Here is an 86,267-nt window from a genome sequence, read left to right on the forward strand (position 1 = left end):
CAAAAACCAAACGTTTTTCAGTTTTAAAGGCTTCTTTGTACCAAAGTCCGATGCATAAATGGTCTTTAGGCAGTGCAAAACCGCAAAGCTTTTCTGCAAAGCAGCTCACACTATCCTGCATTCCGTAAAATTTGCCGGAATATTTTGAGATCAGACCCAAGCTTTCAAGCCTTTGAGTTTGGTTTCCGAAAGTTTTTACCGCATCCATAGGAGCGGGACACCTTAATGTGGTTAAGATCCGCAACTGATCTCTGGCTGTATCATCGAGCCTTTTCCAGATATGCGATAACATAAGGTCTTCGTTGGCCGATTTTTCATCTGTCTGGGGCAAGGCATCTTTAATCGCAGCTTGCCATCTTGCATCTGAAATATCATCTTCGGATGTAAGGGGATCAAAAATTTCTTTAAACAGGCCTTCAAGATAGATCATTGTTCGTGCATGGCCGTTTAGCCATTTGATGATTTTCTTTTTATGTGCATGTGGAATTTGCCGCAGGTATGGAAACCAACGCATCATACGCTCGATTTCTGATGGGCGCAGCAAGCCTACCTGAAAATTATCTTTTCTTTCAAGCTCTTTTAATAAATAGCGGGTTGTGGCTATCAGCGTGAGCGGGCCGCCATAAACAGCACCTGAGACTGCGATTTGCCACCATTTTTCAATTTCGGAAGATGCCCAGGCTCCAAGATCGCTGTTTTCGGAATCTGTTTTTATCTGAAGCGATTCGGCATTGTCCAGATATATAAGCCAGGGTTCTTTAATAGCTGTAATCATTTCGCCAAGCAATATTTTAGGGTCTTGATTTTGTTTATGCGTTTCCAGTATGTTTACCAGGATATCGGGAAATGCATCCTGTAGCTGGTCTGTCATTTGCTCCCAAAGATCCTGAACGGGATTTGCGGCTTTATTCGCACGGGCAGCATCAAGTACTACTATTTTATCATGTTCTATACCAAGTTTTGGAATCAGTTTGACTGCAAGAGAGGTTTTCCCGATACCACCAAGGCCATAAAGCACAAAAACGCGCTGTCCCTTGATGTGGCTTTGTCTGAGCGTTGCCAGATCCTTGCGCCTGCCGATAAATCCGTCTATGCCGGAATGCATCATATCCAGAGAATAAACTGGCGATTCGCTTCGATGCAGCTCTTGTTCCAGTACATAAATATTATCGGCGGCGGCTTTCCCCTTGCTTATGGGAGTGTCGTTACCACGCAGGTAAAGCACCAGTTGTGCCCAGCCCAGTGGGTAGCGATAACAATGATCTTTTTCTCCCAACACCCCGGCCATAAAAAGACGGGCGCTACGCATAGATTCGGTAAGCCGCTTGCCTGCTGCCAAGCCACCATAGAAAGCAACTTCAGCTTGGGTTGACAATTGATCTCCTGCCGGACCCATATAGGCCACAACAGCCGGACATCCCTCCTTTTGCAGGGTGGTTGCGAAGGTGGACATGCCGGATGCTCCGTAAGAAGACGCCAAATAAAAAACCTGGGGCAAACCATGCTGTCCGTCAACTGCAAAGGCCCGCATCTCCTTTAAAAGATCTGAAATAGGGATCTCGACGTTTTCACCGGTTTCATTTTCAAACAATAGCTTACCAGGGCTGCCGTGTCCGGTAAAATGAACCACGGTAGGGTTGATGCTCTGTATAGCACGAACCAAATCCCTTACAGTACCCAAATCGGAAAAAACAACGGCGTCTTTTGCGGCTTGCTGCATGGAAAGAACAAGGCGGTAAGCTTCTTCTTCATACATTAACGAACTTTGCCCCTCGTCATCCTCCGGGGCGGCGATATGCACCAGCACTCTGAAAGGCTTAGTCTGTGGCTTAAGACCAGGCGCATTAGCTACGCTGACTTCACGAACCACATCAAGGCGAGCTTCTTTTACCGGAAAGCGGCCGTCTATATAAAGAAGTTCCCATGGCAAAGCCAGAACACGGTCTGCCCAATCGCCGTCAACAACGATGCGAAGCAATGGTATCTTGGTGCTATTCATAATCTCTGTAAGGGTTAGTCGCCCCATATCATCGAGTACTTCGGCCAAACCGGTTCCGATCAAAATAGCCTGTTCGTAAATAGCCGACTCCAAAGCGTTTTCTTTAGCACCCATTGCTCCCTTGGGATCACAGGGCAAGGGCAGGTGGGTCATTTTTTCCAATTGCGCAAGCTTTTGTATAAATTCATCATCTGTAAACGCAAAAGCTGTTTGTGAAACTTCACGACCGCCTAAAGTGACCGACAGGTTTTCGGGAACCGTCTTATCTTTTGAATGAATATTAAGAATCAACTCATCAGGCAGTGTATTAAGCTCGGTCATTTATATTTCCTTTGTAATAAATAAATTTTGTAATTTTCCAGAGTACCGGTATCGTTAATACAGAGTATGTAAGTTCAAGTAAACAATCTTTTAATATTTTAAAAGAGAAAATGGTCAAATTAGAACATACATATTTTGATCGTTACAATATAGGCAATGATGAGGATTTGAAAAGGGCTGCACAATTACAAGAGACTTATTTGCAAACATAACTAAAGGAGATGAATGTTGTTCAAATTTAGATTTGAGTCACAACATTTTCACAACACACCTGAAAATCTTGCCAAAAAGATGTTAGCTTAAATGCGCTAACATCATGTATTTATTGGTACCCCCGGCAGGAATCGGACCTGCGGCCAATGGATTAGGAATCCATTTTTTCTATAAATTTACACTACATCACTAAAAATAATTTGACATCATTCTACATATAAAATATAGATGTTACAAGTCTTCACGGTAGTATTTATTTTCACTGCAAATCATGGGTTTTAATCGGTTAGGGTAGCTATAGGGTATCAAGGAGCGGCAAACGGATTGCCAAAAAGTTTTAAAAAGTGAGCCGAAAAATGAAAAGACGACTTACAAAATATCAGGGAGTATATGAGCGGGAATCTGAGGAAAGTATTTTCAAAGGAAAGCCGGATATCTGTTTTGATATTACCTACAAATCGGATGGGAAAAAAGTTTGGGAGAAAGTTGGCTGGTTAAGTGAAGGATATTCGGCAAAACTTGCTTCAGATATCAGGGCTGAAAGGATTCGCTCTATCCGGCACGGTAAAGAATTACCCAAACAAAAAGCCAAGGTTCCATCTATGCGTGATGTATGGGCTAAATATATATCCTGGGCGGAAACCAATAAAGCAAGATCCGGCCGGGATGATATAAGTCGATACACAAATCATTTGAAAGATCGTTTTGAAAATAAACGGTTAAACGAAATTTCCTCTTTTGATTTAGAGCGCTTAAAATCAGATCTTACTAAGGATGGACTTTCACCTGCAACAGTTAAGCATTGCCTGATTTTAATAAGACAGATTTATAATAAAGCCAAGATATGGGGCATCTATAAAGGAGAAAACCCTATTCAAGGCGTAAAAATGCCCTCTCTGCAAAATCAGAGAACACGTTTTTTAACTCATGAAGAAGCAAACCTGCTATTAAGTTTTTTAAAGGAAAAATCATTAACCAATCTTTATGATATAAGCTTGCTGGCCCTTCATACAGGCATGCGTGCGGGAGAAATATTTAATATTAAAGCTTTTGATCTTAATTTTTCCGAAGAAGTCATACGTATATCCGATCCCAAAAATAAACGAACCCGCTTTGCCTATATGACGCGGGCTGTAAAAGATGTTTTGCAAAAGAGAATTCCATCTACTCCGGAAGGTTTTGTTTTTCCGGATTGCAACGGTAATAAAGCAAAAGCAGTATCTCAAGCTTTCATGCGGATTGTAAACAAACTTGGCTTTAATGAAGGTATCTCAGATCCAAGGGAAAAGGTAAGTTTCCATTCCCTTCGGCATACATTTGCATCATGGCTTTGCATGCAGGGAGAGCCGTTGACAACAGTAAAAGAGCTTCTTGGACACCAGACTATGGCCTTGACGGAAAGGTACAGCCATTTATTGCCGGATCATAAGCGTAGGGCAACCGTAATTCTTGAAAATAATTTTGAAAGAACCAATCACAAAAATAGTTTAGAAAAACTTAAAAGGGCAGAATAAATGCAACTCTCAACCGAAGATATTCAAGAGTTGGTTAAAAAGCGCGTTCAGGAAGAAAACAAAATAATAGCGCAACAGAATAAAGCTAAAATAATAAAATTATATAATAATAGAAAAAGAACTTCTTTGAACAAAAAAGAGCAAGAAATTGATTCAAAATGTTTACTCGATATTTTATTGAAAGATAGGATTGGAAAAAACATTATTTATCCGGTATTTCAAAGAAGTAGACGGATATATAATGATATGGAGCGATATACAGAAGTTACCTATGAAGATGAACACTTTGAAAAAATAAAAGATGTAACAAATAAAGCCTTTTACTCTAATTGGTGTCCATTTGTAGGAGATCTTACACCATTAGCTGATGGTATTAGCAAACTGAATTATGAATATAATTTATTCGATGCATACAGACTTTTATTAAAAATCCGTTATTCGTTGTTTAAAATAACTTCAGCAGATTTAGCCCGTCAATTAAAATTATTTTATCGGCCGCACCTCTTTGGAATAAGCAATGAGAATGATAATTCAGCTTATATTATAAGAACAAAAAATGATTGTGTAAATTATATGTCATATGATTGTTTTCCAAGCTCAAAATATATTGAGGATATTAGTGGATTATCGAAAAAACTTCTTGATATATATAGAAAACTTTATGTGCAGTTCAATTTTTTTATAAATAGAGGAAGAGGTAAAAAATTTATAATAAGTGTAGCCAATGATTTCTTTGAATTGCCTGATTTTGATTTTAACGCATCAATCCAAACTTTAAAGGATTGTTATACAAAAAACCATGCGGATTTACTTCCTGATGATAAAATGATTTTTGCGTTGAGTATCGAATGGATTAATAAAGACATGACCAAAATAAAAAGGAAAATTACTTTTGAAGAGATTACTCTCATATTGTCTTTGGTTTTTATTGTGTATGTTTTACGTGGAGTATTTTTAAGCAAAGAGGCATATGATGTAAAACGAAACGAACTTTATTTGATGACAAAAAAATATGTCAAAGGCTTTGTGAAAATACAAGATTATTTTGATAAATTCGATTATATAAAGAAAAAACCAATAGAGGTCTTAAAAGATAAAGAACAAGAATCTAAAAACAGAAGTAATGCAAAAAAAATAGATCATGAAAAGAAGAGATTTGCTGTAGTAGCTGCTGATGCTGAACTTTTGAGGATTGGGGAAAAAATAATTAGTGATAGAAAAGCCTTGAAAAAACATTTAACAGATTTAAGTAAAAAGAATAATGATAATTCTGCCTTATCTATTTCAAAAGAAGATACAATAATATTAAATCGCAAAAAAGGATGGAGAAACGCTCTTGCAGGAGAAATTTTATCATATATTAGAAGTAAAAAAACTCTTTCTGAAGAATATAAGAATCTGATGAAAAATCATAATGAAAACCTGCCAAAAAAATCCGCAAAAATAGACCCATACAAAATTTTAGATAAACCTCAAAAACTCCTTAAATTAATAAGCAATAATTTTCAAAAGATTTAGGACTCTACAATGTAGAATCCTAAACATATTGATTTTATTCAATTTTTTCTTGCATGCCATCGTTATCATAAGGTATTTTATTACCTACTTGAACATTAAATAGTATTTAAAAGTAGGAGGTAAAACATGTCAGAAAAAATCGACTTTGATTTTGATAAATTATTAAAAAATTGGCCTTCCCTTCTTGTGCCCCGGAATAAGCTTTCTGAATTTTCTGGCGGCATTTTAAATCCGAAAACTGTTAAAACTTTAGACTCTTCCGGCCGTGGTATTCCCGGCCGCTTTCGTTGTGGCCGCCTTATTGTCTATCCTTCAAAAAACGTTGTCAAGTTTTTAAAAGATAGATCTTCTGCAGTTATAAATCATGAGGTGCACAATGTTAAATAAACATATAAATAATACTAAAAAAATTGCTCTTACTCCTAAAAATATATGTGAAATGTATGGGTGTAATTTGGGCACATTAGCAAATCTTAGAGCTGCAAAAAAAGGACCCCGATACTATAAGGTCGGAAGTAAAATTTACTACAAAAAGAAAGATTTTGAAGCGTGGTTTTTTTCGGAGCCAGTATTAACATCTGATTGCTGTTAATTAATTTATTTTAAAAAGGAGGAGTCACATGGATGAGCAAACTGAAACAAGTTTTGAAGATCTAAAAGAAAAACTCAAGGATTTACCAGGTGAAGAAATTATGGAAATTTTTTGTCGTAGTGACGAAACAAACTTTCATAATGAATTGATTAAGCAAATTAAAAATATACTTTCTCCTATGGTACATTTGTTTTCAATTTTATCTGCTGTATGTCTTAGTATCGATCCCGACATTTCCGCTAAAAACAAAGCAATTCAAAATATTTTAACTGAAGAAATCAACAGTTTCCCAAACGAAAAGATTTATGAATTGCAAAAGATTATTGCGGCGCGTGTCATTTTGCTGAATACCCGTACAAGTGAACTGTACAAAAACAAAAGATAAAAGAAGTTTAAACAGGTTCAGGATATAGTTTATGGATGCAATAAGAATTAATCCGAAAGATCTTGAAGAAGTAAGAAAAACATTAAGATTTTTACGCGGTGAAGAAACGACAAAGGCATTAATGAGAAGTCTAAACAAGACTGTGATTGGTGTTAAAACCGATGCATCTGTTGAGATCCGGAAAAGCGTAGCTGCAAAAAAAACGGTAGTTGATAAAACATTCAAGACACCAAAAGCAAGCATAAATTCATTGAAGGCGTCGTTTATATGTACCGGTAGGCCTTTGCCTCTTATCAATTATAATGTCAAGCAAACAAATACTGGTGTTTTGGTTCAGGTTAAAAAAAATCGGCCACTTAAGATTATACCTAAGGCTTTTATTGCAACTGTTCGGACTGCAAAGCAAAAGGAGCTTGGTTATGCGGGCCATAAAGGTGTTTTCTGGAGAAAATGGCATGAGAAAAAAACTCTGAGTAAAAAAGGTAGGTTTTTTGCGGCGGGCACACTTCCGGCAAAATATAGACTTCCAATCGAGCAACTGTTCGGCCCTCGTATCTCTGATATTATAAGTAATAAACCTATTATTGATAAAATACAGAAAAAAGCCTGTGAACGGCTTATCAAAAATACAGAGCGGGAAGTTGATTTCCTGCTTAGCAAGGCAAAATAAAAAAAAATAAGAATCCTTATGATAGATAAAAACGGAGGTATCAAATGGCTGATTTGGCAAAGACTGTAGAAATTGTTTTTGGAGGGAAAAATGATTTGTCCAGGACGATCAGGAGTGTAGAAAAAGATATAAATAGTATTGCCGATCCGCTTGCAGGCGCTGCAGAAAAAGTTCTTGCACTTGATGCAGCTCTGATGGCTATGGCGGTCGGCGGCATGGCCTATGCCATAAAAACCGCCGGTGAATTTTCCGGGCAATTCAGCGAGATCACAACTCTTTTGTCTGATACCGGCGCACCGGTGGAAACATTCAGAAAAGACATTCTTGATTACTCCACGGATTCTGTAAAAAGCATAGATCAAATAAATGCTGCTATTTATAGCGCTATATCCGCAGGCGTTGATTATAAGGATTCGGTTGCTTTTGTAAATGAGGCGGAAAAGCTTTCCGTTGCGGGCCGGGCGGATCTCGGTGCAACTACGGTTGCGTTGATAAGTACACTTAATGCCTATGGCGAATCAACAGATCAGGCCGGTAAATATTCAGACATAATGTTCAACACGGTTAAGGTCGGACAAACTACCATAGAAGAGCTTGCATCTTCTTTGTCAAAAGTAACCGGTATTGCCGCAAATACCGGCGTTCCGTTTGAAACGCTTTCGGCGGCGGTTGCTGCACTTACCGTAGCCGGTGCGCCCACATCTGAAGCTATTACAGGCATCAAAGCAGCTCTCACTAATATAATTAAACCTTCAAAAGATGCTTCCGATATGGCGGATGCGCTTGGAATACAATTTAATGCTACTGCTCTTAAAACCAGAGGTTTTGAGGGTGTGCTTAAAGATGTTTATACGGCAACCGGTGGCAATACTGAAAAAATGGGCAAACTGTTCGGTTCTACAGAAGCACTGAATGCGGTTTTTGTTTTGGCTGCTGACAAGTCCGGCAAATTTAAAGATGCTCTTGAAAGCATGGGGGATGCAGCCGGTTCAACTCAGATTGCTTATGACAAGGTTGCAAATGAATTTGAAAATGTAAACCAGCGGCTTGCAAATAATTTTGAAGTAACACTTATTACAATCGGCCAAAAACTATTGCCGGAATATGGTGAAATTGCAAATTCACTTTCCAGTGTTTTCAAAGGAATTAAGGTTGGTATTGATGCCGGCGCTTTCGATCAGCTTTTTGATTATTTGGGTAAGACCGGTAAATCAATTTCTGAGTGGCTTAACGAAGTTGCTAAAGCATTTCCTGAAGCACTAGGGCGAATAGATATTTCAGGGCTTATTAGTTCTTTGCAAAGCGTCGGAGACGCTATAGCAGAATTGTTTCAGACCGACAAGGACGCACCGGAAGCATTGGCAGAAACTATACAATTTGTAGTGGATTCATTAAAGTCATTGACTGATGTCACTAAAGGAATCGGAGAGGTATTTGCTCCATTAGTCAATTTTGCCAAGGAGGCAGTGGAAGGATTCAACTCTTTGGATGGAAAAACAAAAGAGTTGATTGGGAACGTACTTGGGCTGTCTTTAGCTTTCAAGGCATTCGGTCCAGTTTCATTGATTATGCTTGGCCTTGGTTCCGACACCGAGACTGCAACTAAAATTATCCGGGTTAGTTTTGCAGCTGTTGAAAACGGTATAAACGCGCTTAAGGTTGGAGTTTTGGCGCTTGCATTAGCAACCGCAAACGCAATGCTTGGTATGGGAAAGTTTCTTGATAGCCTTCCATTTTATGACAATGTTGAGGGCATCGACAGGGCAACAGAGCGTGTCAAAATCTTAGGTAAAGCATTAAATGAAGCGGAAGATGATCTTGAACAATCAAGCCGAAAGGTAATTGATGCTTTTAACGGAGTTGACACAAGCGCAAAAGAATTTAAAAAGACTATAGAAAGTACTCCCAAGGCTATAAATGTTACCGCAGGAATAAAAGTGGAGGATACAGGGAAAGACTCACAAGAAGTAATTGATTTGATCCTGCATCCTAACGATTACCGGAAAGATCCTTTAATTCAATCCATCGTTATCCAACCTGATGAAAAAAAACTTGCTGATACTGTTAAGACGGTTGAAGAAGCATTACCTGAAGAAAAGAAAATGTTAATCACACCTGAAATCGAAATAGCAAAGATCAAAGCTCAGACGGATATAATCCAGGAAGCAATCAGTTGGAAAGCAAAGATTGATATTGCTGAAATTGAAGCCGGCACTGAAAAAATTAAGGCGGCTTTTGATTCTATAAATAAAACAATTGAAAGTACCGGCTCGCTTGAATCCGACCTGTTTAAATCATTGCTTGGTGATGATGTGCAGGGCAGTAAGAAATGGGCAATTGAAGAAGCTATAAAAAAAGAACAGGCTTCCCGTGAAAAAGCATTAGAGCTTCAAGAAGATTTTACCAGGGCACAAATAGAATTAATGCAACAACAAGCCTCTTCATTAGCCAGGGGTGATGCTATGATAACTATCAATGGTGAAGGCCTTCAGCCACACCTTGAAGCATTTATGTTCGAAATTCTTTCGGCAATACAGATCAGGGCAAATGCCGAAGGACAGAATTTTCTTTTGGGGTTATAAGGCCAGGGATATATTTATCTATTATCAAAAATCTTCCAGCTTTTCCCCGGAACCCCTTATGTTTTCTTTCCGGCCAAATGTCCAATTACTTCCAGGATTGGCTGTTATGATATATGAAGCGGGTCCTTTGCCGGGACTGATTGTATACGGGTCGCAGAGGCTCAAAAACCGTGTCCATATAATTTTTCAATCCTAAACCGGAAAAAAGGAATTTTGACTTCATTTTGATGATAACTACTAAACACTTATACTTGAAATTAGGAGTTAGTAATACTTGAATTCAGACATTAAAAAAGAGCCGGAAGAAAATTCTTCTTTATCAGATAGTGCAGAGATCCGGAAGCTGGTTGAAGATCGTAAATTGGATGAAGCAAAGTCTTTAGAGGGAAAACAAGACTCAAAATCTAATATACAGGTAATTGATACAAAATTTGTTATAGATTGCTTGTATAAAAACGAGGTTGGTGATGGGGTGCTTTTTTCGGAGCTTCATAAAGATAAGTATGTATTTGATAAAAATGATAAAACTTGGTTCATTTTTAACGGACACCATTGGGAAATTGATATTTTAAATTGTTCCAGGCGAGACGTAGAAAATGTTTGTCAAAGGTATTTAGACGAAGCCTTTTCTCTCGGTTATAAATTAAAAAATCCGGGTGCGGATAAGGATGAACAAAAAGAAATATTAAATACCCAATCCAAAATATATAAGCGCGTATTTAAGCTAAGATCCGAAAACGGGCGTCACAGATGCCTTGAATGTGCGCACACAAACCAACAAAATTCGCTTGCAGTAGCAGGAAATGAAGTTTTCGATTTAGATCCTTATTTACTTGGGGTTTCAAATGGTGTGGTTGATCTTAGGACCGGCATACTCAGAGCAGGCAGGCCTGATGACTATATTTTTAGGGCGTCTCCTCATGAATGGAAGGATATAAACGAACCTGCACTAAAATGGCAGGAATTTTTAGAAAGTACTTTTTCCGATGATAATAACATAATATCTTTTGTTCAGCGTCTTTTTGGGTATGCGATTTCAGGTCTTACCTCACAACGTAAATTTATTATACTGCACGGTCAGGGACAAAACGGCAAAGGTGTTTTAATAAATTTATTTTATCATGTTATGGGGCCGCTTGCTGTGCCGATTCAGGCTGAAATGTTACTTGACCAGGGTAGAACACGTAGCTCTTCAGCTCCAAGTCCGGACATAATGGCCCTAAAAGGTGTTCGAATGGCTTTCGCTTCGGAATCCGATGAAGGCCGTCGTTTTTCAGCTTCCCGAGTCAAATGGCTAAGTGGGGGTGACAAACTGGTAGGCCGGACGCCCCATGCAAGCTATGATACCGCATTTTCTCCAAGCCACATGCTATGTCTTTTAACCAACAATAAGCCGCACGCCGCTTCTCATGAATTTGCATTATGGGAACGTGTAATTCTTATACCATTTGAAATAAGCTTTGTTGATCGTGAACCTAAAGCGGCAAATGAGCGCCGGGCAGATTTATTTCTGGAAGATAAATTAAAAAAAGAGGCCTCTGGAATACTTGCCTGGTTGGTAAAAGGTTTTATTCGGTGGATGGAAATAGGGCTTTCACCTCCGTCAATCGTAGAGGATGCCACTAAAAAATACCGCCGTGAAGAAGATCTGCTGGCTGATTTTATAGAAGAAAACTGTTATACCAGTGATGACCCATCATTAAAAACCAGCGCATCTTTGCTTTATACTGCTTTCGATACTTGGTTTATCGCTAATATCAGCAAAAAAAGTATAACTCCAAAAAAATTATCAAAGCTATTACAAAAAGCAGGTTTTGAGCGAGTAAAAGAAGGCACGATTTATTATTATGGAATCGGTTTAATTTCAGAGTGATTTATCTTCTTTTTTGGAGTTTTGGAACATTGGAAGTTAATGTCAAAAAAAATATTAAATTCTAAAAATTAAATATTAAAAAAAACAGTGCCCAAGTCCTTCCAATCTTCCAGCGTGAGCATATAATCTATTAATATTATATTATATATAAAAATAATCTTTTTTTATATCTTCCATTTTTTGGAACATTTGGAAGATTGGAAGCAATATTAAAAAAGAATAAATATTAAAATATTAAATATAAAAAAAGATATACCCCATAGAATGTTCCAATGTTCCAAATGAAATACATAATACATTAATATTATTATATATATAAAGGTTGCTCTTTTTTTCAATGTTCCAGAAATGTTCCAGAATAAAATAATGAATTTTTGAATGTTCCAAAAAAAATAATGGACTTTCGGACGTTCTTTCCTTTGGTTGGATAAAAGGGGGAAGGCAAATTTTAATATAAAAAGAGGAACTCTGGAACCTGTAAAAATAATCGGAATTATTTTCGGTTAAATCGGAATTATTAAGGATTTTGTTGATGAAATCTTTTGCAGGAAAATTAACCAAAGCACAGCAGCTTAATGATTTGATACGCTGGCATGCGGAAAATGGCCACCTGCTATATAGGGAAAGCTGGGATGAGTTGGCCCGCCTATATTTTATTAAGTATGGTGAAAAAATTATTCCGCTTTGGGCTAAATACCGCCAAGAAAACAATACCAAAACAACCATTTCTCAATATTTAGAAAGATCCGGCATAGCAGACAAAGTTATTGAGATCTGTATCAAAATGAATATGGAGGTATCCAATAGAATACGTCGGTAAGAAACAATACAAATATCAATTCCAGTTTATGCTGGCTGTCAGTAAATGACGCTTTTTAAAATTTCAAAGGAGAAATGTTTTAAATGGATAAATCAACAGATGATAATAACGGCCAGGTTGTAATTGAAAAAAGACCGTCTCTGAAAAACCGCCTGGAAGTGTTGAGTTGGTTGAAGAGCCAAGGTTGCCAGATCGGTAAAACAAAAATATATGCCGATTCCGAATCAGGGAAACTCCGCCTGCAGCCGGACGGCTCAATCTTGTTAGCAGATGTTGAATTATACAAGCAAGCGTATCTCTCACCCCGGAAAAAGGCCTTCGCTGTGGCAGGAATTGAGATTCTACAGCGAGAAAATCTTGAGTTAGATGCAGAAATAAAACGAGAGAAGAAAGCAAAGCTGCAATGGGAGAGAGAAAAGGAAATTGGTAAATATATTCTGCGTGATGATTTTGAGATGGAGGTAACTGCAAGAGCTATTGTATTAGATGCCAGCCTGAAGCAAATGGTTAGCTTAAAAGCACTTGATTGGGTGTCTATAGTCCAGGGCAATCATAAACTTGTTAAAGACATGACTGATGCAATTCTTCGATGCATAGAGGAAGCTTTGAATGATTATGCCAATACAGATAAATTTCAGGTAGTATTTCAAAAGGAAGAATAATTATGCTTTTTAAGAATAGAAGAATTTTAAGCGGCATTGATGCAATAACAAAGTATCTTGGTCTTAGCTCAACAAGTATTGCTGTCATAGATTGGTATAAAGAATATGATCTTCCGATGCAAAAGAAAAATGGTATTTGGACAGCAGATAAGCGTGAGCTAAATCAATGGCTCCGGGAACATGAGTTTTTAATTAAGGAAGAAATACCGGCAATATATGAACCGGTGCTGACAATACAGTCAACAAAGGGCAGGTTTGGATTCATAGAACATAAATTAATGCGTGGCAAAAAGGAGATAAGAACATGGAAAAGTTAAATTGGTTTACGATGGAGCATAAAAATGGGGTTAAAACTTTGTTTGTTACCAAGTCAGACAAGATGGAAACGCTGATATATAGTCATGATTATCAGCATAATGGTCCGAGGTCGCTTGAAAATGACACAGAGTCTCTTGAGAGGGGAGCGCATCCTATAGCTGAAAGCTGGAGCGGGAACAACTTGAAAAAAATTAATTCAATATTTTAGGTTTGCTAAAATATTGTAACAAAAAGGAGATTAAAACATGGAAAATTTGGCTAAAGAGCAAGGAAAAGAAAAACAAGATGTTGTTTTAATTGGGGCAAAAGAAATCGAAAAACAACTTGATCGGAGTTTTATAAACCTACATACATTAGTATTGGTTTATGATTTCCCGATGAAAAAAGAAAATGGTGTTTGGGTTTTAAATATGAGTGAATTCTCTGATTGGGTTAAGAAATGGGGGGGCGGATTGCCTTTCAATAAAATTACAAGTGAACTTTTGTATGCCCAGAAAAAATATTTTAATATTATGGCGTTGCCTGAAGAAAAGAGAAAATTAACCGGCATAAAAGAAATTGAAAAATTTATGCGAAAAGAAGCGTGTGATTTATTGGATCTAAAAAGAGATTTTGGTTTTCCGATGGTTAGCGAGAAAGGGATATGTGTCTTGTCAGTTGATGAATTGTACAAATGGATGGACGGGTGGAATATCAAAAGCCATCTGGATATTTCTTCTTCCAAGATTTTTCCGCTTTGGATGGAGAGAAAAGCAGCTAATGAGCCTGATAAATTTATAAGAGGTGATGTAAATAAAATTTGTGATTTTTTAAAAATCGCTCCATGTACGTTTATAGACTATCGTAGAGACTACGACACCTGTCCGATTAAAAAAATCCCTGGAACAGATAATCAGTATGAAGTAAGCAAAAAAGACTGGATAAAATTTTGTAATTATCTCGCAGTTTGAGATGCCAGAAGCTAAAAAGAATGCCCTTAACATGGAGAACAGGCCTTACTATAGATGATTAAGAAAAAACGGAATGGATGTTTTAGAAAGAGTTTGTCTGTAAACCTTGACTCATCTGGCAGGGGTTTTTATTATCCAAAAATCCCTGTCTTTCTCAAGGTGGGTGGTTATGAATATGTAGCCACTCACCCCTATACTGTTTAACAAAAAGGATATATTAATGAATGCAAAGCGCATCGCTTATCATGAAGCCGGACATGCTCTTATCGGCTGGTATTATGGATTTCGCATAGGAAAGGTCACTATTAATCCTCCGCTGGAAATAGCTCAAAAGGATGGTGTAAGCGGCTTATGCGAGATGTTTCCTTTTTTTAGTGGACATACTGAACTGGTAGCTAAAGAGGATTTGTTGTCAGCGGAAAAAGTATATTTTGGAATTGCAGGCCGGGTTGCAGATGATCTGTTTTATCCCAAGGAATCTTTTGCTTCCGGAAAGGATTTTGAAAATATAGTTCAAATGCTGCCAAGTAATAAAATAACTCTACAGATGCATGAATTCGACCTGAAAAAAAACTCAATAGAAGACTTTTACAGACGCTTTAAGAACCCAGTAGCAAAGATTATGAGATCCCGTAAAGGAAAGAAGGCTTTGAAGGCATTATCTTCTTCATTACTTCGTGCCGGCACAATAAGCGGAGCTGAAGCAGTATCCATTCTTGAAAAAGCTTGGGGCAAGCCTGCGCCGGTAAAGTCAAAGCCGTCAGAAGATCATATGTCTATAACAAGTAAAGGGCCAAAAACATATAATGACGCGTTACGAAGCCTGGAAGCTTTTCTTGCTATAATGCTCAGAGATATAAACCATGTCCGTTTCGATCTTGAAGACCATGAACAAAATCATATCAATAATATTCGGCACTTTTTGCTTATTTCAAAAGAGATATTAAAAAATAAACCAGATACCTCTCATGCACAAACAAAATGAAATAGAAAGAATCGATATAGTAAGCTACTTAAATGAAGAGCCTTCTTTAAGAACGGGTAACCTTGGCCTTTGGTTTCGGGTTTTCATTGACTGCTTTTTTACTATTCGGGATGGCGGAGATCCGGAAGATGTAAAAAGTGCCTTGGCTTTTTTTGCGGAAGATAATTTATACTTCGATATTTTAGCAAATGAACTGGGATATGACGCAAATTTTCTTAGAAGTCGTGTTTTTAAGGCGCTGAATATGGAAAAAATATAGATTGATTATATAGGAGTATTCATGACAGTCGTAACAAAAGCAGATATAGAAAACACTATCGTTTCTCTTCACAATGCTTTTACGAAAGAGCTTCTTGATAAAACCGAACAAGAATTAGAGGAAAGCTGGTTTTTCAAATTTAACCCAGATACTTCGCTTTCTGCAAATATTTATCATTTTCATGACAACCTTGAGTTGTATGGTTATTTTTGCAGTCAGTGGGAAGAAGAAAAAAATGGGAGCTGTTGTATCGTTGAACGTGTTAGGGATAAGTACTTAATGCCGAAAATTAATAAGTTTGCTGAACAGATAACCAATCATTTCACAAGCAGCCTAAAAATAGACCACTTGTGAACTCGAGGTTGTTAGAAAGTCAAAAAACGGCCTGAAACCAGCCTTGCTATACCATTAACCGGCACAAAAAGTGCTTTCTCAGCGGTTCTCAGACAGTCGTTTTTTTAGGCAGAATTCTTTATTATTAGGAAGATAAACGAAGGGTTACAAATTACTTCTTTTTAGTTTTATTTTTTGTTTTTTCGTAGCGCTCAAGGGAATCTTCAATTAGTCGGCGCATAGCTTCAGATTGCGAATTAATACGATTTTCAAAACGGAAATCGCCTATGCGCTGAATGAGATCATCATTTAATATTAACAAGATTTTTGGCTTATCGGTCGGCATGAAAAATATATAATTCATTTTTTTTTATAAATCAATATAAAAAATATATTGACAATCCCTTATATAATATATATAAGGGATATAACTTCTCAAAAAGGCGGAATAAAATGCACTATTATTTTAAAATTAAATTTTCCCTGAAGATTCCTGCAGCGGTGACGTTGCAGGTTGGATGCTGCTTCCAGAGAGAGATCTTCAGGGATTTTTTATAAAGGAAAGTGAAGAATTGAATCGGTATTTTGAGGAGGAATTTAAAAAACAATAAATGTATTTTGGCAAAATTGGCCGTGGAATCCAATCACATGAGGCTTAGTGGGTTCTTTATATCCTTCTATGTTCCACGGTCATTTAAAAAAGGAGTGAAAAATTTTGAAAAATGACTACCATTTTAAAAACCGATAATAATCATATAAGCTCTATCATCGCTTTTGACGGCAATCTATTGTTGAGCATTGAGGATGCCTGCAAGGTATCGGATATAAGCCTTGATTATGCCATATCGGCTCTTATTTGCGATAACCATGAGATCCGGACATTGAACGGCAATAAATATACAGATGAGGCTGGTATAAAGATTCTTAAAAAAACAAAACACCTTTTCATGAGATCCGGAAATCCGGCAAACAATGCAATTCAACTATGTTCCGGAATGAAATAAACAATGGTTAGGGGAAAAAAGAATCAGTTGGGTAAAATGATGTCGGAAAGTAATGAGCGGATGGAAAAGGCAAAAAAGATAGAAGATGTTAAAGGCCTTGAATTACAGCAAAAAGAATTTGAGTTACAAATTAACTTATTGAATTTAATAATTCAATATATACTACTTCCCGATTTTCTAAAAGAAAGCAATTAAAACATACTTAAGAAAAAAGCTCAATATGAAAAAAACAGAAAGCGCATGCGGCCGGAAGGAAAAAACCGGTAACTGATAGAAGCAAAACAATATTGGTTTTGAATATCAAACAACAACGAAAGATTAAGGAGGTATCCAATAAATGACGGTCTCGTAAAAAGTCGGAAAATCAAAAAATCGTCTTTATAACATACTGTAATTATTAAGTGCGATTTTCAATAAATTGCCATTTTTGAACTTTTTACGAATTCATCAATAAATCAAAGGCCGCACAATTACTAAAAGCACAGACAACCAGGAGAGAGGCAAAAAAATGCAAAAATCAAATATGCTATATATGAAAATGGAATTATTAAGCACGAGATTATTATTACTTGGTTGTGATTTTATTAAGTTATCTCATGACCCTTCTCTTCCATCATGCCTCTATGAAAAAGTTAGAGGTATGATGGAAAAATACGAATATATTGAAAAAATTTTTTGGCAAATAATAGATATACCAAATGAAAAATTTTCAGAACGTGTAATTAGTTTAGAAAGAAGTTTTGATAATCATAAGAAGCGAAAGAGTGACTGCCTGGGCAATGTTAAAAATAATAATATTATTAAATTCCCAAAGAGAAAGTGAGACATTAATAAATAAGAAAATATACTATTTTATTATTGGGAGGATAAAATATAATGAGGCTTTGTAACTCAATACCAGGAAAAGAAGGTTTTGATATGGAAGATCTAAACAGTTGGGGTCTATATAATATCAAAAAATTAATTGAGCTAATGAATGAAACATTAGCTGAGAAACCATTTATTAATGATAGCATTGGTCCGAAAGGGAAAGAGCGGCTTGAATGGATATGTTTTTGCTTGGATGACAAGATTGAAGAAATAGAGGAATGTTTCATACGTTATCTTAATTATGTTAATGATCTTGAGGATAAATTAAAGGTTCTTGAAAATAAGAATAAAGCGGTTCTGGAATAAAAACAAAGGCTGCTGGTACCAGTGGAAAACTCTTTTCTTGATTAGTTTTATTCCATCCTTCACCACAGCCTTTTTTTTAAAAAAATAAATATCACAACTCATTTTCATCAATCCCGGCAACTTTCATAAAGTGCCTCAATAAACCTATCTTAAGCGGATTATTCCCATGTATGGGTACGGAAATCCTAACCGGCTTTCCTTCTTTTACATAAACATGATGACTTCCTTTTGTTCGCCGTAATTCCCAACCTTTCTTCTCAAGTAGTTTTGCAAAATCCTTTCCTGAAACGGCTTTCAAACTGCTATCTCCATAACCTTATCTTTCCCTGTCAATTTGATAGCCTCGATATCCACAGACAAGCAAGCTTCCACGGCCTCATAAATGTTTTCCAGGAGTTCGTCAAAAGTATCTCCCTGTGTGGCACATCCGGGAATAGAAGGGACTTCGGCCCAAAAGCCACCCTCTTCCGCTTCATGAATAATTGTTTTTAGTTTCATTATAGCACCTCATGTTTTTTTATATATACAAGTTAAGAGGAGTAAATCAAATTTGTCAAGAAATATGAAAAAGGTAGCTATGGGGTATCAATCAAAAATCAGATAAAAATAAAATTGTTTTAACATCCTGTATTTATTGGTACCCCCGGCAGGAATCGGACCTGCGGCCAATGGATTAGGAATCCATTGCTCTATCCACTGAGCTACGGGGGCATTAAATAAAGTGTGAGTATAAATTTATATGTTGCCTACCAGATAAAAAAAATAATTTCAATAGTTAAAAGTCTATGAATTATAAAATTTTCATTAATATTTATCTGTTTTCAAGCTTACTTTATAATAAAGGAGCGTCAGAAAAATAAAACGGTATATCTGCACATCCAAAAACGAATGCTGACAAGAGAATTGTTACAAGTGTGAGCCAGTTTCAAAACGCCCCATTTTGGCCGATCTTAAGCGTTGGGCTCAAATTTTAATCCTCGAAATACCCAATGTATTCCTGTGGTTAAAATTTTATCCCGCCTTGAGCTTGACCAAACTGAAACGTTTTGAAAGTGGCTCGCGTGGTTTTGATATTCATCTTACGGCCTCCCCTGAAACTGTAACTGTTGCTAACACGCCCAAATAGTATCATAGCCAGTCTTCCTGGATGAAAACATCAACCAGAGCAGTGCGCCAGGAGCTTTGGAAAGTGCATCAGCATAGGCACGCTCTGTACGAGAATTATACAATATTGGGAAAAATAACTGAAAGATCGTTCCGCGGGCCTTACCGTCAACCCGTCCCAGTTTCTCCATGTTTTCAGAAGATTTTGGGACAATCAATGTTCTTTGGGATGCACAACCCACTGTGAAGGGTAGGGCAGGAATAGTTATTGTTTAGCTGTCATCATTAAGATTTTCTATAAATTACACCTATAAATATTAGCACTATCTATTTGACATGCAGATGATATCGGTGAGAGGGATATCATAAGTATAGTATATTTGAAAAGTATTACCCTTTGCGAAATTTATTAAAAAACCATGCTTTTGGGGCTAAAGGAGTGAAAAATGAGCGAAGATTACCGTGATATGTGGAAGAATCTGGGGCTTGATCTTGATGCCCATGATATGTTGCTTGGGGTTTTGGGAAAAGCGTATCGTGATATTTATGCAGCGCAAAAAAACCGGCCTCAAAATATGGGGTATTTCGATTTTGTTATGAGTGAAGTACATGGTTTGCGGATAAAAGAGCTTTTGGATGAAAAAGAAGCCGGGCGAAAAATCATCGGATCATACTGTGTATTTGTGCCGGAAGAAATTGTATTAGCTGCCAATGCCACTCTGGTAGGGCTTTGCTCCGGTGCTGACTTTGCAATGGAAGAAGTGGAAAAATATTTGCCGAGAAATACTTGCGCACTTATTAAATCCGCATTCGGGTTTAAGCTCGGCAAGGTCTGTCCATATCTGGAAAGCGCCGATATGGTTGTTGGCGAAAACACCTGTGACGGTAAAAAGAAAGCATATGAATCATTAAGCTCTCTTGTTGAAAACCTTTATGTAATGGATTTGCCCCAGATGAAATCAGTGCAGGGCAGGGCGCTTTTAAAAGCTGAATACTACCGGTTTAAAGCAGCTGTTGAAAATCTTACAGGAGTATCCATTACCACAGAATCCTTGCAACAGGCTATTCGGACTGTAAATGCCAAAAGAAGCGCCATACATCGGCTTTTGGCTCTGCGCAAAGCCGATCCGGCGCCCATATCCGGATTGGATGCGCTTTTGGCAAACCAGGTTTCTTTCTATGATAATCCAGCTCGGTTTACTCAGTCTGTCAATAAGATCTGTGATGAATTGGAAGTCAGAATCAAAGAGAATAAAGGTGTTTTCCCGAAAAAGACCCCCCGTATTCTTGTTTCAGGATGTCCACAGGCTGTGCCCAACTGGAAGCTTTCCTCTATAGTGGAAACCTCAGGCGCTGTTATTGTGGGAGAAGAATCCTGTGTTGGTGAAAGAGGTGTGCGCAATCTGACGGATGAATCCGGTAAAACGGTTGACGAAATGATTGAAGACATTGTGGATCGCTATTACAAAATCGATTGCGCAGTTTTTTCGCCGAATAAAGAACGCCTGGATCATATCCGGGAAATGGTAGCTACACACAAGGCGGACGGGGTGGTCCTCTACGGTTTGCAATTTTGCCAGCCATATATCATGGAATCCATGCCTATTGAAAAAGTTCTTGAAAATGACAACATTCCGGTACTCAGTATAGAAACCGATTACAGTATGGAGGATGCAGGGCAGTTAAAAACAAGGATTGAAGCTTTTCTTGAAATGTTAGGTTAAAATACTATAATATGTTATGCAGGAATTGATATCGGATTTCGTACAATAGAACTTGTAGTTAATGAGTTATTATGCCCTTTTACTGGCTAATATTATTTGAAGTGTGTTATGATTGCGATCAAACTGGAATAATGCAGGGCTCTTAAAGGAGATATTTGATTGGAAGACAAAAAGAAATTACGTCTTACTGAAACGGTTACAGGCGCTGGTTGAGCGTCTAAACTTGCGCCAGGGGACCTGGACAGAGCATTGTGCGGAATGGTGTTTCCAACAAACGAAAATGTTTTGGTAGGCTTGGACCGGGCAGATGATGCTGGTGTTTACAAAGTTTCAGATGATCTGGCGTTAATCCAGACAGTGGACTTTTTTACACCTATTGTAGATGATCCTTACTGGTTTGGTCAAATTGCTGCTGCCAATGCTCTTAGTGATGTTTATGCTATGGGTGGAACACCTAAAACAGCCATGAACCTGGTCGGCTTTCCGATCAAGACCATGGATATAGATGTTCTGCGTCAAATAATCCAGGGCGGCCTTGATAAGCTTACGGAAGCAGGTACAGTACTTGTTGGCGGTCACAGTATTGAGGATAAGGAATTAAAATACGGCTTATCAGTCATGGGATTTGTGCATCCCAAGCGGGTGCTTACAAAGAATAATCTGAAAGCAGGAGACTGTTTGATTCTGACAAAGCCTCTTGGTACAGGCATTATAAATACTGCCATAAAAGGTGGACTTGCATCCAACGAACTTATTGATACTGTAACCCGGCTTATGGCAACTTTAAACCGCGATGCCGCAGAAGTTATGATGGAGTTTCCGGTTCATGCCTGTACGGATATTACCGGTTTCGGGCTTCTTGGACATATGGCTGAGATGGTGATTGGCTCGGGCCTGGGTATTCATATCCAGGCAAACAGTGTGCCGGTCTTAAAAGAAGCATTAGAATATGCCGCTATGGGAATGATACCTGGCGGAATGCATAAAAACCGGAAGTTCCGGGAGCATATAGTAGATATTTCATCTTCTGTGGATATTTTGCTTCAGGATGTTTTTTTTGATCCTCAGACATCCGGCGGTTTACTGATCTGTGTTGCTGCTGATAGCGCCAAAGAGCTTCTTGATCGGTTGCAAGAAAAAGGGATCTTACAAGCTGCCATGATCGGAGAAGTTACAACGGAACCTGGAGAAAAAATTAAAATTACATGAAGAAATTGTGAGGGAGAATCAATGAAAAAAGAAATAGATGCCCGCGGCCTTTCCTGCCCGGCACCGGTACTTCAAACCAAAGCCGCTATAGAAACCGAAGGTGTAAAAGAAATTGAGGTTATGGTTGATAATGAAGCAGCCAGTCAGAATGTAAGCAGATTTTTGGAAAATCAGGGTTTTAAAACCTTTGTTAAGCAAAAAGATACGGATTTTATTGTAGCCGGAACCAGTGAAGAACAAAAGTTGCCGAAAAAAGAAAAACAATCCGGGAGCAGTGAAAAAAAAATAATGGTTATGGTGGCAACAGACAGAATGGGTTATGGAGATGACGAACTTGGTAAAAAACTTGTTGTAAATTTTATCAAGACCTTAAAAGAGATGGGTAAAGAGCTTTGGAGGCTTGTATTTGTAAACAATGGAGTAAAACTGACTATAGATGGATCAGCTGCTCTTAACGCATTAAAAGAGCTGGAAGAAAGCGGCATTACTATACTTGTGTGTGGGACATGTCTTGATCATTTCAAGCTGCTTGAAAAAAAGAAAGTTGGTGAGACTACCAACATGCTTGATATAGTTACAGCTATGCAATTAGCAGATAAGGTGATTAATATTTGATGGACTTGTGAAAAGACCGGTCAAAAATAATACCAGATTGTGTTGTAATTATCCGGATCTTCGCCAACATCTTCAAGCCTGCAAAGATAGTCAAGAATAGGTACATCCTGTCCTATGTAAGTTGAAAGTGTTTTTGTAATATTTTTTTCCCATGGATGAAACTGATAAAGGCGTGAGCCGTCCGGCAGTATGGAAAGAAGATCGCGATGCTGAACAGCCCTAAGGTAGTTCTTGCCCATGCCAGGCACATTATAAACTGCTTCATCCGTTCGGACCAGGCCCGGAAATAAACGTGTCTCTTCTTTTTGTTCCTGAAGCAGGCGTGCTATCGGCACCCTGTATTCAATAGTTTCTTCCTTGCCCTTGGTGTTGAAAGTATAATATGGTTCTATGCCACAATTGGTAAGAGTTTTTCTTAAAAATGCTGCTTCAAAACGCCTTGAAACATAAAATGTATATACTAGCTGGTTAAAAACCGGGATACCCCTGGTTTTTAGTTTTTCAATTGCTGCAAGTGTTTCAGGAGTAAGCTCATATGCGTGCTGTACATGAGTAACAACGGCAACTTGCCTTTTTCCTGGAATCCGGTATTTGGCCAGAATATCCGCAAGTGTTTCTGTTAGCCGCATGGGAGCTGTTACCAATGTTCTGGTGCCTATACGAATGCGTTCAACTGAAGGTATGTCAGCTATCAATGAAATTATACGGTCTATATCATAATCATTCATTCCAAAAGGATCACCGCCGGTAATCAGAACTTCTTGGATGGCCGGATGTGCTTTAATCCATGATACTGCTTCCATAATTTTTTGATCCGATGCCAAAGCACCAGGCATCATTGCATCTTCGATTTCCCAGTTTCTCTGGCAATAAACACAGATTTGAGGGCATGTATTAAAAGGTTTAAAAATGCAGATTTCCGGATATCTGCGGGTTATAAGATCTATAGGAGATGTATCACTTTCACACATAAAATCAAAGCAGGATTTATCTTTATCATCTCTTAATGCAAGCTGTTCTATATATGTTGAAGGTGGAATAACCTGGGCTCTGATAGAGCGGTCTCTTCCCGAATCAGGATCATCATCCATAAGAGAAAGATAATAGGGAGTAATTCCAAAAGGTATTTTATTTTTTCTTACTTTTTCAATAGCAGCAGCTTCATCCGGAGTCAGATTTAACAGATTTTTAATCTGATTAACATCACGTAAAACATTTTGAAACTGCCAGCGCCAGTCAAACCAGTTTTCAGGTGTTGCTCCGAGTTTTTGAAGAATATGTTTTTTGCGCATACTGCGACGATTGACTGAATCTTCGTTTAAGCCATCCGTGTATTTACTTGTTTGTCTGTACATTTCCACAGAAAGAGCATCCAGTTGGTCGCTTCGCTCAAGAGCAGCTTCCCGTCCTTCTAAACAGCTGGGTTCCAGATAAGAATCTGCAAAAAGCGGATTAGGGCCTTTTCCTTGTAAACCTAAAAACAGATAAAGTATTTCAGCATAAAATGCCGGAGAAAGATCAGGTCGCGGAACTTTATGGGCTATATCATAAATTGCCTGGGATATGGAGAATTGCGCTTTATCTTCCGACTGACGGATAAATGCCCTGTTGATGGCTCGGGCACAATCCCTGACGCGAATAATTCTGTTTTCGCTTGATAAATCATCATCATCAAACATTTCATAATGCATGGTATGAACATAATCGGCAATTTCAAGCCTGAATTCATCAAGTGTTGCGGCCTTTTTTGCAATTTCAAAAGGTTGTGGTATTTCCGACAACAGATATTCAGGGCAATATTTACTGATATCAATCATTTTTGTATCCTTAAAATATTTTATAATACCTTAATATTGTAAATAGCATATTCTGTGTTAAGATATACTTGTATGATACGATAATGTCAAGAAAGAGAAAGCTTTATATAACATTGGTCATCAATTATTAATATGCTTATCTTAAAGGAAAAACATGGATTACGAAAAGCAGAAGTTAAATGCAATTCTTGATAATCTGGAAGACGGAATTTATGTAATTGCCCAGGATTTTACAATAGAGTTTATGAATCTAAGCATGGTTCGTATGTTTGGTAATGGTGTAGGCAAAAAATGTTATAAGATAATTAATGACAGTAATGATATCTGCCCATGGTGCACTGTGAAAGGTCAAGACCGAACTTTAAACGAAGAAGAGTTTCGGCAGGAGCTTTATATTCCAAAAATTGATAAAACTTTTATGGTAAAGAAAATATCATTGAAAAATTCAGATTGTACGTTTTCAAGCGTGTTTATCTATCGGGATATTACTTACCGTAAACAGCATGAAGCCATATTAAAAGCATCCGTTGAAGACTATCGTAATTTGTTTGAGCATGTAGGAGTTGGTGTATATATCAGCACAAAGGATGGTAAGTTTATGGATGCAAATCAGGGTATACTCGATATGCTGGGATATTCAGGCAAAGAAGAATTCTTAAAAATTAATATCATTACTGATCTTTATACTCACCCTGATGATAGGCGAGAGTTTCAGAAAATGATAGAAAGAGATGGGCGTGTTATAGATTATGAGGCAATTTTTAAGCGAAAAGATAAAAGCTCCATTCCGGTTTTGATGACAAGCCATGTCAGGTATGACCTTAATGGTAATATCGTAGGGTATGAGGGAATAGTTGTTGATCAATCCCACCGGTTTGAGATGGAAAGAAGACTTAAAGAAGCATGGGATTTTATGAACAAGATTATTCAGAATTCACCTGATGCAATAATAGCTGCCGATATTAAGGGCAATATTATTATATGGAATCGGGCAGCAGAAGACATGCTTGGATATCCGGCCAGCGAAGTAATAGGTAAAATGAATATAAGTAAAATTTATCCTGAAGACATGGCACATAAAATCATGAAGATGATACGCAGCCCTGAACATGGCGGTGTCGGAATGTTCCGTTCTCAACCCGTGCATTATGTACGTAAGGATGGAAAGACTATTGAAGGCAATTTGTCTGCTGCCATGATTTATGATGATAATGGTAATGAGGCTACAACTGTAGGATCATTTGTTGATATTACCGAACGGATTGAGATGGAGCACACGCTAAGAGATACACGCGAACAACTCTTGCAGTCGGAAAAGCTGGCTGCAATGGGACGCCTTACATCACAGATAGCACATGAGCTTAATAATCCTCTTTATGGAATTATGAATACACTTGAATTGTTAAAAACGGAAATTTCGCCTGAAAATAAAAGGCGAAAATTGCTGGAAATGTCACTTTCGGAAATTGTCCGGCTTGCAGAAATGCTTCGCAAAATGCTGTCTTTTTCCAAGCCCGAGTATGAGGAAAAGAAACCTGTGGATGTAAATGTTATAATAGATGAAATAATGATGCTTTATGAGAAACAATTCCAGGAAAACAGCATAAAAATAAAGACGGAATTCGATAATAAAATAAATAAAGTAATAGCATCAACTAACCAGTTACGTCAGGTTTTTTTAAACATGGTTTCAAATGCAAAGGATGCAATGGTAGATGGTGGTACATTTACAGTTAAGACTTTTGAGTCAAATGGATTTGTTAACATACAGTTTGCAGATACAGGTGGCGGAATATTGGAAGAAAATATGGATAAAATTTTTGACAGTTTTTTTACTACAAAGCCCAGCGTAAAAGGGGTCGGGCTTGGGTTATCCGTCTGCTATGGGTTTATACAGGATCATGGCGGTGACATAAAGGTAAAAAGCGCCCCCGGCGAAGGAGCACAGTTTACAATTTTGCTGCCTGTAAAACAGGGCTAAGATGAGCCATATAAACTATAATAACTAAAATAAATATAATATAGGAACATTGCAAGTATCAAGCCGGTTACTTGCAATCAATTATTAGTATAAAATACAATATATTATATATATTTATAATTTTTTTATAAAAATTTCTTGACAAAGATATAATTCTGCAATTAATATAATAATCAAAAAGCTCTAATTCGACCTTCTTCACTCCATTTCAGCAGAGTATTCCAAGGGGCAAAAAGCTCGCAAAAAAAGGAGTCCCTATATGGATGACATATTCACAGTATATCAAGCTGGCAAGTATTGCAGAGTATCATCTAAAACCATTATAAACTGGATCGATGCAGGATATTTCAAGGCTTATAAAACTCCGGGAGGACATCGCCGTATCAGCATAAATGACCTTGAAACATTTATGCTAAAACAAGGAATTCCGATTCCTGAAAAAGAGACAAAAGATAGCCGCAAAAGAATTCTTGTGGTTGATGATGATCCCATAATTGTTGAATCAATTGTGCAATCGCTGGAAGAAGATGAAAATGACTATGAGGTTATCTCTGCATCTGACGGATTTGAGGCAGGTCTCCAGGTCAATCATTTTAAGCCTCATCTCTTAATTCTTGATATCATGATGCCTGATATCAAGGGAAATGAGGTATGCAAAATGATAAAGAGTAATGATGAAACTAAAAATACCAAAATTATAGTTTTGTCAGCATATCTTGATGAAGAAAAATTTAATCAGATGAAAAAATACGGTGCCGATGTCTGCTTTTCCAAACCTTTTCCTCTTGCTCAATTAAAAACCGAAGTAGCGCGATTGCTTGGATCGTAAGAATATAGTGTAGTATTCTTAATGCCAGGGAGGTGCGAATGAAGCTTAAAGAAGCTCTCCAGCGAAAAGATTTTGTTGTGACTTCTGAATTTCAGTCCCCTATGGATAAGGATCCGAATGAGCTTATCGAAAGCCTGAAGCTTGTCAGAGGCCGCGTAGATGGCGTATCACTGTCAGAGATTGATTTTGAAGGTGTTGCCGTTGATAGCATTAATGCTTGTGATGTCCTCAAACACAATCGTTTTGAACCCATATATCAAACTACTACCAGAAATAAGGATCGACTTCAGCTTCAACAAGACCTTCTGCATGCGCATGAATCCTGTATAGATAATCTGTTGGTATTTACTGAAGATTACCGTATTACCGGCGACAGTCTTAATGAAATGATGTTTTTCCATGTGGATGCCGGTAAGTTGCAATCCGTTCTTGAACATCTGCGAAAGGGCCAAACATTAGAAGGAAAAGAACTATCTGCTAGTGCGGAATTTTTTATGGGATCAGGTGTTGAGTCGGGTTGGGGTAAAAATGTTCCCGATCTTGAAATGAAGGAAATGGAAGAAATGATTCAAATCGGAACGGGTTATTTTCTAACTACGCCGGTATTTGATCTTGATCGTTTTGAGAAATTTCTGGGTCGTACGAATACCTTCGGGATTCCGGTAATTGCAGAAGTAATGATAATACGAACTGCAGGAATGGCTAAGTTTTTAAACCGTCATATGAAACCAGGATTGGTGCCTGAATGGATGATAAGAAAACTTTCCGAAGCAGCGGATAAAGAACAAGCAAGCATAGAATTGTTTTCGGATACTATTAAAGGCTTAAAGCAGCTTTGCCAGGGTGTTCATATTATTACAATAGGTGGTGAAGATAAGTTGAGGAAATATTTTGATGCTGCCGGCTTAAAATAAATACTTCTTTATTTTGCCCAAAGGAGCTGATCGTGGAAAATATTTTGTTCAATATCAATGATCAAAAGATTACATGTAATCCCGGAACCTCCATTCTGACAGCTGCAACCCAAAATGGCATTTATATTCCCACACTGTGTTTTCATCCGGAGCTTAAACCATATGGGGCCTGCCGGATATGTCTTGTTGAAGATAAAAAATCCGGCCGTTTAATGGCTTCATGTGTAACTCCTGCCGTGCCGGACCTGGAAGTATTAACCGATACCCCCCGTATTTTAAATCATCGCCGCAATATTGTGCGTCTTATGATGGCAGAGCATCCTGAATCATGTATTGTCTGTAGTAAGGGTAATCGCTGTGAGCTTAGAATAATTGCAGCTAAATTAGGTGTGGCAGAGCATGGCCTTTACAAGATGCCGAATTACAAACCTTTTGAGCAGATCAATCCTTTCATAACAAGGGATTTAAGCAAATGCATTCTTTGCGGCAAATGCATCCGTGCGGATCACGAACTCGTAGTCACAGGAGCTATTGACTATAACAACCGGGGATTTAGATCAAGACCCGCAACGGTTCATGAAAATTTTTTAGAAAATTCCAATTGCACATTCTGCGGTACATGTGTTTCTGTATGTCCTACCGGTGCATTGGCACCAAAATACTTTCAACATGCAGGCACGCCCGAAAGAGAAAATGATTCCATCTGCGGATTCTGCGGAGCAGGATGCTCTCTTACCATCGGAGTATCCGGTGGCCGAATAGTAGAAATTAATCCGTCGCATTATAAGAGTACGGTTAATGGTGTGACTCTTTGTGTGAGAGGGCATTTCTCAAACGATTATATCAACTCACCTGACAGACTTACTCACCCCATGATCAGACAGAAAGATGAAGATTTAAAAGATGTGCAGGTAAAGGTTTCCTGGGACAATGCAATGGAAACTGTTGCTTCAAAGCTTTCCGAAATCAAGAGAAAACACGGCCCGCAAAGCATCGCATTTATTGGATCATCAAAATGTTCCAATGAGGAAAATTATTTATTCCAGAAAATCGCCCGTGTAATTTTTCAAACCTCTAACGTGATAAACGGCTGTTATGTACCGGGACAAATACTTTTATCATATATTGAAAAAAAGACATATGGGACATGCCGCGTTACACCGTTGTCTGATTTAAAAAATGCCCATGTTATTTTTGCAGTAAATGTTGATTGCGATCATACGGTGCCGGTTGCAGGTTATCATCTCAAAAGAGCTGCCGGAAACGGATCATTTATGATTGTTATGGATTCAGAGCCTACCGATCTTTCTACCTTGGCCAAACAATGGATTTGCCCTTTACCGCCTGAACACTTGGAAGCATCAAGTGCTGATTTGATAAATGTAATATCTAAAATAATAATAAAAGAGAAAGCTTATGATAAGGATTTTGTTGGCTGTTATGCTGAAGGACTCGACTCGTTTGCTAAAAGCCTGAATGCATTGGATGAGAACAAAATTTTAAGTCAAAACGGGATAAAATATCAGGAATTGGAAAAAGCGGCAGATTCGATTAAAGGCAAAAATATCGCTTTTGTTATCGGGCCTGATATTTTGCATACTCCGGAAGGCATGAGAACTGTTGATGCTTTGTATAATCTGGGACTTCTTGCCGGAAGTATTGGTAAGAAAGGATGCGGTTTTTATATTCCGGTTGCAGAAAATAATCAGGTAGGTGCTTTTGATATGGGTGCTGTTCCGGATTTTCTTCCCGGACGACGCTTTATTGGCATTGATGAAAACAGGGAAATATTTGAAAACAAGTGGCAAGTAAAACTGCCTTTAGAACCAGGGCTTGATATGGCAGGCTTTATCGAAGCGGCTGAGAGCGGACAACTAAAAGCCGCATATATTATGGGGGAAAACCTTATAAGAGCACTTCCCCAGCCAAAAAGGGTAGAAGCTGCTCTTGGAAAATTAGAATTTATAGTTGTCCAGGACATATTAAACAATCGCTTAGCAAAACTTGCCGATGTAATCCTTCCGGCGGCTTTATTTGCTGAAAAAAGCGGATCATTTACCAATATGGAAGGTCGTATCCAGACATTTGCGCCAGCAGTATCACCACCGGGTGAGTCAAAGGCGGATTGGCAGATTCTTTCCCTTTTGGCAAAAAAAATGGGATATTCTGAGCAATACGAGACAATAGAAAAAATAAGACAGGAAATCAGGCGGGTTATTCCCATGTATGAAGGGCTTGGAAATCATCGCCAGGACTGGATTAGAAATAATGATTCCAAAACACCATTTAATGGAAACGGACATCGATTTATATTTTCTCCTGTTACACCAAAGAGTACTTTGCCAATAGATGAGAATTATCCTTTAACAGCCCGAATCGGTTCTTTGCGCTTTCATTTGGGAAGTGGAACAAGAACATCTCGTTCAAAAAGAATCAGTTTATATGATAAAAAGGGTGAAATCGAGATTTCAGTATCCGATTGTCGCAAGCTTGAGTTAGATGATGATAAAAGAATCAGAGTGAAATCAGCATACGGTTCAATTGAAAGAGAATTCAGGATAAATACTTCTCTTCCTGCCGGGCATATTTTCATTCCAATGGCAGTAAATAATAATGATGTAATGAATATTGTTGCTCTTGAAGAAATAAATCAGGCGGACAGGTGTGGTGTGAATCTCTGCCGGGTTAAAATAGAAAAAGTATAAAAAGGATTCAGGGAGTCAAGGGTTCAAGTGAGAAATTAATATAAACTATTAACCTTAAAAGAAACAAGAGGTATTGGGGATCTTGAAAGAACATAAGGCAAACCAGTTAAGATTATTAACATTTAAACACTTGAACCCTTGACCCCTCGAATCCTTTGCCCCTTTATTCTAATTGTTTTTAAGGAGTAAGACAAAAAATGGAACCTGAACCGATTAACTGGAGTAGTATTGCAGATATTATTAAAAAGCATCAGGATGAAAAATGGGGTCTTATTCCTTTGCTTCAGGAAATACAGGAAACTGTAGGATATATTCCTCCTGAGGCTGTTGAACCGATAGCCCAGGCACTTAAGTTGTCTCCGTCTCATGTCCAGGGCGTTATAACATTTTATTCCGGATTAGCAACGGAACCTAAGGGAAAATGTGTGCTCAAAGTTTGTCGTGGTACGGCCTGCCACGTAAAGGGTGGTAAAAGTGTTCTTAACATGATTAAAAAAGAGCTTAACCTTGAAGAAGGCAAAACAAGCCAGGATTATAAGTTTACATTAGAAACAGTAGCTTGTCTCGGAGCATGTTTTTTGGCACCAACACTGATGGCAAACCGGGATTATTATGGCAAGCTATCTCCTAAAAAAATTACAAGTATACTGGATCAGTACGGAAAACTTAAGGGAGACGATTAAATATTATGGACAAAAGCAAATCCGGATTCCAATCCATAAAACAGCTTGAATCGTTTCGAAATAAAATTCTGGCTGATACAGCTAAAAAGAAAACCGAAATCCATGTATGCATGACCGGTTGCCGGGCATACGGTGCAGCAGATGTATTTAAGTCCTTGCAGGAAGAGGTATTAAAACAAGGTCTTTTTTCCGATGTGGAAGTAAGAGCAACAGGTTGCCATGGATTTTGCGCCAAGGCTCCATTAATTGCTATTGAACCTTTAGGGATTGTATATCAGGAAGTAGATCCTGAAGACGCAACACAAATAGTAAGTGAGACTATAAAGAATAAGAAATTAATTGAGCGGTTGGCATATCATGATCCTAAAACATTAAAACCGGTTTTCTATCGCAAAGAGATTCCTTTCTACAAGAAACAGGAAAAGCGAGTTTTGGGCAAATGCGGGCGGATAGATCCGACAAAAATAGAGCATTATATTGCAGCAGGTGGATACCAGGCACTTGCCAAAGCGCTTTTAAAAATGACAGAAGAAGAAGTTATAGAAGAAGTACTTGCATCAAAATTACGGGGCAGGGGAGGGGCCGGTTTCCCAACCGGCGTAAAATGGCAACTTGCCCGCCGTGCTTTAGGCAAGCCGAAATATATTATTTGCAATGCAGATGAAGGAGATCCCGGTGCATTCATGGATCGGGCTATTCTTGAAGGTGATCCGCACACAGTGATAGAAGGCATGATTATCGGAGCTTATGCCATAGGTGCCGAATATGGGTATATATATGTAAGAGAAGAATACCCCATAGCCGTAAACAATCTTACAATTGCCATTGCACAGGCGCAAGAATTGGGCCTTCTGGGAGAAAATATTTTAGGTACCGGGTTGAATTTAAAAATAGGCTTAAAGAAAGGCGCCGGCGCATTTGTCTGTGGAGAAGAAACAGCACTTATGGCATCTGTTGAAAGCAAGCGTGGTATGCCGTCGCCGCGCCCACCATTTCCGGCGCAGGCCGGGCTTGATGCCAAGCCTACAAATATAAATAATGTCGAAACTTTAGCCAATATTGCGCTTATTATAAATAATGGTCGGGATTGGTACGGTCAATTCGGTACAGAAAAAAGCAAAGGCACCAAGATATTTTCACTTGCCGGCAAAGTGAATAATACCGGGCTTGTGGAAGTGCCGATAGGGATCAGCATAAAAGATGTAATATTTGATATCGGTGGCGGAATTCCCAAAGGCAGAAAATTCAAGGCCGTTCAGATGGGTGGCCCATCAGGCGGATGTGTGCCCCAGCAACATATTAATATGCCAATTGATTACGAAACCATTCAGAAGCTTGGGGCTATTATGGGATCAGGCGGAATGGTAGTAATGGATGAAAACAACTGCATGGTTGAAATTGCACGGTTCTTCTTAAGCTTTACACAATCTGAATCGTGTGGCAAATGTGCCCCGTGCCGGCTTGGTACAACTCAGATGTTGGAAATTCTTACAAGGATCACTCAGGGACACGGAAGCATTGAAGATATAGAAAGAATAAAAACTATCGGCGCAACGGTAGCAGAAACTTCTCTTTGCGGACTGGGCCAGACCTGCGCCAAACCGGCATTGTCAACATTAAAATATTTTCTTAAAGAATACGAAGATCATATTCATGAAAAGCGTTGTGCGGGAGCAGTATGTGATAACATGGTGATTTCCGCATGCCAGCATGCCTGTCCGGCCGGAATAGATGTGCCAAACTATGTAGCTGCTGCCGCTCTTGGTAAATACGAGCAGGCAGTCGATATTATCCGGGAAAGAAATCCCTTTCCCGCAGTTTGCGGCAGAATTTGCATACATCCCTGTGAATATAAATGCCGCAGAGGTGAACTTGATGATCCGGTTGCAATAAGATCTATCAAGAGATTTGTTGCAGACTGGTATTTTGGAAACATAGGAAGAAGAAAGGATAAGTTTCCGGTTAACCATTCTCCAAAAATAGCTATAGTTGGTGCAGGGCCGGCAGGCCTCACTTGTGCGTATTTTCTTGCAAAAAAGGGATACCTCACCACTGTATTTGAAAGTCAGCCCGCAGGCGGCGGAATGCTTGGAATTACCGTTCCGGAATTTCGTCTTCCACGTAAAATAATAGAAGAAGAAATAGATTATATTATAAGCTGTGGTGTTGATATTTTATATAACGCACCAATTGACGCAAATCATACGGTAAATGATCTTTTGGATGAAGGATTTGCTGCCGTATTTATTGCAGCAGGCGCACAGGCCAGTATGAGGGCAGGTATCCTAGGTGAAGATGATAACCCGGACGGATTGTTTTACGGTTTAAAATTTCTTACTGATATAAGACTGGACAATAAACCTGATCTTAAGGGTAGTGTAATTGTTATTGGCGGAGGCAATGTAGCAATTGATGTTGCGAGGTCATCATTAAGGCTTGGCGCAGATAATGTTAAGATTTTATACAGGCGGTCAATTGAAGAAATGCCTGCCTGGGAAAAAGATATCAAAGAAGCAATAGAAGAAGGTGTGGATATACTTCCTTTTTGGTTGCCTAAACGAATTCTCCATAAGGACGGCAAAGTAACGGGTATGGAATTTGTAGGTAGTGAAACTGTTTATGATGATAGCGGCAAATCTACTCTTGTCACTGATGAAAATAATACTCTGGCATTGGAAGCTGATACAGTCATCATATCAATCGGTCAGGCACCGGATGTTTCGTTTTTATCCAAAGACAGCCAGATAGAGCGCTCTCTCTGGGGCAGCCTGCAGGTTAGTGAAAACACACTTTCTACAAATATAGCAGGTGTTTTTGCGGGTGGTGATTTTACTACAGGCCCCAGTACCGTAATTCAGGCAATTGCTTCCGGCAGGCGGGCTGCCATATCTATTGATAAATATCTTCAGGGTGAAAAAAGCAGAATACAGATTATGGATGAAAAAACTGCCATGCATGAAGAAACAGGACTTGCACTAGAAGATGAATCAACTGAAGAAAAGCGTAGAGTGGAAGTGGAATTGGAAGATCCGGGAAACAGGATAAAAGATTTCAGGGAAGTGGAGAAAGGACTTTCTGAACAGGAAGTGCACTTTGAAGCAAGAAGGTGCCTTAGATGCGATCTGGAAAAGGAGAATAATCAGTTATGATCCGATCTATTACCCAACAAAAGCCAATGGAAGAAATTGAAAGCCTTCTTTACGGGATAAACAGAGTATTTATAATCGGCTGCGGAACTTGCGTTACCCTTACTCAAACCGGCGGTATATTTCAGGTGGAAGCTATGAAGAAATCCTTGTCGGAGAAAGGCAAGGTAGTAACAGGTACCACGGTTGTTCCGGTGGCTTGTGATAATCTGACTGCAGATATTTTAAGAGAATTTGAGGCTCAGTTGAAACAGGCTGACGGGCTGCTTATCATGACATGTGCGTTCGGTGTTCAAACCATAGCATGTCAGATTAAAAAGTTAGCCGTTCCGGCGCTAAATACTCTTTTTATCGGCAAGGAAACAGGCGCCGGCGAATATAATGAAGTCTGCACACAATGCGGCACATGCGTCATAGGAGAAACCGGCGGAATATGTCCTGTAACTGCCTGTCACAAAGGTTTGGTAAACGGTCCCTGCGGTGGTACAAATAACGGGAAATGTGAAATAGATTCCAACAAAGACTGTGCATGGACTTTAATTTATAATCGATTAAAAGAACTTGAACGCCTTGATGTTATGCGGGTTTACAAAAAACCTCGAAATCATCTTGGTGAACCCAGTCCTGGAAAATATCAAATTCCGGTTTGATGCTATATGCTTTCAGATAATGAAAGGAAATAATTTATGCCGTCAGCATTTAAAAAAGCCCTGGATTCCGGTAGATTTGTTGTGACTTGTGAAGTCGCTCCGGCCAAAGGTACGAACCTTGATAAAATGACCCACCATATTGAATTGCTGAAAGATAAGGTGGATGCCATGAATGTAACCGATCATCAGAGTTCTGTTATGCGATATCCTTCTTTAGGCGGTGCTCTTTTAGTAAAAGAACTTGGTGGCGAGCCAATTCTTCAGATGACCTGCCGGGACCGCAACCGGCTGGCACTGCAAGCTGATCTTTTGTTTGCGTCCAGTCGTGGCATTAACAATGTTTTATGCCTTACAGGCGATTCGGTTATGCTGGGAGATCACAAGGAAGCAAAAGGCGTTTTTGATCTTGATTCAAGCCAGCTCGTTTCTGCCATAAGAAACCTTGAAACGGGAAAAGACATGGCGGGAAATGAACTCGACGGAGGAGTAAGTTTTTGCGCAGGTGCTATTGTAACGCCTGAGGCCAAACCTTTAGAGCCGCAGTTGATAAAGTTTGAGAAAAAGATCGAAGCAGGTGCTGAATTTATACAGACGCAAGCAGTATATGATCTTGATAATTTCAAAAATTTTATGGATTACGCAAAGCAGTTTCCGGTTAAAATACTTGCCGGTATTATACTTTTAACTTCCGCTCCTATGGCCCGTTTTATGAATAAAAACGTTGCGGGCGTTTTTGTCCCTTCCAATCTGATAGATGAAATGGCTTCAGCTCCAAAAGGCGGAGCATTAGCCAAGGGAATTGAGATTGCAGGGCGTATGATAAGAAAGATAAAGGAAGAAAAAATATGTGATGGTGTTCATATAATGGCAATAGGTAAAGAAGAAAAGGTTGTAGATATAATGGTCGAAGCCGGGCTGCTTTGAGTAACTTTATTTCGGTGAAGAGTCCGAGAAAATTAGAAAAAGAGCCCATGCTCCTAAAATTGCTCCATGGAATATATTGTATAAGATTTATCGTATATTATTCACATCAAAAGGAAACCACCGTCAACGGATACAATACTTCCGGTCATATAATCAGCCATACCGCTTGACAAAAAGCATACAACCTTTGCTATATCATCGGCACTTCCCCAGCGACCCAATACAGAACGTGGTGGTGGTACAGCGTCTTTAGGAAGATTCAATATCTTTATCATTTCTGCTGCAACAGCCGCACTGCTTTCTGTAGGAACACCACCTGGTGCAACTGCATTAACCGTGATCTGAAACTGCCCGAGTTCCTTGGCCAAAGACTTGGTGAACGAGATAACGCCTCCTTTGGATGAATCATAATGTGACATCATTCCGGTTGGTACTATTGCTCCGGCTGAAGCAAGGTTGATGATTTTACCGCCACGGCCTGCGTTAATCATTTCCTTAGCTGCGGCTTGTGCGCAAAGAAAAGTACCTTTTAGATTAATAGATAGTACTTTGTCCCATTGATCTTCTGACATATTGACGGCCGGAGATGGCGGATAGATGCCTGCATTATTTACAAGAATATCTATCCCGCCAAATGTAGATACAGCAGATTTTATGAGTTGTTCAGTGTCATTAGCATTGCTGACATCGGTTTTAACAGCTTTGGCTTTGCCACCTGTTTCAGCAATCTTTACTGCGGTTTTATTTGCGGCTTCGATATTGATATCAGCAATCAACACGGATGCTCCAACCTCGGCAAGGCGCATAGATATTGATTCTCCGATTCCTAATGCACCGCCTGTTACAATTGCTACTTTACCTTCTAAATTCATTAATTGTGCAATACTTTCCATTTTATTCTCCTTCATTATATTAAAAAGCGAAATGATTATGTGTTGAGATTTAATTATTTAGATAATTTTAAAAAGTTACTTACTGAGAAAAAAACAACATCCATTTTGGTAGTAGGCATATATAGACGCAGGTCAGACCTTGGATAACTGCATACAGCTGTGGCATGATGAGTTTTCTCGTCAATAAAAAGAAGAGCATCCCATTGGCCTGTATTATTTTTACCTCCTGGAGATTCACTGTAGTGAGCGAAAGAGGCGCACCATGTCCGAAAATTGCCAGATCTTTCATATACTTCCTTGTACCATATGGTATAGGTATCTTGATCCACATAAAGTGTATGTAACCCCCAACTATAATATGGATCTTTAGGCCGTTGTTCTATAACCCAGACCTTTCTTGGAGCATAAGTAATAGTATTCGGAGCCGGTGCCCACGACACGCCTGTCCATCCTGGGGTTTCATAGTTTAATGTAAGGCGCTTGTTTGAGGGATATTTTGTTGTAATACTTCCATCAGGCATATCTTCTACCGGAATCATTTTCGGACTGGTAAAACCAACGAGAATTGTCTTTTCACCGACGCAATTCCATATCATCGAATCATTTCTTCCGTTCCACAAATAAGTATTATCAAGCCATGAATCAGAGCCCATAAAAGGGTCTGACCTCGTAGTTGAGCCGGTTTGGCGAATCCTGCGAATAGCAGGAACATAGGCATAACTTGTGTCTGGCTTTGATCCTATATAGGTGTAAGCCAATGTATTAGTTCCTTTCATACTCATCGGTTCCAACATTCTTTGAAACTCATACATTAGAGCATTATCAGGATTATTTATTTCCTGACCGGGCGGACGGCCCATTGTATATAATAAGTACGTAGTAGCAAGCACATAACGTTCTTCACCCTCCCTGGTTATCCATATAAGTTGACCACTCTCAATTAGAGCCATGAAACGGAATCTTTGAAAATAAAAATTCCACATAATCTTAACTCCAGCCATGGGATCTTTTTGATCAATATCAGGAAATGGACAGCCGTAAACATTGTTCTTAGGCCAAAATTTTGTCTTTTTATCTATTAAATCTCCTTCTTGATTTACATCAAATTTACCGGCATTTTTATTACTCGCGGAAATAAAGCTATCTTGAAACTTGTAATTAAAGTTCACCTTTCCAGGTGTAATAACAAAGTCTCCCTTTTTAACCGCTCGAAATAAAGCAGGAATCAAAATATCTTCATATCGGCTACAGTTGGTTTTGTCGATTATTTTGGGTAAAACAATAGCCTGTAAGGTATTAACACACAAAAGAAGAATAAATAATAAACAAAATGACAATCCAAAATACTTTAAATAATTATATCTATTCATTTTTACCTATCCACGAAATAAATATCGGCGGAGGATGATATGCTATTTCAGTCTCTTGCAACCTGAAAGGGAAGGATAAAGAGCTGCTTGTGACTGACGATAGCATATCGCTCCACCGTTAGGCCTTGCCTGACAGGCCTCACAGTAAACTGTATAAGTATATATTACAAAATTCTGCCGATATTGTACCCATCATAAATTGCATCAATAGCTTTGCGGGGAGTTAAACAATCACCAATAGCATACAATTCTTTTACTTTGCCTTTTAAATCATAGTAAATTTGATTGTTTGCCTGATTTCCCATAGATAGAACCACGGTATCAACATCTTCCATTGTTCTTTCCGAAAAGGCGAAGATATCCAGTACTACTACCGTATTTCCTGCGATTTCTTTTATAACTGTGTTGGGACTAAATACCACACCTCTTGGCCGCATCCTCATATAAAAAGCGGTAAGATCGGTTGTTGTTACAAGTTCCTGACCTACAAACATCAATGGAGTGATAATTTCTACTTTTTTACCCATATCAACCAGATATTCTACCACACTGCAACACTCCCAATGACCTTCACCGCCATCAACAACGAGAACCTTTTCGCCGATTTCAATTTTTTCCAGCAGCACATCATGTACACTAACCACATTATCCTGGTCAGTTCCATGCATAGGAGGAATAAGAGGTGTGGAACCAGTGGCTACTATAACTACATCAGGATTTTCTTTTTCAATCAATTCAGGTGTTGCTTCAGTTCCAAGAATTACTTTAACTCCCAATATCTCCATCTGTTTTGTACGGTATCTGATACAACCTCCGAATTCTTTTCTTGCAGGTATTTTGACTGCGATATTGACTTGCCCCCCCAGTTCATTTTCTTTTTCAAAGAGCACCACTTCATGGCCTCTTAATCTGGCTACTCTGGCTGCTTCCATACCTCCAGGGCCCCCACCAATAACTACAACCTTCTTTTTTGTCTTGGCCGGTTCCATAGGACCGAGCTCTTTTTCACGGCCTGTTTCAGGGTTTTGGAGGCAGGAGATCGGTTTTTGTTTGAAAATTCGTGTAAGACAACCCTGGTTACAGGCAATGCATGACCTGATTTCTTCTATTCTTCCTTCTTTTGCCTTGTTCGGCAACTCAGGATCTGCGATAAGAGCACGCGCCATACCAACCATATCCATAACCCCATCTGCTAAAAGTTTTTCAGCCTGGATAGGGTCATTAATTCTGAATGCAGTCATTATGGGAAGATCAACTGTTTCCTTGAATTGGGCGCATTGACCGGCATAAAGCCCTAAAGGTGTTTGCATGCCGGTTCCGATAGCCATAAAAGCATCATAAAAGGGAGCTGTTATGGAAAGATAATCAATTCCTCCATGATCTTCCAGCTTTTGGGCGATCTGCTTCATTTCATCTATGTTATATCCTCCGGGCACCAGTTCATCACCTGCCATTCTTAAACCCAGTACAAAGTCGCTTCCTGCTGATTCACGGACGGAGTCAATTACTTCAAGAAGGAATCTTAATCTCTTATCCATGTCGCCGCCATATTCATCAGTTCTTTTATTGCTATATGGCGACATGAATTCCTCAATCATATAACCTGAACCACCGTGGAGTTCAACACCATCCAGGCCGGCTTTTTTCGCAAATCCTGCCGATATACCAAATGCCTTCACTACTGTTTTGATATCTTCGATTTCCATTGCTTTAGGCGTATCATGAAATACTACTGAAGGAGCCACAGGAGAAGGCGCCCAGGATGCTTGCCTGGAAATCTCTATATCAGTTTCTCTGCCGCAATGTACAAGCTGGGCAAGAACTTTACAATCTTGTTCATGCACCGCATCAGCAAGCAGTTTTAATCTGGGAACAACTTTTTCATCATATATTTCCTGTATGAATAAAAATTCTCTTGAATTGGGCATAATATTCATCATACCGCAAATGGTCATTCCCAGACCGCCTTTGGCCTTGTTTCTTTGATATTCAATATATCTGTCATCTATCAGATGATTCTGATCCGCAAGCTGTGTTAGATGTGAACTGCTGAAAATCCGGTTTTTTACAGTTATTGATCCGATTTTAAAAGGAGTAAATAAGTATTTGAATTGCACTTCCATTGTCTCTCCTTATAGGGTTTATTATATACTTTTAAAAATCTTCCGGTAATTTAGGATTATTCATTTTAGTAAAGCCAAGAAATACAAACTTTACAGCTACAAAACTCTTAAAAACGGCCCATAAAAGTTGAAGCATTCCCTTATATGTAATTCCGGCTCTGATGTGCCAGCGCACAGGTGAGACCGAATTAATATGTAAAATCAGCATATCGTCCATGACGCCAACTTTATCTACTTCAGCAAACAGCAATGTAGTTCCGAGGCCGGTTGATTTCATACGCATACATGGTTCAGTTTTTTTTGTTTCAGGTTTCTTTGCCTCAGGCTTTTTGGGATCAGCCTTGTTTGTCTCAGCCACTGCATACCTCCTTTATTGTGCTATCATTCCACCATCTACAACCATGGCATGACCGGTGACATAAGAAGCTTTGTCCGAGCATAACCAAACAATTGCCTCGGCTATTTCTTCCGGTTCCCCCATCCGTCCCATAGGACAAATGGCTAATGTTATATCTCTTACCTGTGGATAAAGTTCCAGTGTTTTATCAAAGCCGGGCGTTTCCGTGGAACCGGGACATACTGCGTTTACACGGATTCCGGCTTTTGCATATTCAAGAGCCGCTGCTTTTGTCAGGCCGACTACTCCGTGTTTGCTGGCGACATATGGGCAAACTCCAAAAGATCCAACCAGACCAACGGCTGAGGAAACATTAACAATAGAACCGCCGCCCTGTTTTAACATCTGAAGAATCTCATATTTCATGCAAAGCCAGACGCCTTTCAAATCTACATTAATTGTACGGTCCCAGCTTTCTTCCGAAGTTTCGGCTGTTGGGATGAAATCCGGTATAACCCCGGCGTTATTAACAGCATAATCCAGACGGCCATAGGTTTTTACGGCTTTGTCAATCAGATTTTCAACATCCTTTGTTTTGGAAACATCTCCCTGCACGAATATAGCTTCGCCGCCTTTTTCCTTTATGAGACGGACTACTTCTTCGCCACCTTTAATATTGGAACCGGTATTTACAACAACTTTGGCTCCTTCACGGGCTAAAAGCAAAGCTGCCGCTTTCCCGATACCTCCGGCTCCACCTGTTACAAGAGCGATTTTACCTTCCAGTGATTTCATTTAATTCATACTCCATTTATAGAGATTTGGCGGGGTGTAAAACCCAGCTCATATCACGGCGGGGTGTAAAACCCCGCCCTACGACTATATATGCATCACATTGGGCGGGTTGTGAACCCGCCCCTACATCTCGGCATTTTTATGCTGTCGCCCCCTTGACCCCTTGAATCCTCGAACCCTTCAATTTTACGGCATACTGATTCCACCGTCAACGGAAACGGTTTGTCCGGTCATAAAAGAACTTTCATCAGAAGCTAAGAAGATCGCTATTCCGATATAATCTTCTGGCACCCCAGTCCTTCGCAGAGGTGTCATATTGATTACTGCATCTGTAAGCTCTTGGGAAAGCCCGGTGGATTTCATACCTTCGGTAGGAGTAAGGCCGGGGCAAATGCCGTTGACGTTAATACCTAAGGGGCCCAATTCTACAGCCAGTGTTCTTGTCAGACTTATTACAGCACCTTTTGTGGAGGCATAATCGGAGTTCATTGGAATGCCTATACGGCCCTGACTCGAAGCTATATTTATTATTTTGCCGTATTTTTTTTCAATCATGGTTTTAACTACAGCCTGGGTGCAAAAGTATAATCCCTTCAGGTTAACCTTGACAACCTGATCAAACATATCTTCTTCTCTTAGCCAAAACGGCAGCGAAGGTGTCTGTTTTGCAGCATTGTTTACAAGAACATCAATCTTGCCATAGCGTGATATTATTTCTTCCACCATACGTTTATTATCTTCCATAACGGAAATATCCGAAAGGATCGGCAAAAACTCGCCACCGGAAGATTTAAGCTCTTCAAAGGCCTTATCCAGACGACCTTGATTAGAGCCGGTTATTACTACTTTAGCTCCTTCTTTGGCATATCCGGCAGCCAATGCTTTACCGATACCAGCGCTTCCTCCCGTTACTATTACTACCTTACTTTCTAATCTCATCTTATTTCCCCTTCCATTGAATTAATGTAAGCAGTAATTCCGGTTAAGCTTTAGGCTTTTGTTTGCCTACCATCTCATAATATTCAGCAGCGGCTGTCTTAGGATTCTTATATAATATTATTTGGCAGGGCTCAGGTCCTTTGCCATTATTGCATGTAATAACCGGCCATGGAGCTCCGATCTTTTCTATGGACATCATTGCATGTATTATGGTCAGATGAGTTTGGTATACTGTACAATCATCGCGATACCAGGTTTCAGGGCCTTTTTCTTTGACCCTTGCAAAATTTATCGGTTCCTTATAATACCCGTCTATGATCTGGCGACCGCAGCTTCCGCAAACATGCAATTTCATAATAAACTTTTCATCATCTTCTTCAATTGTAAATTCACAAAGATTGCCATGCATCAACATGCTCCAGTATTGAATGCGAAACTTTGGATCACATTGGATATCTTGTTCCATCCATGGCATCCAATGACTGCCGCCGGCATAACGGTGAGCTTTCTCAAGAGCTTCAAGACCTCCCAGATCGCGATAGATTCTTGATAAAAGAAGAGTAGTCCAGCTATTGTAAAGATCGTGATAATCTCGCCATCCTTTTTCCAGAAACTTAAACAGATCTTTAGCTTCCTTTATCTTACCTGCATCAATTAACACGGACATTTCTTCCTTTGCGGATCTGCTGCATTTATCTGCTTCTTCTATTGTCATACCGAATTTGATAGCCTGCATAATAACTTCAGCTATAGGAGCAGAACCGGCAAGGCCTTCATGTCCGTAATTGCTGTATATAAATTCCTGAAGAAATGCGACCCAGTTCTGGTACATGATATGAAGACCAAAGAAAGCGTCTTCTAATTCACCGTATTTCTGCTTAGCCGCTTCTTTATCTACGCTCTCAAGTACTGTTGCAAATTGTTTTGTAGGCGGAATGCACATAGCTTCCAACTCGGCTTGTGTACACAATCTTTTTTCGCTCATATCTTTTTCTCCTTAATTTATAGCGTTGTCGGCGGCATATGAAATGCCGCCCTATGAGAGATTAAGGTAGGGCGGGGTTTTATACCCCGCCGGTTTTAATTTCCACTCCCTTGAGCTGAACATGGGGAGGGTAAATTATGTCCTCATTCAAGGAAGCAACCCTTTTTCTCTAGCTTGGATTACACAATCCGGGTCACTCCACCATTTTCCCATGCCGAGATCTTCAACAATAGCTGAAGCAGCCACATAACCGCATGCACCAAGTATCATACCACCCGGATAGGTGCTAGCACCATTAACATATAATCCGGGAATCGGAGTTCTGTATGAAGAACAAAGGGGATTCGGTCTGTTGGAACCAAGCTGGAAAGCTGTGTAGGCTCCGTGTTTGAAGCTTCCCCTTTTCATTGTCGCGAATCTTCTTTCCACATCAAGAGGAGATGTGGTTGATGTGTGTACATCCATATAAGCGGATTTGAAATTTGTGGAATAACTTGCCCACATGTCCATAAACTTTTCGGTAATTTCTTTTTCTCTTGCATCCCAGTTGGCAGCATCACCATCAAGATCAAAAGGAGCAAGAGTCTCTAATTTGGCTGTATGATATCCTTTTGGGGCCAGGCCTGGTGAATAAAGACTTAAGGGAGAAGCATGCGCATGAAGTGAAATTTCTCCGTTATCCATTTTTTTGAACCCTGCATTCAGATCCTCAAAATTATCAAGTCCCAAAACACAGGTGAGTGCTTTATTTACATCGGGATTATCTTTTGCAGCCTTATATTCAACCGGTTCTTTTAAGGCAATATTGAAATTAAGCATGCTGTAATATTCCCATTTCCACTCATTGACATAAAAATTAAGATCGTCAGTACAGTTCTCTTCTCCTACAAGCTCCTTAAAAGTCTGTTCGGGATTTAAACTACTAATGATTGTTTTTCCCCAGAATTCTCTGCCGTCTTCCATCTTAACCCCGACAGCCCTGCCGTTTTCCATAATGATTTTTTCAGGAGCCATTCCTTCAACAACGTCTCCACCTGCATGGGTGATTCCAATCAAAGCTCCTATGGCTCTGTGAGTACCTCCCCGGCAGATTCCGCTGTTTAACATCCGGTAAACAAACAGGGGAAACAAAAAGCCCAATCCCGACTCAAATGGAACCCCCCACATGGTTGCCAGATACAGAAGAAGGGTTTTTGTAGGCTCGCCAAAACCAAACTGATCAACGATTTGCAAAAAATTCATTTCCGCCAATTCTCCAAATCGATTTGCTATAGGCATGTTAGCTTTTTCAAACATTGCAAACTGGTCAAGAGCAGGTACTGCGTAAGTATATGTAGCAGGAAATAAAATTTCATCAAAGATGGCCTTCATCTCTTCATGAAGGGCGAGAAAACTTTTTGCATCATCTTTGGAGAATGTGCTTATAGATTGCGCTGTTTTTTCAGGGTCCTGATAAAAAACCAGGGGGCCATCTTTGGTTATCAGGGCTGCCTGAACTTCGGGAGTAACAAATTTGACCCCATCAGCAGCCATATCAAAGTCTTTATAGGCCGGCATCAATTCGCCCATAACCATATATGTTGCATGAGGCTGATAACGAAAACCTCCTGAATTATCGGAAGCTGCGCCGCCGCCCATCTCGCGCCTTTTCTCAATCACCAGTACCTTGGCGCCTGCTTTTATCAGGTATGCAGCAGTAGTTAACCCGTTGGGACCACCGCCGATTATTATAGCATCATATTCTCTTTTATCCATTTCAATTTCTCCTTGCGATAGTCTGTAATTACTAGTCCAATATGCTCGTCTTTTTTAACGGGACGTAAGTCTTGTCGATATATTTTTTCTGAATATATTCAAAAGCTCTGTGAACCCACCAAGGCTGATTTCTTATCCCAAGCTCTTCAGCGATCTGACATGCCGCACGGTATCCGTTTCCGCCGCTGCTCCATGAAGGCCCGACGCTTCCTGCTCCGTAAAGGTTTTTAATAGGAGTTACAACTCCTCCTTTTTCAAAACCTTCTATATCCGCTCTGTTTGCAAAAAACATTTGGTTGGCTGCAGTGCTTCCACCGCTCATACATCCTCTGGTGTAGTGTGGATTAAATCTTGAAAGATCAAGGGGTGTGGTGAACCAATAGTCAAGTATACTATCTGTAAAACCCGGGCAGGCTTTTTCCATGGTTCCAATGTGAGTATCAAATACAGACTTTCTGAAATCCTTGTCATCCCAGATCTCCGGCCCGCCCTTTTCATAGATTGCATAAGGTACTTCTATGCAAACATTTATAACACAATTATCAGATTTGGTTTGTGTTGGATCATCCATATGAGCATAAACATAACTAAGAGGTGTTAATCCTTCTGAAGGAATTCTGCCGCCGACTCTTTCTCCCCATCCCTGCATAAGTTCTCCCAGGGTATTTGGTCCTATCATGCCGGTCAGTGATTGAATAATATCAGGATCATCTTTTTCCGCTTCAAAGCGGGGCCTGTGTTTTAATGCAAAATGTATTTCGACCAGTACTCCGTCATACTTCCAGTTTGTCTTAAGTTTCTGGATTACTTTTCTGTCGAGATGCTCCTCACCCACCATTTCGCAAAATGTGTAACGGGGATTTATATTGGTTACAACCTTTTTTGCGGTTATTTCTTTACCCGGAAAAGCTGCATCATCATCTAAAATAACTCCTTTGGCTTCTCCTCCTGCAACAATAATTTTCTTTACCGGGCAACTGTTAAACAACTTACCGCCAAGAGCCCTGAAACAACGTATAAATACATGGGCTACGGAATGACATCCGTTTTTCGGATGAGAATAATATAATCCCATCGGCAGCAATGCGGCCAGCATACTCTGTCCTCCGGTATAGTGAGGATATATGGCGCCTCCTATGGCAATACTTGCGGCATACATTTTAAACTGTTCGCTTTCATACATTGCATCCAGCATTTCAAATGCATTTAAGTCGGTTATCTCGTACGGATCTTTAAACGGAAAAACAGGAGCAACCAGATCAAGAAGAATATCGAAATTTTCCCAGGTCCAGAAATCAGTGAAAAACAACTCTGTGAATTTGCACATCTTGGATACTTTATCATCATAAGGCTCAGAAAAATAGGCAACCATATCCAAAATCTTTTGGGCATCTTTTTCCGAAAATCTTCTTACTTTATCAGCCGTTTTTGTCGGGTCCCAGCAGTTATTTACAAGACAGGTATTGTCTTCAAAAATATAGCCCCAGCCCCAATCCGCCATCATATGTGTATCCTGATATCCATATCTGTCCAATTCCAAATCCAGTTGAGACATCATTATAGGCTCTACATCTCCCCATATACAGGACTGAACTATATGACCGGGACGCATAGCTTCGTGAGCGCACCGTCCTCCTCCCGATTCCTCCCTGGCTTCAAATACTGCCACTTTCAATCCTGCCTTTTGAAGATAACAGGCACAAACCAATCCAGATACACCACCGCCAATAATGGCAACATCAAAATCTTCATGTTTTGACATGTTAATTAATCCTCCTTATTTTTATCATCCCGGTGCCAAGCCTAAAAACCAGCAATTGACAAATATCTTTATCCTGATGCATAATAATTAGGCTTATAGTTCAACAAACAGTATTTTATTCCATTAATTTGGGTAAAGGATAAATTACACATGGCCTCTTTACCACGAACAAAGGTTGCGCAGACAAATGCAAAGCTATATATGTCTTTGGGAATATTGATTAAAGACTACCGTAAATGGCGTGGAATCAGCCAGGAGGCTTTTGCGGAATCTATAAAGATAAGTGTGAGGGAATTGCAATATTGGGAGTCCGATACCCGAAACGCCAGAATAGAAAATCTTCATGACCTTTCCGAAGTAGCCGGAATCCCAATGCAGGTTTGTGTGGCGTTGAATGCTCAACAGCCGGTCTGGTATTCGCTCAGAACAAGGCGCTTTACCTACTCATCTATTGAAGAAGCCCTTTTTTCCTCTCCTGAATTATTAAAAAGCAGCCAACAATTCGATGAAGGTGTCATAACAAGATATGATACGGTTAAAACCGATAAACATATCCGTATGATTATTTCCTGTCATTGCGACATTTACGGGACCGAAAACACAATTACGGCTAATACAATAAAAGCAGCCGGTATGCTGCTTCCCGACCTTAATATTATTGCTTTTGATAGTTGGGGACATTATGTGGGGCACCAGATCTGTTTACCTGTCAAATATGATTTGTACCGACAGCTAAAGGAACAAAATGTGTTTGAAGGAAATATTACAGATAAGACAATAGCTGATATTCTCAAAATGGGTGAAGGAGTATTTTATTTTTATTCAATATTTACGGCCAATACGAGTGCTGCACAAACGATTTTGAGCAATAATCACAGATACCTTGATAAAATTGAATCCAAAGATAAATATCTGATTGTCCGAAATGCAGTCACAGCTGACGGAAGAAACCTTTCCGGCAGCTTTGGAATGAAAATGATATTTAGCAAAAAAACGGCAAATAAAAATATTCAGACAGAAACAGTTCCTGCAATGTATGAAGCCAGATTGGATCTATTACTGGAACGAGCCGGAAAACCGTATTCTTTGTTTGAAGAATCTGCTGAAAAACCAGATAAAAGTAATTTCATTGAAGATGCCGGAAATAAAGAGTCAACGGTTAAACCGGACAAAAAACGATATAATATAAATGAATTACATCAAAAGTTTATGGAAGCAAAAAAAGGCGGCGATTTTCCGCTAAACGTTGATTTTCCGCTAAACGTTGACACCAAAAAACAAAGCTCCATAAATAATGAAAATAACGTAAAACAATTAAAACCAGATATATGCCCGAACCCCAAATGTGTTTTCTACAGTAAACTAAATAAAGGCAATATTGTTTTAAATGGAACATACCGTAAAAAAGATGGTAGCGTATCTCGCCGGTTTTTGTGCAAAAAATGTGGTAAATCATTTTGCAACAGAGCCGGAAGTATTTTCTATGGGTTAAGATCTCCGGAAGAAAAAGTTTTGAAATCTATAGAGCTATTGCAGAAAGGAGAGTCCATACAAGGCGTGTCAAAGGCTCTTGGAGTAAAATTCGATACTGTCCGGCACTGGATGAAAATTGCTGCCGAAGAAAAACAGTAAAGTAAAATAGAAGCACCAAAAGAAAAACCATTCCTGCCATTGTTTTGCATCAAGCAGTCGGCAATAATGGGCTTTCAGCTTTTTTTATTTCCTCGATCGCTGATAAATATATTATACATTTAATTATCTTTCTTAGGCTTCTGCCTGGATTCGGCAAACTTCTTGAGTGCCGAGGTAACTCCCTGAAAAACTGCTGTGCCTTTAGGCCAACCGCAGTAAAATGCCAGGTGCAATACGGCTTCCTGTAATTGTTCCTCGGTCAACTCATTGTTTGCCAGCGCACCAAGAACCTGGGTTTCGATCAGATCAGGACGATCCATCTGCGCTATCGCGCCGATCACCAAAAGCCGCCGGTCGCGGATTGACAGCTGAGGACGTGTCCATATATTTCCAAACACAATGCTTAACGTAGCGTCAACAAACGGTGGCAAGTCATCGGAGGCCGGTGGCATCTGAACCGTGCCTTTTCCGTAGACCTTGTCCAGCATTTGAGCGCCGCGTCGCTTAGGATCTGAGTCGTCACTAACCTCAGCTGCAATGTGTTTGGTTGTACCCAGTGGTAAGCCAAAGATCAAATCGCCCCGCTGCTTCGCCAATACTGCGCCGGGTACTTCAACGCCAAGACTATTGGCAAGATCGATACCTGCATCGAGATCCTTATAAAGCAATTTGGCAGCATTATAAAACAATTCTATCGTCTCTTTAGGTAAGGCCTTTTCATCAAGAGGCTTTACGCCACGCTTTTCGAGTATGATCGTGCTTTGAATATTGTGGGGATCACTTTTGCGGATAACCTCGATCAGCTTATTGATATCTACACCGGCTGCCTCCACCAGTAGTCCACCTTCGTAAGCTCCCATGCTTGCACAATAGTGGATTATGTTGCGTGCCACTTTTGCTGTCATACCTGAGCCGATCGGGCCCATATGCGAGAATATCGACGAAAATTCCTCCATAACGCTGCGTATAGATTCGATAGTATCCTCATCTCCCCCTGCCATCAGACCGGCGGTGCCTTTACACGTTGGTGCGCCACCGGTAGTAATTGCAACATCAATAAGCTTAAAGCCATTTTTAACGGATTCATCGGCCAATTCTATTACAATAGGTACGCGTATCGTACTCATAAGAGCAACTATCAGGTCAGGATGCACACCTTCGGCTATCCCATGAGGACCGAAGAGCACCGCGCGGGCTTGGTCTGCGTTGACCACGGAGATTACAATGACATCAGAATTAATAGCTACTTCCGCCGGTGAGCTACAGACCTTAACGCCGGCAACTTTGGTTATCGTTTCAGGGCGAATATCGTAACCGCTTACTTCGCGACCATTTCGAATCAGACATTCTGCTATACCGACGCCGATTATACCCATACCAATCACGCCGCAACGCTGCCGAGGTGTCGTTGTATCTTCAGGCATATTTTTGCTCCTTCATTTCTAACAACTTAAAAGTAATATTGTTGATTATTAGAATTCGCTCTGAGCAGTAATACGACAAAGCTCAGATTGCCAGAGTATAACCCCCGCTCACCCGCAATGTTTCACCTGTAATAAAGGATGATCGTGCTGAGGCCAGATACAGCATTGCTTCGACTATATCATTAATATCACCTTCACAATCCAGGACTTGCTGTTTCTTTATGGTGTCAAGAATCCACTCCGGCAATTCTTTCCGGATCGTGTCGGTGTAAATCAGTCCGGGAGCAATAGCGTTCACGCGGATACCGTCGGCCTTGAAGTCGCGTGCCATAGTGATAGTCAGGCCACGAACTGCAAGCTTCGACACGCCATAGGTGGTTGGACAGTCATAGGCGGCTGAAGATGAAATATTGATGATCACTGAGTCCCCGCGACCCGACATGGCCTGGTGTGCTGCCAGCGAGCAGATGATTACACCCATCACATTCACATCGAATAGCCTACGCAATTTGGCTATTCCCGAGGTGGTCATTGGTTCTGCGTAAGCGGCGGAGTGCAGTCCGGCGTTATTTATAAGGATATCGATACCGCCATACTCTGAAACAACCCGCTCTATCACGGTAGCGACCTGTATCTCATCGGCTACATCACACTCGACCGGAAGAGCCTCGCCTCCGCTGGCCCGGAGTTCAGCAGCAGCTTCCTCCGCTGCTACACCATCAATATCCGCCAAAACGATACGTGCGCCGCGCTCCATGAGTGCCTGCCCGAAGGCCTTGCCGAAACCTCGACCGCCACCGGTTATCAAAGCGACTCGTCCTTCGAATTCATGAGATTCGTTCTTGTTCATAACTTTTCCCATATTGTGTTCTCCTACCTTCACATTAGAAGATAACCCCCATCAACAACTACAATACTGCCGGTCATATAATCAGACATACTGCTTGACAAAAAACATACAACTTTGGCTATGTCATCAGGAGTTCCCCAGCGGCCAAGAACAGAACGCGCCGGAGGTATTGCGTCTGGTGGTAAGTTCAGCGATGCCAAAACTGCTGCCCCACCCGGCGTAGGAACGCCGCCGGGAGCAATAGCGTTTATTAAAATATTATGCTGGCCCAGTTCTTTGGCTAAAGATTTGGTAAGAGATATTACACCACCTTTTGTAGCGTCATAATGAATAAGATTACCGGACGGAACAATTGCACCGCATGAGGCAATATTGATGATTCTTCCTCCTTGACCGCCTTCAATCATCTTTTTTGCAGCAGCCTTGCTATAGAAGAAGAGTCCTTTTAGATTGATATCCATAGTTTTAATCAATAATTCTTCGGATAAATCCATAAAAGCAGAAGGAATATAAATGCCGGCATTGTTTACAAGGATATCAAGCTGTCCAAATTTGGCAACAGCTGTTTGCACCACACGATCTGCATCGCCGGAGATTGATGCATCGGCCTGAATCACAGCAGCTTTTCCTCCCGACCTGGTAATTTGCTCTTTGGTATGACTGGCTGCATCTGCATTAATATCTGAAATTAACACTGAAGCTCCTGCTTCAGCCAATCTAAGGGCAATTCCCTGGCCTATCCCCATTGCAGCACCTGTAACAATTGCAACTTTCCCATTAAGATTAAGTAAGTTAGATATTCCTGATGTGCTCATAAGAAACTCTCCTTTATTTGAATTATGTTCTTACTAAGGTTTTTGTGCGATATTATTATAAAATAAGTTAAGGGAGCCGGTTTCAAAATGTTTCAGTTTGGTCAAGCTCAAGGCGGGCGAAAATTTTAACCGCAGGAATACATGGAGTATTTCGAGGATTAAAATTTGAGCCCAACGCAGAGATCGGCCAAAATGGGGCGTTTTGCAATTGGCTCAAGGGATTTAAACCTGAAACCAGAGTCTGTTCGTTTGCTCCAGCCGGCGTAAGGTGCAGCAAAATGCTGTTTTGATTCATGCAACTTTTTTCTCCTGAAGCTGCCGGAGAATCTTTTCCGGGGTCAAGGGAAGCTCTTTGAATCTTATGCCTGTCGCATCGTAGATTGCGTTAAAAATAGCAGGGGCAATGGGAGCCAGCAGGCCTTCCCCGCTTTCCTTTGCACCAAAAGGACCACCTGGATCATTGGATTCGATAAAGATATTTTCCATTTCCGTCATCTCAAACGCTGTAGGTATTTTGTAGTCAATAAATGACGGATTTAATGTTTTGCCCTCACTGATGAGCAATTCTTCGTGAAAAGTGTATCCGAGTCCCATTGCTGCCGACCCCTCAATCTGACCCGTCAATCCCAGTGGATTAATGACACGTCCGCAATCATCAGAAACCGTAAGCTTTCCCACCTTTACATGACCTGTTTCCTGATCAACCCTTACCTCTGCAATTACTGCTACAAAGCTGTAAGCAGGTGAATAATTGCCGTATCCTGTCACCATATCTACTTGACCCATTTCCGGGCTATATGAACCTGCTCCCGTAACAGCCATGCCACCTTGAGCCATCTGACATAGCGCTATTGCCTCAGTAAAAGAAAATCCCTTGTCGGGCATACCTTTTACATAGATTCTCCGTTTTCTTGCTTTCATGTCTTCAACTCTTGCTTCCAGTTTTCCTGCAACCGCCTGTAAAAGCTTCTGCTTCAAATCAGCAGCCGCCCGTTTGGCTGCATTACCGGTTTGGAAAGTAACCCGGCTCCCTGAGCTGAACAAATCGGGGGGTGTTAAATCCGTATCAGGGATTGTGATTTTTGTATCCTCCAATTCTATACCCAGTTCTTCCGCTACGATTTGCGAAAGCACTGTATCAGATCCCTGGCCGATATCGGAAGCACCGGAAATTATCATAACCGTGCCGTCAGTATTGGCTTTAACAAAGATAGTAGAAGAAGCCGTGAAGGGACCCATCATGGGAAAACTGGGACCGCACTCAAAGCTGCTGCAAGCAACGCCGATTCCCTGTAGAGGAGGAAGTTTTCTGTATTTGGACTTCCATTGTGAGGCCAGGGCAGCCGTGCGTAAACATTTTGACACGCTTCCGCTTGAAATTTTAAGGCCGTTTGAGGTTATATCTCCGGCCTTAAGACCGTTTTTAATTCTTAGCTCAAGCGGGTCTAAGCCTAATTCTTCAGCTACCGCATCCAGTTGCACTTCCGAAGCCAGTCGAATCTGAGGTGACATAAATCCCCGCATTGCCCCGCAGGGGGTGTTGTTGGTATATACACGGCAGGATTCAAACTTCATATTAGGCAGCCTATAGGGAAGCGTAAGCCACAGGTTGGAAAGTATGGCAGCACCATGCCCGAGGCTGCTGTATGCACCTCCATCAATCATTGTCTTTGCTGTCCGGCTTATGATTGTTCCATCTTTCTTAACCCCGATCTTCAAAATCACTTCCAGGGGATGTCTTCTCCTGCCTGCGGTAAACTCCTCTTCCCGAGTGTAGTAAATCCTGACCGGTCGGCCTGTCTTTTGTGAGAGTAAGGCACAACAGAGATAAAGGGGGAAAATTTCCATTTTTCCACCGAAGCCGCCTCCCATTGGGGGCTTTATCACCCTTACTTTGCCCGGCTCAATACCCAAAAGAACCGCCAGAGGATTTTTCAACATAAAAGGGGCCTGGGTAGAAGTCCAAAGGGTCAGCTTCCCTGAAGAATCGAAATCGGCTATAGAAACATTAGGTTCCATGTAACAATGCTGTACAGCCCCGGTTATAAACTTATCCTCCCGGATATAGTCGGAATCCCGAAAGCCTGCCTCAACGTCGCCGAATTCCAGTTTTGCCCCGGCCGAAATATTTCCTTTAAAACCCTCATGGATTAATGGAGCCCCTTCTCTTATTGCTTCTTCTATTGAAAAAACGGGAGGAAGCTCTTCATAGTCAACCTCGATAAGCTCCAAAGCCTCTTCTGCGGCATCTTCACTGACTGCAGCTACCGCCGCAACCTCATCACCGATATAGTTTACCTTATCCCGTGCCAAAAGGTATTGATCACCACTTCCCGGCAATGCAAGCATCATAAACCCGTATTTAATGTCTACAATGTCGTGCCCGGTAATAACCGCTTTTACTCCTTTAACCCTTTCCGCTTTGCTTGTATCAATTTTCACAATCCTTGCATGGGGATAAGGGCTGCGCAGGATTTTACCGTATAACATGCCAGGTAAAGATATATCCGTGGTAAACTGTGCTTCCCCATTTGCTTTAATTATTCCATCTACCCGCGGTAGTGGTTTTCCAATTACAGCATAATTTCCCATAGCCATTCATCCTTTCTTATATCTCACTATCAATCCTACTCAAAAGCCTTATATTTTCCTGAATCATTATTTTTATTCTTGGAACTCTAAATAATAATTACTTGTAAGGAACTCCCATCCGCGCAAGTTCATCTTTTACTCTGTTATAGCTGCTAAGCCAATCTTCCTTCGGTTGGACAGTCTTTAAGTCATATAGTTCGGGAAAGTCTTTAGGCTGCTGGGCATGTTCTTTTTCAACTATCCACCTGTCATAAATAGTCTTAGCCAGTTTATTAGCTTTTTGCTCATCCATACCTGCAACAGCCGAGAGTATTTCACCAACAAAGCGAGCCTCCAAGCCTGACCAGCCTGTGCTCCAGCAATATCCAAATCCACAAGCTGTATAGAGAACAGATGCAGCCGCCTCCCAATAAAGAGATGCTTCAGTGCCCCTGAACTTCTCCTCGGTAGTTACCATACCACCAATGGGAAGTCGGACATTGCGTTCTGCGGCGCGGGTTGCCGCTCCGTTTGCCCATAATGTTTGCGACCTTGTCCATTCACCCCTTACGGTATTATTCCAAATTTGGGCCGGGATTGCGTTGCTGTAAGCGAGCTGCCCCAGCATGCTTGCAATCATGCCCACAGCCGTTTCCTCCGGACCCCGGCATAGAGCGCCTTCGACTGACATGCCACTTACCCATGGAACGAAGTCCCACTCTTTCACAATCAAAGCTAAGGTAAGCCTCGACCAGTCAACCTTAAGCTCCGGCATGACATGAGCAGAAAGCTGAATATTATGGCGTCCCCGAAATCCTTCATGAACCAATGCGAGAAAACCACCGATACTTGTGACGGAAGAATGAAGTCCAAGATGCATGTCAGGTCGTCCAAGCCGTTGCAGCACTTCCAACATGGCCTTGTTTTCCCACAGCGCACAGTAAACTTCAGAAGGAGTACCCACTTTGATCGGGATACCGTCAACCGAGGGGACACCGCCACTAATCGCTAAAGCCTGATTGGATTCCTCCTGTACAAATGACTGCACGAATTGTGAAAACCACTCTTGCCGGATGGGTACTGTTCCGCCACCATGCGCACCTGCAGCCAGCACCGGTGGGCGTTTATCTTTGCCTGTCCGGTGTTGATAACAGACCTCATCCTTACCCAGGCCAAACATAACCATATCCGGACCGGTTCGAGCATTTTCAACAACCTGCTGAAGCTCTTGCCTGCTGAATTTAATAACCCTTTGAGTATCTATATTATAGAGACCCACCTCAGCCAGTAGTTCCACACCTGCCTGAAATATCGCGTCTGCTGTCGCATCATCTGCGATTAGCTGCTCGGCGTCATACTTGATATTGTATTTTGGAGTCAATTCACGTATCTTGCGTGCAAACAAAAGGTCAAATTCCTTGCTTTTCATCACCGGGCCGGTCTCGGCTCTATTCTGAATATCCATCATCGGTAGCATTTTGTATCTCCTATATTGGGTTATCGTAAATTTTATGAATTAGTATTACTCGATTCGACTTATCCCATAAATACGCCTGATTACTGGCCCATGATCTTGTCACAGAGCTTAACTGCTGATGGAGCATCGGGCGCCCACCCGTCGGCACCTATTGATTCAGCTAATTCTGCCGATGCAGCTACTCCGCCGATGATGACCTTGTACTTGTTTCGTAATCCCATATCGTTCAGGTAGTTTATCACTTCGGCGTAGAAAGGACGGGTTGCATCAAGAAATGCTGAGAGTCCAATAATATCCGCATTAAGTTCTCTGGCCTTGTCAATAAAGGTCATGCTGGGCACATTGATACCGAGATCATGAACTTTGTATCCGGCAAGACTTATTTGCCTTAAAACCAAACTCTTGCCAATGTCATGAAGGTCTCCCTGCACAGCACCGAGCAACACTACTCCGCGTGAGGCATTGGCTTGCTCAGGAATCTTCTCCATAATTTTGTTTGTACAAGCCTCACTAAGATCAGCGCCCATCATCAATTCCGGCAAGAAATATTCTCCACTGCCAAACTTATCGCCGATTACCCTAAGTCCGACAATTACGCCCTTTTGAAGGATTTCCAACGGATCATAGCCTTCGTCAAGAGCTTTCTGTACAGCAGCCATAGCTTTATCTTCGTCCAGAGAAATTACCAGCTCAGTTATAGTTTTAAAAACATCAGCATCACTCATTCAGATTACCTCCTTTTTCATTTCTAATATGCATTCCATAAAACAAATAAATATATAAAATATTATTATTGGTCCAAAACCCTCCAGCTCATCTTATTCCCCCTCACCCTGGCCCTCTCCCACGGAGGGGAGAGGGTATATATCCTCTAAACCGAGAGAAGAGTTATCTGAAATGTTTTAATGTATCTCACAGTATTATTTGTCATGGCACTAGTAAACTAGGGTTTCCGAACAACTCCCGCACAGCGACAAGCGGACCAGATAAAAATATTATAAAAAGTCCGTTCATTACTACTATCCATGCTACCAGACGTGTTAGTTCGCGCTTCCATCCTGCTTTTATCCCTTCAACTCCAAACCATGATTCAAACCGAACCCGTTCATCCGGGCTGTTACGTAACAGCATCCAGGTGGTAATTAATCCGTAAAAAACAAAAAGTATTATAGGATATACAACAGGAAAGTTACCTCTTTCAGTTGCAAGTGCAGGTCCTATGTAATCTGTGTAGGACCACCAACCCTGACTTGCAGCAAAGCCTTCAAAAAGCAGATCAAAAAGATAAAAGCTTGGTATCACAACAACAAGTATCCAGCGGTTTTTTTCTAAATTTGGATATTTGTTGTGAAACTTATTGATCAGAGCAAGCATCAACAGATATATAGTAGTAAAGAAAGGGCCGTAAGACAGTATAATCGCCCATGGTTTGTTCGGTGCAGTCCAAAGGGTTGAGCCCCAAGGCATTAGAGAAAATGCAGGGTTAAAGAGCAGATATGCACCCCAATCACAATACCATTCCTGCCAGAACATGGTTGTGGCGGAAATATACAAAAGTGCTCCGAAAGTAAGAGCTTTGGCACGAAAGGACTGACGGATAAATAAAGTGAGCATGATAATGGATATAATAGGTATGATAATTTCCTGGATCCAGATAAAAGATGGATTGTCAAAATGAAGCATTGTTTTCCCCTCCTATTATTTTGCCGGTATAAAATCCGGCGCCAAAGGATTGGTATATGTTCTGGAGATCGTGGTTTCAGCGGCTGCGCCTGGCAAGATACCGGATGACTCTTGCCGATGATAGCTTGCCTGGCAAACCGGAAACAGCCCCACCAGGATGTGAACCGGCAGCTCCTAAAAAAAGCCCTTTCACAGGAGTTACATACCCGCCCAGACCCCATGCCGGTCTTAATGGACCCGACCGAAGAAGAGCAAAATCAACATGAGTTACACATCCGTTAACAGCACCTGTTCGCGCACAAAGATCTTCAGGTGTTTCAACCCAACGTCCTATCTCAAGCGAATCAAGATTGTCAAAGTATCGACTGGCTTCAGACATCATTATATTTTCTGCCTTTTGTCTTAAAATCTGCCAGCCTTCAGCAGGATAAGCCGGGACAGCTGGCGGATACAGGTACAAAACATCCTGTCCTGCAGGTGCCTGACCCGGATCGCATGCCGTTGGAACAGCCGCCCAGAAATAAAGACCGGGGGTAAGCTCACCCCGCATGGAGTTTGCAAAGGAAGATCGTATTTCTTCTGCTGTTCCGATAATTAAAGCAGGCACCCTGAGATCGACTCCGTCTTTTCTTAGCTTCTGATGTCTGGAAATTTCAACACGGCCATTAAGAGCAAGATCGACCTTCATTGGTGCTGCACCACGGGCATTTGCTGGAATATGATCGACGCGTGCTTTTATTTTCCTGTCTAAGACGCCATCAGGCAAAAGGCGACCCAGTGCTGTACGTGGGTCACAGGCTGCCAGTACTGAATCCGCTTTAATTAAACGCCCGTCGGCAAGGCGGACACCTTCTGCCCTATTATTGTCAACTAAAATCTCTTCCACAGGTGTTCCGGTAAGCACTGAACCATTACCTTCGTATAGCCTTCTTTTGAGGGAATCTGCCAGGGACTGCATTCCACCAACCGGACGGCCAACCCCAACCTTATGCAAAAGAGCAAGTATAATATGGCCAAGCCCGCTGCCGTCAGCATCTATAGGTCCAGCACCTCCGGCAAGTCCCAAGAGAGCCGCAATAACAAAAGGGTGTTCGAAACGTTCGCATACAGCCTGATCTGCCGTACCCATGGCAAGTCCTCCCACGTCACCAAGCAGGCGGCGATGAGATATTGATGAACCTATTGAGCGAAGAACTTCTCTGACAGACGGTCTTTTGGGATCTGAGCGCATCATGGGAAGGGCAATGTCAAGCATTGCGTTAAGAGTGTTGGCAAAATCAATATATGCTCTTGCATCTTCAGGCGAGTACCTTTTGATCTCATCTGCAGTTTTTGCAGCGTCACGCCAAAAAACTATTGACTCTCCTTCGGGTGTAAGGTGGGCATAAGAAGGATCGGGATCTACAGTGCTAAAGCCGTGCTTTTTCAAATCCAGGTCGTTTATTATACTGGTTGTGCGTAAAAAAATACTATCCACTGCGCAGGGATGAATAATATGTTCCGGTGCTGACTTGATAAAAGGACCGGAGGAGGTCATTCCTCCGATATTTTTTTGCGCCTCAACAACTACTACCTTATGGCCGGCTTTGTCCAGATAGCATGCTGCTATAAGTCCGTTATGCCCGCCCCCTATAACAACAACATCTGTTTTCATTTCAACACCCATCTTATTTGATTTAGGGTTGTTTAATGCTTTTAGGTTATTGCCAACTTTACTTAGATAAAAGCAAAAAATTGTTTACACTAAAATAGTCGGAAGAGATCTTAGAAGCAGGAATATATAAAAATGATTCAGGATGTGGTGACCGGTTTACAGTTGTAGCATGTCTGGCTTTTTCATCAATATAGAGCTGAGTGTCGAAATCTCCCGTATTGCTTTTCCCGCTTGGGGTAGTAATGTAATGCAGAAATGTAGAAATCCATATCCGAAAATCACCGGATTGATCATATACTTCTTTGTACCATATGGTATAGGTTTCCTGGTCAACATAGTTCACATGCAATCCCCAGTTATAATATGGATCTTTAGGCATCTGCTCAATAATCCATACCTTTCTTGGAACGTAGGTTATAGAATCAGGTGCCGGCGCCCAATTAGCGCCTTTCCAATTTGGTACTTCATAACCGAATTTTATGTGTTTACCACTATAAGGATAAGACCTGCAAAGACTTCCATCCGGCAATTCCTTAGCAGTAAGCATTTTAGGGCTGCTAAAACCAACGAGAATCGTCTTTTCGCCTGCATATTTCCATTTCATAGAACTATTTTTGCCATTCCACATGTAATTCAAATCTATCCATGAATCAGTACCCATATAAGGATCCGATCTCGAAGCCGAACCTGTTTGCCGGATTCTTCGAATAGCAGGAACATAAGCACAGCATACATCATATTTATCATCCATATAAATATAACTCATTGTATTTGTTCCTTTGACGCTCATCGGTGATAAAACACGCTGCATCTCATAAGTTAAAATCTTATCAGGATTATTCTTTACTTCCTGTCCGGGTGAACGTCCTGTCATATAAAGACGCTGATCCAACCCTTCTATATAACGTTCTTCTCCTTGCATCTTATCTATCCACTGAATATATATATGCTCCCTTGAACCCATAAAGCGGTATATCTGAAAATTGAAGTTCCACATTATCTTATCAGCTACTTTCGGATCTTTTAAATCAATATTGGGAAAAGGATAACTATAAATATTGTAGGCTGCGAATTTTCCAGTAGTCTTATCTATTAAATTCCCATCCTTGCTCAAATCAAATTTTCCGGCATTATTTTTGCCCGCTTCAATAAAGCTATCCTGATGCTTGTATTTAAAATTCAAAGTGCCTGGCGTTACAACCCAGTCACCCCTTTCAACAGCCCGGTACATAGCTGGAATAAGCAGATCTTTATATTGAGAGCAGTTAGTCTTGTTGATCATCTTTGGTAAATCCATAGCTTGGACAATGTTACCGGACAAAAGCAGAAAAAATAATGAACATATTAACAACTTGAATTTATATAAAATACTCATTTGCCTCATTTCTTTCTCCCTCCCTTTGTTGTTATGAAAAATATTATCTCCGTCATATAACAGCCCTCTTGAGGAGCTCGTAATTTAATAAGCGTTGTCAGGCAAGACATTAAACAACAAGAGGGCTGTTATATGACGGAGATAGCTTCCTGTACTTTCTCCGTCATGGCATAGCCACTCCACCATCAACGGACTTACCAGTAATAAATAAGCCTTCATCTAAAGCTAAAAGTATTGCTATGCCGATATAATTTTTAACCGAAGCAGTCCGGCTAAGGTGAGTTTCATTAACTACCATTTGAGTCATTTATTTTGGATAATTGAATCACAAATCAAACGCTTTTTTTACCAAGTTTTCCTGTCCGGAAAGCCTTTATATATTTACGGCAATATTTATCTTCAGCATTCAAAACTGAAGATGCAGCCAAGGTTGACATCAATTCCTGATCCCGCACATTCAGCATCACAGCATCCGTACCAAGGCCCATAATCATTGCAAGAAATGTACGATTTACAAGGCTTCTCATCGGCATTCCGAAGGCTACATTTCCAACAATAGTAAAAGTTTTAAACTGTGAAAATCTTTTGCGAAGAATTTGATGTGTATCAATTGTCACCTTACTTGCTCGCCAATCGACTGATACAGTCATAACCAGAGGGTCTATATATACGGCCTCCGGTTTTATCCCCGCCGACACGGCCTGTTCGATAATAATCTCAGCCATAGCTACTCTTCCCTCAGGGTTATCAGGAATACCTTTTTCGTTCATACATAAACCGACGATACCGCAATTGAGTTCTGCCGCAAGGGGTAGTAGTCTGCCGAGGCTTTCTTTTTCAGCGGTAACCGAACTTAAGATCAGTTTGGAACCCTGATAAACTTTGACTGCCTTATGCAAGGTTTCAGGATTTGCGCTATCTAAAACAAGCGGAATACCAACAGCACTCTGGACAGTCTTGATAAGCCATGATAAATTTTCTTCTTCATCACCTCCGCTTAATCCGCCTGCATTTACATCAAGCATCGTTGCCCCGCATTCCACCTGACGTTTGGCCAAGGATTTAATAAATTCTTCATTATGAGTTTCAATAGCATCTCTAACCACAGGCACACTAGCATTAAGAGATTCACCGATAATAAGCATAGGTTCTTCCTTGTTGATATTATGTATTTTCTATTGGATTCCCCACCCTGCAAAAAATCCCCTTCTGACTGCTTCTCCAATTAGTCCTACACTTACACAATCACCTATGGGGATTGCTGTGATATACTTATCACAAATACTTTTAGACAACTTGCTCTCAGGCTTCATCCCAAAAGCCAGGACCACGATATCAGCTGCAATTTCAGTTCTTTTTCCTTCATGATCGACAACCTTTACGCCAGTTTCAGATATTTCCGAAACGCTGTGACTGGTCAGCACACTGATATTATGGTTCCTGAATGCTTCATTTATACAAATCTTGCTGGCCAGAAAAACATTTGGAGCACATTCAGGCAGCATTTCTACTATGGTTACATTATTGCCTTTCATTGCCATGTCTATGGCGCACTCGCATCCGGTAGAACCTCCACCGGCTATTATAATATTTTCCCCCATGACTTGCTTATTATCCAAATGGGCATCTATGATAGTCATGGCCTTTGGAGAATCAATGCCTTTGATATTTGGCATGAACGGTTTGGCTCCAACTGCAACTATGATAGTATCTGCACTTTCGAGTTCGGGAGAATCGGCATTTATCTCTTTGTTCAAGTGTACAACAACATCCAGCTTGCTCATCTGCAAAATCAAATACTCCAGGTATGCCTTCAGTGGGCTTTTGAATGAAGGTTCGGATGCTGACAGAAGCTGACCACCCAGGTATTGATTCTTTTCATAGAGATTTACATTATGGCCTTTTAGTGCTGCAACTCTTGCTGCTTCCATTCCGCCGGGTCCGCCACCAATCACGACTACATTCTTTGGATTATCAGTTAGGGTAACTTGGTATTCTTTTTCAGATCCGCAGGCTGCATTTATTGAACATGATGTTAAACGCCCGGTTAAGGGTTTTACCAGGCAGTATTCATTACAGCGAATACATGGGCGAAGTTCGTCTCTTTTTCCGTAAAGTAATTTATTGCCCCATTCAGGTTCGGCCAGTAACCCACGTCCCAACATTATGAAATCGGTTTTGCCTTGCTTTACCGCTTCCACGGCAGTTTCAGGAGTGTAGTTTCCCGCATTCAGGACAGGTTTACTTGTGGCTTTTTTTGCTTCTGCTGCGTATTCCGCTAAACATGCATCACCCATGTATGGTGTTGGAAAACACCAATTGTGGGCTTCGTAACAGCCTGCATCAATATCAAAAGCATCTATACCGGCTGTATCCAGGTACTCAATGATTTCCAGTCCTTCCTTTATTGTTCTGCCGCCTTCAAGTTTGTGATCAATTGCCATCCTGTATAATACAGGGAAATCCGTACCGACGTTTTTTCTAATCTCTTCTATTACTTCAGAAGAAAATCTCATTCTGTTTTCAAAGCTTCCCCCATACTGATCCGTACGCCTGTTCCAGACCGGTGTCATAAACTGATCAAGTAAATATCCTATATGCGCGTGAATTTCTACAGCATCACACCCTGATATTTTGGCTCTTAATGCTGCTCTGCCAAAACATTTAACTATATCTTTAATTTCTTCAGTCGTTAATTCCCTGGTTGTCAGGTCACTACACCAAAATGCCGGATTGCAAGATGCGGATACCAATGGTTCTTCATTTACCGGCGGTGCGTTTCTGCCAAGTCCTGCCGATAACTGCAGGCAAACAGCAGTACCATGTGCTTTTACTCTGTCTGCAAGAAGTGCCCATTTTTTGGTTTGTTCATCAGTATCCGATGTTGTCAGGTATCTTAAAAAAGGATCTGTTCTGTTTGTAACAACCTGAAAACCTATGATTAGCATGCCTGCACCACCCTTGGCACGCTCTTCAAAATAATCCATTTCTCTGGTAGAAAAGCCCCCATCCGGTCGTCCCAAATTCGTACCTATTGGTGCCATAACCAACCGGTTTTTGATGCCAAGATTTCCAATGTAGGTTCTTTCAAATAAACTTGAGTATTTATTGTCAATGTCCATAAATTCCCCTTTTATCCTCATAATCGTTATCTCTTACGATATTACTTTTGTGATACAGCATGTTCGATGGCAGTATACCCGGAGGTAGTCGACATACTGCAACCACCTAAAAGACCGAAGCCCATTGGAGTTCTGCCCTCACCGATACTTCCACCGGCTGTGAAAAATGCGGCGTATAGCCCGGAAATAGGCTTTGCATCTATATCCAATACCTGCATGTGACGATTCGTCCTCAAGCCACAGCCGACAGGCCCCATGCTGCCGCCTGCTTTCAGCCCATAAAACGGAGCTTGCTTTATCGGTATCAGAAAGCGTTCAGGTGTTTCGAATTCAGGGTCCTCGCCGGCATCACAATATCCATTCCATTTCTCTACTGCCTGCTTGAAAAGAACCTTATCCAGGCCTAACTTTACAGCTAACTCCTCAAGTGTATCGGCCACTCTTATTGCTCCCAAATCAATCGATTCTTTCACAGCCTCCCGCCAATCATCCGGGCAAAGCAGATTGTTTCTGGTAACTGTATTCAGGCCAGGAATATCCGGTGTGATGGGGCGTTTGCAGGATAGCCCCAATGGGACATCGTCCTGGATCTTCCATATATTTTCTTCGTATTTGTTATCAAAAATAACATACGCCCTTCCACCAGGTTGTGCTCCCATTGCGGGCGGCCTTAACATGTATTGGCTTAAGTTATTATCCATCATCATAAATCTTTCGCACGCTTTGTTTAAGTGCAGCCACGGGGCCCTCGACAACTGAACATCTCCGGAATATAAATATCTAAACCACGGGCCACCTTTCTCCGTAAGGTCTATTCCCCCCTCAAAGCATGTGCACGAGTCAAATCCTGCCACATCGGCTCCTGCTCCAAGCCCCATCCTGAAACATTCTCCGGTATTTGACGGCAGAGACATCGATACACTGCCGACACCTTTATATACTGAGGGCGCATATTGCTTAAGCAGGCTTCGATTGTGCTGCATACCGCCGGCCGCCATAAGTACGGCGTTTTTTGCTTTTATGAAGATGGTGATTCCCTCAGAATTGGTAGCTTTTACCCCCACAATCCTGCCATTATCTCTCACTAATGCGGTTATTTGAGTATTGGTGTGAAATTTAACACCTTTTTCATTGCATTTTTCGGTCAGAAAATTCATGAGGTCAGTCATCGGAATATAGCACAATCTCTGGTGACCGCCTTTGGAAGTAACTGCGGGGTATCCTGCTATCTCACTTTCCCATTCAAAGCCTTGATCTTCTATCCAATCAACGACTTCACCACTCTTTTGTATCATATTGCGAAACAAATGGATGTTGCCTGTGTAACCAGTCTCAAACAGGCTTCCCATAGCAACTTCGTTTGCATCCCATTCTATACCTTGCTTTTTCTGGACCCTGCTGTTGTAAGCGTAAAATGCTCCGGCGTATTGCGATGTCCCGCCGGTAAATTTCAATTTCTCCAAAAGAATCACGGAGCATCCTTCCAACCTGGCTTTAAGTGCGCCTGCAAGGCCTCCTCCTCCTGACCCGACTACTACTATATCGGCCTCCTGATCCCATTTTGCCGGTGGTTCTTCCGGCAGGATTGGTTTTGCATCTTCAGGTTTTTCCATTGGCTTTAGTCCTACTCTCCAATCATAGTTCTTGTTCATTTTTGTTTCCTCCTCATATATAAACCGAAAAAGTGAACTCATTCCCTGCTTCCTGTGGTAAGTTTAGCGAGAGAATCTAAAAGGATTAAAAGTTATTACGTTTGAAAATCTCCAGTCTGATATGTGGCATGGAGCCTTAATCTATGCAGTTGCCAATCTCATTGCTTAAATCGTGCCAAAATATAATTAATTGATATAACAATTGGTTACATATGAATAGCTTTCAAGCCATCTAAATGAAGATAAATGTATCTATTATATCGCTAAAAATAGTGCTATATAACATGAGCCGGTTTCAAAACGCCCCATTTTGGCCGATCTCTGCGTTGGGCTCAAATTTCAATCCTCGAAATACTCAATGTATTCCTGTGGTTGAAATTTTCGCCCGCCTTGAGCTTGACCAAACTGAAACGTTTTGAAAGTGGCTCACATGCATTAATTTTTTATGTTTATATACATAAAGGAGAATCCTGATAATGGATGAAAATGATTTTTTCCGTCAGGCAACTTTACAGATTTGTGGTAGTCTTGATATCGAAACTTCCTTATGGAATGCTTTTGAATATCTGGAAAAGTTTATGCCGTTAACAGGCATGAATCTTGTGCTGGGAGAGCCGGGTATGCCTGCAATAGAAACGCTGGCCCAGGTAAGCCGCAATAAAATTGAAAAAGTTGCCCGTAAGATTCCTTTACCACAAGAAATGCAGGCGGTACTGGAGCGTCAATGGGTGGAATTAACTGATGTTGGAATTATCAACCAGCCTGACTCGTTTCCTGTAAGCAAAGAAATAGCTCAATTGCTTGAAATGCCTGAAATGTCGACATTGACTATGCGTCTTAAAATAAATGATTCAAAACTGTTTGCTCTGGTAGTTTATTCAAAAGGAATAGACCAATATACAAGAGCACATGCCAATTTATTATCGCTTTTACACGACCCTTTTGCCATTGCCATGTCAAATGCATTAAAACATCAGGATGTCCTCAAACTTAAAGAATTGCTTGCTGATGACAACCGGTATCTTCATAACGAGCTGCTTCGTATTTCCGGAAATGAGATTATAGGCAGGAGAAAGGGGCTAAAGAAAGTTTTCGATATGGTACGGCAGGTAGCTCCTTTAAACAGTCCGGTGCTTTTGCTGGGAGAAACCGGGTCAGGAAAAGAAGTTATTGCCAATGCTATCCATTATTCATCACCACGAAGAAGTGGGCCTTTCATTAAGGTTAATTGCGGCGCTATACCGGATACGCTGATTGACAGCGAGCTTTTCGGACATGAGAAAGGAGCTTTTACAGGAGCATTATTCCAGAAACGTGGCAGATTCGAAAGGGCTCATAAAGGAACAATACTTCTTGATGAAATCGGAGAACTACCACAGGAAGCGCAGGTTAGACTTTTGCGTGTAATCCAAAACCAGGAAATTGAACGTGTTGGCGGAACGGAATCTATATCTATAGATATCCGTATTATTGCCTGTACTCACAGAAATCTTGAAAAAATGGTTTTATCGAAACAGTTCAGAGAAGATCTCTGGTTCAGGCTGAATGTATTTCCTATAAACATACCTCCACTAAGGGAAAGAATAGAAGATATTTCCGAACTTGTTGAATACTTTATGAAGCAAAAGTCCATTGAAAGAAATATTCCTGCCGCACCAGTCATTGCAAGCGAATCTATCGAGAAACTAAAGAATTATCATTGGCCCGGAAATGTGCGTGAATTGGAAAACTTTGTGGAAAGAACTTTAATCCAGAATCGGGGTAAAAATATTTCGGAACCGATATCTTTTGATAATTCACTTTTTCAGACACCGGAATCCGAACCGGAGCAACAAGTAGAACTAAATTACAAAACTACAATAGAAGATAAACTTTCAATGCACATGAAAGAAATCATAAAAATAATCTTACCGGAACCGGAACGCAGTAAATTATACTCCCAAAAAACTGAAGATGAATCATTAAAACTTGATGATGCTTTAGCTTCACACATAAATAAAGTGCTGAAGATAACCAGAGGAAAAGTAACCGGTCCGGGTGGTGCCTCCGAACTTCTCGGTCTGAACCCCAGCACTCTAAGAAGTAAAATGAAAAAGATCGGTATATCACTCAGCAAGAAAGATCTTTTTAATGCTTGAGCAAATTGCTAAGATAATAAATTTACTTTAAGACATACTTTCCATTGCATCTATATAAAGCTTGCGCTGTTTGAACAACCAACTGCCATTTCGTTTAACAAGTTCGTCCGTATAACGCCCGGACATGCTGATAATAGAAATTCCATCACTGTTTGGTCTTAACATAATAAAATAGCTCTTTGCTGTTGCACTGTTTCCGGTAACGTTGATAACTTCATTCATTATGCAATGTTTCATCATCGGCAAACCATTGGTAAGTGGAATGCTTTGTGTAAAAGCCTTAAGTGCTTCTTTGCCTTCTTGCACGCCCAAAACGCCGCAATCAAAAATACCATCGTCAGTAAACATATCGACCCATTTGTCAAACTCTGCACCGTCAAAATAATAACAATAATTAGCTATTGTTTCATGAATCAAATCTTTTTCTATTAATATGTCATTCATAATTTCTCCTCTTATTGTTTTAGATAAATCGTCACTTGTGGCGGCATATAAATGCTGCCCTGCGTAAGAGATTAGTAGGGCGGGGTTTTATACCCCGCCGAACGGTTTTATTTTGCACAACAAAGCCTTAAGCGCCGGATAACCGGTAACCGGATCTGCTGATTTTTCATCCGTAAGAAGATTTACATTACTGTTAGCCCAGGCATGCGGTATGTTGATAACATGCGGCAAAATGTCTTCGGTCAGTCTGGCCTTAATTTGAATCTCACCTCTTTTGGTCGCGACATTAATTACTTCTCCATCACCGATACCATAATATCCGGCAGTTGCAGGATGAATCTCAGCATACGGTTCAGGAGCTTTTTTATCTTTTAAATATGCTTCACGATAAGATGAGTGTGTGTATAGTAAAACCCTGGAGCCGGTTGTCAGTATTACAGGGTATTCTTTTGCCGTTTCAGGATCGCTTATTGGAGATTCAGGAGGTTCGATAAAACTCGGTAAAGCATCAAAACCTACGCTTTGCATTATTGTAGAAACAAGCTCGATCTTTCCTGTAGGTGTAGGAAATCCGGTTTCTTCATATGTTTTATATTTTAATTCTCCGCCGTATGGAATAAAATTCGATTTGCCTAAATGTTCGTCAAGATTGACACCCGTATCTTTGAAAACAAATTTAAATACTTCATTATCATCTTGCCACGGAAAATATTCTTCATAACCCATATATTTTGCCAGCTTGAGCCAGAATTTAACATTAGACCAGCATTCATGATATTCGGCAACTTTGTTTCTAAGACTCATATAACCCATTGAACCCAAGAGGGGCCCATCCCAAATCTCTGTTCTTTCGAGATAGCTTGCTCCGGGCAAAACCAAATCTGCCAATTCCGATGTTTCAGTCGGAACCGTGGTTATCACTGCCAGAAAATCAAGACTACTCAATGCTTTTTTCACTTTACTTGAATTAGGCCAGGTTAAAACAGGGTTGGAAGCATTAATCATCAGGCCCTTCATGGGATGTGGCTTGCCTGTCAGTATCATATCAGGTATCAACATGCCCTGACCCGTCCAATCACCGGCAAAGAGTGGAAATTTTTCATTACCGATATTTTTCCCCTTTAAGAGAGCCGGCAGTCTTAATTCTGCAAAATTTGGAAATGCCCCTGAAATCAGATGTCCTCCGGGAACATCGATATTACCTGTTATGGTTTCAAGAATTGCAAGCGCCCTGTTATTTTGAAATCCGCTGGGATGCTGATCGAGTGAGTTTGTGCCTTGTACTATAGAAGCCGGTTTTGTTGAAGCATAGGTACGAGCGATGTTTCCAATCGTTTTTTGCGGAATCCATGTTATTTTTGAAGCCTCTTTTATATCGTAATTTTTTATGTGTTCCTTCAATTGATCAAAGCCGGAAGTCCATTTTTCTACAAATTGTTTATCATAGAGTTCTTCTTCTATAATTATTTTAGTAAGAGCAAGGGCTAAGGCACAATCGGTTCCCGGTCGTATCTGTGCAAAAATATCGGCATTTTTTGCAAGAGGAATTTTACGGGGATCTATGACAATAAGTTTTGATCCGTTTTCTACCCCATGTTTTATTCTTTCAGCAGCCATAAAATTGGAAGCGGACGGATTATGCCCCCATAGTACTATGCATTTGCTGTTTTTCTGATCGGCATAAGGAAATTTTCCCATTGTCAGCATGTTGGCTGTGATACCGCTTAAGAAGCAAAATGTCTCAGGTGTAATAAAATTAGGACTTCCAAAAGCATCACAAAATCTTTGCATAAAATGCATTGTAATAAAGCCCTGTCCCTGTACTGCCATTCCAACTATTAGAGCCCATGCTTCAGGGCCATAGTTATCTTTGATTTTATTCAGCTCAAAAGACATAGTATCTAAGGCATCATCCCATGAAATTCTTTCAAATTTTCCCTTAACCTTTTTCATAGGATGTTTTAAACGCACAGGAGAATAAAAAGAATCAATAGCTCTTACAGCCTTTGGGCAAAGCTTACCTTTATTCCAGGGGTGATCGGGATCACCTTTGATTTTTATAATTTTTCCATCTTCAAGACTCGCTATAACACCGCATGCCCAGATGCACATCCCGCAAACGGTTTTTACTTCTTGTTTACTGCTCATAGTTTCCTCCCATGTCAAATTATAAATCTTGAAAATATATATATTTGAATTTTACATCAGATTTGAAGTGTATTCAAGTGAGTCATGGCGGCAGTATATCCACCATCAACTAACAAATCGCATCCGGTTATAAAGGACGCATCTTCACTGCATAGAAAATCGACTACAGAGGCAATCTCTTCAGGTTTGCCAACCCGACGCATAGGTGTCATTTCAATCGATTCCCTCATATATGCTAAATTATCCAATTCCTGTCTTCCCATGGGTGTATCTATTGTACCGGGAGAAACAGAAACTATCCTGGCTCCATGCTTAGCCCACAAAGGAGCAAGTTTCTCACACAAACGTATAACCCCTCGTTTTGCAAGAATGTATGCTGCACCGCTTTTGGGGTTAACTTCGGTTGATGGTAGAGATATTGAAAGAAAAGGTTCTATGCGTTTCAAAAAATCGTGATCCTGCGGATTATCAAGTATAGCATCTATCTCAGGATCGTTTTTTAAAATACGCGAAGCAATCGATGCAATACATACCGCTGCACCTCCGGGTGCTATTAAAGGCAAAAACTCTCTTAGGATAAGTGCTGTACCGATGAGATCAACGGATAACATCTTTTTCCAGTCCGTGGTCATTGACGGAGAAATACCGGCAGCATTTACAATCCCGCTCACTTGTCCCAGTGATTTGGCAGTCTTTGCCAACAAACATACGGACTGTTCATCCATGACATTACATACCTGTTTCTTAGCTTCAATACCTTCCGATATTAACTGTTTGGCTACCTGATCGAGTTGTTTGGCATTAATGTCAGCCAATAAAACTCTGCCTCGCCTTCCCAGACGTTGCGCAGAAGCTTTGCCCATTCCACTTGCGGCACCTGTCACCACAAATAAAGATGATTCCTTATTACTCATGTTTTCCTCTCCTGTTTTTTAGAAAGTATCTTATTTCGATAACATTAAAAAATTACTCACACTAAAATAACTAGGGTCAAGTTTTGAAGCAGGCATATATAAGAATGCTTCCGGGTGTGCTGATCGATTTGTGGTTGTTGAATGGCGAATTTTTTCATCAATACCAATCTGGCAATCCCAATCACCTGTGTTATTTTTGCCGCTTGGCGTCTCACTATAATGCATCAAAAGTGAGACCCAAGTACGAAAATCACCTGATTTTTCGAATACTTCTTTGTACCATATAACATTAGTTTCCTGATCAATATAATTAATGTGCAATCCCCAATTATAATATGGATCTTTAGGTATCTGCTCTACAATCCATACTTTTCTTGGAACGTAAGTAATATTGAGAGGTGCCCAGGATGCTCCTTCCCATTTTGGATCTTCATATCCGAATTTTATGTGTGTGTCGGTGTAGGGATATGCCCTGGACATTCTTCCATCCGGCAATTCCTGTACGGGAAGAATATCGGGACTGGTAAATGGAACAAGTACTGTTTTCTCGCCGATATATTTCCATTCCATAGAGGATGTTTTGCCACTCCACAAGAAATTAGAATCCAACCATGAATCAGATCCCATATAGGGGTCCGACCTTGTTGTAGAGCCGGTTTGTCGAACCCTACGAATTGCGGGCACATAAGCATAATTACTGTCTTGTCTTGGGTCCATATAAATGTTGGCCATAGTATTTGTGCCTTTGAGGCTCATCGGCTCCAATACTCTTTGAAATTCCAAGGTCAGAAATTTATCAGGATTATGTATTTCCTGACCCGGTAGCCGGCCATTCATATATAGTCGTTGATCCAAGCCCTGGATATAGCGTTCCTCACCTACTTTGTCTATCCACATAATACGGATACGTTCTCTTGAACCGGTAAAACGGTATCTCTGAAAATCAAAATTATATATGATTTTTGTTCCGGCCTTGGGATCTTTAAAATCAATTTCAGGAAAAGGGTAGCCGTAAATATTTTCCGGATATTTTCCAGTCTGTTTATCGATCAAATCTCCCTTGGGAGTTATGTCAAACTTCCCTTCATTTTTTACACTTGCAGTAAGAAAGCTATCTGTATGTTTGAATATGAAGTTTATTTTGCCAGGTGTAATAACAAAATCGCTCCTTTCAACTGCACGATACATAGCAGGAATTAAAAGATCTTTGTATTGTGCGCAGTTGGTCTTGTCGATTACTTTGGGTAAATCTTTAGCTTGAACCGTGTCACCATACGAAATCAGAACCAATAATAAACATAACGAAAATATAACATTCTTTATAATTTTCATTTGTTTCATCTTTTTTCCCCCTTTAACTTTATTTAAGCATCTATTGGCAATATATATAAACGTTACCGGATACAGAGTTGAGTAAGTGAATAAATTATATCTTTGTGAAATCTTGACAAGCTTACCTTGTTGAAATAACATAAAAATTTAGTATAAGAATATTTGTGGTTCTAATTTTTTCTAATTTTGATATAAAAATACATCATCTATGAATACATATCTGCGAAATCAAATTTCGCCCAATGATATCAAACTTTACAAATCACTTGGGCAACTGATTAAAGATTATCGAAAATGGAGGGAATTGAGTCAGGAGAAATTTTCTGAACTCATCGGTATCAGCTTTAGGGAATTACAGAATTGGGAAACAGATCGTTGCCGGGCCGGTATTGAAAATCTTCACGACCTTTCCGAAGCTGCCGGTATTCCAATGCAGGTATGTGTAGCACTAAACGCAGGCCAGCCTTTGTTTTATTCTCTGTATGAAAGAAGATTTGCATACTCATCGGCAGAAATGATCGATTATCCGTTTGATATGTTATTTAAATACCGAACAGCAACAGATGATGGTATCATAATTAAACCTATAGTAATTTCAAGTAATAGACAGATTCAATCTATTCTTTCATGTCATCGTGACCTATATGGTGCAAAAAAATCGCTGCAAAAAGAAGTTTTAAAGGCAGCAATTATAGCTGCTCCTGATCTAAATATAATTGCTTTGGATTCATGGGGCCATTATGTTGGCCATTATATATGTTTACCATTAAGTATGGATGTTTATCAGGAGATTAAAAAATGTAAGGTTTTAGAAAATTATCTTACTTCGGAAAAAATCAGCAACATTATTTCCCAAAACGAAGGTGTCTTTTTCCTCTATTCTATATTTGCGGCAACCTGGAATATTAGTCACTTACTGCTTATAAACCGTGCAAAATACTATGCTAAGTTAAATGAAAAAGAAAATTTTTTGAGCGCAGCCTGGGCATCTACAAAAGAATCAAGAATGGGTTGTGAAAAGCTTGGCATGAAGATAGCGTCAAGCTTTACCATAGAAAAAAATCAAGCATCTCTTCCCGCTAATGAAATTGTTCCTGCCATATATGAAACTAATATGCATACCATGGTTAAACAGTGTGAAAATTTAAAAATTATTGAACCGTCAGTTGATAGGGCCGATAATAGTAAAATAAGTTGCTTTATGGAAAAAACATCAAATTATGACCCTTTAATAGTTGATGAAAAAGAAAATATAATTTGCCCAAATCCGGAATGCACAATGTATGGAAAGAAGGGTAGGGGAAATATAGTTTCAAATGGAACATACAAAACAAAAACAGGATTTATATCTAAACGTTTTATTTGTAAAGAATGCAGCAAGTCTTTTTGCAGCAGATCAAACACATTGTTTTATGATCTTCGTTCTTCCGAAGATAAGGTTCTGATCGCTCTTAAACTATTGGTAAAGGGGATGTCTTTGAGAAGTGTAGCGGAGGTTTTGAAAGTAAAGCTGGATACCGTCAGGCACTGGCTCAAAGTTGCAGCCGAAGATAGTGAAAACATAAATATAATACTTAAAAAAGAAATGAAAGTCTCACAAGCGCAATTAGACAAGCTATGGGATTTTACCCAAAAAAAGGCTCTTCGTAAAAGGGCTGCACTATGTAAGACTTTATAGATTAAATTTCCTTTCCTATAAAATATCCCTCATGGACTGCTTCATAAATTCTTCGGGGACTTGTACTGTCTCCTATTTCATATATTTCTTTAGCAAGACCTGCAAAGGATTTATAAAGGCTGTGATCACTTATTGATCCTGTTCCCATAATTACAGTGTCTGCTTGCAGAAATTTTTCCTCACCTTCCGAATTTTTGATAATTACACCGGTATCATTTATTTCAACCGGTTGCCACTTTAAGTGTATTGTAACATCATATCTGGGCAATTCAGCCATCAGGGTATATTTGTTGAAAATTGATTCATCGGGTAAAAGTTCCGAACGCACTACAATATCAACCTCTTTGCCTTCTTTAGCTAAACAATAAGCAGTTTCGCAACTGCCGGATCTTCCGCCTATAATAACTATTTTATTTCCCACTTTCGCTTTTTTGTTCAAAACATCTATAACGTGAACACTGTTTTTACTTCCTGGCCCGGGAATCTCCGGAATAAAGGGCTTTGCACCCGTTGCTATTATAATTACATCGGGTTTCAAATTGTTTATCAGTTCCGTGGTTGCTTCTGTTTTTGTTTGAATTTTTACATTGGAATTTTTTAGCCGGTGTTCGAGCCAAGCGGCATATTTACCTATCCGGTATTTGTAATCAGGAACAGCGGCAGTTATAAGAAGGCCTCCCAGATTACTACTCTTTTCTATCAGTGTTACTTCATGCCCCCGGCTTGCCGCTGTTTGGGCGGCTTCCATACCTGCGGGTCCGCCGCCAATAACCAATACTTTTTTTACAGGAAATGCCGGCATTATCGGAGGTTCCATTTCATGACCCAATATCGGGTTTACTGTACATCCGATATATTTATCTTTTACGTAGCGATCCATGCATTCCATGCAGCGTAAACAGGGACAAATATCTTCAATGTTTCCATTAAGAACTTTATTCGGCCATTCAGGGTCACTTAACAGTGCTCTGCCAAGTCCGATAAAATCAACCCTGCCTTCTGAAATCGCTTTATCACACTCATCAGGCTCACCTAACTGCTGGCCTGTTATTGTAATTGTATTGACCTTCTTTTTAAACTTTTCGGCATTTATTAAAACCGTTCCATCTTTGGAAAATGCGTTAGGCATTCCGGTTTCCAATGCATCATAAGAGCCGTCTCTGATATAGAATGCATCAACTCCCGCATCTTTCATAGCCTTTGCAATATCAATGCTCTGTGAAAGAGTTCTGCCCTTCTTAAATCCATGATCTAAACTCAATCCGGCAATAACCGGAAAATCCTTTCCAGTATATGCTCTTGCGCTTTCCATGCATTCCATAAAAAATCGCATTCTGTTTTTTATGGGCCCACCGTATTCATCAGTGCGATGATTCCAGCACTCGGTTAAAAACTGATCAATAAGATAATTATGGGCATTGATAAATAAGGCATCCAAACCAGCGCGTTTTAATCTTCCCGCCGCTTCTCCGAAAGACTGAATCAAACCGATTATTTCGGTTTTAGTAAGTTCATCAGACATTAAATCAGGATGATAAAACAAAGGCTGCTTGGATGGTGCGGCAGGCCATCTATCATGTTGAGGAGCATCGGCCAGTCTGCCTAATCCCGGTGTAAGCTGGGCAACAATCTTTGCTCCGTAACGATGTACTGTTTCAGCAAGATATGCAAATTCTTTTATCCTCTGGTCCGAATCGATAACCGGCATGCAGTTGTTTACAGGATAAGGATCGATCTTACACTCGGATTTTGTTTCACCTGTAATAATCAGACCGACTCCGCCTTTGGCTATTTTTCTGAAATACTCCTCATGCCAGATATTATATGTGTAATCGTTTCCTACAAAAAACTTGGTATGAACCGGAGAAAAAACAAGCCGGTTTTTCAATACCAAATTCCCAATACCCATTGGCTCAAAAAGTTTTTCATGTTTTTTGTTCATATGGCCCCTCCTGTAATTTTATTTGTTTGCAGCAGATAACCTTATTGCCAATATATATGAGCCACTTTCAAAACGTTTCAGTTTGGTCAAGCTCAAGGCGGGAGAAAATTTCAACCACAGGAATACATTTAGTATTTCGAGGATTGAAATTTGAGCCCAACGCTTAAGATCGGCCAAAATGGGGCGTTTTGAAACTGGCTCAAATGGTAAATTGTTTTAAATGATACAATAACAAGCGAATAAATCCTGATCCGGTATTAGAATTAACCTGCCTTTATTTTGTTGATAGGTTCTATAAATCAATTAAATGTAGTTTTTTTTAAAATTATATCATAAATTAATTTATAGGAAAGCTTAAATTAAAGTTGGGATAACCGCATTTTATAAACTTTGAGAATAGCAGCTACGCTGCATGATTCGGTAATATCTCCGTTCATAACCATCTGCACAGCGCGCTTGAAGCTGATCCATTTGGTGACTATCTGTTCATTAGGTTCCTGTTTGGGTGTTAAATAGGTAAGGCGCTTTGCCAGAAACAAATGCGCTACATCAGTTGTTACTCCATTACTATTGTCTATGCTGCCAAGAGCAGTCCATTCTGCGGCTTGAATTCCGGTTTCTTCTTCAAGCTCTCTTTTTGCTGCATCAAGGATTGTATTATCTTCTTTTACTGATCCGCCGGTTGGAATTTCCCATGAGTACTTTTTAAGTGTGTATCTCCATTGACCGACTATCGCAATTTCATCTTTCTCATTTATAGCCACAACTCCTATCGATGGCTTTATTTCTACTACACCATAAATCCCATCTTTACCATCAGGCCGGATTACTTCATCTTCACGTAGTCGAAGCCATGGGTTTTCATAGATTGTTTTTGTGCTGACGGTCTTCCATGGGTTTTTATAGTTCATTTGCTAATATGCCTTTTGAAATATATTACTTCTCAGGTCTGTTATAAATCACTGTTCAAGGTTTGACCTTGTTTTCCTTCTATGGAGTTATTTTAACTTTATCATTTTCTATCCTTCACCTACCAGTCCTTAATGTTGGTTAGCAATCGAAATTGAGAATTATAGGTGAAAGAGAGTAACAATTTGTTCGCTGTAATCAGGCTACCTTGAGTTGAAGGTTTTTACCGACGGCATGTGCATAATTCACTAAGGTTGAGAGACGGATATCTTCAGCATGGTTTTCGATTCGAGAAATAGCAGATTTTTTAGTATTTAATATGTCAGCAACTTCTTGCTGGGTAAGACCTGCCTCAAGGCGGGCCTGCTTGAGAAGGACACCAATTTTAAATTGCTCATATCCTTTATCAAAATTTTGTGGAAAATTAAGACTTTTCTTCTTTCTTTTTTCTATATATTTATCCAGATCATCCATCTGTTTACCTCTTGCTAAGAAATTCATTATTTCGTTTTTCTGCCAATAGTATTTCCCTTAAGGGCAATTCCCAGATTCTGTGCGATAAAATGAGATGGTTTTCATGGGTATAAAGTACACTTATATGTGAACATTGTCAAGCCGATTCACTTCTGATTATTCAGTCAGGCAGCAATCGGTTTAGAACGCAGCGGCGCGAGGTCTTATCACGCCGAGTGCCTGCCGGGCTTTGTGTACGCCCGGCAGGGGCGTGAATTTATAAATTGTTGCGATGCGGGAGTAGAAGCGATATTTATAGCATAAGCGATTTTATGTTAACCGCTTAAGGGAATATATCCCATCAAGACCTTTTATGTGTTTGGGTATTTTTTCATTAACGGATTTAAAATTCTCTTTAAAACGCTGGTATAGATCAGATACAAATACTTTACTGCCGATTATCCCCGAATCCGTAAAATATCGGCTGCGGTTGATAAAACGATCCATGCGGCTTATCTCAAATGACTTCTTTCTTTCTTTATTTATAATATTGGCAGGGATGGTTTTTTTATTTTTCTCTTCAGATCTGTCAATTGCTCCTGCTTCGTAAACATATTCCCGATAGCGTATAAGCCTTTTCTTTTTATCCCGGATTCCGAATTTATTTAAACCGAAATCCCAGGATAAAAAACAATCCTTATTGCCTGTTTGCACATGATAGCCGATTGAGTTCCAGCGATAATTATCCGGCTTTTCAACCAGTCCGGCCCGTACAGGATTTAAATCAATATATGCCAGGCAATGAATCAAAGTGTTGCCGTTTTCTACAATCACGCTCTTGTAGCGGTCTGCCCAGAAGGTTCCTTTTCGGTTACGGTTTTTATTATAGCTTCTTGAAAATGTTTGCTTGATCTCGCGCATAAACTCGGAAATGCTTGACCATTTGGATCTGTAGCGGGGGATATGGTCTGATGAAAAATTATTATCATTACCGTAATAAAGTATGTAACGCTTTTTAATTTCTTCATCATTAAGATATGTTTCGGTATGCATTCGAACCAATAAATGAAAATGATTGCCCATTATGCAATATCCAAGAATATCGGTAAAATAGATTTTACTAAGACGTTTGATAATATCAACCAGCTTGTCTTTTTCAATATCATTAAAAGGATAACCATCTAAAGCGGTTCTGGACATAACATGATATACGGTTTTTTGATCCGGCACGATCATTCTCGCAATTCTTGGCATATAAAATCCTCCTGATTCTCTGATTCTCCTGATTTTGATTAAGCCTTTATATAAAATACAGGCAATTAATATGTTAAGCATAATTCGCCTGTCCCTTATAGTTCCTTGGCGTACTTATAGTTCGTCCCTTATAGTTCTTCTCAAGCTGGTCCGATTTAAGAAAACAATTATGCGGACAAGATCGAATTACGGTTTCAGTGAAATGCCAAAATGGGGATATGGTTCATGTAAGGAAAAGTACAAAGCCGGAACAGAGGCAACAAATTATTTATGATGCTTTAAATCTGACACACTACCCAGGAGGAACCGTGAAGACTATTGTGTGAAACGATAAAATTTGTAGTGCCATAAAGCAAGCTTAAAACACTTTAACATATTGTTTTTATGGTATATTGCAAATTATGGTCACAAAGATGGGCTAAGCACAAGCAATGGGAGTTTCAAGCATAATTTGCCTGTCCCTTTATAATTCTTTATAATTCTTCAAGCATAATTTGCCTGTCCCTTTATAATTCTTTGAATAAACTAAAAAAATAGTATAAATTAATGCTATGATTGAAAACAAATATTATACAATTCCACAGGCTGCTGAAATTTGTGCTGTTGGCAGATCTTCTATGTGGCGGTGGGTTAAATCGGGAAAGATTCCAGCAGCAATAACTGTGGGGAGACATCACCGCATTTTCAGAGAGGACTTATTCACATTTATTGAACAAAAAGAGATGACCCCACGCTTAAAGAAATCAATAATTTATTTATCTAAACCATAAGAGTATAAATGGATAAAAATAAAAGCATCATTGGACAAACGAGTAAGCATGAAAGGCTTGCAAAAAAATAAGCTATGAAAACCAGGGCCAAATATAAGGGCTTGGTTTTTTGAGATTTTGATTGTTTCTTAGGAGGGGTTTATGCTAAATTGCCGTTTTTTGACTGTACTGATCCTTGCTTTGTTCCTGATATGCGGTTCGCTTTCGTTTGCCGCGCCTCCAGATGCGGGGCAATTGTTGAACCAAGAGCGCCAGCCCGGCAAACAGCTGCCTGATCGCCTGCCTCAGGATAGCGACAAGGAGACCGAGCGAGCGCCTCCAGACGCAGGTACCAAGGTTCTTGTTAAAGGGTTCTGTTTCAGTGGCAGCCAGGGGCTTGCCACTGATGCCGAACTTGAGGCCCTGATCAGCGATAGCATTGGCAAAGAACTGGGTTTTGCCGGGATTAAGAAACTGGCAGAGCGGGTTACTAACTATCTGCGGGAACAGAAAGGATACTTGTTGGCCCGGGCTTATCTGCCAAAACAGGATATCACTGCCGGTATCATAGAGATTGCCGTCATCGCCGGCAAGGTCGAAGGGAAGGTCAGGGTTAACGTCAAGAAGCCCCGACGGGTCAGTCAGAGCCTTCTTGAAGGGATTGCCGGCAAAGCACTCAAGGCAGGGAGCGCAATTCGCATGGAAGAGATTGAGCGGGCTGTTCTGCTCATGAACGATCTCCCCGGTATCTCCTCCAATGCTTTACTTGAGAGGGGCGCTACCCCCGGGACCACCAGACTTGGCATTGATGTTACGGAAGGTCCTCTTATCAGCGGCTTGATATCCGGTGACAACTACGGTGACCGTTACACCGGCATCTGGAGGGGTAGCGGCCGGATTGCCGTCAATGACCCTTTTGGCCTTGGTGACCAGCTAAGTCTTTCCGTTATCGGTGCTGAGCACATGTATCAAGGAACAACTGCCTACTTTCTCCCTCTTGGGGCTACCGGACTAACCTGGTCACTTTCCTATACCGGTCTTTATTACGAACTGGGGGATGACCTTGCCAGCCTTAACGCCAACGGATGTGCAGACACCTTCGCTACCCGTTTCGGCTACCCCATTTTGCGTACCCGCAGCGCCAGTGTCTGGGCTGGGCTTGGATTTGAGTACATCCTGCTCAGTGATGAGACCAATGGCACCACCACCAGCGACCGGAAGCTGTCGGTAGGCAACGCCGGTTTTTCCGGAAGTTTTTTCGACTCCTTTGGTGGAGGTGGTCTCAGTAGCGCTAACCTTGCCCTATACAGTGGCAATCTTGATCTCTCCGACCTTGCTACCGCCGAGGCAGCGGATGCATCTGGACCTCGTAGTGCCGGCAATTTTGTCCGCGTCACTTATAGTTTAGCACGCCTTCAACGCCTCACGCGGCAAGTTTCCCTTTTCGGATCTGTCCGTGGTCAGATTGCCGATAATAATCTGAATTCTTCTCAGAAATTAATCCTGGGCGGTCCAACCGGTGTGCGGGCTTACCCCGTAGGCGAAGCTTCCGGCGACGAGGGCCATATCATGACATTCGAGACCCGTTTCGATATCCCGGACCCACCCTCTTGGGCAAAAGTTCAGTTGGTTGGTTTTGTTGACACAGGTTATATTAAGCTGCACAAAGACCCCTGGGCCGCTTCCATCACCAATGCCACCACCAGCAACGACTACTGGCTCTCCGGTGCCGGTGCTGGCATTGTCATCAGCAAGGCGGGTCTTTACAGCGTTCAGACATCCTATGCCCATAAGATAGGAGACAACCCTGGTCGCAGCATGACCGGCAACGACGCAGACAATCACGATGACAACGGCCGGTTCTGGGTTCAGGCCGTGGTCTGGTTTTAGAGAAGGGAGACACACCATGAACGAAATCTATCGCCTGATGTGGAACGAAACGAAACAGATCTGGAAATCCGTAACACAAAAGAGCAAGGGCAAGGGATACGTTTCCAGCTGTGCCATCGGCGTGGTGGTAATAATGGCGGCAGTCCTGGCCGTTACCCTTCATGCGTGGGCTCTCGATCCCACTGCCCTGCCCGCCGGCGGGCAGATCACATCAGGCCGGGGTAACATATCCAGCTCCGGGAGCGCCATGACGGTGAACCAGCAGACCGATCGGATGATCGCCAACTGGAATACGTTCAACATCGGGCAGAACGCCTCCGTGTCCTTCCAGCAACCCACCACCTCCAGCGTGGCCTTAAACCGCATTCAGGATACGTTGCCATCGCAAATATTCGGTCAGCTATCTGCCAACGGCCAGGTTTTCCTCTTGAACCCCTCCGGAATTCTTTTTGGTCCTACAGCCAGGGTGGATGTAGGCGGGCTGGTGGCCTCATCCCTCAACATGACCAATGAAAACTTTATGGCCGGGGATTACACCTTCGAAGGCCGCAGCGTCGGGGGTTTTGTTCTGAATCAAGGAAATATCAGGACGGCGGACGGCGGTTATGTGGCATTTATCGCTCCGCATGTGGAAAACCAGGGGCAACTGACAAGCCCTGAAGGTACAGTAGCCATGGCAGCCGGCGACAGGGTGCGGCTTGACTTTACCGGTGACCGACTGGTGAATTTCGTCGTTTATCAAGGTGCTGTGGATGCGGCCGCAGTGAACAGCGGCACGATTTCAGCTGACGGCGGCCTGGTGATGTTGACGGCAAAAGCTGCGGACATACTCTCCAGTGCAGTGGTGAACAATGATGGTGTCATTGAAGCTAAAACTCTGCAAGCTCAGGGAGGCCGGATCATTCTTGATGCTGAAGGCGGGCAAACATCCGTTGCCGGTATCCTGGATGCTTCCTCCGCATACAGTACTGGTGGTCAAATTATGGTTACCGGTGAACGGACACTCATCAAATCTGGAGCTCATTTGACCGCATCAGGAGCTACCGATGGCGGTGAAGTTCTTGTTGGTGGCAGTTGGCAGGGAAGCAATCCTTCGATCCACCAGGCAATTGGTACAATTGTCGAGCAAGGTGCCTTGCTTGAAGCCAACGCAACGGATATTGGTAATGGTGGTACTGTGGTGGCCTGGTCGGATATCCAAAATAGTGATTCCGTTACTCGAGCCTATGGAAGATTTGAAGCGAAAGGCGGCGTCAATGGCGGAGATGGCGGTCAAATTGAGACCTCAGGACACTGGCTTGACATAGGGAGTGCCCCGGATGTTTCAGCACCTGCTGGCAAGGGCGGCTTGTGGCTAATTGACCCATACAATATTTCTGTAGACGCTGGTGGTAGTAATATAAATATAAACGCTGCCAGTCCGTTTGAAAGCACAGGGAACTCATCTTCTCTGGGAATTACCCTGATAAATACAGCCCTTGGATCTGGTGATGTGACAATCCGAACAGGTGCAGGAGGTACACAAGCAGGCGACATCACCTGGACACAAGATTACACCTATAGCGGTGGAAACGCCCGAACACTGACTCTTCAGGCATACCGTGATATCATTCTGGAGCAGAATATAGCCTCGAACACTGGTGCGTTATCAATGGTGTTTACGGCTGATTCTGACACCAACGGTACCGGGGGTATCGTAGCACAAGGTAATCTGACCACTGCCGGCGGAAATCTTACCTTTGATGGAATCGGTACAATATTCAGCGGGAGCAGTGCCCAATCAATCACTACTGCCGGAGGCAGTGTCGACTTTAATGGTGAAGTGCTCATCTCAAACACCAACGGGTTAAGCATCAGCACAAGTAATGGTAATGTGACGTTTGGTTCCTTGATCAACTCCGGCAACACCTACACTTACCAATCTACAGCGAAGACCTGGGATACGGCTAAGACCGATTGGGCAAGCGGTCCGGGTGGGGCTATTGGTAGCACCTATCTTGCAACTGTCACATCAGCCCTTGAAATGACAGGCGTAATGGCAGCAACAGCAGGAGCCCAATCCTGGCTGGGAGGTTCGGATATCACGACTGAAGGGACTTGGCGCTGGGTAGCAGGTCCAGAGGGGCTTGAAGAGGGTGGCAATGGACGAACTTTCTGGACAACCGCTCAGTCTACCGGAGCGACCGGATATACCGGTTATAACAGCCAATATGTTAATTGGAATGGGGGTGAACCAAATGATTCCGGAAGCAACGAAGATGCTCTGCAAATGGGCGCCGGTTTAACAGGCCAGTGGAACGATCTCCCAACAAGTAGTTCGACACTGGGATCAGTAGTTGAGGCTAATCTCGCAGCATCACCCTTAACTGTTAATGCTGGTACTGGAACAGTGACTTTCTCAGGGGCGGTTGGAAGTCAGAAAGCGTTGTCCTCTTTGAATGTCACTTCCACTGGTGGGATCGCCATTAACGGTGGTGCTGTGACGACTGAAGGGGCCCAGACCTATACCGGGAATGCCACAGTCGGTGCTGCTGCAACGACACTCACCCAGACCGCAGCCAATACCGATTTCACCCTGCAGGCTAGCAAAACAATCACGAATGCCTATGGCAATGATGCTAGTCTGACCATCAAGACCACCCGTAACATCCTCTTGGATAGCAGTAGTAGTATAAGTTCCTCAACTGGAAAACTTAACACGGTGCTCTGGTCTGATAGCGACGCCACCAGCGGCGGTTACATCAACATCTACAACAACACCATCAAGACCAACGGTGGCGTTATCAGTTTCATTGGCGGAGTGGACGGAAACGGGTATGCTCAGGGCACCAACACCCAGACCGTATCTCCTCCCCACCAGGACGGCATTTCAATCACGAACAGCACGCTGGATAGTCGCGTTTACATCACTGGCATTCCTCAAACAAGCGGGGGCGGAACAATCATGTTCAAGGGCAAGAGCTATGCCGGAAATGTGAGCAATCACGCCGGTGGCCTGTGGACCGGCACAAGTTCCATCGACACGGGCGGCGGCGACGTCGTCATGGATGTGCAGGTCCAGCAGGACATCGGCGCCACTACCAGTGGCATCCGCTATGGCGCCTATATCGACAGTACGACGACGATCAGCACGAACGGCGGAAACGTGCAGATCAGCACGGCGTCACCTTCCACCTCCTGGACGGGCTTCCATGCACTTAATAACAGCAGCATCACCGCTGGCGCGGGGGATATAACCCTTTTGACCGATAAAATCACTCTTGGTAATGCGACGATTAGCGGAACCGGCACGCTGGCCATCCAGCCGATCACGTCTGGAACGCCTATCGGCATTGCGGGTGGCACGGGTACGCTCAGCCTGCCTGCTTCATTTTTTTCCACAAATTTTGTCAATGGCTTTTCCAGTGTCACAGTGGGCAGTGCAATAGCAGGAGCAATGACCGTAGGCGGCTCAACAACATTTAGAGATAACACTACCCTGCAGAGCAACTCAACTATTGCGATAGGCGGTGCGGTGACTGCTAACGAAGATCTGTTGCTTAAAAGCAACGGTGCGATCACTCAGAGCGCAGCACTTGTTGTAACTGGAACCACCAGTATTACTGCAGGAACGAATGCTGTGACTCTAAACAACACCAGCAATAATTTCGGCGGTACGGCGTCCGTCGTGTCGGCCGGGAATCTCACCCTTATTGACAGCAACACCATGAGCTTTGGTGCCGTTACGTCCACCGGGACGGTAGATATTGCGACTTTAACTGGTGATTTAACCCTGTCGGGTGCTATCGCCACCTCTAATACCACGGCAAGTGCCATACAGCTGAATGCTGCAAAGAACACAGCAGCAGGGACATCAACTGGTGGCAACATTCTGATTAGTGGCGGCAGTGTCAGTACGGGCGTTGATGGCCGATCAACACTTTTTTCAGGTAGTGTCATTGGCAGTACGGGATTAACCACTTCAATTGGTTCTGGTAGCGATAAATTCAGGTACAACAGCGATGAGTCTGCAACAAATTACACAACTGCCCTTGGTACTGGAAATTATGCGGTTTACCGAGAACAGCCTATAGTCAATGTCACTCCTGGATCCACAGCAATAACCTATGGCGATGCGACGCCCGCATTTAGCGCTGCTTACTCTGCATACGTGAACGGAGACACATCACCTGGAACTGTATCGGGAACTGCAAGCTGGACGGTAGGAGGAACATCATCGAGTGCCGGATTCTATACGGTAGGTGCCCATGATGTAGCGTATGGCAGCGGACTTAGCTCAAGCTTTGGGTACGGTTTCCAGAACAATGCCGCCAGCAGCAACGAACTCACGGTGAATCAGAAGTCGCTCAGCGTCACCGGGCTGACTACGTCCAACAAGGTCTATGACGCCACCCCCACCGCTGCCCTGGCCGGCACGGCAGCGATCACGAAACTGGGCGCCGATGATGTGATCATAGGCGGCACGGCAGCCGGGGCGTTTGCGGATAAGAACGTGGCCGCCGGCAAGGCCGTTACGGTCACCGGCAACACGATCAGCGGCACTGATGCCGGTAACTACACCCTGGTTCAGCAGACCGGCCTCACCGCGGACATCACGAAAGCCGATCTTGCGGTCACCGGGCTGACCGCGTCCAACAAGGTCTATGACGCCACCCCCACCGCTGCCCTGGCCGGCACGGCAGCGATCACGAAACTGGGCGCCGATGATGTGATCATAGGCGGCACGG

The 86,267-nt window shown here is 41.2% G+C and carries 71 protein-coding genes and 2 tRNA genes (1 of these 73 only partly in view); 37 read left to right on the forward strand and 36 right to left on the reverse strand.

The window, feature by feature from the left end:
* Together KKC46_13605 and KKC46_13610 are read right to left on the reverse strand one after the other, a co-directional pair.
* On the reverse strand, window positions 1-2,320 hold the 5' portion of the coding sequence (locus KKC46_13605) for a tetratricopeptide repeat protein (GenBank protein ID MBU1054844.1). 2,135 nt of this gene lie to the left of the window's left edge; the window shows 2,320 of its 4,455 coding nt (coding positions 1-2,320); it begins with the start codon at window positions 2,318-2,320; its stop codon lies off the left edge, out of view.
* Window positions 2,321-2,646: 326 nt separating this feature from the next.
* Window positions 2,647-2,718 (reverse strand) — tRNA-Arg (locus tag KKC46_13610).
* Between the two features lie 171 nt (window positions 2,719-2,889).
* On the opposite strand from KKC46_13610, the gene KKC46_13615 reads away from it, so the two are divergent.
* The 20 genes from KKC46_13615 to KKC46_13710 all read left to right on the forward strand — a co-directional run bounded on the left by KKC46_13615 (window position 2,890) and on the right by KKC46_13710 (window position 18,174).
* Window positions 2,890-4,047: a site-specific integrase gene (locus KKC46_13615; protein MBU1054845.1), complete on the forward strand. Its 1,158-nt coding sequence runs from the start codon at window positions 2,890-2,892 to the stop codon at window positions 4,045-4,047.
* A complete protein-coding gene (locus KKC46_13620; GenBank protein MBU1054846.1) occupies window positions 4,048-5,565 on the forward strand; it encodes a hypothetical protein in 1,518 nt (505 codons plus the stop codon).
* Between the two features lie 126 nt (window positions 5,566-5,691).
* A complete protein-coding gene (locus KKC46_13625; protein ID MBU1054847.1) occupies window positions 5,692-5,952 on the forward strand; it encodes a hypothetical protein in 261 nt (86 codons plus the stop codon).
* Complete coding sequence (locus tag KKC46_13630) at window positions 5,942-6,157, forward strand: helix-turn-helix domain-containing protein (protein MBU1054848.1); 216 nt, start codon at window positions 5,942-5,944, stop codon at window positions 6,155-6,157. Before KKC46_13625 ends, KKC46_13630 begins: the two co-directional genes overlap by 11 nt.
* A 28-nt stretch (window positions 6,158-6,185) precedes the next feature.
* Window positions 6,186-6,542: a hypothetical protein gene (locus KKC46_13635; GenBank protein MBU1054849.1), complete on the forward strand. Its 357-nt coding sequence runs from the start codon at window positions 6,186-6,188 to the stop codon at window positions 6,540-6,542.
* 31 nt (window positions 6,543-6,573) lie between these two features.
* On the forward strand, window positions 6,574-7,212 hold the full coding sequence (locus tag KKC46_13640; GenBank protein MBU1054850.1) for a hypothetical protein: 639 nt from the start codon (window positions 6,574-6,576) through the stop codon (window positions 7,210-7,212).
* A 44-nt stretch (window positions 7,213-7,256) separates the two neighbouring features.
* Entirely contained in the window at window positions 7,257-9,794 is a 2,538-nt protein-coding gene (locus KKC46_13645; GenBank protein MBU1054851.1) for a phage tail tape measure protein, read from the forward strand.
* A gap of 274 nt (window positions 9,795-10,068) precedes the next feature.
* Window positions 10,069-11,667, forward strand: a complete 1,599-nt coding sequence (locus KKC46_13650) for a DNA primase (GenBank protein ID MBU1054852.1) — start codon at window positions 10,069-10,071, stop codon at window positions 11,665-11,667.
* Window positions 11,668-12,199: 532 nt separating this feature from the next.
* Entirely contained in the window at window positions 12,200-12,487 is a 288-nt protein-coding gene (locus tag KKC46_13655) for a hypothetical protein (protein ID MBU1054853.1), read from the forward strand.
* Window positions 12,488-12,570: 83 nt separating this feature from the next.
* Window positions 12,571-13,149 carry a hypothetical protein gene (locus tag KKC46_13660; protein ID MBU1054854.1) on the forward strand — a complete coding sequence of 193 codons (579 nt, stop codon included), beginning with the start codon at window positions 12,571-12,573 and terminating at the stop codon, window positions 13,147-13,149.
* Window positions 13,150-13,151: 2 nt separating this feature from the next.
* Entirely contained in the window at window positions 13,152-13,466 is a 315-nt protein-coding gene (locus KKC46_13665; protein MBU1054855.1) for a hypothetical protein, read from the forward strand.
* Entirely contained in the window at window positions 13,454-13,675 is a 222-nt protein-coding gene (locus KKC46_13670; GenBank protein MBU1054856.1) for a hypothetical protein, read from the forward strand. The genes KKC46_13665 and KKC46_13670 overlap by 13 nt, the downstream gene beginning before the upstream one ends.
* 37 nt (window positions 13,676-13,712) lie before the next feature.
* Entirely contained in the window at window positions 13,713-14,417 is a 705-nt protein-coding gene (locus KKC46_13675) for a hypothetical protein (protein MBU1054857.1), read from the forward strand.
* A 220-nt stretch (window positions 14,418-14,637) separates the two neighbouring features.
* Window positions 14,638-15,402, forward strand: coding sequence for a hypothetical protein (locus KKC46_13680; GenBank protein MBU1054858.1), 765 nt, complete (start codon window positions 14,638-14,640; stop codon window positions 15,400-15,402).
* Entirely contained in the window at window positions 15,386-15,661 is a 276-nt protein-coding gene (locus KKC46_13685; GenBank protein MBU1054859.1) for a hypothetical protein, read from the forward strand. The genes KKC46_13680 and KKC46_13685 overlap by 17 nt, the downstream gene beginning before the upstream one ends.
* 21 nt (window positions 15,662-15,682) lie before the next feature.
* Window positions 15,683-16,015, forward strand: coding sequence for a hypothetical protein (locus KKC46_13690; GenBank protein MBU1054860.1), 333 nt, complete (start codon window positions 15,683-15,685; stop codon window positions 16,013-16,015).
* A 701-nt stretch (window positions 16,016-16,716) separates the two neighbouring features.
* Window positions 16,717-16,998 (forward strand): hypothetical protein, encoded by a 282-nt coding sequence (locus KKC46_13695; protein ID MBU1054861.1) that lies wholly within the window; start codon window positions 16,717-16,719, stop codon window positions 16,996-16,998.
* Between the two features lie 3 nt (window positions 16,999-17,001).
* Window positions 17,002-17,193, forward strand: a complete 192-nt coding sequence (locus tag KKC46_13700; protein MBU1054862.1) for a hypothetical protein — start codon at window positions 17,002-17,004, stop codon at window positions 17,191-17,193.
* 313 nt (window positions 17,194-17,506) lie between these two features.
* Window positions 17,507-17,821 (forward strand): hypothetical protein, encoded by a 315-nt coding sequence (locus KKC46_13705; protein MBU1054863.1) that lies wholly within the window; start codon window positions 17,507-17,509, stop codon window positions 17,819-17,821.
* Between the two features lie 53 nt (window positions 17,822-17,874).
* Complete coding sequence (locus tag KKC46_13710; GenBank protein MBU1054864.1) at window positions 17,875-18,174, forward strand: hypothetical protein; 300 nt, start codon at window positions 17,875-17,877, stop codon at window positions 18,172-18,174.
* A gap of 91 nt (window positions 18,175-18,265) precedes the next feature.
* Here the strand turns inward: KKC46_13710 and KKC46_13715 are convergent, their stop codons facing one another.
* From KKC46_13715 to KKC46_13725, 3 genes are all read right to left on the reverse strand, one after another.
* A complete protein-coding gene (locus KKC46_13715) occupies window positions 18,266-18,472 on the reverse strand; it encodes a type II toxin-antitoxin system HicA family toxin (protein ID MBU1054865.1) in 207 nt (68 codons plus the stop codon).
* Entirely contained in the window at window positions 18,469-18,672 is a 204-nt protein-coding gene (locus tag KKC46_13720; protein MBU1054866.1) for a type II toxin-antitoxin system HicB family antitoxin, read from the reverse strand. Before KKC46_13720 ends, KKC46_13715 begins: the two co-directional genes overlap by 4 nt.
* Window positions 18,673-18,809: 137 nt before the next feature.
* A tRNA-Arg gene (locus KKC46_13725) sits at window positions 18,810-18,885 on the reverse strand.
* Window positions 18,886-19,724: 839 nt separating this feature from the next.
* Here KKC46_13725 and KKC46_13730 point away from each other — a divergent pair.
* From KKC46_13730 to yedF, 3 genes are all read left to right on the forward strand, one after another.
* Window positions 19,725-21,002: a 2-hydroxyacyl-CoA dehydratase family protein gene (locus KKC46_13730; protein MBU1054867.1), complete on the forward strand. Its 1,278-nt coding sequence runs from the start codon at window positions 19,725-19,727 to the stop codon at window positions 21,000-21,002.
* Window positions 21,003-21,161: 159 nt separating this feature from the next.
* Complete coding sequence (gene selD, locus KKC46_13735) at window positions 21,162-22,211, forward strand: selenide, water dikinase SelD (protein MBU1054868.1); 1,050 nt, start codon at window positions 21,162-21,164, stop codon at window positions 22,209-22,211.
* Window positions 22,212-22,232: 21 nt separating this feature from the next.
* The gene (gene yedF, locus KKC46_13740) at window positions 22,233-22,826 is read left to right on the forward strand and encodes a sulfurtransferase-like selenium metabolism protein YedF (protein ID MBU1054869.1); all 594 of its coding nucleotides are present in this window, start codon (window positions 22,233-22,235) and stop codon (window positions 22,824-22,826) included.
* Between the two features lie 20 nt (window positions 22,827-22,846).
* Here yedF and KKC46_13745 read toward each other — a convergent pair whose 3' ends face one another.
* Complete coding sequence (locus KKC46_13745; GenBank protein MBU1054870.1) at window positions 22,847-24,643, reverse strand: KamA family radical SAM protein; 1,797 nt, start codon at window positions 24,641-24,643, stop codon at window positions 22,847-22,849.
* A gap of 154 nt (window positions 24,644-24,797) precedes the next feature.
* Between KKC46_13745 and KKC46_13750 the strand changes: the two genes are divergently transcribed.
* The 8 genes from KKC46_13750 (at window position 24,798) to KKC46_13785 (ending at window position 36,475) form a co-directional block, all read left to right on the forward strand.
* Window positions 24,798-26,624 carry a PAS domain S-box protein gene (locus KKC46_13750; GenBank protein ID MBU1054871.1) on the forward strand — a complete coding sequence of 609 codons (1,827 nt, stop codon included), beginning with the start codon at window positions 24,798-24,800 and terminating at the stop codon, window positions 26,622-26,624.
* A 259-nt stretch (window positions 26,625-26,883) separates the two neighbouring features.
* Window positions 26,884-27,453 carry a response regulator gene (locus KKC46_13755; protein MBU1054872.1) on the forward strand — a complete coding sequence of 190 codons (570 nt, stop codon included), beginning with the start codon at window positions 26,884-26,886 and terminating at the stop codon, window positions 27,451-27,453.
* 38 nt (window positions 27,454-27,491) lie between these two features.
* On the forward strand, window positions 27,492-28,367 hold the full coding sequence (locus KKC46_13760) for a methylenetetrahydrofolate reductase (protein MBU1054873.1): 876 nt from the start codon (window positions 27,492-27,494) through the stop codon (window positions 28,365-28,367).
* 32 nt (window positions 28,368-28,399) lie between these two features.
* Window positions 28,400-31,072: a molybdopterin-dependent oxidoreductase gene (locus KKC46_13765; GenBank protein MBU1054874.1), complete on the forward strand. Its 2,673-nt coding sequence runs from the start codon at window positions 28,400-28,402 to the stop codon at window positions 31,070-31,072.
* Window positions 31,073-31,269: 197 nt separating this feature from the next.
* Window positions 31,270-31,755, forward strand: a complete 486-nt coding sequence (gene nuoE / locus KKC46_13770) for an NADH-quinone oxidoreductase subunit NuoE (GenBank protein MBU1054875.1) — start codon at window positions 31,270-31,272, stop codon at window positions 31,753-31,755.
* Window positions 31,756-31,760: 5 nt separating this feature from the next.
* On the forward strand, window positions 31,761-34,904 hold the full coding sequence (locus tag KKC46_13775) for an FAD-dependent oxidoreductase (protein MBU1054876.1): 3,144 nt from the start codon (window positions 31,761-31,763) through the stop codon (window positions 34,902-34,904).
* Window positions 34,901-35,551, forward strand: coding sequence for a methylenetetrahydrofolate reductase C-terminal domain-containing protein (locus KKC46_13780; protein MBU1054877.1), 651 nt, complete (start codon window positions 34,901-34,903; stop codon window positions 35,549-35,551). The genes KKC46_13775 and KKC46_13780 overlap by 4 nt, the downstream gene beginning before the upstream one ends.
* A 36-nt stretch (window positions 35,552-35,587) precedes the next feature.
* Window positions 35,588-36,475, forward strand: a complete 888-nt coding sequence (locus KKC46_13785; protein MBU1054878.1) for a methylenetetrahydrofolate reductase — start codon at window positions 35,588-35,590, stop codon at window positions 36,473-36,475.
* A gap of 101 nt (window positions 36,476-36,576) precedes the next feature.
* Here KKC46_13785 and KKC46_13790 read toward each other — a convergent pair whose 3' ends face one another.
* The 9 genes from KKC46_13790 to KKC46_13830 form a co-directional block, all read right to left on the reverse strand.
* Window positions 36,577-37,368, reverse strand: coding sequence for an SDR family oxidoreductase (locus KKC46_13790; protein ID MBU1054879.1), 792 nt, complete (start codon window positions 37,366-37,368; stop codon window positions 36,577-36,579).
* Window positions 37,369-37,421: 53 nt separating this feature from the next.
* Window positions 37,422-38,738, reverse strand: coding sequence for a DUF1329 domain-containing protein (locus tag KKC46_13795; protein MBU1054880.1), 1,317 nt, complete (start codon window positions 38,736-38,738; stop codon window positions 37,422-37,424).
* Window positions 38,739-38,902: 164 nt separating this feature from the next.
* Window positions 38,903-40,861: an FAD-dependent oxidoreductase gene (locus tag KKC46_13800; protein ID MBU1054881.1), complete on the reverse strand. Its 1,959-nt coding sequence runs from the start codon at window positions 40,859-40,861 to the stop codon at window positions 38,903-38,905.
* Window positions 40,862-40,892: 31 nt separating this feature from the next.
* Complete coding sequence (locus KKC46_13805; GenBank protein ID MBU1054882.1) at window positions 40,893-41,219, reverse strand: hypothetical protein; 327 nt, start codon at window positions 41,217-41,219, stop codon at window positions 40,893-40,895.
* Between the two features lie 12 nt (window positions 41,220-41,231).
* Complete coding sequence (locus tag KKC46_13810) at window positions 41,232-41,993, reverse strand: SDR family oxidoreductase (GenBank protein ID MBU1054883.1); 762 nt, start codon at window positions 41,991-41,993, stop codon at window positions 41,232-41,234.
* Between the two features lie 186 nt (window positions 41,994-42,179).
* The gene (locus KKC46_13815) at window positions 42,180-42,932 is read right to left on the reverse strand and encodes an SDR family oxidoreductase (GenBank protein ID MBU1054884.1); all 753 of its coding nucleotides are present in this window, start codon (window positions 42,930-42,932) and stop codon (window positions 42,180-42,182) included.
* Between the two features lie 43 nt (window positions 42,933-42,975).
* Window positions 42,976-43,917 (reverse strand): hypothetical protein, encoded by a 942-nt coding sequence (locus KKC46_13820; protein MBU1054885.1) that lies wholly within the window; start codon window positions 43,915-43,917, stop codon window positions 42,976-42,978.
* Window positions 43,918-44,064: 147 nt separating this feature from the next.
* The gene (locus tag KKC46_13825) at window positions 44,065-45,672 is read right to left on the reverse strand and encodes an NAD(P)/FAD-dependent oxidoreductase (protein MBU1054886.1); all 1,608 of its coding nucleotides are present in this window, start codon (window positions 45,670-45,672) and stop codon (window positions 44,065-44,067) included.
* 31 nt (window positions 45,673-45,703) lie between these two features.
* Window positions 45,704-47,434: an NAD(P)/FAD-dependent oxidoreductase gene (locus KKC46_13830; GenBank protein MBU1054887.1), complete on the reverse strand. Its 1,731-nt coding sequence runs from the start codon at window positions 47,432-47,434 to the stop codon at window positions 45,704-45,706.
* Window positions 47,435-47,584: 150 nt separating this feature from the next.
* Between KKC46_13830 and KKC46_13835 the strand changes: the two genes are divergently transcribed.
* On the forward strand, window positions 47,585-49,066 hold the full coding sequence (locus tag KKC46_13835; GenBank protein ID MBU1054888.1) for a helix-turn-helix domain-containing protein: 1,482 nt from the start codon (window positions 47,585-47,587) through the stop codon (window positions 49,064-49,066).
* 119 nt (window positions 49,067-49,185) lie between these two features.
* On the opposite strand, the gene KKC46_13840 is transcribed toward KKC46_13835, so the two are convergent.
* From KKC46_13840 to KKC46_13900, 13 genes are all read right to left on the reverse strand, one after another.
* On the reverse strand, window positions 49,186-50,490 hold the full coding sequence (locus KKC46_13840; GenBank protein ID MBU1054889.1) for a carboxymuconolactone decarboxylase family protein: 1,305 nt from the start codon (window positions 50,488-50,490) through the stop codon (window positions 49,186-49,188).
* Between the two features lie 82 nt (window positions 50,491-50,572).
* Window positions 50,573-51,340: an SDR family oxidoreductase gene (locus KKC46_13845; GenBank protein MBU1054890.1), complete on the reverse strand. Its 768-nt coding sequence runs from the start codon at window positions 51,338-51,340 to the stop codon at window positions 50,573-50,575.
* Between the two features lie 29 nt (window positions 51,341-51,369).
* Window positions 51,370-52,155, reverse strand: a complete 786-nt coding sequence (locus KKC46_13850; GenBank protein ID MBU1054891.1) for an SDR family oxidoreductase — start codon at window positions 52,153-52,155, stop codon at window positions 51,370-51,372.
* 82 nt (window positions 52,156-52,237) lie between these two features.
* Window positions 52,238-52,450 carry a hypothetical protein gene (locus tag KKC46_13855; GenBank protein MBU1054892.1) on the reverse strand — a complete coding sequence of 71 codons (213 nt, stop codon included), beginning with the start codon at window positions 52,448-52,450 and terminating at the stop codon, window positions 52,238-52,240.
* Window positions 52,447-54,747 carry a xanthine dehydrogenase family protein molybdopterin-binding subunit gene (locus KKC46_13860; protein ID MBU1054893.1) on the reverse strand — a complete coding sequence of 767 codons (2,301 nt, stop codon included), beginning with the start codon at window positions 54,745-54,747 and terminating at the stop codon, window positions 52,447-52,449. Before KKC46_13860 ends, KKC46_13855 begins: the two co-directional genes overlap by 4 nt.
* Window positions 54,748-54,844: 97 nt before the next feature.
* On the reverse strand, window positions 54,845-56,203 hold the full coding sequence (locus KKC46_13865; protein ID MBU1054894.1) for a monomethylamine:corrinoid methyltransferase: 1,359 nt from the start codon (window positions 56,201-56,203) through the stop codon (window positions 54,845-54,847).
* Window positions 56,204-56,283: 80 nt separating this feature from the next.
* Window positions 56,284-56,928: a cobalamin-dependent protein gene (locus KKC46_13870; GenBank protein MBU1054895.1), complete on the reverse strand. Its 645-nt coding sequence runs from the start codon at window positions 56,926-56,928 to the stop codon at window positions 56,284-56,286.
* Window positions 56,929-57,130: 202 nt separating this feature from the next.
* On the reverse strand, window positions 57,131-57,886 hold the full coding sequence (locus KKC46_13875) for a spirocyclase AveC family protein (GenBank protein ID MBU1054896.1): 756 nt from the start codon (window positions 57,884-57,886) through the stop codon (window positions 57,131-57,133).
* Between the two features lie 76 nt (window positions 57,887-57,962).
* Complete coding sequence (locus tag KKC46_13880) at window positions 57,963-59,540, reverse strand: NAD(P)/FAD-dependent oxidoreductase (GenBank protein MBU1054897.1); 1,578 nt, start codon at window positions 59,538-59,540, stop codon at window positions 57,963-57,965.
* A 58-nt stretch (window positions 59,541-59,598) separates the two neighbouring features.
* Window positions 59,599-60,915 carry a DUF1329 domain-containing protein gene (locus KKC46_13885; protein ID MBU1054898.1) on the reverse strand — a complete coding sequence of 439 codons (1,317 nt, stop codon included), beginning with the start codon at window positions 60,913-60,915 and terminating at the stop codon, window positions 59,599-59,601.
* A gap of 332 nt (window positions 60,916-61,247) precedes the next feature.
* Window positions 61,248-62,060: a dihydropteroate synthase gene (locus tag KKC46_13890; protein MBU1054899.1), complete on the reverse strand. Its 813-nt coding sequence runs from the start codon at window positions 62,058-62,060 to the stop codon at window positions 61,248-61,250.
* A 30-nt stretch (window positions 62,061-62,090) separates the two neighbouring features.
* Window positions 62,091-64,037 (reverse strand): NAD(P)/FAD-dependent oxidoreductase, encoded by a 1,947-nt coding sequence (locus tag KKC46_13895; protein ID MBU1054900.1) that lies wholly within the window; start codon window positions 64,035-64,037, stop codon window positions 62,091-62,093.
* Between the two features lie 41 nt (window positions 64,038-64,078).
* Window positions 64,079-65,689 (reverse strand): FAD-dependent oxidoreductase, encoded by a 1,611-nt coding sequence (locus KKC46_13900; protein MBU1054901.1) that lies wholly within the window; start codon window positions 65,687-65,689, stop codon window positions 64,079-64,081.
* 476 nt (window positions 65,690-66,165) lie between these two features.
* Between KKC46_13900 and KKC46_13905 the strand changes: the two genes are divergently transcribed.
* Entirely contained in the window at window positions 66,166-67,827 is a 1,662-nt protein-coding gene (locus tag KKC46_13905; protein ID MBU1054902.1) for a sigma-54 dependent transcriptional regulator, read from the forward strand.
* 27 nt (window positions 67,828-67,854) lie between these two features.
* Here KKC46_13905 and KKC46_13910 read toward each other — a convergent pair whose 3' ends face one another.
* From KKC46_13910 to KKC46_13925, 4 genes are all read right to left on the reverse strand, one after another.
* A complete protein-coding gene (locus KKC46_13910) occupies window positions 67,855-68,271 on the reverse strand; it encodes a nuclear transport factor 2 family protein (GenBank protein MBU1054903.1) in 417 nt (138 codons plus the stop codon).
* Window positions 68,272-68,358: 87 nt separating this feature from the next.
* The gene (locus tag KKC46_13915; GenBank protein MBU1054904.1) at window positions 68,359-70,419 is read right to left on the reverse strand and encodes a molybdopterin-dependent oxidoreductase; all 2,061 of its coding nucleotides are present in this window, start codon (window positions 70,417-70,419) and stop codon (window positions 68,359-68,361) included.
* Between the two features lie 56 nt (window positions 70,420-70,475).
* Window positions 70,476-71,333, reverse strand: coding sequence for an SDR family oxidoreductase (locus KKC46_13920; GenBank protein ID MBU1054905.1), 858 nt, complete (start codon window positions 71,331-71,333; stop codon window positions 70,476-70,478).
* Window positions 71,334-71,363: 30 nt separating this feature from the next.
* The gene (locus tag KKC46_13925; protein ID MBU1054906.1) at window positions 71,364-72,674 is read right to left on the reverse strand and encodes a DUF1329 domain-containing protein; all 1,311 of its coding nucleotides are present in this window, start codon (window positions 72,672-72,674) and stop codon (window positions 71,364-71,366) included.
* Between the two features lie 295 nt (window positions 72,675-72,969).
* On the opposite strand from KKC46_13925, the gene KKC46_13930 reads away from it, so the two are divergent.
* Window positions 72,970-74,343 carry a hypothetical protein gene (locus KKC46_13930; protein ID MBU1054907.1) on the forward strand — a complete coding sequence of 458 codons (1,374 nt, stop codon included), beginning with the start codon at window positions 72,970-72,972 and terminating at the stop codon, window positions 74,341-74,343.
* Window position 74,344: 1 nt separating this feature from the next.
* Here KKC46_13930 and KKC46_13935 read toward each other — a convergent pair whose 3' ends face one another.
* The 4 genes from KKC46_13935 to KKC46_13950 all read right to left on the reverse strand — a co-directional run bounded on the left by KKC46_13935 (window position 74,345) and on the right by KKC46_13950 (window position 78,901).
* A complete protein-coding gene (locus KKC46_13935) occupies window positions 74,345-76,285 on the reverse strand; it encodes an FAD-dependent oxidoreductase (protein ID MBU1054908.1) in 1,941 nt (646 codons plus the stop codon).
* 359 nt (window positions 76,286-76,644) lie between these two features.
* Entirely contained in the window at window positions 76,645-77,196 is a 552-nt protein-coding gene (locus KKC46_13940) for an NUDIX hydrolase (GenBank protein MBU1054909.1), read from the reverse strand.
* Between the two features lie 196 nt (window positions 77,197-77,392).
* On the reverse strand, window positions 77,393-77,668 hold the full coding sequence (locus KKC46_13945) for a helix-turn-helix domain-containing protein (GenBank protein ID MBU1054910.1): 276 nt from the start codon (window positions 77,666-77,668) through the stop codon (window positions 77,393-77,395).
* Window positions 77,669-77,977: 309 nt separating this feature from the next.
* The gene (locus KKC46_13950; GenBank protein ID MBU1054911.1) at window positions 77,978-78,901 is read right to left on the reverse strand and encodes a transposase; all 924 of its coding nucleotides are present in this window, start codon (window positions 78,899-78,901) and stop codon (window positions 77,978-77,980) included.
* Between the two features lie 551 nt (window positions 78,902-79,452).
* On the opposite strand from KKC46_13950, the gene KKC46_13955 reads away from it, so the two are divergent.
* The 3 genes from KKC46_13955 to KKC46_13965 form a co-directional block, all read left to right on the forward strand.
* Window positions 79,453-79,671, forward strand: coding sequence for a helix-turn-helix domain-containing protein (locus KKC46_13955; GenBank protein ID MBU1054912.1), 219 nt, complete (start codon window positions 79,453-79,455; stop codon window positions 79,669-79,671).
* Between the two features lie 141 nt (window positions 79,672-79,812).
* On the forward strand, window positions 79,813-81,540 hold the full coding sequence (locus KKC46_13960; GenBank protein ID MBU1054913.1) for a ShlB/FhaC/HecB family hemolysin secretion/activation protein: 1,728 nt from the start codon (window positions 79,813-79,815) through the stop codon (window positions 81,538-81,540).
* Between the two features lie 16 nt (window positions 81,541-81,556).
* Window positions 81,557-86,267 (forward strand): filamentous hemagglutinin N-terminal domain-containing protein (locus tag KKC46_13965; GenBank protein MBU1054914.1); only part of this gene is annotated, 4,711 nt, incomplete at its 3' end.

It is taken from the genome of Pseudomonadota bacterium (assembly GCA_018817425.1).
In the GTDB taxonomy this organism is placed as follows: Bacteria; Desulfobacterota; Desulfobacteria; order Desulfobacterales; family RPRI01; genus RPRI01.

Coding starts and splice junctions, on each gene's coding strand:
- KKC46_13615 (MBU1054845.1), top strand. CDS start 2,890: ATGAAAAGACGACTTACAAAATATCAGGGAGTATATGAGCGGGAATCT.
- KKC46_13620 (MBU1054846.1), top strand. CDS start 4,048: ATGCAACTCTCAACCGAAGATATTCAAGAGTTGGTTAAAAAGCGCGTT.
- KKC46_13625 (MBU1054847.1), top strand. CDS start 5,692: ATGTCAGAAAAAATCGACTTTGATTTTGATAAATTATTAAAAAATTGG.
- KKC46_13630 (MBU1054848.1), top strand. CDS start 5,942: ATGTTAAATAAACATATAAATAATACTAAAAAAATTGCTCTTACTCCT.
- KKC46_13635 (MBU1054849.1), top strand. CDS start 6,186: ATGGATGAGCAAACTGAAACAAGTTTTGAAGATCTAAAAGAAAAACTC.
- KKC46_13640 (MBU1054850.1), top strand. CDS start 6,574: ATGGATGCAATAAGAATTAATCCGAAAGATCTTGAAGAAGTAAGAAAA.
- KKC46_13645 (MBU1054851.1), top strand. CDS start 7,257: ATGGCTGATTTGGCAAAGACTGTAGAAATTGTTTTTGGAGGGAAAAAT.
- KKC46_13655 (MBU1054853.1), top strand. CDS start 12,200: ATGAAATCTTTTGCAGGAAAATTAACCAAAGCACAGCAGCTTAATGAT.
- KKC46_13660 (MBU1054854.1), top strand. CDS start 12,571: ATGGATAAATCAACAGATGATAATAACGGCCAGGTTGTAATTGAAAAA.
- KKC46_13665 (MBU1054855.1), top strand. CDS start 13,152: ATGCTTTTTAAGAATAGAAGAATTTTAAGCGGCATTGATGCAATAACA.
- KKC46_13670 (MBU1054856.1), top strand. CDS start 13,454: ATGGAAAAGTTAAATTGGTTTACGATGGAGCATAAAAATGGGGTTAAA.
- KKC46_13675 (MBU1054857.1), top strand. CDS start 13,713: ATGGAAAATTTGGCTAAAGAGCAAGGAAAAGAAAAACAAGATGTTGTT.
- KKC46_13680 (MBU1054858.1), top strand. CDS start 14,638: ATGAATGCAAAGCGCATCGCTTATCATGAAGCCGGACATGCTCTTATC.
- KKC46_13685 (MBU1054859.1), top strand. CDS start 15,386: ATGCACAAACAAAATGAAATAGAAAGAATCGATATAGTAAGCTACTTA.
- KKC46_13690 (MBU1054860.1), top strand. CDS start 15,683: ATGACAGTCGTAACAAAAGCAGATATAGAAAACACTATCGTTTCTCTT.
- KKC46_13695 (MBU1054861.1), top strand. CDS start 16,717: ATGACTACCATTTTAAAAACCGATAATAATCATATAAGCTCTATCATC.
- KKC46_13700 (MBU1054862.1), top strand. CDS start 17,002: ATGGTTAGGGGAAAAAAGAATCAGTTGGGTAAAATGATGTCGGAAAGT.
- KKC46_13705 (MBU1054863.1), top strand. CDS start 17,507: ATGCAAAAATCAAATATGCTATATATGAAAATGGAATTATTAAGCACG.
- KKC46_13710 (MBU1054864.1), top strand. CDS start 17,875: ATGAGGCTTTGTAACTCAATACCAGGAAAAGAAGGTTTTGATATGGAA.
- KKC46_13720 (MBU1054866.1), bottom strand. CDS start 18,672: ATGAAACTAAAAACAATTATTCATGAAGCGGAAGAGGGTGGCTTTTGG.
- KKC46_13730 (MBU1054867.1), top strand. CDS start 19,725: ATGAGCGAAGATTACCGTGATATGTGGAAGAATCTGGGGCTTGATCTT.
- yedF (MBU1054869.1), top strand. CDS start 22,233: ATGAAAAAAGAAATAGATGCCCGCGGCCTTTCCTGCCCGGCACCGGTA.
- KKC46_13745 (MBU1054870.1), bottom strand. CDS start 24,643: ATGATTGATATCAGTAAATATTGCCCTGAATATCTGTTGTCGGAAATA.
- KKC46_13750 (MBU1054871.1), top strand. CDS start 24,798: ATGGATTACGAAAAGCAGAAGTTAAATGCAATTCTTGATAATCTGGAA.
- KKC46_13755 (MBU1054872.1), top strand. CDS start 26,884: ATGGATGACATATTCACAGTATATCAAGCTGGCAAGTATTGCAGAGTA.
- KKC46_13760 (MBU1054873.1), top strand. CDS start 27,492: ATGAAGCTTAAAGAAGCTCTCCAGCGAAAAGATTTTGTTGTGACTTCT.
- nuoE (MBU1054875.1), top strand. CDS start 31,270: ATGGAACCTGAACCGATTAACTGGAGTAGTATTGCAGATATTATTAAA.
- KKC46_13775 (MBU1054876.1), top strand. CDS start 31,761: ATGGACAAAAGCAAATCCGGATTCCAATCCATAAAACAGCTTGAATCG.
- KKC46_13780 (MBU1054877.1), top strand. CDS start 34,901: ATGATCCGATCTATTACCCAACAAAAGCCAATGGAAGAAATTGAAAGC.
- KKC46_13785 (MBU1054878.1), top strand. CDS start 35,588: ATGCCGTCAGCATTTAAAAAAGCCCTGGATTCCGGTAGATTTGTTGTG.
- KKC46_13790 (MBU1054879.1), bottom strand. CDS start 37,368: ATGGAAAGTATTGCACAATTAATGAATTTAGAAGGTAAAGTAGCAATT.
- KKC46_13795 (MBU1054880.1), bottom strand. CDS start 38,738: ATGAATAGATATAATTATTTAAAGTATTTTGGATTGTCATTTTGTTTA.
- KKC46_13800 (MBU1054881.1), bottom strand. CDS start 40,861: ATGGAAGTGCAATTCAAATACTTATTTACTCCTTTTAAAATCGGATCA.
- KKC46_13810 (MBU1054883.1), bottom strand. CDS start 41,993: ATGAAATCACTGGAAGGTAAAATCGCTCTTGTAACAGGTGGAGCCGGA.
- KKC46_13815 (MBU1054884.1), bottom strand. CDS start 42,932: ATGAGATTAGAAAGTAAGGTAGTAATAGTAACGGGAGGAAGCGCTGGT.
- KKC46_13820 (MBU1054885.1), bottom strand. CDS start 43,917: ATGAGCGAAAAAAGATTGTGTACACAAGCCGAGTTGGAAGCTATGTGC.
- KKC46_13825 (MBU1054886.1), bottom strand. CDS start 45,672: ATGGATAAAAGAGAATATGATGCTATAATAATCGGCGGTGGTCCCAAC.
- KKC46_13830 (MBU1054887.1), bottom strand. CDS start 47,434: ATGTCAAAACATGAAGATTTTGATGTTGCCATTATTGGCGGTGGTGTA.
- KKC46_13835 (MBU1054888.1), top strand. CDS start 47,585: ATGGCCTCTTTACCACGAACAAAGGTTGCGCAGACAAATGCAAAGCTA.
- KKC46_13840 (MBU1054889.1), bottom strand. CDS start 50,490: ATGCCTGAAGATACAACGACACCTCGGCAGCGTTGCGGCGTGATTGGT.
- KKC46_13845 (MBU1054890.1), bottom strand. CDS start 51,340: ATGAACAAGAACGAATCTCATGAATTCGAAGGACGAGTCGCTTTGATA.
- KKC46_13850 (MBU1054891.1), bottom strand. CDS start 52,155: ATGAGCACATCAGGAATATCTAACTTACTTAATCTTAATGGGAAAGTT.
- KKC46_13855 (MBU1054892.1), bottom strand. CDS start 52,450: ATGAATCAAAACAGCATTTTGCTGCACCTTACGCCGGCTGGAGCAAAC.
- KKC46_13860 (MBU1054893.1), bottom strand. CDS start 54,747: ATGGGAAATTATGCTGTAATTGGAAAACCACTACCGCGGGTAGATGGA.
- KKC46_13865 (MBU1054894.1), bottom strand. CDS start 56,203: ATGCTACCGATGATGGATATTCAGAATAGAGCCGAGACCGGCCCGGTG.
- KKC46_13870 (MBU1054895.1), bottom strand. CDS start 56,928: ATGAGTGATGCTGATGTTTTTAAAACTATAACTGAGCTGGTAATTTCT.
- KKC46_13875 (MBU1054896.1), bottom strand. CDS start 57,886: ATGCTTCATTTTGACAATCCATCTTTTATCTGGATCCAGGAAATTATC.
- KKC46_13880 (MBU1054897.1), bottom strand. CDS start 59,540: ATGAAAACAGATGTTGTTGTTATAGGGGGCGGGCATAACGGACTTATA.
- KKC46_13885 (MBU1054898.1), bottom strand. CDS start 60,915: ATGAGTATTTTATATAAATTCAAGTTGTTAATATGTTCATTATTTTTT.
- KKC46_13890 (MBU1054899.1), bottom strand. CDS start 62,060: ATGCTTATTATCGGTGAATCTCTTAATGCTAGTGTGCCTGTGGTTAGA.
- KKC46_13895 (MBU1054900.1), bottom strand. CDS start 64,037: ATGGACATTGACAATAAATACTCAAGTTTATTTGAAAGAACCTACATT.
- KKC46_13900 (MBU1054901.1), bottom strand. CDS start 65,689: ATGAACAAGAACTATGATTGGAGAGTAGGACTAAAGCCAATGGAAAAA.
- KKC46_13905 (MBU1054902.1), top strand. CDS start 66,166: ATGGATGAAAATGATTTTTTCCGTCAGGCAACTTTACAGATTTGTGGT.
- KKC46_13910 (MBU1054903.1), bottom strand. CDS start 68,271: ATGAATGACATATTAATAGAAAAAGATTTGATTCATGAAACAATAGCT.
- KKC46_13915 (MBU1054904.1), bottom strand. CDS start 70,419: ATGAGCAGTAAACAAGAAGTAAAAACCGTTTGCGGGATGTGCATCTGG.
- KKC46_13920 (MBU1054905.1), bottom strand. CDS start 71,333: ATGAGTAATAAGGAATCATCTTTATTTGTGGTGACAGGTGCCGCAAGT.
- KKC46_13925 (MBU1054906.1), bottom strand. CDS start 72,674: ATGAAACAAATGAAAATTATAAAGAATGTTATATTTTCGTTATGTTTA.
- KKC46_13935 (MBU1054908.1), bottom strand. CDS start 76,285: ATGAACAAAAAACATGAAAAACTTTTTGAGCCAATGGGTATTGGGAAT.
- KKC46_13940 (MBU1054909.1), bottom strand. CDS start 77,196: ATGAACTATAAAAACCCATGGAAGACCGTCAGCACAAAAACAATCTAT.
- KKC46_13945 (MBU1054910.1), bottom strand. CDS start 77,668: ATGGATGATCTGGATAAATATATAGAAAAAAGAAAGAAGAAAAGTCTT.
- KKC46_13950 (MBU1054911.1), bottom strand. CDS start 78,901: ATGCCAAGAATTGCGAGAATGATCGTGCCGGATCAAAAAACCGTATAT.
- KKC46_13955 (MBU1054912.1), top strand. CDS start 79,453: ATGATTGAAAACAAATATTATACAATTCCACAGGCTGCTGAAATTTGT.
- KKC46_13960 (MBU1054913.1), top strand. CDS start 79,813: ATGCTAAATTGCCGTTTTTTGACTGTACTGATCCTTGCTTTGTTCCTG.